Here is an 83,250-nt window from a genome sequence, read left to right as displayed (position 1 = left end):
GCCCACCGCACGGGCACCGTCAAGGGACTGACCGCCGAGGTCGGCGCCTCCATCTCCGCCGGCGCCGTCATCTGCGACATCAAGGACTGACGGCCCGCACACAGCACGTCAGCGGACCCCCGGCACCCGGTGCCGGGGGTCCGCTGCTGTCCGGGGCGCACGCGGCAACGCGGCCGTCGCCGGGGCCCGGCTCGCCGGCACCGCGTTCCTGCCCCGCCCGGGGCGCACCGGAACGCGCCGGGCGCCGGGTGGCATGCTGGACTCCCCCGGACCGCGGCCGGGCGGGCACCGAGGAGCACGGAGGACGGCCGATGGCGACCGAAGCGGCGCAGGACCCGGTGCGGCCGATGCGCGCCGACGCCCGGCGCAACTACGACCGGCTGCTGGCCGAGGCCCGCTCGGCCTTCACCGAACACGGCACGGACGCCTCGCTGGAGGACATCGCCCGCCGCGCGGGCGTGGGCATCGGCACCCTCTACCGCCACTTCCCCAACCGCTACGCCCTGATGGGTGCCGTCTTTCAGGGTGAACTCGACGCGCTGCTGGCCCGGTCACGGGAGCTGCTGGAGGCGGAACAGCCCTGTGCGGCGCTGGTCGACTGGCTGCGGGCCGTCATCGACCACGCGGGCACCTACCGGGGGCTGGCCCGGGCGCTGATGAGCGCCGCCCAGGACAAGGCCTCGGCGCTGGCGCGGTGCCGGGTGCCGATGCGCGAGGCGGGCAGCGCGCTGCTCGTCCGGGCCCAGCGGGCGGGCTCCGTGCGGGACGACGTCGACATCGCCGATCTGCTGCAGCTGACGAACGCCATCGCCCTGGCCGTCGAGGCGACCCCCGACGACCCGGACCTGGCGGACCGGCTGCTCGGCCTGACCTTCACCGGGCTGCGGCCGGGGCGCGGTTGAGCCACGGGCCGCCCGCGCCGGACGGCGGTACGGGCACGAGCCGGGACCACCGGGGGTGCCCCACGCGAGTCCGCACCCGGTGCCCCTGAGGGCCCGTCGGACGGCACCGCGCAGGCCTGCGAGCCGCTGGGTGGCCCCCGGCCCCGGTCCGGCCCGAGGCGCTGCTCCGGCCGGGCGAGCCGGCGCTGCGGCTGATGCCGCCCGCCGCCCGCCACCCGTGCCGTGGTGCACCGGAGCCGGGCGGCCGGCGGTCGGGCCCGGCCCGGCCGACGGCCGGTGCGGCATCAGCCTCGGCTCGGCGTCAGCGGCGGACCGGCGTCAGCGGCGGCGCGGCGACAGGTCGGCGATGCGGCCGTTCGCCACCGCGGTCTGCTGGTCCGACAGGGCGCCGCCACCGCGCAGCTGGGGCCCGCCCGGCCCCGGCGGGTGGTTGCGCCGCTGGCCCGGGAGCGGCAGCTCCTCCTTCGGGGCGGAGGGCGCCATCCGGCGGGGCCTGCGGCCCTGCGGACCGTTTCCCTCGGCCCCCGCTCCGGACGGCCCCGGCCCCGTACCGGCCACCGCGACCTGCACGCCCTGGTCGGCGAGGGCCTGCAGTTCGGTGGCGGCGCGGTCGTCGTGCAGCGGGGGCTCGTCCGTCACCAGCCGGGTGATGACGTCCGTCGGCACCGTCTGGAACATGGTGTCGGTGCCCAGCTTGGTGTGGTCCGCGAGCACCACGACCTCGGCCGCGGCCTGGACGAGCGCCCGGTCGACGCTGGCCGACAGCATGTTGGAGGTGGACAGGCCGCGCTCGGCGGTCAGCCCGCTGCCGGAGAGGAAGGCCCGGGAGACCCGCAGCCCCTGGAGGGACTGCTCCGCCCCGCTGCCGACCAGCGCGTAGTTGGAACCGCGGAGGGTGCCGCCGGTCATCACCACTTCGACCCGGTTGGCATGGGCCAACGCCTGCGCGACGAGCAGCGAGTTGGTGACGACGGTCAGCCCCGGGACGCGGGCGAGCCGGCGGGCCAGCTCCTGTGTCGTCGTACCGGCTCCGACGACGATCGCCTCGCCCTCCTCGACGAGACCGGCCGCGAGATCGGCGATGGCCGTCTTCTCCGCGGTCGCTAGATGGGATTTCTGCGGGAAGCCGGACTCCCTGGTGAGCCCTCCCGGCAGCACCGCACCGCCGTGCCGGCGGTCGAGGAGTCCTTCGGCCTCCAGCGCCCGTACGTCCCGCCGTACGGTCACTTCGGAGGTCTGGACGACGCGGGCGAGTTCCCGGAGCGACACCGCTCCGTTCGCTCGCACCATTTCGAGGATCAATTGGCGACGTTCTGCAGCGAACACGAAACTGACAGTAACCCCAGCGACCGTCTGCTTTCAGCAGTTTGCGCCGAATTACAGAAGTTGTTCGCACAGGGGTGCCGCAAGTGGTATACGGGGCAACGACCCCGCAGGCGGCACCCGTACGGCCTACAGCTCGCGCGGAGCCTTCCGGGTGTGCAGCTGCCGTGCCACCTCGGCGATCGAGCCCGACAGGGACGGGTACACGGTGAAGGCCTTGGCGATCTGTTCGACGGTCAGGTTGTTGTCGACCGCGATCGAAATCGGATGGATGAGCTCGCTCGCCTTCGGGGCGACGACGACACCGCCGACCACGATGCCCGTGCCGGGGCGGCAGAAGATCTTCACGAAGCCGTCCCGGATGCCCTGCATCTTCGCGCGCGGGTTGCGCAGCAGCGGCAGCTTGACGACCCGGGCGTCGATCAGCCCGTTGTCCAGGTCCGCCTGGCTGTAGCCCACGGTGGCGATCTCGGGGTCGGTGAAGACGTTCGCCGAGACGGTCTTGAGGTCCAGCGGCGCGACCGCGTCGCCCAGGAAGTGGTACATCGCGATCCGGCCCTGCATCGCGGCGACCGAGGCCAGCGCGAACACACCCGTGCAGTCACCGGCCGCGTAGACGCCCGGAGCGGTCGTCCGTGACACCCGGTCGGTCCAGATGTGCCCGGAGTCCTTCAGCCGGACCCCGGCCTCCTCCAGGCCCATGTCCGCGGTGTTGGGGATCGCGCCGACCGCCATCAGGCAGTGCGAGCCGGTGATGACCCGGCCGTCGGCGAGGGTGACCTCGACCCGGTCCCCCACCCGCTTGGCGGACTGGGCGCGGGAGCGGGCCATGACGTTCATCCCGCGGCGCCGGAAGACGTCCTCCAGCACGGCCGCCGCGTCCGGGTCCTCGCCCGGCAGCACCCGGTCGCGCGAGGACACCAGCGTCACCTCGGAGCCCAGCGCCTGGTAGGCGCCCGCGAACTCGGCACCGGTGACACCGGAGCCGACCACGATCAGCTCCTCGGGGAGCTCGGTGAGGTCGTAGACCTGGGTCCAGTTGAGGATGCGCTCGCCGTCGGGCTGCGCGTCCGGGATCTCCCGGGGGTGCCCGCCGGTCGCCACCAGCACCGCGTCCGCGACGAGTTCCTCGGTGGAGCCGTCCGCGGCGGTCACGGTGACCCGGCGCGAGCCGTCCGGGGCCTGGTGGGGCTGGAGCCGGCCGCGGCCGCGCATGACCCGGCCGCCGGCCCGGGTGACCGAGGCGGTGATGTCGTGGGACTGGGCGAGCGCGAGGCGCTTCACCCGGCGGTTGACCTTGCCCAGGTCGACGCCGACCACCCGGGCCGCCTGCTCGATGTGGGGCGTGTCGTCGGCGACGATGATCCCCAGCTCCTCGTAGGAGGAGTCGAAGGTCGTCATGACCTCGGCGGTGGCGATCAACGTCTTCGACGGCACGCAGTCGGTGAGCACCGACGCCCCGCCCAGACCGTCGCAGTCGACGACGGTCACCTCCGCGCCGAGCTGGGCGGCCACCAGCGCCGCCTCATAGCCGCCGGGTCCGCCACCGATGATCACGATCCGAGTCACGTGCTCCATTGTCCCGCACCCCTGCCGGCGCCTCTCCCCGGGGCCCCGGGTGCCTCCGAAGGGCCTCTGAGGCACTCCCGGGGATCTCCGGCACGTCTCCCGTACCCTCGACCCATGTCGCTCTACGCCGCGTACGCCGGCAACCTCGACGCGCGGCTGATGTCCCGCCGCGCTCCGCACTCGCCGCTGCGCGGTACGGGCTGGATCTCCGACTGGCGGCTCACCTTCGGAGGCGAGCAGATGGGCTGGGAGGGGGCGCTGGCCACGATCGTCGAGGCCCCGCGGTCCCAGGTCTTCGTCGCGCTGTACGACATCGCCCCCATGGACGAGGACTCCATGGACCGCTGGGAGGGCGTCGGGCTCGACATCTACCGGCGGATGCGGGTGCGGGTGCACACCCTCGACGGGGACGAGGCCGCCTGGGTCTACGTCCTCAACGGCTACGAGGGCGGGCTGCCCTCGGCCCGCTACCTCGGCGAGATCGCCGACGCCGCCGAGTCCGCGGGCGCCCCGCACGACTACGTGATGGAGCTCCGCAAGCGCCCCTGCTGACCGCCGCGCGCCCCCTGTCGGGAGCGGCCGTGTCCCCGGCCGGGGCAGCGGCGCCGCAGCGGTGTCCGACCCGGCATGCGACCGGGATCCGATGGGTATCCGGACGGCGTCTACGCGCGTAGGCGAAGACAGGCTACGCTCGTGCCGTGAACGCTTCTCTTCCTTCGGACCACTCCGGCGCGCCCGACGCCGACGCCGCCGCCGCCCGCCTGCGCGAGCTGACCGGTGCCGAGAGCCACGACGTCGCACTCGTCATGGGCTCCGGCTGGGTCCCCGCCGCCGACGCCCTCGGAACGCCCGAGTTCGAGTTCCCGGTCACCGAGCTGCCCGGCTTCCCGCCGCCGGCCGTCGCGGGCCACGCCGGCACCGTCCGCTCGTACGCCATCGGCGACAAGCGCGCGCTGGTCTTCCTCGGCCGCACCCACTACTACGAGGGCCGCGGGGTCGCCGCCGTGGCGCACGGCGTGCGCACCGCCGTCGCCGCCGGCTGCAAGACCGTCGTGCTGACCAACGGCTGCGGCGGCCTGCGCCCCGGCATGCGCCCCGGCCAGCCGGTCCTCATCAGCGACCACATCAACCTGACCGCCACCTCCCCGATCGCCGGCGCCAACTTCGTCGACCTCACCGACCTGTACTCGCCGCGGCTGCGCGCGCTGTGCAAGGAGATCGACGACACCCTCGAAGAGGGCGTGTACGTCCAGCTCCCCGGCCCGCACTACGAGACCCCGGCCGAGATCAACATGATCCGGGTGATCGGCGGCGACCTGGTGGGCATGTCCACCGTCCTGGAGGCCATCGCCGCCCGCGAGGCGGGCGCCGAGGTCCTGGGCATCTCCCTGGTCACCAACCTCGCCGCGGGCATGACCGGCGAGCCGCTCAACCACGAAGAGGTGCTGCAGGCGGGCCGCGACTCGGCGGCGCGCATGGGCAGCCTGCTGGCCCAGGTCCTCGGCCGGATCTGAGAGATCCCGGCCCCGGCCGGGTACCCATGACCGGGCACGAAGAGGCGCTCACCCGGCGGGTCCGCCCCACGGCGGCCCGCCGGCGCGCCCCGGACGGCCCGGCGGGCACAGCGCAAGGCGCCCCCGACCCTCCGGAGCCCGGTCCGCCCGGGCCCACCCCGGCACGCACGGCCCGGTGACACCGCCGCCGCGCCGGGTATCCCTTCCGTGCCCGTGACCCACCGGTGCCGCCGCCTCGCGCGCAGCGGCGCCGCGGTGACCGGGCCCCGTACCGGACACAGGAGCATCACGTGGCACGCGACACAGCGGAACTCCTCCGCCAGGCCCGTACCTGGCTGGCCGAGGACCCCGACCCGGAGACCCGCGCGGAGCTGAGCGCGCTGCTCGACGCCGTGGACCCGGCGGACGTCGAGAACGGTGCCGAGAGCCCGCAGCTCGCGGAGATCACCGAACGCTTCGCCGGCATGCTCCAGTTCGGCACCGCCGGACTGCGCGGCGAGCTCGGCGCGGGCCCGATGCGGATGAACCGCGCGGTCGTCATCCGGGCCGCGGCCGGCCTGGCGGCCCACCTGAAGAAGCAGGGGCAGACCGGCGGACCGGTCGTCATCGGCTACGACGCCCGCTACAAGAGCATCGACTTCGCCCGCGACACCGCCGCCGTGATGACCGGTGCCGGGCTGCGGGCCGTGCTGCTGCCGGAGCCGCTGCCCACACCCGTCCTCGCCTTCGCGATCCGGCACCTCGGCGCGGTCGCCGGTGTCACCGTCACCGCCAGCCACAACCCGCCGCGGGACAACGGCTACAAGGTCTACCTGGGCGACGGCTCGCAGATCGTGCCGCCCGCCGACGCGGAGATCGCCGCCGAGATCGCCGCCCTCGGCGGCCTGGACGCGATCCCCCGCCCGGACTCCGGCTGGGAGACGCTCGGCGACGAGATCGTCCAGGCCTACCTCGCCCGTACGGACGCCGTGCTGACCCCCGGCGGCGCGCGGGACGTACGGGTCGTCTACACGCCGCTGCACGGAGTCGGCCGGTCCACCTTCGCCGCCGCCTTCGCCCGGGCCGGCTTCCCGGCCCCGACCGTCGTCGCCGAACAGGCCGAGCCGGACCCGGCGTTCCCGACCGTCGCGTTCCCCAACCCGGAGGAGCCGGGGGCGATGGACCTCGCCTTCGCCACCGCCCGCGCCGCCGGTCCGGACATCGTCATCGCCAACGACCCGGACGCCGACCGCTGCGCCGTCGCCGTCCCCGACCCGGCGGCCGAGGCCGGCTGGCGGATGCTGCGCGGCGACGAGGTCGGCGCCCTGCTGGCCCGGCACCTCGCCGACACCGGCGCCGAGGGCACCTTCGCGACCACGATCGTGTCGTCCTCGCTGCTGGGCCGGATCGCGGACCGGGCCGGGGCGGAGGTCTCCTACGACGAGACGCTCACCGGCTTCAAGTGGCTGGCCCGGGCCGACGGCCTGCGCTACGCCTACGAGGAGGCGCTGGGCTACTGCGTCGACCCGGCCGGCGTCCGGGACAAGGACGGCATCACCGCCGCCCTGCTCGTCGCCGAGCTGGCGGCCGGGCTCAAGCGGCAGGGGCGGACGCTCACCGGCCTGCTGGACGACCTCGCCGTCGAGTACGGGCTGCACGCCACCGACCAGCTGTCGGTGCGGGTCGAGGACCTGACGCTGATCGCCGCGGCGATGACCCGGCTGCGCGAAGCGCCGCCGGCCGCCCTCGCCGGGCTCACGGTGGACTCCGCCGAGGACCTGACCCGGGGCACCGACCGGCTGCCGCCGACCGACGGCCTGCGCTACCGGCTCGCCGGGGACGCCGGGCGCGGTGTGGACGCGGCGCGGGTGGTGGTCCGTCCGAGCGGCACCGAGCCCAAGCTCAAGTGCTACCTGGAGGTCGTGGTGCCGGTCGCCTCCGCCGCGGAACTCGACCGGGGCCGGGCGACGGCGTCGGCGGTGCTGGACGCGCTGAAGGCGGATCTGGCGGCGGCAGCGGGCATCTGACCCCCGCGCGCACCGCGCATGGACGTACGGGCCGCCGGGCCCGCACGAGGGCCCTCGGGTGGCATCACCCGGGGGCCTTCCGCGTCCCCCCTCCGCTCCGCGACAACGCCTGCCACCCGTCGGCGGATGACGGCCCGGCGCGGGTGAGCGAGGAACGGAGCGGCGCGAGCATCAGTGGACGACGGCCCGGCGCGGGTGAGCGACGAACGGACCGGCGCGAGCATCAGTGGACGACGGCCCGGCGCGGGTGAGCGACGAACGGACCGGCGCGAGCATCAGTGGACGACGGCGCGAGCGTCAGCCGATGACGAACAGAGCCGCCGTCAGGACCGCCCCGACCAGACTCGGGACGATGACCTCGAGGGCCCAGCGAACCTGGGGCTCGCCCTGCGCCGACTCGTTGGCCGCGTTGCGCTCCGCCAACTCCCGCAGGTCGTCCACCGCCTGGTCGGACGGGGCGCGGCGGGCCGCGGTGTCGGAGACGTCGGCCGTGCCGGAGGTCCGGCCGTACGGGTCCTCGGAGGCGGCGCGGGCCGCCCGGCGCGCCGCCGTCTTGCGGGCCCGCAGCGACACCGGGATCGCCCACAGCTGGTAGGTGCGGCCGCCCGCGAAGACCTCGCTGGAGTAGCCGGCCCGCACCCCCTCGACCGACGCCCAGGGCAGCGTGATGGTCCGGAAGGGATTGCGCACCCGGAGCCGGTCGGCGCCGGCGAACACCGCCGGGCGCAGGGTGAACGCCACGACCAGCGGAACGACGAGCAGCAGCCCGGCCAGCGCCAGCCAGGGGGTGCGCCCCTCCCCGCGGATCACCGCGTCCCCGCCGAACCACAGGGCGAGAACGAGCAGCAGCACGCCACCGACCAGCGCGGACGGCGAACGGTAGACGCGGTCGGCGAATCCCTGCTGCGACGCGGGCCGGGGTGCGGAGGAGTTGTCGGGGCTCGTCATGGGCCCGATTCTGCCCGATCGTCCGGATGCCGGACATTGCGTTCCGGCATCGAATACGGGTGCTCCCGGCGCCTCCGCCCGCGCTCCGGGCCCGTTCCCGGGCCCCGGCGGCACGGACATCCACCGGGGTGCGCGGGGCCGTCCGGGGGGCCCGTCCCGGCGGGAGGAGAGTTCGGGGGGTGACAGTTGCTACGCGCGTAGATATGCTCGGGTGGTGACCATGCCCACCACTGTTCCCGCATACGGCAGTGAAGCCGCGGAGCGCCTGGCGTCGATGGCGGACGTGACCGCCTCGGACGCCGCACTGCGCCGCTTCCTGCACGGCCTCCCGGGCGTCGACGCGGTCGGTCTGCAGGCCCGCGCCGCGACGCTCGGCACCCGCTCGATCAAGACCACGGCGAAGGCGTACGCCATCGACCTGGCGATCTCGATGATCGACCTGACGACACTGGAAGGCGCGGACACCCCGGGCAAGGTCCGGGCGCTCTGCGCGAAGGGCGCCCACCCCGACCCGACGGACCGCTCCGTCCCGAAGGTCGCCGCGATCTGCGTCTACCCCGACATGGTGGCCACCGCCAAGGAGGCGCTGGCCGGGTCCGGCATCCATGTCGCCTCCGTGGCCACGGCGTTCCCGGCGGGCCGGGCGGCGCTGCCGGTGAAGCTCGCCGACACCCGGGACGCGGTCGCCGCCGGGGCCGACGAGATCGACATGGTGATCGACCGGGGTGCCTTCCTCTCCGGCCGGTACCTGGACGTCTTCCAGGAGATCCAGCAGGTCAAGGAGGCCTGCGCGCGTCCGGACGGCACCGCCGCCCACCTCAAGGTGATCTTCGAGACCGGCGAGCTCCAGACGTACGACAACGTGCGGCGCGCCTCCTGGCTGGCGATGCTCGCCGGCGCGGACTTCATCAAGACCTCCACCGGCAAGGTCGCGGTGAACGCCACTCCCCCGGTCACCCTCCTCATGCTGGAGGCCGTCCGCGACTTCCGCGACGCCGTGGGTGTACAAGTGGGAGTGAAGCCCGCCGGCGGCATCCGCACGACCAAGGACGCGATCAAGTACCTGGTCATGGTCAACGAGACGCTGGGCGAGGAGTGGCTGACGGCGGACTGGTTCCGCTTCGGCGCCTCCAGCCTCCTCAACGACCTGCTGATGCAGCGCCAGAAGCTGAGCACCGGGCGTTACTCCGGTCCCGACTACGTGACGGTGGACTGATCCGACATGAGCCCAGCATTCGACTACGCACCCGCCCCCGAGTCCCGGGCGGTCGTGGACATCGCCCCCTCGTACGGGCTGTTCATCGACGGCGAGTTCACCGAGGCCTCGGACGGCAAGGTCTTCAAGACCGTCTCCCCGTCCTCCGAGGAGGTCCTCTCCGAGGTCGCCCGGGCGAGCAGCGAGGACGTCGACCGCGCCGTCCGGGCCGCCCGCACGGCGTTCGCGTCCTGGTCCGCCCTGCCGGGCGCCGAGCGCGCCAAGTACCTCTTCCGCATCGCCCGCATCGTCCAGGAGCGCTCGCGCGAGCTGGCGGTGCTGGAGTCGCTCGACAACGGCAAGCCGATCCGCGAGTCGCGGGACGCCGATCTGCCGCTGGTCGCCGCGCACTTCTTCTACTACGCGGGCTGGGCGGACAAGCTCTCGTACGCCGGTTACGGCGCCGACCCCCGACCGCTGGGCGTGGCCGGGCAGGTCATCCCGTGGAACTTCCCGCTGCTCATGCTGGCGTGGAAGATCGCCCCGGCGCTCGCGGCGGGCAACACCGTCGTCCTCAAGCCGGCCGAGACCACCCCGCTGTCCGCCCTGTTCTTCGCGGACATCTGCCGTCAGGCCGGGCTGCCCAAGGGTGTCGTCAACATCGTCACCGGTGACGGCTCCACCGGCGCCGAGCTCGTCGCCCACGACGGCATCGACAAGGTGGCCTTCACCGGCTCCACCGAGGTCGGCAAGGCCATCGCCCGCACCGTGGCGGGCACGCGCAAGAAGGTCACCCTCGAACTGGGCGGCAAGGCGGCGAACATCGTCTTCGACGACGCCCCGATCGACCAGGCCGTCGAGGGCATCGTCAACGGCATCTTCTTCAACCAGGGCCACGTCTGCTGCGCGGGCTCCCGCCTCCTCGTCCAGGAGTCGGTCGCCGACGAGCTGCTGGACGCCCTCAGGCGCCGGATGAGCACCCTCCGGGTCGGCGACCCGCTGGACAAGAACACCGACATCGGCGCGATCAACTCGGCCGAGCAGCTGGCCCGCATCCGCAGCCTCGCCGACGCGGGCGAGGCCGAGGGCGCCGAGCGCTGGGCCCCGGCCTGCGAACTGCCCTCCTCCGGCTACTGGTTCGCGCCGACCCTCTTCACCGGCGTGACCCAGGCGCACCGCATCGCTCGCGAGGAGATCTTCGGCCCGGTGCTGTCGGTGCTGACCTTCCGCACCCCGGCGGAGGCCGTGGAGAAGGCCAACAACACGCCGTACGGGCTGTCGGCGGGCATCTGGACGGAGAAGGGCTCGCGCATCCTGTGGATGGCCGACCAGCTCCGGGCCGGCATCGTCTGGGCCAATACGTTCAACAAGTTCGACCCGGCCTCCCCCTTCGGCGGCTACAAGGAGTCGGGCTACGGCCGCGAGGGCGGCCGCCACGGTCTGGAGGCCTACCTCAATGTCTGATCGCCTGGGTGTCCTGAAGACCTACAAGCTGTTCGTCGGGGGCAAGTTCCCCCGTTCCGAGAGCGGGCGGGTGTACGAGGTGACCGCAGCAACATCGTCCGGTGACGAGGGCGCCTGGCTGGCGAACGCCCCGCTCTCCTCCCGCAAGGACGCCCGGGACGCGGTGGTGGCCGCCCGCAAGGCGTTCGGCGGCTGGTCGGGCGCGACCGCGTACAACCGCGGCCAGATCCTCTACCGGATCGCGGAGATGCTGGAGGGCCGGCGCGGCCAGTTCGCCGCCGAGGTCGCCGACGCGGAGGGCCTGAGCGCCGCCGGGGCCGCCGCGCAGGTGGACGCCGCGATCGACCGCTGGGTCTGGTACGCGGGCTGGTCCGACAAGGTCGCCCAGATCGCCGGTTCGGCGAACCCGGTGGCGGGACCGTTCTTCAACCTCTCCACCCCGGAGCCGACCGGTGTGGTGGCCGTCCTGGCCCCGCAGGAGTCCTCGTTCCTCGGCCTGGTGTCGGTGATCGCCCCGGCGATCGTCACCGGCAACACCGTGGTGGTGGCCGCCGCCGAGCGGGCCCCGCTGCCCGCGCTGTCCCTGGGCGAGGTGCTGGCCACCTCCGACCTGCCGGGCGGTGTGGTCAACGTGCTGTCCGGGCGGACCGCGGAGATCGCGGCCCCGCTCGCGGCGCACCAGGACGTCAACGCGATCGACCTCGCGGGCGCCGACGCCGCTCTGGCGAAGGACCTGGAGACGGCCGCGGCCGACAACCTCAAGCGGGTGCTGCGCCCGTCCGCCACGGACTGGACCGCCGACCCGGGCACGGACCGGCTGCTGGCCTTCCTGGAGACCAAGACGGTCTGGCACCCCATCGGGATCTGACCGCCGCTCCACCCGCACGAGCCCCCACCGGCCCCGGCCGGCGGGGGCTCGTCGGCATGCGGGGGTGTTCTCCCGCCCGGCGCCGATCCGTTGGGTCACCACCCGCACACCCGTCGTACCCGCGGCACGGTCGGACAGCCGCTCCGCACCCACGGGTTCCGGAGCCGCGCCCCGATGCGCGACAATGGTGACCCGTGACCTCCCCTCATCGTTCCGCCCGCGTCGTGCTGCTGACGGGGCCGTCGGGCTCCGGCAAGTCCTCCCTCGCGTCCCGCACGGGCTTCCCCGTGCTGCAACTCGACGACTTCTACCGGGAGGCCCACGAGGAGACGTTCCCCGGCGGCCCGCGCGCCCCGATGCCGCTGCTGCCGGACGGCGCCATCGACTGGGACTCGCCGCAGTCCTGGGACGCCGACGCCGCGGTGGCCGCCATCACGGCGCTGAGCTGCGACGCCGTGACCGACGTCCCGGTGTACGACATCGCGACCAGCTCCCGGACCGGTACGGCCCGGCTCGACATCGGCGGGGCACCGGTGTTCATCGCGGAGGGCGTCTTCGCCGCCGACATCGCCGAACGGTGCCGGGAGCTGGGCGTCCTGGCGGACGCGCTGTGTCTGCGCGGCCGGCCGTTCACCACCTTCCGGCGGCGGCTGGTGCGGGATCTGCGGGAGGGCCGCAAGTCGGCCGCGGTGCTGGTCCGGCGGGGCTGGCGGCTGATGCGCGCGGAGCGGGAGATCGTCGCCCGGCAGACGGCGCTCGGCGCGCACCCCTGCGGCAAGGAGGAGGCGTTCGCACGGATCACCTCGGCCGCGGAACGCCGCACGGCCGCCCGCTCCGGCCGCGGCCCCGCCCGTACGGTCAGCGCCTGATGCCCATGCCTGATGTCCATGCCTGACGTCAACGCCTGAGTCAACGCCCGACCGGGCCCGGCGCCCCGGCAGCCACCCAGCGGAACGGCCCGGGAGTACGGAAAGGGCCCACCGGAACGGCCCGGGAACGCGGAGCGCGCCCGGCTGGACGGCGCCCGGAAACAGGAACCCGGACCGGCGGAACGCCCCGGAAAAAAACGGAACGGGACCGAGCAGACCCCCCGGCCGCTCGGTCCCGCTGTGTCACTCCGCCGCTCCCCCGAGCGGCGGCCCCCGTGACCCCCGTGATTCCCCCGTGTTTCCCCCGTACGGCCCGTCCGTCCCCCGATGGACGGGCCTCTGCCGCTCCCCCCGGGGCGGCAGCCCCCGTTTCCCCCCTGCCTTCAGGCGACCAGTTCGCCGAAGGACTCCTCCGCGTCACGGCCGAAGCTCAGGGCCTCGTCCTCGCGCAGCCGGCGCAGGGAGCGCCAGATGCTGCTCTTGACCGTGCCGACGCTGATGTCCAGGATGTCCGCGATCTCCGGGTCGGTGCGGCCCTCGTAGTAACGGAGCACGAGCATCGTCCGCTGGAGCTCGGGCAGCCGGGCCAGCGCCTGCCACAGGACGGCCCGCAGCTCGGTGCCGCGCATCGCGTCCTGGTCGCCCGCGGTCTCCGGCAGTTCCTCGGTCGGGTACTCGTTGAGCTTGCGGCGGCGCCAGGCACTGATGTGCAGGTTCGTCATCGTGCGGCGCAGGTAGCCGCCGACCGCGGCCTTGTCGCTGATCCGGTCCCAGGCCCGGTAGGTCGAGAACAGCGCACTCTGCAGCAGGTCCTCGGCCTCGTAGCGGTCCCCGGTCAGGTGGTACGCCGTCGCGTACAGGGAGGCGCGGCGCTCCTGGACGTAGGCGGTGAACGCCGCTTCGGCCTTCACCGACTCCGCCCGGTCGCTCCGCTTCCCCGTTTCCTCCCTGTACGACGGCTTCGCGGCGGCGCCGCCGGCGACCGTGAACGCGTCGATCGCCACTCGGTACGGCGGCCTGCCGCGTCCGGTACCGCGAGCGCACCCCCGCCCGCTCACGGCACCGGACTTCTCTGGGCTCCGGGCGGCCGGAAGGTGGCCGACGCGGAGCGCGTCCCTGGACGTGTGGTGGTGGCCGACGGGCGTGGCCGTGCGAATCACTGCGCTGGTGGTCCCGGTGTGCAGTGTGTTCATCTCGCGCCCCCCGTCGGTGAAGCCTTGAGTCGGCCGGTTGTCCCCGGGCCGTCGTCCTGCCCGGTGCACAACAGATTGCCGGGCCAGTTTCATCGGGCTGTCCGTCGACTGTCACAGGCCTGTCACAGGCCCCGGACCGGCGCGGGGAGAGCGGATCCGGCCCCAGGGGGACCGGCGAGGTCGAACTACCGGTGCTCCTTGGGCCAGAATGACCGACGTGCCTTTCCTGTTGCTGATCGAGGACGACGACGCCATCCGAACGGCTCTCGAGCTGTCCCTGTCCCGCCAGGGCCACCGCGTGGTGGCCGCGGCCACGGGTGAGGACGGCCTGAAACTGCTGCGTGAGCAGCGCCCGGACCTGATCGTGCTGGACGTGATGCTGCCGGGGATCGACGGTTTCGAGGTGTGCCGGAGGATCCGGCGCACCGACCAGCTGCCGATCATTCTGCTGACCGCACGCAGCGACGACATCGACGTCGTGGTGGGCCTGGAGTCGGGCGCCGACGACTACGTGCTCAAACCGGTGCAGCCGCGGGTGCTCGACGCCCGGATCCGTGCCGTGCTGCGGCGCGGCGAGCGGGAGTCCAACGACGCGGCGACCTTCGGCTCCCTGGTGATCGACCGGTCGGCGATGACCGTGACGAAGGACGGGGAGGACCTCCAGCTGACCCCGACCGAGCTGCGGCTGCTGCTGGAGCTGAGCCGGCGGCCGGGGCAGGCGCTGTCCCGGCAGCAGCTGCTGCGGCTGGTGTGGGAGCACGACTACCTCGGTGACTCCCGGCTGGTGGACGCCTGTGTGCAGCGGCTGCGGGCGAAGGTGGAGGACGTGCCGTCCTCGCCGACGCTGATCCGTACCGTCCGGGGTGTCGGCTACCGGCTGGACAGTCCCCAGTGACGGACCGTCCTCAGCCGCCCGGCCGGGTGCGCGGCTGGGCGGCGGGCAAGCTGCGCCTGACCAGTCTGCGGCTGCGGCTGGTGGTCGTGTTCGCCCTGGTCGCGCTGACCGCCGCGGTGTCCGCGTCCGGGATCGCGTACTGGCTGAACCGGGACGCGGTGCTCACCCGTACGCAGAACGCCGCGCTCAACGACTTCCGCAAGTCGCTGGAGGACAACGCGGGTTCGCTCCCGCTGCGCCCGCCGTGCGACCAGCTCCAGGACGCCGCGAACCGGATGGCCAGCACCACCCAGCACTACGAGGTGGTGCTGATCGACAAGGAGCGGGACGGCAGCGACTGCGCCGCGCCCTCGGACTCCGGCATATTCACCCTGGACGCGGTGCCCGCCGCGCTGCGCAAGGCGGTCAACAAGGAGCGTCCGGCGGACGAGGGGGACGGGCTGCCGTACCACCTGTACTGGCAGCGGCGGACGATCGGCGGGGACCCGTTCCTGGTCGGCGGCGCCAAGGTGATCGGTGACGGCCCGACCGGTTACATGCTGAAGTCGCTCGCCTCCGAGCGCGACGACCTGAACTCCCTGGCCTGGTCGCTGGGGATCGCCACGGCGCTGGCGCTGGTCGGCTCGGCGCTCCTGGCGCAGGCGGCCGCGACGACGGTGCTGCGGCCCGTGCAGCGGCTCGGCAAGGCGGCGCAGCAGCTGGGGGAGGGCAAGCTCGACACCCGGCTGCGGGTGTCCGGCACCGACGAACTCGCCGATCTGTCCCGGACGTTCAACCGGACGGCCGAGTCCCTGGAGGCCCGGGTCGCGGAGCTGAGCGCCCGGGAGGCGTCCAGCCGGCGGTTCGTCGCCGACATGTCGCACGAGCTGCGCACCCCGCTCACCGCGATCACGGCGATGACGGAGGTGCTGGAGGACGAGGCGGACAGCCTCGACCCGATGATCGAACCGGCCGTCCGCATGGTGGTGACCGAGACCCGCCGGCTGAGCGACCTGGTGGAGAACCTCATGGAGGTCACCCGGTTCGACGCGGGCACGGCGCGGCTGGTGCTGGACGACGTGGACGTGGCGGACATGGTCACCGCGTGCATCGACGCCCGCGCCTGGCTGGACGCGGTGGAGCTGGACGCCGAGCGCGGACTCGTGGCCCGGCTGGATCCGCGGCGGCTCGACGTGATCCTGGCGAACCTCATCGGGAACGCGCTGAAGCACGGCGGTTCGCCGGTGCGGGTCTCGGTCCGCACGGTCGCCGCCGGTACGCCGGAGGCGGAGCTGGTCGTCGAGGTCAGGGACCACGGGCCGGGCATCCCGGAGGACGTCCTGCCGCACGTCTTCGACCGCTTCTACAAAGCGAGCGCCTCCCGGCCGCGTTCCGAGGGCAGTGGGCTCGGGCTGTCCATCGCGCTGGAGAACGCCCATGTCCACGGCGGCGAGATCTCCGCGGCCAACTCGGCCGACGGCGGTGCGGTGTTCACGCTGCGGCTGCCCATGGACGCGTCCCGGCTGGGGCCGGACGAGGACGAACAGGACGAGCAGTGATGCACCAGCACCCGCGGACCGGACTCGGCCGCCTTCTCCGCCTCGCCGGCTCACCGCCCGCCGCGGCGCCCCAGGGGACGGAGTCCCGGGGCGCGCCGGGGCCGTTCGGGCTCCCGGGCCTCCGGGCGGGTCAGGTAACTCGGGCACGTCGGGTCCGCCGGGCGGGGAGCGTGGCCGTGGCCGCGCTGCTGCTGGGCTCGGCGGGCTGCGGCATCCGCGGGACATCCGTGCCGGTGGACGCCGGGGCGGCCCCCTCGCGGGCCTCCTGCCAGGTGGCCGGCGGCGACCGGACCGAGCCCGCGGACTCGCCGTCGTCCGTACCGGTCAAGGCCTATCTGGTCTGCAGCATGCAGATCCTGCCGGTGGACCGGACGGTGCAGCTCCCCGAGGGCCGGCTGGTGGCGGACCGGCTGCGGGTCGCCCGCGCCCTCGTCGACGAGCTCCAGGCCCAGCCCGACACGGCCGAGGAGGAGGCCGGGTTCTCCACGGAGGTCCCGGGCGCCCTGGAGGTCACCGGTCCGCGCAAGGACGACCCGAAGGACGCGCTGCGGCTGAGCCGGCTCCCCGACGAGCTGCCGCCGTACGCGCTGGCCCAGTTGGTGTGCACGTTCGCGGAAACGCTGCGGAGCGGCGGTGTGGTGGCCGAGAAGGAGCCCTCGGTGATGCTCGGCGGCCCGTCGGACGACTCCCTGGAGCGCTACGCGTGCACCGAGGGCCTGCGGACCAGGCCGGAAGGCGCGCCTGTCGACGGCACGCCCGTGGAGTGACCGCCGGCGGGTGCGGACTCCACGCGCCGGCCCGGGCGTCCGGGGCCCGATGGCGATGCCGGTTCCGGGGGCGGGCGCGATGCCGGTTCCGGAACCGGGCCCGTGCCCGAGCCCGGTGGCGGGTGGCCCGCCGGAGTTCAACCGCGCGGTAACCAGCGAGTAACAGCTGGAAGACAGCCGGACGCGCCGGAACCGGTTTCCCCGGAAGCCGCGTCCTCCTCGGCGTGCAGCGTCATGGCTCCGGCGAGCGCCCTCCCTCCCCCTTCCGCGCGACAGGATTCGTTCTCCTGGCCGTGCATCTGTCGATTGTCGGCTGGTTCACCCTGCGCCCGCTGACCGTGCCGTGGGTGGCCGCGACCAATCTGCGGCCGCTGGCCACCATCCGCACCCAACTGGCCCAGGGGCCCTGGGAAGCGGCCCACTTCCTCGGCCCGTGGCTGCTGCTGCTGGCGCCGCTGGGCGTGCTGCTGCCGGTGGTCACCGGGCGGCTGGACGGTTCGCTGGTGGGCTCGTCGGCGCACACCGTGTTCACCGGCGCGATGGTGTCGCTGGGCATCGAGCTGCTGCAGACCGACGTCCCGGGGCGCACCCTCGACGTGGACTCCCTGCTGCTCAACACCGCAGGGGTCGCGATCACCCACCTGCTGCTGGTCCCGCCGCTCCGGGCCTGGGCGCGACGGCGGAACAGTGCCGTGCCGGCCGTGCCCCGGACCCGGCCCCGCGAGGAGGCGGTACCGGCGGAAGCGGCACGCCGGCTGACCGAGGTCGGCAGCGCCCTCTGAGCGGGACGCCGGGCCGACCGCCGGGGAACGGCGGCCGGCGGGAGACGACGGCCGGCCGGTGACGACGGTCCACAGGTGAGGACCGACGAGTGACGACGGCCGATTGACGACGACGGCGCCCCGTCCGTACGCGCTGCAGTACGCGCTGTACGGGCGGGGCGCCGTCGTGCCGGGGCGGGTGCCCCGGGAACCGCGGTCAGCCGATCGGCAGGTTGGCGCCGGAACCGGAGGAGTTGATGCTGCCGACGGGCAGACCGCCGAGCAGACTGCTCTGCGCCCCCTTGCCCGCCTTCTTCTTGCCCTGAGCACCCTGGACGTCCCGGGTGTTCTGCTGCTTCCGGGCGAGCTTGCCGCCGAGCGGGAGCCGGGACAGGGCCTGGTCCATGCTCTGGCCGAGGGCGCCGTCACTGGCACGGACGGCCTGCTGGCCGCCGGGGACGTCCTTGACCGCGCTCTCCACGGGCAGCGGGGTCTGCGCACCGTCGGCGGCGGCGGTCCCGGCGGCGGCGACGGCGAAAGCGGCACCGAGCACGGCGGCACCGAGGGTCTTGGCGGTTCCCTGCTTCATGGAATTACGTCCTCGTGGTGGGGAGTCGTGAGCGGCACCGGGACTCGGGCAGACCGAAGAACGCGAGCCGTGACCGCGGGACTCCGCAACGTAGTCACTCCGCAGGGCACCCGCAAACATGCGAGGGGACCGGCCGGGTCGCGTGTCCCGGCCGGTCCCCTCGTGTGCGGCGCGCCCTACCGGTCGGAGCCGGAGGTGCTGGTGGCAGCCGGTTCGATGGCGGTCTGCCGGAACAGCCACTCCGACTTCAGCTCCGCGTACCCGGGCTTGATCACGTCATTGATCATGGCGAGCCGTTCATCGAAAGGAATGAACGCCGACTTCATCGCATTGACGGTGAACCACTGCATGTCGTCGAGGGTGTACCGGAAGGTCTCCACCAGCCGCTCGAACTCGATGCTCATGCTGGTGCCGCTCATCAGCCGGTTGTCCGTGTTGACGGTGGCCCGGAAGTGGAGCCGGCGGAGCAGCCCGATCGGGTGCTCGGCGTACGAGGAGGCGGCACCCGTCTGGAGGTTGGAGGTCGGGCACAGCTCCAGCGGGATGCGCTTGTCCCGGACGTACGAGGCCAGGCGGCCGAGCTTGACCGCGCCGCCCTCGGTGACCTCGATGTCGTCGATGATCCGGACGCCGTGGCCGAGCCGGTCGGCGCCGCACCACTGGAGCGCCTGCCAGATGGACGGCAGACCGAACGCCTCACCCGCGTGGATGGTGAAGTGGTTGTTCTCGCGCTTCAGGTACTCGAAGGCGTCGAGGTGGCGGGTGGGCGGGTAGCCGGCCTCGGCACCCGCGATGTCGAAGCCGACGACGCCCTGGTCACGGTAGGCGTTGGCGAGTTCGGCGATCTCCAGGGCGCGGGCGGCGTGGCGCATGGCGGTGAGCAGGGCGCCCACCCGGATGCGGTGGCCGTCCTCGCGCGCCCGGCGCTCGCCCTCGCGGAAGCCCTCGTTCACGGCCTCGACGACCTCTTCGAGGCTGAGCCCGCCCTCGAGGTGCTGCTCGGGCGCGTAGCGGATCTCGGCGTACACGACGCCGTCCGCGGCGAGGTCCTCGGCGCACTCGGCGGCCACCCGGACCAGCGCCTCGCGCGTCTGCATGACGGCGCAGGTGTGCGCGAAGGTCTCCAGGTAGCGCTCCAGGGAGCCGGAGTCCGCGGCTTCCCGGAACCAGACGCCGAGCTTGTCGGGCTCGGTCTCGGGCAGCCCGTCGTAGCCCGTCTCACGGGCCAGCTCGATGATCGTGCCGGGACGCAGACCACCGTCGAGGTGATCGTGCAGCAGCACCTTGGGGGCCCTGCGGATCTGGTCCGGGCTCGGGGTGTTGGTGGTCTCGCTCGTCATTTCCGCACTCTAACGCCTACGCGCGTAGAGCACCCCGAACGATACGGAACGGTGACCCGCGCGCAGGGTGGTGTGCACCGGCGCGTCTGCCATCGTTCTGCCATGGCTCAGCAAGCAGTGCCGGTGCGGGGTGCCCGGTTGGGGCGGGCGGCGGGAGCGACCGGGGCGGACGCGACGGTCCACGGGGTGGTGCTGCTGCTGCCCGGCGGGCAGCCGGTGAGCACCCGGCGGCAGTCGCCGGTGACCACCGCGGCGGCCCGGCCGCTGGCCCGGCGGCTGGCCCGGGAGGGGCGCGCCGACGGGCTGGTCACCCATGTGGTGCGGTACCGCTACCGCGGCTGGAACGGCGCCGCCCGGCATCCCGTGGAGGACGCCCGCTGGGCGGTGGACGAGGCGGTGCGGCGGTACGGCGACGTGCCCGTCTGTCTGGCCGGCACCGACATGGGCGCCCGCGCCGCCCTGCACGCCGCGGACCACACGGCCGTCAACTCCGTACTGGCCCTGGCCCCTTGGCTGCCGCAGCAGGCGCAGGAGAGCCCGGCGGCCCCCGAGCCGGTGCGGCAGCTCGCGGGCCGCCACGTCCTGCTGGTCCACGGCACCGACGACGCACGGACCGATCCGGAGCTGTCCTACCGGCTGGCGGAGCGGGCGAAGAAGGTCAACCGCGACGTGTGCCGGTTCGAGGTGCACACCGACGGCCACGGCCTGACCCAGCACCGCGCCGAAGTGCTGGCCCTGGCCACGGACTTCGTGCTGGGCGCGGTCCTCGCCCGCGGCTTCTCCCGCCCGGTCGCCGACGCGCTGGCCGCTCCCCCGCCGCTGGGGCTGCGCATGCCGCTGGCGGCGGGCTTCGGGGCGTCGCTGCGGCGGTGACGGCGTGCGGCGGCAGCTTCGGAGGTCGCCGCGGCTGTGCCGTCGCATGACGGCGGCCGGGGTGCGCCGGAGCCCCGGTCACCGGCGACGGAACGGGTCCCGCTCCCCGGCAACGGTCACACCCGATGGACGGCGGGCCGTGCCGCGCTCTCCCGGGCCCGGCTCCCCTTACTACGGCAGGCGGCACTTCGGACCACGCCTCCGGACCGGACACCGTGCTAGTCTCGGGCCGAGTTGCAGTTGTGGTTCCATCGAATCCAGGTGTTCTGGTCGGGTCTTTCGTCGGCGGGTTCATTTTGTGTACCGGCTCCCGAGCCGGGCGAGGCAATCATCGCGGCGACACGGGAGCCGCACCGTGTGGTTCCCGAGACAACCCCCGGAAAGGGACTGGCATGGCAACCGGCACTGTGAAGTGGTTCAACTCCGAAAAGGGCTTCGGCTTCATCGAGCAGGACGGCGGCGGCCCCGACGTCTTCGCCCACTACTCGAACATCGCCGCTCAGGGCTTCCGTGAGCTGCTGGAGGGCCAGAAGGTCAGCTTCGACCTCACCCAGGGCCAGAAGGGCCCGCAGGCGGAGAACATCACCGCCCTCTGACGCCCCGCGCGTATTGGGGCCCGCACCCTGAGGTGCGGGCCCCAGGCATTTCCGCACGCCTCGCACCCCGGCATACCGCCGCACGAGGGCTGCTCGCTTCCCCTCAGCACCGCCCGGCCGCACGGCCCGGCCTCCGCCGTCCGGAGGGCCGGGGGCCGCTGCACCACGGAATGAATGTTCACCGCAATATTCACCGGCCGGCACCGGCCGATTTCCGGCCGATCCGTTCTCCGCATTCCACCCGGTTCGTTCCTGCGTCTTCCCGCGCCCGCCGCTGTCCGGGAATTCCTCGATACGTGCCGTATCGAGGAGGTTCCACATGAACCGAAAGTTCCGCCCGAAGGACCGTTCCGGCCGCTCCGCGGCCGATCCCGCACGTGGTTCCGGCAACCGGTCCCGCGCCGGGCGCGGGGCCGGACGGGGATCCGGACGCCCGTCCGGGCGCTCCGGTGCGGCGCGTCAGGACTTCGCGCCGCCGGCCACCGTCACCCCGGGACTCCCGCCCGCCGAGTCGTTCGCCGACCTGGACTTCCCGGCCGGACTGCACACCGCGCTCACCGCCGAGGGCGTGACCGAGCCCTTCCCGATCCAGGCCGCCACCCTGCCGGACGCGCTGGCCGGCCGGGACGTCCTGGGCCGCGGCCGCACCGGCTCGGGCAAGACCCTGGCCTTCGGGCTGGCCGTGCTGGCCCGTACCGCCGGGCAGCGCGCCGAGCCGCGCCGGCCGCTGGCGCTCGTCCTGGCGCCGACCAGGGAGCTCGCACAGCAGGTCACGGAGGCCCTCACCCCGTACGCGAAGGCGCTGCGGCTGCGGCTGGCCACCGTCGTCGGCGGCATGTCGATCGGCCGCCAGGCCGGGGCGCTGCGCGGCGGGTGCGAGGTCGTGGTGGCCACCCCCGGGCGCCTCAAGGACCTGGTGGAGCGCGGCGACTGCCGGCTGGACCGAGTGGCGGTCACGGTGCTGGACGAGGCCGACCAGATGACCGACATGGGCTTCATGCCGCAGGTCACCCACCTGCTCGACCAGGTGCGCCCGGACGGTCAGCGGCTGCTCTTCTCGGCGACGCTGGACCGCAACGTCGACAAGCTGGTGCGCAACTACCTGCGGGACCCGGTGGTGCACTCCTCCGACCCGCTGGCCGCGACGGTGACCACGATGGAGCACCACCTGCTGCAGGTGCACGGTACCGACAAGTTCGCCACGGCCACCGAGATCGCCGCCCGCGACGGCCGGGTGATCATGTTCATGGACACCAAGCACAGCGTGGACCGGCTGGTGCGGCAGCTGCTGAGCAGCGGCGTCCGCGCCGCCGCCCTGCACGGCGGAAAGTCCCAGCCGCAGCGGACCCGCACCCTGGCCCAGTTCAAGGACGGGCACGTCAACGTGCTGGTGGCCACCAATGTCGCGGCCCGCGGCATCCACGTCGACGACCTCGACCTGGTGGTCAACATCGACCCGCCCGCCGACCACAAGGACTACCTGCACCGCGGCGGCCGTACGGCGCGCGCCGGCGGGTCCGGCCGTGTCGTCACCCTGGTGCTGCCGGAACAGCGGCGCTCCGTGGACCAGTTGATGCGGGACGCGGGCATCACCGCGACGACCACCCGGGTCCGCTCCGGCGAAGCCGAGCTGAGCCGCATCACCGGCGCCCGGACCCCCTCCGGTGTCCCGGTGACCATCACCGCGCCCGCCCCGGAGCGCCCCGCCCGGACCTCGCCCGCACGGCGGAGCCGACGGAGCCGTCCCTCCCGCGGGCGGGGGCGTGCGTCATCGGGCAGGGCCGCGTAGGACGCCGGGCGGGGCCGTGCAGGACGCCGGGCACGACGCGTGGCCGGTGAACCTCGTCGAAGGAGAGTCCATGGCTTCGCTCCACGCACCGCTCCCGCCGGACGGGACGTGCCCGACGGCCCGTGACGCCATGGCCGGGGCGGGGCCGCGGACCGGCACCGGCACCGGCACCGGCACGACGGTCGGCACCGCCCTGCCCCTTCCTCTCGGCGCCCGCGCCGGCCGCCTCCTCGTCCGCGACGAGGACGGCCGGCGCACCGGCCCGGTGATCAGGGTTCGGCTCGCCGTCGGGCAGGGCGAGTCCCGGTACCGGGCGAAGACCCGGGCACGGGACATAGTCTGCAACCGGGGGCCGTTCACCGCTGCCACGGCACCGGTGCCCGCGGACCACGCCGAGGGCGGACGCGCGCTCGAGGCATCCCCCATGATCGACGACCACGGTTACGCACGGGGCGTTCCTGCCCACTCACGCTGATCCTTTCCCGGGCCCGTCCCTCCCTCTGACGCCTGTGAGGCACCATGCGCTTCGTCATCGCCCGATTCCCGTTCGATCTGATCAAGAGCGAAGTAGAGCAGTCGATGGAGGGCGTCGCCCCCGAACCGGTCACGGGCGCGTCCGTGACGATCGGCCGACGCACCTACCCCGTCAAGCAGGTCGGGGCAGTGATCACCAAGCAGGACCGCCGCGACTTCACCGCCGGTGAGGTGGTGCGGGCCCTGACCAAGCTCGGCTTCACCTGCCACGCCGCGCCGCCCGTCAACCCGGCGGAGGGCCTCTTCGGCTCCTCCGGGCCTGCCGGGTCCTCCGGGACGTCCTGGCCGAACGGCTGACGCGTCCGTCGCACCCCGCGCGGGGAGGCGCTGCCGACGAGTGACCGGCAGTGCCTCCCCGCGCGTGCGTCTGCGGCTGCCGACGGACCTCCCCCGCGCCGCCGTACGCGCCTCAGCGCGGGATCAACTGCCCCCGCCGGGACAGGAGGAAGCGTTTGAAGGCCGTCACCGGCGGGGTGTCGTGGTGGCCGTCCAGCCAGGCGACGCCGATCTCCCGGACCGCCCGTGGCGCCGTGACGGTGAGTTCCGCGACGCCCGGCCGGGGCACCGCCGGGGGCGGGAGGAGCGCCACGCCGAGGCCCGCCGCGACCAGGCCGCGCAGGGTCTCCGCCTCCTCCCCCTCGAAGGCCACCCGCGGAGTGAAGCCGGCTTCCGCGCACAGCGCGTCGGTGATCCGGCGCAGTCCGTAGCCCGGCTCCAGGGTCACGAAGAACTCGTCCGCCGCCTCCGCGAGCCGGACCCGGCGGCGGCCGGCGAGCCGGTGGTCCTCCGGGACGACGAGCCGCAGCTTCTGCTCGTCCAGCCGGCGGGCGACCAGGTCGGGCGCGTCCGGGACCGGCGAGGTCAGACAGAGGTCCAGGTCACCGGCGCGCAGCCGGTCGATCATCGCCTCGCCGTAGTTCTGGACGAGCTGGAAGCGGATCCGCGGGTGGTCCGCGCGGAAGGTGCGGATCAGGCCCGGGACGGTCTCCGAGCCGAGGGTGTGCAGGAAGCCGAAGGCGACCTTGCCGCCGCCCGGGTCGGCGTCCGCGCGCACCGACTCGGCGGCCCGCTCGATCTCGGCGAGGGCCCGCTCGACCGTTCCCAGGAAGGCGCGGCCCGCCGGGGTCAGCGAGAGGGTGCGGCCGTGCCGGGCGAACAGGGCGACGCCCAGGTCCTGTTCGAGCCGGACCATGGCCCGGCTGAGCGTCGACTGCGGTACGGCGAGCTGGTGTGCCGCCCGGGTCACATGCTCGTGCCGGGCGACGCCCGCGAACTGGGCGAGCCGCGGCGCGAGCAGCGCCGGCCAGGAATCCGCGTCCAGTTCGGCGACCGCTTCGCCGCCTGCCGCGGTTGTTGCCTGGATGTCTTTTTCGTTGCTGTTCAGTGACATACGCGGTCGTGAGCTGCGATCATGCGCCATGGGAACGATTATGCCGAGTTCATGCATTGGACGCATGAAACCCGGGTCCTTAGGTTGGACGCATGCCTCCCGCTGATACCGGGGCGTCCACCAGCCACGTGGGCGCCTCCACCGCGTCATCCCGTACCACCGATCCCGAAGCGACCAAGCTGCGCCCGGGCGGCCCCGGCTACCGCCGGATGAGCTTCGCCCTCTTCGCCGCCGGGGTCGCGACCTTCGCACTCCTCTACTCCACCCAGGCCCTGCTGCCCGCCATCTCCGCCGGTTTCGGTGTGACGCCGGGCGCCGCGAGCTGGAGCGTCTCCGCCGCCACGGCGGGCCTGGCCCTGGCCGTCCTCCCGCTCAGCGCACTCTCCGAGCGGTACGGCCGCCGGGCCGTCATGACCACCTCGCTCACCCTCGCCGCGGTCATCTCGCTGGTGGTGCCGCTCGCCCCGGACCTGGGCACGCTGATCGCGCTGCGTACCGTCCAGGGTGTGGCCCTCGCCGGAGTGCCGGCGTCCGCCATGGCCTACCTCGCCGAGGAAGTCCGGGCGAAGGCCCTGGTGAGCGCGATCGGGCTGTTCGTGGCCGGCAACGCCATCGGCGGCATGTCCGGACGCATCGTGACCGGCTGGGTCGCCCAGGCCTGGGGCTGGCGCGCCGGACTGGCCGCGGTCGGCCTGCTGGCCGTGGTGTGCGCCGCCGTCTACCGGATGCTGCTGCCGAAGGCCCAGCACTTCACTCCCACCACGGTGAGCCCGCGGGCGCTGGCCCGTACGGTCGGCGGGCACCTCTCGGACCCGCTGCTGCGCCGGCTGTACTGCATCGGCGGGCTGTTCATGACCGTCTTCGGCGCGGTCTACACGGTGATCGGCTATCGCCTCACGGAGGCGCCGTTCAGCCTGCCGCAGGGCGTCGTCGGGTCGATCTTCCTGGTCTACCTGGTCGGCACGGTCTCCTCGGCCGCCGCCGGACGGCTCGTCGCCCGGCTCGGCCGGCGCGGCGCGCTGTACGCGGCGGTGGGCACCACCGCGGCCGGTCTGCTGCTGAGCCTCGGCAGCTCGCTGGTGTCGGTGCTGCTCGGCCTGATCCTGATCACGGCCGGATTCTTCGCGGGGCACGCCGTGGCGTCCTCCTCGGTCAGCCGCGCCGCGAAGACGGGCCGCGCCCAGGCCTCCGCGCTCTACCAGACCGCGTACTACCTGGGCAGCAGCCTGGGCGGCGCGCTGGGCGCCGTCGCCTACCACTCCGGCGGCTGGTCCGCCACGGTGCTGCTCGGCCTGGTGGCCGTCGCGACCGCCGCGGGCATCACGCTGTACGCCACGCGCAAGGCCCTGGCCGAGCGCCGGGCCCGCGCCGCGCACCCGGCGGGGTTCGCCCGGGCGGCCGGCTGACCCACGCGCGGGCGGCCGGCATGCGGCCGGTCCACTCACAGCGCCGGGCTCTGCGGAGTCCGGCGCTTTGCGTTGCCCGGCGCTTCGCGTTGCGGCGTGGGACTTCGGTGCGCCTGGTCCGCCCCGCTGCTCCCCTACGCGGCCCCGGCAGTGGGATTCGGAGGCCCCTACCAGCGGATCAGGTCGTAAACGGCCGACCGCTGAAGGACCCGGCGCCGCTGGGGCCTCTGAGCGGCCCACTGCCGGAGCACTCGCGGAACACCGAACGGGACCGGCAGTGCCCGCGGTCAGCTGACCGGGAATCTCCCGGTGTCGATAACGAGGTCGAAGGGGGTGGGGAGTTGGACCGCGTCCCCGAACTTCCCGGCCTGCAGCACGCGGTAGACGTCCCCCTTCGGTTCCCCGTACAGGGTTACGGTGGGGCCGCCGGGCGCCCAGCCGTCGATGAGCAGATAGAGCGGCACGCCCGCCTGTGCGTAGCCCGCCGGCTTGCTGACGCGGTCGTGCCGGGCATTCGACCGGGACGTGATCTCGACGATGAGCTCGGACCGGGCGGCGGGGATGAAGTGCCCCGGTTCCTCCAGTGCCGCCTTCGGGACGACCACGAGGTCGGGAACAAAAAGACCACTACGCGAAGGCACCGAGACCCCAAGAGTCTGATAGATGCCCCAGGTGTCGGGGATTGCGGTGTACAACCGCCGTTGGACGGTCTCGGCGATGCTGTTGTGGTCGTTGGCGGGCGGCGGTGACACGGTGATGATCCCCTCGATGATCTCCACCTTGCAGCCCTCGGGCCAGTCCATCTCCTCCCAGCGATGAACCAGGTCGTCCCAGCCGTTCTCCGGCCCGTGGTCGACGGTGAGTGCGCTCATGGCGGTCTCCTCAATCGGTGCGTCACCGATCCCAGCATGCCGAACGGGACCGGCGGGGGTCCACCGGTCCCGTTCACCCGTATGGGAAAAGCGCAGGTCGGGGCAGGGCCCGACGGCACGGTCAGCCTATGCGCTCCAGCACCACCGGCGTCCGCTCGTACGCCGTGCCCGGGGCGTCGATCACGAGGGCGCCCGCGAGGGACTCCAGGGCGTACTCGAAGCGCTCGGGGGTGTCGCTGTGCAGGGTCAGCAGCGGCTGGCCCGCCGTGACCTCCTCGCCCGGCTTGGCGTGGATCTCCACGCCCGCGCCGGCCTGCACCGGGTCCTCCTTGCGGGCCCGGCCGGCGCCGAGACGCCAGGCGGCGACGCCGACCGCGTAGGCGTCGAGTTCGGTGAGGACGCCGGTGGACTCGGCGGTGAGCACGTGCTGTTCGCGGGCGACCGGCAGCGGGGCGTCCGGGTCGCCGCCCTGGGCCGCGATCATGCGGCGCCAGTGGTCCATGGCGGAGCCGTCGGCCAGGGCCTTCGCCGGGTCGGCGTCCTTCAGCCCCGCCGCGTCGAGCATCTCGCGGGCGAGCGCCACGGTGAGCTCGACGACGTCGGCCGGGCCGCCGCCGGCGAGCACCTCGACCGACTCGCGGACCTCCAGCGCGTTGCCCGCGGTCAGGCCGAGCGGGGTGGACATGTCGGTGAGCAGCGCCACGGTGTTCACGCCGTGGTCCGTGCCGAGGCCCACCATGGTGGTGGCGAGCTCCCGCGCGTCCTCGCGGTTCTTCATGAACGCGCCGGAGCCGACCTTCACGTCCAGGACCAGCGAGCCGGTGCCCTCGGCGATCTTCTTGGACATGATGGACGAGGCGATCAGCGGGATCGCCTCGACGGTGCCGGTGACGTCGCGGAGCGCGTACAGCTTCTTGTCGGCCGGGGCGAGGCCGTCGCCCGCCGCGCAGATGACGGCGCCGACGTCGCCCAGCACCCGGAGCATCTCGTCGTTGGAGAGCAGCGCCCGCCAGCCGGGGATGGACTCCAGCTTGTCGAGGGTGCCGCCGGTGTGGCCGAGGCCGCGGCCGGAGAGCTGCGGCACGGCGCCGCCGCACGCGGCGACCAGCGGGGCGAGCGGCAGCGTGATCTTGTCGCCGACGCCGCCGGTCGAGTGCTTGTCGGCGGTGGGGCGGGCGAGGGAGGAGAAGTCCATGCGCTCGCCGCTGGCGATCATCGCGGCGGTCCAGCGGGCGATCTCGACGCGGTCCATGCCATTGAGCAGGATCGCCATCGCGAGCGCGGACATCTGGTAGTCGGCGACCTCGCCGCGGGTGTAGGCGTCGATGACCCAGTCGATCTGGGCATCGGTGAGCCGGCCTCCGTCACGCTTGGTGCGGATCACGGTGATGGCGTCCATCAGGAGTTCTTTCCTTGGCGGTCGGGGCCGTGTCGTTTGAGGTCTTCCGGGCCGAAGGCGTCGGGCAGCAGGTCGCGGAGCGGGCGGATGCCGCTCTCGGTGTCGACGAGCATCGTGGCCCCGCCGTGCTCCCACAGCAGCTGGCGGCAGCGGCCGCAGGGCATGAGCACCGCGCCGTCCGGGCCGCAGCAGGTGAAGGCGGTGAGCCGGCCGCCGCCGGTGGCGATCAGCTGGGAGACGAGGCCGCACTCGGCGCACAGTCCGACGCCGTAGGAGGCGTTCTCGACGTTGCAGCCGGTCACGGTGCGCCCGTCGTCGACGCGGGCCGCGGCGCCCACCGCGAAGCCCGAGTAGGGGGCGTAGGCCCGGGACATCGCGTCCCGGGCCTGCTCCCGCAGGGCCTCCCAGTCGGGGGAGTCGGTCACTTGCCCTGTCCCTTCCGGTAGGCCTTGCCGATCGCCTTGGGTGGCCGGAGCCGTTGTGCGGAGAACGACAGGACGAGCAGCGTGGCGACGTACGGGGTGGCGTCCACGATCTCCACCGGCACGGTGTCGGTGAACGCGTACCAGACGAAGAGGCCCGCCGCGACGGCGCCGCCTCCTATGGCCTGCTTGAGGCGGCCGGTGCGCATCCCCCACAGGGCGAGGGCGAGCAGCAGCACGGCGAGGAGCAGCAGCAGCGCGTGCACGGTCTGGCCGCCGCCGCGCAGCTGGAGGCTGTCGGTGAAGCCGAACAGGCCCGCGCCCAGGGCGACTCCGCCCGGCCGCCAGTTGCCGAAGATCATCGTGGCGAGACCGATGTAGCCGCGGCCGCCGGTCTGGCCGTCCTGGTAGAAGTGCGTGCCGATGGCGATGAAGGCGCCGCCGAGGCCGGCCAGGCCGCCGGAGACGAGCACCGCGGCGTACTTGTAGGTGTAGACGTTGACGCCGAGGGACTCCGCCGCCACCGGGCTCTCGCCGCAGGACCGCAGGCGCAGGCCGAACGAGGAGCGCCACAGCACGAAGAAGGTGCCGACGAAGAGTCCGACCGCGATCAGGGTCAGCCAGGAGACGTCGGTGACCAGGCCGCGCACGATGCCGGCGGTGTCGGAGACCAGGAACCAGTCGTGCTTCTCGATGTCGCCGAGCCCGCTGGACAGGCCGGGGACCGAGAAGGCCGAGAGGTTGTCCATCGGGGGCGACTGCTTGTCGTTGCCGCCCGCCGCCGCGGCCGCGCTGCCCTCGGCACCGAACCACAGCTTGGCCAGGTACTGGGTGAAGCCCAGCGCGAGGATGTTGACCGCGACACCGGAGATGATCTGGTCCACCCCGAAGGTGACGGTGGCGACCGCGTGGATGAGGCCGCCGATCAGTCCGAAGCCGATGCCGGCGACCGCCGCCCACCACGGTCCGTACTGCCAGCCGACCCAGCCGGCGCCGAACGAGCCGAGCATCATCATGCCTTCGAGGCCGATGTTGATGATGCCCGCGCGCTCGGCCCACAGACCGCCGAGGCCCGCGAGGCCGATCGGCACCGCGGCGGCGAGGGCGCCGCTGTACTGGCCGGAGGAGGTGAGGTCCGCGGCGCCGGTGACGGCGCGGAGGACGGAGAGCGCGATGAGCGCCCCGGCGATGATCAGCAGGACCACCGGGTAGGTGATCTGCCGGCGTCCGCCCTGCTTCTTGCCGGGCTGCCGCGACGGCGTCGTGGCCGTGGTCGCGCTCATGCGGACACCTCCGCCTCATCGGTCTTGCGGGCCTGGGCGGCGAGTTCGGCGCCCACCTTGCGCTGCTGGCTCTTGAGCCCGTACCGGCGTACGAGCTCGTAGGCGATGACGACGCACAGGACGATGACGCCCTGGACCACGCCGACGATCTCCTGGGCGTACCCCTCGAATTCGAGCTGGCTGCCGGTGCGCTCCAGGAAGCCCCAGAGCAGCGCGCCGAGCGCCATGCCGATCGGGTGGTTGCGGCCCAGCAGCGCGATGGCGATGCCGGTGAAGCCGATGCCGGCGGGGAAGTCGGTGCCGTAGTTGTACGAGACGCCGAGCAGGGTCGGCATGCCGACGAGGCCGGCGGCGGCGCCGGACAGCAGCATGCTGACGACGACCATGCGCTTGACGCTCACACCGCTCGCCTCGGCCGCGGACTCCGACTGGCCGACCGTGCGCAGGTCGAAGCCGAAGCGGGTGCGGCTCAGCAGGAACCAGTAGAGGGCTCCGGCGAGCGCCGCGACGACGATGAAGCCCTCAACCGGCTTGGGGGTCGTCGGGAAGGTGAAGAAGTGGCTGGACTCCGGGATGAAGGGGGTGTGGATGATGTTCCCCTCCTTCTCCGCGAGCCGTCCCTCGGCGAGGAAGTAGCCGATGATCGACGCCGCGATGGCGTTGAGCATGATGGTGCTGATGACCTCGCTGACCCCGCGGGTCGTCTTCAGCACACCGGCGATACCGGCCCACACGGCGCCGACCAGCATCGCGACGATGATGATCAGCGGGATCTGGAGGAACCCGGGCAGGGTGAGGGCACCGCCGACGACCGCCGCGAAGAACGCCGCGATGCGGTACTGCCCGTCGACCCCGATGTTGAAGAGGTTCATCCGGAAGCCGATGGCCACGGCGAGTGCGGACAGGTAGTACGGGACCGCCTTGTTGATGATCCAGACCTGACTGTCGCTCTTCGAGCCGTAGTCGAGCATGATCCGGAAGGCGTTGAACGGGTCGTCGCCCGCGGCGACGATCACCAGCGAGGTGACGATCAGCGCGGCGACGATGGCGAGGAGCGGCGCGGCGACGGCCAGGATCACCCGGTCCTTGTCGAACTTGATCATCGGTTCTCGCCCCCCTCGTCCTCCTGGTGGTCCTCGTGGTGCTCGAGGTGGCCGCGGGCGGCGCCGGTCATGGCCGAACCCAACTCCTCCGGGGTGATGGTGGCGGGGTCGGCGTCGGCGACCAGGCGGCCGCGGTACATCACCCGCAGGGTGTCGGAGAGCCCGATGAGCTCGTCCAGGTCGGCGGAGATCAGCAGCACCGCCAGGCCCTCGTGGCGCGCCTCGCGGATCTGGTCCCAGATCTGCGCCTGCGCGCCGACGTCCACACCGCGCGTCGGATGCGCGGCGATCAGCAGCTTCGGGGTGTGGCTCATCTCCCGGCCGACGATCAGCTTCTGCTGGTTGCCGCCGGAGAGCGAGGCCGCGGTGACCTCGATGCCGGGGGTGCGCACGTCGTACTCGGTGACGATCCGCTCGGTGTCCTTGCGGGCGGCCTTGATGTCGATCAGCGCGCCCTTGGCGTTGGGCGTCTCGGTGACGTGGCCGAGGATGCGGTTCTCCCACAGCGGCGCTTCCAGGAGCAGGCCGTGGCGGTGGCGGTCCTCGGGGATGTAGCCGATGCCGTCCTCGCGGCGGCGGCGCGTGGGCAGGTGCGAGATGTCGGTGCCGTCGAGGGTGACGACGCCGCCGTCCGGGTCGCGCATGCCCATGATCGCTTCGACGAGCTCGGCCTGGCCGTTGCCCTCCACACCGGCGATGCCCAGGACTTCGCCCTTGTGGATGGTGAAGGTGATGCCGTCGAGCACCGCGCGGACCGCGCCGTCGGTGTCGGTGGCCGACAGGTGCAGCCCCTTCACGTCGAGCATCGGGACGTCGGTGACGGTCGACTCGCGGGTTTCGGGCGACGGGAGTTCGGTGCCCACCATCAGCTCGGCGAGCTGCTTCGGCGTCACGTCGGCCGGGTGCACCGAGGCGACGGTGGTGCCGCGGCGGATGACCGTGATGTCGTCGGCGACCGACAGCACCTCGCCCAGCTTGTGCGAGATGAAGATGACGGTGAGGCCCTCGGCCTTGAGTTCGCGCAGGTTGTCGAAGAGCGCGTCGACCTCCTGCGGCACGAGCACGGCGGTCGGCTCGTCGAGGATGAGCGTACGGGCGCCGCGGTAGAGGACCTTGAGGATCTCCACGCGCTGGCGGTCGGCGACGCCGAGGTCCTCCATGAGGACGTCGGGCCGGGCGTTCAGCCCGTACGCGTCGGAGATCTCCATGACCTTCGCCCGGGCCTTGGCCCCGATGCCGTGCAGCTTCTCGGCGCCCAGGACGATGTTCTCCAGGACGGTGAGGTTGTCGGCGAGCATGAAGTGCTGGTGCACCATGCCGATACCGCGGGCGATGGCGTCGGCCGGACTGTGGAAGGTCACCGTGTCGCCGTCGAGGGTGATGGTGCCCTCGTCCGGCTTCTGCATGCCGTAGAGGATCTTCATCAGGGTCGACTTGCCGGCGCCGTTCTCGCCGACGAGCGCGTGCACGGTGCCGCGCCGGACGGTGATGTCGATGTCGTGGTTGGCGACAACTCCCGGGAATCGCTTGGTGATTCCCCGGAGTTCTACGGCAGCGGCACTGTCTGCCTGGGGGCTGCTGGTGGACGCTTTGATGGCGCACTCTCCTCGGCGGAAAGGAGCGGTGTGGGAGGGCGGGAAGGCGACGCTATCGCGGGAGGCGGCGGCGTCGGCGCTGCTGAGGGGCGCTACGCGCGTAGTTTCCCCACGAGCGTGCGGGCCCGGCGAGAGCAGTCACTCCCGCCGAGCCCGCGGGGTCGGCGGAGCCGACCGGAGGTCACTTCTTGGGCGAGTCCTCGACCTTGATGTCGCCGTCGATGATCTTCTTCTTGGCGGCGTCGATCTTCGGCTTGATGTCGTCGATGAACCCGCCGGAGGTGGCGAGCCGGACACCGTCCTTGTCGAGCGGGTAGGCGTGGGTGCCGGTCAGCGGCTTCCCGTCCTTGACGCTCTTGACCACGTCGTAGACGCCGACGTCGACGTTCTTGACGACCGAGGTCAGGATCGCGTCCTTGTACTTGGCCAGACCCGGCTGCTGGTACTGGTCGGAGTCGACACCGATCGCCCAGGCGCCCTTCTTGCCGGAGACCGCCTCGATCGAGCCCGCACCGGACTGGCCGGCCGCGGAGTAGACCACGTCGATGCCGCGGTCCAGCATGCCCTTGGCCTTCTCCTTGGCGGCGGCGGGGTCGTTGAAGCCCTTGTCGTTGTTGGCGTACAGGTACTCCGAGCTGATCTTGACCTTCTTGTCGGTCTCCCGGATGCCCTGCTCGAAGCCCGCCTGGAACTTCTGGATCAGCGCGTTGTTCACACCGCCGATGAAACCGACCTTGCCGGTCTTGGTCTTCAGCGCCGCGGCGACACCGGCGAGGTACGAACCCTCGTGCTCGGAGAAGACGATGCTGTCGACGTTCTTGCCCGGGGACACCGAGTCGACGACCGCGAAGGTGGTGTCGGGGAAGTCCTTGGCCACCTTGGAGATGGACTTGCCGTAGGTGAAACCGACGCCGATGACCGGGTTGTAGCCCGCCTCGGCGAGGGAGGTCAGCCGCTGCTCGCGGTCGGCCTCGGTCTCGTTGTTCTTGGCCGTCAGCATCTTGTGGCCGACGCCCAGCTCCTTCTTGGCCTTGTCGGCACCGCGCGCGGCGGCCTCGTTGAACGAGTGGTCGTCACGGCCGCCGACGTCGAAGGCGAGCCCGACGCCCTTGTTCTTGCCACCGGACTCGGTGGACGACTCCCCACAGGCAGTGGCGGTGAATGCGAGCGCGGCGGTGGCGACACTCGCAGCTGCGATCTTGGTTACCCGGCGCAAGAGGACTTCCCCTTCGGCTGAAAGCGCCTCTTCCGGCGCTGGTTTCGCCGCATCGTAACGCGCGTAGATGCCCGATAAAACCCTCTCCAGAAGCCCGTTATCGGATCGAGGCGAACGGCGGTTGACCAGGTACTTACGGGGATCGACGGGTGCTCACGGTCGGTGTCCGTCGAGCAACGCAGCGGCGGTGAAGAGCTCCACTCCCACCGTGATCGCGCCTTCGTCGACGTCGAAATCCCCGCAGTGCAGATCCCGCCGGGTGGTGTCCCCGAGCGGCCGGACGCCGAGCCTGGCCAGGGAGCCGGGCACCCGCTCCAGGTACCAGGAGAAGTCCTCGCCGCCGAGGCTCTGCTCGGTGTCCTCGATGGCGTACGGGCCGCGCCGGACAGCCATGGCGTCGCGCAGCAGCTCGGTGGTGCCGGGCTCGTTGACCACCGGGGGGACCCCGCGGACGTAGTTGACCTGCGACTTCGCCCGGTGCAGCGTCGCGACCTCGTCGATCGCGGCGTGCACGACGTCGGGCGCGGAGCGCCAGGCGGCGAGGTCCAGGCAGCGGACGGTGCCGGACAGCTCGGCGTGCTGCGGAATGACGTTGCAGGCGTGGCCGGACTCGATGCGCCCCCAGGTGACGGCGAGGCCGGACCGGGCGTCGACCCGGCGGGCCACCAGGGCGGGCACGTCGGTGGCCACCTTGGCGGCGGCCAGCACCAGGTCGGTGGTGAGGTGCGGGCGGGCGGTGTGGCCGCCGGGGCCGTCGAGCGCGACCTCCAGCCGGTCGCAGGCGGAGGTGATCGGGCCGGGACGGATCCCGATCCGGCCGACGTCGACCTTGGGGTCGCAGTGCACCGCGAGGATCCGGCCCACGCCGTCCAGCACGCCGGAGTCGATGGCGTCGGCGGCGCCGCCGGGCAGCACCTCCTCGGCCGGCTGGAAGATCAGCCGGACCGGATGCGGCAGCAGACCGGCCCGGTCCAGCTCGGCGAGGACCAGCCCGGCGCCCAGCACGACGGTGGTGTGCACGTCGTGGCCGCAGGCGTGGGCCCGGTCGGGCACGGTCGAGCGGTACGGAACGGTCTTGGTGTCCGGGATGGGCAGGCCGTCGATGTCCGCCCGGAGCGCCAGCATCGGGCGCGGCGGCTGCGGCCGTCCTCCCGCGACGGGCCGTCCGCCCTCCTCGGTGCCGATGTCGCAGACGAGCCCGGTGCCGACCGCGAGGACGCGGGGTTTGAGCCCTGCCTTCTCCAGCCGCGCCTTGATCGCGGCGGTGGTGCGGAACTCCTGATTGCCCAGCTCGGGGTGCATGTGGAGGTCACGGCGGAAGGCGATGAGCTCGGTGCGCAGTGCGTCGGGGAGCACCCCGGGCAGTTCGGAGTCTGCGGGCAGGTCGGCATCGGTGTCGGCGGACATCAGTTGGTTCACCCTTTGAAGGGTACGTCCGCACACCGGGCAACTGCCCTTCGATCAACAAAAGTTCAGCCCGATAGGCGAAGGAAAACCGGTCCCGGTCGGCATGAGCACGCTCCTGGACGGGTATCAGACGGGACTGTGCGTTCGGCGGTCCGGTCGGCGCCGTACGGCCGGTGGCCCGGCCCCGCCGACCGCCCGCCCCGTACCGCTCAGGGCGCCGAGCCGTACCGCTCAGGGCGCCGAAGCGGGCAGCGAATCGAGTCGGTGCACGTCACGGGCGCTGCCGGTGACTCCGGAGAGGAACCCCTGGGCCCGGGGGGACGCGGTGTCCGTGAGCCAGGCCGGGTCGATGTCGAAGACGGCCACCTTCACCTCGGTTCCGGCCAGGGCCAGCGGCAGGGTGTGCACCACGGTGGACGGGAAGCTCAGGATCGTCCGGCCGATGGGCCCGCGCCGGGCGATCAGCTCCAGCGGCAGGTCGGGCCGGACGATCTCCAGCCCGGTCTCCTCGGAGAGCCGGCGCAGCTTCTCCGCGCTCTCCCGCCGGTGGGCGAAGTACCGGGTGGCCCCGTGGGCCCGGGCCAGGGCGCCGACCGCCTCGATGTAGCGGTCGAGGTCGACCACCCCGGTCTCCGCCAGGGAGGTCCCGACCAGGTCGGATCCCCGGGTGAGCTGCGGCGGGCCGAAGCGGGCCCGGGTCCAGGCGAACGCGTTCCCGGTCACGGTGACGCCGTCCGGGGGCTCGACCGGCATCGAGCTGAACACCTCGACGCGGTGGCCCCGCCGGGGCGTGAGCCGGCGCCGGGCCGCCGCGGCGACCGGCGCGAAGACGGCCTCGCGGGCCCCTCCGCGGCGCCCGGTGCGGTGCCAGCGCACCAGCCGTTCGCCGCGCGCCAGCTGGGCCACGAACTCCATGGTCGCGGTGCCGTCGTCCACCACGACGAGGTCCCGGGCGCGGGCGAGGGTGAGCAGCAGCTGTACGTACCGGGAGAACGGGTCGCCGATGACGATCCGTGCGGCCCGGCGCAGCGCGGGGGCCAGCGAGCCGATGGTCTGGAAGGGCGCTCCGGCCCCGCCCCGGGCCTCCTCCCAGCGCACCGTGAGCCCCTCGTCCCGGGCGAGCTCGGCCATCCGGCGCAGCTGGCCGCGGGTCATGGGGTCGGTCGGGGAGAGCACGACGACGGTGATGCCGCCGCTGCCGGACGGCCCGGCGCCCCGGCGCGCGAACGGGGCGGTGGCGTCCGGGGTGGGGGTGTCCGGGTTCGCGGTGCCTGGGTTCGGGGTGTCCGGGGTGGGGTGGACCGCACTGCCGGGTGCGGTGGGCCGGCCGCCGTCCGGCGCGGGACGCACGGCGTCGCCGGGCGCGGCGGCTCCGGGTTCGGCGGCGGGCCCCGGGACTGCGGGGGGTCCGGGCGCGGCGCCGGGCCCGGGTTCCGCAGCGGGCCCGGGTACAGCGGCCTCCCCGGAAGCGGGGGCGGGGATCCGGCCGTCGGCCGAGGCCGGCCCCGACTCGTGCTGACCGGCCGCCCGACGGCGGTCGGCGTACACCCACTCCAGCACGTTCAGGAGCTGGACCGGGCTCTCCACGAAGGCGAGCGTCTCCCCCGCCGCGGAACGCCGTCCGGCCCGCGTCCCCGCGACGGTTCGCGCCGGGGACCCCGCGACGGGCGTGCCCTTCGGCGTCCCCGCGTCCGGGGCCCCCGGGGCCGCCTGGCAATCCGTCGGCGGGCGGTCCGCCGGGGAGCGGTCCGCCCGGTCCGGGCCCCGGAAGCGGCCCGCCGGTGCCGGCGTGCGCCGGGCCGGAGCCGCTTCCGGGGGCGGGCCCAGCGGCCCGTCAGGTGTACTCACCGAGCTCCACCTCGTGTTCTCGCGCGGCAGCTTCTCGCCGGCAGCGCGGTTCCGGCCGGTTCAGACGGCGACCGGCTCGCGGTCGGCACCCTCGGCGATGACACCGGGCACCCGGCGCAGCTTCTTCATCGGGCCGAGCTCGCTCTCGTAGACCTTCTTGACGCCGTCGCCGAGCGACTCCTCGACGACCCGGATGTCCCGGACGAGGCGCTGCAGGCCCTGCGGCTCCACGGAGGCGGCCTGGTCGGAGCCCCACATGGCGCGGTCGAGGGTGATGTGGCGCTCGATGAAGGCGGCGCCGAGGGCGACGGCGGCGAGGGTGGTCTGCAGACCGGTCTCGTGGCCGGAGTAGCCGATCGGCACGTTCGGGTACTCCTCCTTCAGCGTGTTGATCACGTTGAGGTTGAGCTCCTCGGCCTTGGCCGGGTAGGTGCTGGTGGCGTGGCAGAGCAGGATGTTGTCGCTGCCCAGGACCTCGACGGCGTGCCGGATCTGCTTCGGGGTGGACATGCCGGTCGACAGGATGATCGTGCGGCCGGTGGCGCGCAGGGCGCGCAGCAGCTCGTCGTCGGTCAGCGAGGCCGAGGCGACCTTGTGCGCCGGGACGTCGAACTTCTCCAGGAAGGCGACGGCCTCGGTGTCCCACGGGGAGGCGAACCAGGCGATGCCGCGCTTCTTGCAGTGCTCGTCGATCTGCCGGTACTCGTCCTCGCCGAACTCCACGCGGTGCCGGTAGTCGATGTAGGTCATCCGGCCCCAGGGGGTGTCGCGCTCGATGTCCCACTGGTCGCGCGGGGTGCAGATCTCCGGGGTGCGCTTCTGGAACTTGACCGCGTCGCAGCCGGCGTCGGCGGCCGCGTCGATGAGCTTGAAGGCGTTCTCCAGGTCACCGTTGTGGTTGATGCCGATCTCGCCCGTGACGTACACGGGGTTGCCGGGGCCCGCGGTCTTGTTGCCGAGGGTGCGCAGACGGGGGGTGGTGCTCATGTGAGTCAGTTCCTTCTTCTAGAGGGAGGGGCCGAGGATCCACGAGGCGATCTCGCGGATCGCGCCGTTTCCTCCGGGGGTGGAGGTGACCGCGCGTGCGGCGCCGCGCACGATGTCGTGCGCACCGGCGACCGCGACGGGCCAGCCGACGAGGCCGAAACACGGCAGGTCGTTCACGTCGTTGCCGACGTAGAGCACCCGCTCCGGCGCGATGCCCTGCTCCTCGCACCACTGCTTGAGTGCGAGGTCCTTCCGGTCGATGCCGTGGAGTACGGGGACCCGCAGCTTGCGGGCCCGTGCGGCGACGACCGGGTTCTGCTCCGTGGACAGGATCAGCAGGCCGAGACCGGAGCGGCGCAGTGCCGCGATCCCGAGCCCGTCGCCGCGGTGCACGGCGACCATTTCCCGTCCGTCGGAGTCGACGAGCACCCTGTCGTCGGTCTGGGTGCCGTCGAAGTCGAGTACCACCGCGTCGATGTCGTCGCGGGTGGGGAGTGCGCCGGGGCGCGGGGCGTCCATCAGGGGCGCGAGCGCGCGGGCGCGGGCCAGATCGTGCGGGTCGTCGACCTCCAGCACGCGGGCCGGGTCGGTGCGCACCAGGGAGGTGCGGCCGAAGAACCGGTGCCCCGCCTCGCGGAAGCCCGCGGCGTCCATGGCGTACGCGGCGCCGGTCTCCAGCAGGTCCTGCGGCCGGTCCTGGCGGCGCGGGCGGTAGGACTTGTCGTGGTTGACGCCGCTGGCGTCGCCGTCGGCGGCGTCCGCCGGGCCGGCCGTCCCGTCGCCCTCGCGCCAGACGAAGCCGTGGAAGGCGGCGACGGTCAGCGCGCTGTCGGCGCCGTCCTCGGCGACCGCGGCGGCCACCCCGTCGATGTCCTCCCGGGCGAGGAAGGGGCTGGTGCACTGGACGAGCAGCACGGTCCCGACCGCGCGGCCGTGCAGGGCCTCGTGCGCGTCCATCGCGTGCAGCACGGCGGCCTCGCTGGTGGCGGTGTCGCCCGCGATGACGGCCGGGCGCTGCACCACGTCGGCGCCCGCGCCCCGGGCGGCCGCGGCGATGCCCGCGTCGTCGGTGGAGACCACGACGTCGGTGACGATCCGGCTCGCCAGGCACTCGCGGACGGCCCGCACCACCAGGGGCACGCCCCCGACGGCCGCGAGGTTCTTCGCGGGCACGCCCTTCGACCCGCCTCGCGCGGGAATGACGGCCAGCACGGTGGGAGGCATCACGGCTCCTTCGGGGAGTTCGGCGGGCTGCGTCCCGGCAGCCCGGATCGGCGTCGGCGCGGGGCTGCCCGGCGGCGCGGGAGTGGACCGCGGCGGCGCGGTGGCCGTGGCGGACGAGGCCATGGCGGACGAGGCGGCGGCGGACCGTGCGGAGCGCGTCACCGGCCCCGCGGCGGCGGCGCGCGACGGCCCGGCCGCCCCGGGTATGGCGCTCACAGCTGCCCCCAGCGGCGGATCGCGGGCGCCACGCGCTGGACGCCCTGCCGGTAGGCGGTGCGGGCCGCGTCGCGGGCGAAGCCGCGGGTGGCGCGGCGCAGGGCGCTCTCCTCGCGCGGTTCGGCGCTCGCCCCGGGCAGTGGTTCGCCCGTGGGGTCCAGGGCGTGCCGGGCGAGGATGCCGGGGAGATAGCCGGGCGCCGTGGCGTTGGTGTAGTAGGGGCGGATCGGCGGGAGCCCGTCCGCGGCGACGAGTTCGGCCAGCCGGTTCCGGGCGGCGTCGAAGGCCGTCTCGTACGGGCCGTCGGCGGCGACGCCCTGCCGGCCGAGCCAGCCGGCGTCCGCCTCGGGGGTCCGCCCGGCGTCCAGTTCGTCCCAGGAGAGCAGGCAGCCGGACCCGAGGAAGTGGTGGTTGCCCAGCGCCTCGCGGACCCCCAGGTCGGTGAGGACGGCGGTCGGGATGTGCCGGTGCAGCGCCTCCAGCGCGGCGGTGGAGCTGACCGTGACCAGCAGGTCGGTGCGGTCCAGCACCTCCCCCATGTGCCCGTAGACCAGGCGGCAGTTGTCGGGGAGTCCGCCGGGCAGCCGTGCGGCGAGCTTCTGGTAGGGCAGTTCCTCGATGTGCGTGGTGTGCTCGCCGGGCTTGCTGCGCAGCTTGACCAGCACCTCCCGGCCGGGGTGCAGCCGGGCGTGGGCGGCGGCCCGGCGCAGCAGGTACGTGCGGTCGGCGCGGTTCTCCGGGACGGAGGGCTGGGCGGCGAAGACCACGGTGAAGGGGCGGTCGCCGCGGGCCTGCTCGTCGTGGCGCGCGCCGCCGAGGAAGGGGAGCGCGGTCTCGACGACGCTGTCCGTGCCCGCGTTCACCCCCCGGTAGACGGCGCGGAACCGCTCGGCGTCGTGGCGGGAGTTGGCGAGCACGAGGTCGGCCCCGTGCCGGAGCAGCAGCCCGTCGGCCAGCTTCTCGTAGACCACGCCGACGTAGCCGGTGACGACCACGGGGCGCTTGCGGCGGACCCCGTCCGGGCCGGCCGCGGCGGTAGCCGTCGCGCGGGCCAGTCCGTGCAGCATCGCCTGGACGGCCCCGCCCACACAGGCGAGAACGACGACGTCGTACGCTGAATCCGCGACGGTCCGCAGGAATTCGACGCCGGTGACCTCGCGCAGCGAGTCGGCCCGTACACCCACTTCGTCGAGTTGACGGGGGGTCGGGGTGGCGCGTCCGCGCAGGAGGAATCCGTCGAGGCGGATGTCCGATACGAGGCGGTTTGCGGTGAGCGCGCCCCATTTCCATCGAGTATCGGAATCGGCGAGCACGGCAACCCGCTGGCGGTGACTGGTTACTGGCACGTCGATGACGCTAGGAAGGCATTTCGAGTCGCGGCCCAACACAGCCGCAACAAAGGGTTAACAGCACATCGCCGAATGGCGAATCGGCCCGTGACGGAAGCCGGTTAACCGATCCGCCATATTTCGTTCACCCGTGAGTTCACCGTAGGTCAAGACTACGGTCGGGGAGCCGCCTACCGTCACCCGGGTGGTTAAGCTCTCCGTCATCGTGCCGTTCTACAACGTGCAGACATACGCGCCCGACACCCTGAGAAGTCTCCGCGCGAACGCCCGGGAGGACTTCGAATTCATTCTCGTCGACGACTGTTCGACGGACGGGACCCCGGAGATCCTCGACCGGGCCGCGCGGGACCTGCCGGGTGCCGTCGTGGTGCGGCACGAGCAGAACGGCGGTCTCGCCACCGCGCGCAACACCGGCCTCGACGCCGCGCGCGGTGAGTACCTGACGTTCCTCGACGGGGACGACTGGCTCGCGCCCGGGTACTACGAGCAGCTGCTCGCCGCCATGGAGGACCTGGGCTGCGACTTCGTCCGCACCGACCACGTCCAGTGCACGGCCAGGGCACGCAGCATCCACCGTGTCCCGCACGGCCGGCGCGGCGTCGTCATGCCGCCGCGTGAGGCGATCCTGCCCGCCGACCGCAGCACCTCCGTCGACTACGCCTACGCCTGGGCCGGCATGTACCACCGGCGGCTCGCCGACGAGGGGCTGCTGCACTTCCGGGACGGGCTGCGCACCGCCGAGGACCGGCCGTGGATCTGGCGGCTGCACCGCGAGGCGCGGTCGTTCGCGGTGCTCGGCCTGCTCGGCGTGTTCTACCGCCGCGGGGTCGCCTCCTCCCTGACCCAGATCGGCGATGTCCGCCAGCTCGACTTCATTCGCGCATTCGACCAGGTGATCGACGAGACGGCGAAGGATCCGAACGCCGACGCATTGCTCCCGAAAGCCGTGCGCACGTATTGCGCCATCATTTCCCACCACCTCGCCGGTATCGAAAGGTTCGAGCCTGCGGTGGCGCGTAAATTGCGGGCGATGAGCGCCGCCGCATTGAAGCGCATGCCGCAGGACGTTCTGCAGGAGGCCATCGACTCCATGGACATTCAGCGCGCTGCGCGGCTGCGGCGAGTGCGCCGCCGGCCCGTCACCACGGAGGTGGCCGCCTGATGCCCGCCCTCGCACGGAGCCGCCGGAAGACGCAGATCTTCTTCGCCTCCACCCTCTACGGCGCCGCGACGCTGGCCGCCGCCCTCGACGCGGACTGCTTCGGGCCCGCCGACCGCCGGCTGCTGCTGATCAGCAACAACGCGACGACGCCCGAGACCACGCCGTCCGTGGACACCATGCCCGGCTTCAAACGGCTCCGCGGACGCTTCGACCGGGTGCTGTCCTGGAACGAGACGATCAGCCCGTTCCACCCCGGCGGCTGGTCCCCGCGCCAGGACGACGTCCCGCTCTGGGAGCGCCATCTGCGGCTGCTCTGGGGGCTCGGCGACGACGAGGTCGAACTCGCCGTCGAATCCATCCAGGTCAACCCGTCGCTGGCGCTGACCCAGCTCTTCCCGGGGGCCCCGGTCGACGTCTACGCCGACGGGCTGATGAGCTACGGCCCGACCCGCAACAAGCTCGACCCGCTGGTCGGCACCCGGATCCGGCGGCTGCTCCACCTGGACCTCGTCCCGGGCCTGCGCCCGCTGCTGCTCACCGAGTTCGGCGTCGAGCCGGAAGTCGTCCCCACCGACGTCTTCACCGCCGTCCTCGCCGAACTGGCCGAGGACCAGGCCGGCGGCGAGGCCCTGCCGGAGCCGACGGCCCCCGCGCTGCTCCTCGGCCAGTACCTGTCGGCCCTGGACATCCTCACCCCCGAGGAGGAGGAGCAGCTGCATGTGACGATGCTGCGCGGCGCCGCCGAACTGGGCCACCGCACCATCGTGTTCAAGCCGCACCCCACCGCTCCCGCCCGCTGGTCGCGCGTGCTGGAGAAGGAGGCCGGCGAGCTGGGCGTCCGGCTGACCGTGCTCGACACCCCGGTGCTCGCCGAGGTGCTGTACCAGCGGATGCGGCCCGCGCTCGTCGTCGGCTGCTTCTCCACCGCGCTGCTCACCGCGAGCGCGTTCTACGGCCTCCCGGTGGCCCGCGCCGGCACCGACCTGCTGCTGGAGCGGCTCAGCCCGTACCAGAACAGCAACCGCGTCCCGGTCACCGTGGTCGACGCTCTGCTGCCGGAGATCACCGACGCGGCCGCCGTCACCGGCTGGAGCTCCCCGTCCCGCGAGGAGGTCGCGGACCGCCTCACCGGGCTGGTCGCCGCGGTCGGCTACGCCATGCAGTCGCAGATCTACCCCGGCCTGCGGGCCGAGGCGGAGCGCTTCCTGGCCACCCGGCTCGACACCCGCACCTGGCGCTACTTCAAGCGCCGCCGGCTGACCTCGCTGGCGCTGCCCGGGGCCATCCCGTCCCAGCTCGCCTTCCTGCCGCGGAACGCCGCGGTCCGCCGGGTCGCGCGCCGGGCCCGCGCCGTGCAGCGGCGCCTGGTGAAGAAGAAAGCCGTGTTCGGATGACGGCTCCGGCCGGCACCACGCTCCCGAAGCCCTCACCGGGAGCGCCCGCGCCGCGGGAACGGCCCGCGGCGCGCACCATATCCAGCGCGCCCCGGGCCGCGCGGCTGCGCGCCCTCGACGGTCTGCGGCTGATAGCCGCCCTGATGGTCGCCTGCTACCACTTCGGCGGCCGGGACGGCGAGATCGGCGAGGCCTGGGGCAGCTCCCCCGCCGTCCAGTTCCCCACCGCGTCCCAGCTGTTCGCCTACGGCTGTCTGGGCGTCCAGATCTTCTTCGTCATCAGCGGCTTCGTGATCTGCATGAGCGGCTGGGGCCGGCCGCTGCGCGCCTTCTTCGCCTCCCGCGTCTCCCGCCTCTTCCCCGCCTACTGGGCAGCGATCATCCTGGTCACGGCGGTGTTCGCGCTCCCCTGGGTGACGTACGAGGCGGTGTCGCCGAGCGACGCCCTGACCAATCTGACGATGCTGCAGATGCCGCTGGGCGTCGACCGGGTGCTCGGCGTGTGCTGGACCCTCTGGGCGGAGCTGCGCTTCTACGCCCTGTTCGCGCTCTGCGTCATCCTCCCCGGCGCCAACCGGCAGCGCATCGTGCTGTTCTGCGCGGTGTGGACGCTGGCGGCGGCCGTGGCCGAGGCCGCGGGCGAGCCGCTGCTCGACCTGGTGCTGATGCCGGAGTACGCGCCGTTCTTCATCGGCGGCATCGGCCTGTACCTGCTCCACCTCGACCGGCGTGACATGACCGCGTGGGGAATCGTTACGGCAAGCTGGCTGATCGGTCAGCACTACGCCGTCGACCGCCTCTGGCACCCGGCGGACCCGGAGTTCTTCTCCTACCGCCCCTCGCTGGGCATCGTCGCCGTGGTCACCCTGGGCTTCGTCGCGGTGGGCGCGGTGGCCCTGGGGTACCTCCGCTGGGCGAACTGGCCCTGGCTGACCGTGGCCGGAGCCCTGACCTACCCCTTCTACCTGGTGCACGAGCACCTGGGCTGGGTGACGGTCCACGTGCTGCACCGGACGCTCGGACTGCCCGCGTACGCCACCCTGCCGCTGACGATCGCCGCGATGCTGGCGACGGCGTGGCTGCTGTACCGGTGGGTGGAGACGCCGCTGACCCCGCGGATCAAACGGGCACTGGCGCCACCGCGACGGGGAGCGTGAACCACACGCCCTTGCCCTGGGCGCCGCCCAGCCCCATCGGCGCGCCGAGCGCCGTGCCCCAGCGGCCATGGGTGAGGACGTCCACCAGGTGCAGCCCGCGCCCGCTCTCCCCGTCGGCGGTGGCGGGACGCCGGGTGACCGGCTCGGCCGTCCCGTCGTACACCGTGACCCGGACGTCGGCCGCCTCGATCGCCAGCCAGAGCAGCGAACCGAGGCCGCGGGCGTGCAGATAGGCGTTGGTCACCAGCTCGGACGTGCAGAGCATCGCCGTGTCGACGAGATGGTCCAGCCGCTCCGAGCGGAGCACCGTGGCCACGAAGTCGCGGGCGACCAGCGGCGAGGTGCGCAGCGGCGGGCAGTAGAGGGTGTACGAGTGGGGTACGTCCGCGACGGCGGTGCGCATGGGCAAACGCCTCTCGTGAAGGTGCGACTGCGACAAGCGGAACGCAGACGCTACCCCAAGTGAGCATGGCGCGACAGAGAGTAAGGATACATCTCACCCGGTCCGCCCCAGCGCACGGAAGCGATCACGGGGAGCACGCGGGGAGTCCGGGTGCTGGGGCGGGGTGGCGGGGGGCGGCGGGCCGGGTGGGGCTCCCGCCGAAGCGGCGCCGTTCGACCGGCACGCCGGAGGCTGCGCCGATCCCGCCCCGGAGCGGTTGGCGGCGGCGAAGGCGGTGACGCCCTGGGGTCGTGACGGCCGCCCGTAAACCCCGTTATATGTGCGACGAGTTCGGCCCCCTCAGCCGGGACCACCGCGTGGCGGAGCTGGGGGAAGAGATCGCCACTCTGAACACGCCGCGACGAGAGGGGTAGGCATGTCGCAGACCGATGGTGCACGACTGTTCCGGGAATCCTGGATCGCAGGCGTCCAGCAGCACTTCCCCGGCGAGCCGAAGGCCGGGTACGTGACCGGGTGGGACGACACCCCGCAGTGGGAGCGCGAGGCGGCGGGCTCCGTCTACGAGCAGGTGCGCCAGTTCGTCGAGATCAGCGGGGGCACCACGGCCCGGCTGTCCCGCGAGCAGAAGAGCCGCTTCGTCGCGACGTGCTGGACCGCCCAGATGTTCAAGCACTTCGACGACCCGAAGCCCGGCTACGTGGCGGACTGGCCGGACCTGCCGTCCTGGCAGCAGGAGACCGACGCGGACATCTTCGAAGCGATCGAGAAGGCGCTGAGCTGACCACGTAGCAAGCTGCTGACCGCGTAGGAAGCTTTTGGGGCCCGAGGGCTCACTGCCGGCGCCGGCCTGGGCCGCAGCCCCTCGGCGCCGGCCCCGCCCCGTCCGTCACACCCGCCCGTCACGCCCCCGGCGGGGCCGCCCCCACCCGCATCTGCTCGGCTCCCGCGACGACGATCCGCAGGCCCGCCTCGAAGCGCTTCTCGTAGCCGGAGAAAAGGTCCGTCCCGGCCGCGGCGGCCAGCGGGAAGTCCGCGCCGATGTTCTCGGCGCGCTCGACCGGGTCGTAGCGCGGGTCACGCTCGCCCGGCTCCGGGTACACCGCCTGCTCCTCGATCACGAAGCCGATGGTGAAGGCGTACGCCGTGAAGTACGCCTGCACCGCGTCGGCCGGGGTGAACCCGGCCTCGACCAGGGCCTGGAGATGCTCCTCGAGGTACGGGGCGTGGTCCCGGCCGGTGAAGCGGGTGCCGCTGAACACCTTGGCGCCGTCGCGATACCCGAGCAGCCCGCGGCGCAACCCCCGGCAGGACTGCGCGAGGCGCTCCTGCCAGTCGCGGACCGCGGGCCGGCCCTCCGGAGGGCCCACCATGCGCCGGAACATCTCGGTGGCCATCTCGTCGAGCAGTTCCTGCTTGTTCTTGAAGTGCCAGTAGAGCGCGGGCGCCTGCACGTTCAGCTCCTTGGCGATCCGACGCAGCGTCAGGCCGTTGAGCCCCAGCTCGTTCAGCAGCCGCAGCGCGGTGTCCACCATCTGCGTCCGGTCCAGTCGCGTCGTCGCCATTCAGCCATTCTCCCTGTCAGCGCTGTCACCTCTTGACAATTTAACGTCATTAAGGCCAGCCTCGGAAAGATGGAGCTTAACAACGTTAAAGGCTGGGGCGGGAACACGGGTGCACTGATCGCCGGGGCCGGACCCACGGGGCTCACTCTCGGCTGCGATCTGGCACGGCGCGGCATCCGGGCCCGGATCGTCGAGCGGTCGGCGGAGCTGTTCCCCGGCTCACGAGGGACGGGGCTGCAGCCTCGGACCCTGGAGGTCTTCGACGATCTCGGGATCATCGACGCGGTGCACGCGGCGGGCGGCCCGATCCCCCGGATGGTGACGTGGACCGACGGGCAACGGGGCGACGAGTGGAATCTGATCCCGCGGAGCGGCCCGACACCGACCACCCCGTACGCCGAGGCATGGATGCTGCCGCAGTGGCGCACCCAGGAGATCCTGTACACCCGGCTGCGCGAACTCGGCGGGGAGGTCCACTTCTCCACCGAACTCACCGACTTCACCCAGGACGCCGACGGCGTCACCGCCACGGTCACCGGCGCAGACGGTACGGAGACCACCGTCCGCGCCGCCTGCCTCGTCGCGGCCGACGGCGGACGCAGCACCGTCCGCAAGGCCCTGGGCATCGGCATGACCGGTGAGACCGTCACCCCGGACACGATGCTGGTGGGGGACGTCCGGGCGGACGGCATCGACCGGCTCAACTGGCATCTGTGGCAGCAGGCGTCGGGCGGCATGCTCGCCCTGGGCCCGCTCCCGGGGACGGACACCTTCCAGGTCTTCGCCCGGTTCACCGAGAGCGACGCGGCCCCGGACGTCTCCCCCGAAGGCATCCGGGCCGTGGTCGCCGAGCGCACGCATCTGACGGCCGAGAACATCCGTGAGGTGCTGTGGGTGTCCGGTTTCCGGGCGCGCGCCGCGATGGCGGACCGCTTCCGGTCCGGCCGGGTCTTCCTCGCCGGCGACGCCGCCCACATCCACTCCCCGGCCGGCGGCCAGGGGCTCAACACCAGCGTGCAGGACGCCTACAACCTCGGCTGGAAACTCGACCTCGTCCTCCAGGGCCTCGCCGGGCCGGAACTGCTCGACACCTATGAGGAGGAACGGATCCCGATCGCCGCCGGTGTACTCGGGATCAGCTCCCGCATCCACCGGCTGGAGCTGGCCGCCAAGGGGATGAAGCAACGGCCCGACGAAACCGGGCAGTTGAAGATCAACTACCGGGGCGGTTCGTTGACGGCCGAGCGACGGAGCGCCGTACCGGAGGGCGCGCTGCGGGCCGGCGACCGGGCTCCGGACGCCCCGCTGCCGGACGGCACCCGCCTCTTCGACCTCTTCCGCGGACCCCACTTCACCCTGCTCGCCTTCGGCACAACCGAAATCCCGCCCGTCGACAGCGAGATGATCCACACCCACCGCATACCGGCCGGCACCCCCATCGCCGACGAGGCCTACGCCGACCAGGGCCTCTTCCTCGTCCGCCCCGACGGCTACGTGGCCCTGGCCACGCACGACCCGTCCGACCTCGCCGCTCACCCGGCCTGGCTGCACGGCCGCGCCGGCTGAGGCGCCCCCAGGGGCTCGGCACGCGCCCCGACGAGCGCGGCCCCGACGCCCGGGACACGGCGCCAGGGCCGCGCGCCGTCGACCCGCGGACGATCCGACGCAGCGCCATGCCACCCCGGCCCGGCCCCGGCACCCCGGCACCCCGGCACCCCGGCACCCCGGCACCCCGAACGCGGCGCGGTGCCCACCCCGTTCACCCGGACCGGCCACGTCGCCCCGTCGGCCGTCGCCGCCTCCCGCGCCGCCCCCATCACCATCCGGCGAATCCCCCAAGCCCCCTCCACCCTTGACAACTTAACACCGTTAAGTCGATCCTCTGAGGCATGGAACTTAACAACGTTAAGCACGCGGACGTTCTGATCGCCGGAGCCGGGCCGACCGGCCTCGCACTCGCCTGTGACCTGACGCGGCGGGGGGTACGGGCCCGGATCGTCGAGCGGGCCGCGGCGCTGTTCCCCGGGTCGCGGGGGAAGGGGCTGCAGCCGCGCACGCTGGAGGTCCTGGACGATCTCGGCGTCATCGACGCGGCGTACGCGGCGGGCGGCCCGCTGCCGCCGATGGTGACGTGGACGGACGGGCAGCGGGGGGACGAGTGGGACATGATTCCGCGGGGCGAGCCGACGCCCACCGCGCCCTACGGCGAGGCGCTGATGCTGCCGCAGTGGCGCACCCAGGAGATCCTGTACACCCGGCTGCGCGAACTCGGAGGGGAGGTCCGCTTCTCCACCGCACTCACCGGCTTCACCCAGGACGCCGACGGCGTCACCGCCACCCTCACCCGCGCGGACGGCTCGGTGGAGAACGTCCGCGCCGCCTACCTCGTCGCGGCCGACGGCGGACGCAGCACCGTCCGCAAGGCCCTGGGCATCGGCATGACCGGAGAGACGGTCGATCCGGAGCCCATGCTGGTGGCCGACGTCCGGGCGGACGGCATCGACCGGCTCAACTGGCACGTCTGGCCGCACTCGCCCGCCGGAGTGCTCATGATGTGCCCGCTCGCGGGGACCGACACGTTCCAGATCTACGCCCGGTACACGGACGGCTCCGCACCGGACCTGTCACCGGAGGGCATCCGGGCCGTGATCGCCGAGCGCACCCATCTCGCGGCCGGGAACATCCACGAGGTGCTGTGGGCCTCGGACTTCCGGGCCCGCGCCGCGATGGCGGACCGCTTCCGGTCCGGCCGGGTCTTCCTCGCCGGCGACGCCGCCCACATCCACTCCCCCGCGGGCGCCCAGGGGCTCAACACCAGCGTGCAGGACGCCTACAACCTCGGCTGGAAACTCGGCCTCGCCCTCCAGGGCCTCGCCGGGCCGGAACTGCTCGACACCTACGAGGAGGAACGGATCCCGATCGCCGCCGGTGTGCTCGGCATCAGCACGGACCTCCACCGGGCCATGATGTCCGCGCCCCGCGACGTGATGCCCCGACGCGACGCCGGGACGCAGCAGTTGGGGCTGGGCTACCGGGACGGATCGCTGGCGGTCGAGCAGCGGAACGCCCTGCCGGAGGGCGCGCTGCGGGCCGGTGACCGGGCCCCGGACGCCCCGCTGCCGGACGGTTCACGCCTGTTCGACCTCTTCCGCGGACCCCACTTCACCCTGCTCGCCTTCGGCTCGGCCGAACTCCCGCCGGTCGACGGGGAGATGATCCACGCCCACCGCGTACCGGCGGACGCCCCGGTCGCCCACGGGGCCTACGCCGAGGACGGCCTCTTCCTCGTCCGGCCCGACGGCTACGTGGCCCTGGCCACGCACGACCCGTCCGACCTCGCCGCTCACCCGGCCTGGCCGGGGGCACCCTCCTCGCGGGGCGCGTCCCGTTCGGCGTCCCAGGGCACCCAGGGCAGCGCCTCGCGCCAGCCGGCGCGTTCGAAGGCCCAGGCCTGAAGGACCGGGGCGACGATGTCGCAGCCGCCGAGGCCGAACGGCTCGGTCACCACGGCCCGGTGGTGCGTCCCGGGGCCGCCCGAGCGGTACTCGACGAGGCAGCTCATGTCCTCGTTGAGGTGGACCTGCATGTAGTGGTCCCCGGGTCCGGGGGCGTCGAGCCGGTCGACGACCACGAAGCAGTGACGCAGATTCATATCGGCGAGCAGGTCGTGGAGTCGGTCCTCGGACGGATCGTCCCAGGTCGTCCCGCACCACTCGTGGGCGCGCAGCCTCGGCTTCGTCATGCGGCGACGGTAGCGGGGCGGCGGACGCGCCGGCGCCGCGGCCCCCTCGGGGCGGGGCCACGGCGCCGGGGGTCGGTGCCCGCGGCGGGCGCGGGGGCGGCTGCGGGACCGGATCCGAGCGTCCGGACCCGGCCCCCGCCCGCTACGGCAGGACCGGCACTACGGCAGGACCAGCGAGAGCAGCAGGACGAAGCCGATGCCGACCACCGAGATGATGGTCTCCATCACCGACCAGGTCTTGAACGTCTGGCCGACGCTCATCCCGAAGTACTCCTTCACCAGCCAGAAGCCGGCGTCGTTCACATGGCTGAAGAAGAGGGAGCCCGCCCCGATCGCCAGGACCAGCAAGGCCACCTGCGGGGTGCTCATCTCGGCCGCGAGCGGGCCGACCAGCCCGGCGGCGGAGATGGTGGCCACCGTCGCCGACCCCGTCGCCAGCCGGATGCCGACCGCGATCAGCCAGGCGAGCAGCAGCGCGGAGACCGACCAGTCCCGGGAGAACTCCAGGATCATCTGCCCGACGCCGCAGTCGATCAGCGTCTGCTTGAAGCCGCCGCCGGCGCCGACGATCAGCAGGATCCCGGCGATCGGCACCAGCGACTTCTCCACCGTCGTGGCCAGCCGGTCCTTGCCGAAGCCGGCCGCCCGGCCGAGCGTGAACATCCCGACGACCACGGCCGCGAGCAGGGCGATCAGCGGGGAACCGAGGACGTCGGTGACCCGCTGGACGTGGTCCTCGGGGTCGTCGACGACGATGTCCACCAGCGCCTTGACCAGCATCAGGGCGACCGGGAGCAGCACGGTCGCGACCGTGGCGGGGAAGCTCGGGCGGCGCTCCAGGGTCTCCGACGGGCGCTCGGGAACCAGCCCCTCGGGCGGGGTGACGTCCACCCAGCGGGCGGCGTACCGGGAGAACACCGGACCGGCGACGACCACGGTCGGCACGGCGACCAGCACCCCGAGGGCGAGGGTGACGCCGAGGTCGGCGCCGACGGCGTCGATGGCGGCGAGCGGGCCGGGGTGCGGCGGCACGAGGCCGTGCATCACGGACAGGCCGGCCAGCGCCGGGATGCCGATGCGCATCAGGGAGTAGTGGCCGCGCTTGGCGACGAGCAGCACCACCGGGATCAGCAGCACGATGCCGACCTCGAAGAAGAGCGGCAGACCGATGATCCCCGCGATCAAGGCCATCGCCCACGGCATGGAGCGTTCGCTCGCCCGGGCCAGGATGGTGTCGACGATCTGGTCCGCCCCGCCGGAGTCGGCGAGCAGCTTGCCGAGGATCGCGCCGAGGGCGATGAGCACCCCGACACCCGCGACGGTGTCGCCGAGACCCGTGGTGAAGCTCTCGGTCACCTTGTCGAGGGGGGCCGCCGCGACGGCGCCGAGGACGAGGGAGCCGATGGTCAGGGCGAGGAAGGCGTGCACCTTCCAGCGGGTGATGAGCAGGACGATGACGGCTATGCCGACGAGGACGGCGAGGCCCAGCTGCGCATGGCCCGCCGAGGTGATCGGCTCGACGGGGTCCGCTGCTGCCAGTATCTCCGCGCTGAGACGACCGGTCACGGCGATTCCTTTACGGGTGGGTGACGGGGGTGGGGGCCGGACACCGCGCCAGGGCGGCAACCGCCTGTGCGGTGACGGACGCCGGATCCGCGGTGACGGGGACGGCGGTTCCGCACTCGTCCGCCTGGAGCGGCTCCAGGGCGGCGAACTGCGAATCGAGCAGAGCACCGGGCATGAAGTGGTCCCGGCGCCCGTCCAGGCGCTCGGCGATCAGCGAGCGCTCGCCCGTGAGGTGGAGGAAGCAGAGGCCGGGGGCGGCGGCCCGCAGCCGGTCGCGGTAGGCGCGCTTGAGGGCGGAGCAGCTGACCACCCCGCCGAGGCCGGTGCGGCCGCGGGCCCAGGCGCCGATCGCGTCGAGCCAGGGCGCGCGGTCGGCGTCGTCGAGCGGGGTGCCGCCGGACATCTTGGCGATGTTGGCGGGCGGGTGGAAGCCGTCCGCCTCGGCGTACGGCACACCGAGCTCGGCGGCCAGGGCCTGGCCGACGGTGGATTTGCCCGTACCGGACACACCCATGACGACCACGACGTGGGGGGCGTTCATCTGCGAAAACCTCGCTGTCCTCTGCGACCTCGACGCGCCCCACACTCAAACTCATAGGTACGACGTATTCAAGAGTCTGTGCGCTAAAAGTCATACTTAATTGAGGTCACGGTCCGGCGCGTAGGCTGACTTCCGCACAGGGGGCGGCCGGAGAGACGGGAAGACCATGGAGAGCCAGGGCCGGGAACGGGGACTGCACGCACGGCTGTTGGCGTCCCTCGGTCCCGCGATCACGGCGGGCGAGTACCCGGCGGGGACCGTACTGCGCACCGACGAGCTGGAGGAGCGCTTCGACGTCTCCCGCACCGTGGTCCGCGAGGCGGTCCGGGTCCTGGAGTCGATGCACCTGGTGCAGTCGCGGCGCCGGGTCGGGGTGACCGTGCTCCCGGCGGACCAGTGGAACGTCTACGACCCGCAGGTCATCCGGTGGCGGCTGGCCGGCGCCGACCGGGCGCGCCAGCTGCGGTCGCTGACGGTGCTGCGCTCGGCGGTCGAACCGGTCGCCGCCGGGCTGGCCGCCGGACTCGCCACCCCCGAGCAGTGCGCCGAGCTCACCCGGCACGCCCTGGGCATGGTGGCGACCTCACGCGGGCAGCAGCTGGACGCCTATCTGGTGCACGACGTGGCGTTCCACCGGGTCGTACTGCAGGCCTCGGGCAACGAGATGTTCGCCCGGCTCGGCGATGTGGTGGCGGAAGTGCTGACCGGCCGCACCGAGCACCAGGTGATGTTCACCGACCCCGACCCGGCCGCGGTCACCCTGCACGTCCAGGTGGCGGAGGCGGTGCGGGCCCGGGACGCGGCCCGTGCCGAGCGACTCACCCAGGAGATCACCGCCGGCGCGATGGCCGAGCTGGACGTCCTCGCGCCGTGAGCTCCGACCCCCGCCGGGCCCACCGCCGATCCGGACGGGACGGGCCGCCGGCCCCCGTCAACAACGCTGCGGGGCAGTACGCCTAACCCGCGCTCGACATCGACAGCTTCGCCGCGAAGCCGAGGAAGAGCGCCCCCGCCGCCGAAGTCGCCCCCGCCGCGAGCCGCTTGCGGCGGCGGAACTGCGCCGCCACCCGGCTGCCGCCGAATATGAGCGCGGTCAGATAGAGGAACGAGCACAGCGTGGCCAGCGTGCCGAGCAGCAGGAACGACAGCGCCGGGTGCGCGTACCCGGGGTCGACGAACTGCACGAAGAAGGAGACGAAGAAGAGGATCGCCTTCGGGTTGAGCAGGCTGATCACCAGGGCCCGGCGGTACGGCCGCTCCACCGCCTCCGTGCCCTCCCCCGATGTGGCGGCGAGGTCAGGACCGGCGCTCTCGGCCGGGCGCTCGTGCCGGGCGCGCCACATGCTCCACGCGGCCCGCAGCATGCCGATCGCCAGCCAGGTCAGATAGCCGGCGCCCGCGTACTTCACGATGCCGTAGAGCATGGCGTTGGCCTGGAGGAGCGAGGCCACGCCCGCCGCGGAGAGCACCATCAGCACGGCGTCGCCGCAGAAGACCCCGCACGCGGCGCGGTAGCCGGTGCGCACACCGCGCCGTGCCGCGACCGATATCACGTAGAGCGAGTTCGGCCCGGGCAACAGGATGATCAGTACGAGTCCGGCGAGATACGTCGGGAGGTCGGTCACGCCCAGCATGGCCCGGAGTCTGACACAGGCCCCCGACAATTCGCTCAGTTGTCCACATGCCAGAAGCGCCGACGCCGCCCCCGGGCCGGGACATCCCGAGGGTTCTCGCAGGTCAGAACACGTCCGACGGCTCGTAGGCGCCCCACACCTCCCGCAGTGCGTTGCACACCTCGCCCACCGTGGCGCGCGCCGCCAGCGCCCGCTTCATGGGGTACAGCACGTTGTCCGTCCCCGCCGCCGCGCCCCGCAGCGCGCCGAGCGCGGAGTCCACCGCCGCCCGGTCCCGCTCCGCGCGCAGCTTGGCCAGCCGCTCGGCCTGCTGCGCCTCGATCGCCGGGTCCACCCGCAGCGGCTGGTACGGCTCCTCCGTCGGCGTCCGGAACCGGTTGACCCCCACCACGGTGCGTTCACCGGAGTCCGTCTCCTGCGCGATGCGGTACGCGCTGCGCTCGATCTCGCCCTTCTGGAAGCCGCGTTCGATCGCGGCGACCGCGCCGCCCAGGTCCTCGACCCGACGCATCAGCTCCACCGCGGCGGCCTCGACCTCGTCGGTCATCCGCTCCACCGCGTACGAACCGGCGAACGGGTCGACGGTGGCGGTGACATCGGTCTCGTGGGCCAGCACCTGCTGGGTGCGCAGCGCGAGCCGGGCCGACTTGTCCGTCGGCAGCGCGATGGCCTCGTCGAAGGAGTTGGTGTGCAGCGACTGGGTGCCGCCGAGCACGGCGGCGAGCCCCTGAATCGCGACCCGCACCAGATTGACCTCGGGCTGCTGGGCGGTGAGCTGCACCCCCGCGGTCTGGGTGTGGAAGCGCAGCATCATCGACCTGGGATTCCGGGCACCGAACTCCTCGCGCATCACCCGCGCCCAGATCCGGCGCGCGGCGCGGAACTTGGCGACCTCCTCGAGGAGCGTGGTGCGGGAGACGAAGAAGAACGACAGCCGGGGCGCGAAGTCGTCCACCTCCATCCCGGCGGCCAGCGCGGTGCGGACGTACTCGATGCCGTCGGCCAGGGTGAACGCGATCTCCTGCGCGGGCGAGGCCCCGGCCTCCGCCATGTGGTAGCCGGAGATCGAAATGGTGTTCCACTTCGGCATCTCCCGCCGGCAGTACTGGAAGATGTCCGCGGTCAGCCGCAGCGAGGGCACCGGCGGGAAGATGTAGGTGCCCCGGGCGATGTACTCCTTGAGCACGTCGTTCTGGACGGTGCCGGTCAGCCGGCCGGCCGCGATGCCCTGTTCCTCGGCGACGATCCCGTACATCAGCAGCAGCAGCGCGGCCGGGGCGTTGATGGTCATCGAGGTGGAGACCCGGTCCAGCGGGATGCCGTCGAACAGCACCCGCATGTCCTCGGCCGAGTCGACCGCCACCCCGACCTTGCCGACCTCCCCGTGCGCGAGGGGCGCGTCGGAGTCGTGGCCCATCTGGGTCGGCAGGTCGAACGCCACGGACAGGCCCGTCGTGCCGTGGGCGATCAGGTCCCGGTAGCGGGCGTTGGACTCGGTGGCGGTGCCGAAGCCCGCGTACTGCCGCATGGTCCAGGGCCGGCCCGTGTACATCGACGGGTAGACCCCGCGGGTGAAGGGGTACTCCCCCGGCTCGCCCAGCTTCTCCCCCGCGTCCCACCCGGCCAGGGACTCCGGGCCGTACACCGGCTCGATGGGAAGTCCGCTCTCGGTGGTCCGGGGGCTGCCCGACTCTGGCGCCATTGCTGTGCCTTCCCTGTCGCCACGCACCGGTGGCCCGTGTCCGCGGCGCCGGGCGGCGGGGCGAGGGCACCCCGCGCCGGCCCGGCTGCGGGACCTTTCACCCAGGGATGTACCCCGGGTTCGCCCACCGGCAGCCCGGGAAGAGTCAAACGGGGAAAGATCCGGAGGAGGGGGGATTCTGGTGGCCTGGAATTTCCTGGTGTGCAGGGGTCTGATCAGCAGGGGTCCGGTGGGCAGGGGCCCGGCGCGCAGCGGTGTGCGCGGGGCGGTCGCGGCGGTCGCGGCCGTCGTCCTGGCGGCCGGCGCGGCCACCGGCTGCACCCCGAGGGCCCCCGTCGCGGGCGACGGCAAGGCCCCGGCCCGCACGGCGCCGGCCACCGCCTCCCGGAGCGGGCCGCCGTCCCACCGCGGCCCCGGCGCGACGACCGGCGGCGGCACCCGGCCCGCGGCGAAGCGGCCGTCCCGGCCGTCCGCCGCACCGCGGCCGGCGGTCCCGGCACCCGTGATGGCCCTCGGCAGCCGGAGCGCCCAGGTACGGGAACTCCAGGCGCGGCTCCGGCAACTGGGGCTCTTCGGCCGCGCTCCGACCGGCTACTACGGCTCGGTCACCACGGCGTCGGTCCGGTCCTTCCAGGCCCGGCAGCACCGGGCCGTCACCGGCGCGGTGGACCCCGGCACCTGGGCCGCGCTGCGCTCGCTGACCCGGCAGCCGTCGCGCGCCGCGCTGTATCCGCCCACGAGCCGTCCCCTGCCGCGGACCGATCCGCGCTGCCACACCGGGCGGGTGCTGTGCATCAGCAAGAGCAGCAACACCCTGGCGTGGATGGCGGACGGCCGGGTGCTCGCGGCGATGGACGTGCGGTTCGGCTCGCAGTACACCCCGACCCGCGAGGGCGTCTTCGCCGTCACCTTCAAGAGCCGCCACCATGTCTCGACGATCTACCGCACCCCCATGCCGTACGCGATGTTCTTCAGCGGCGGCCAGGCGGTGCACTACTCGGCGGACTTCGCGGCCCGCGGCTACGCCGGGGCGTCGCACGGCTGCGTGAACGTCCGGGACCGGGCCGGGATCGCCGCGGTCTTCGCCCGGGTACGGCCCGGGGACAAGGTGGTCGTCCACCGTTAGGGCCCGATGCCCCGGCTGGACGTGCCGTCCGGGACGCGGCTGCCGGGAGGTGCTCGCCGCCGTGGTTCCCGGGGCGTTGCCGGAAAGGTGCCAGGGGATGCTGCCGGCCGCGGCGGGACGCCGGGGGCGAGGAGGTCGGAGAGAGAGGGCGCGGGCGGGGCCGGGGGAACGTGCCCCGCCCGCGCCGATGCGTGGAGCCGTAGGTACGGGGGGAACCCCGGCTCTTCACGCGGCCGATGACCAGTCGGCTCACTTCATACTGCGCCGGGGCTTCGAAAAGTGTCACACCCTTGGTTGAACAGTGGACTGAAGCGGTGCCGAATCCGTCACTCCCGGGCCGCACTGCGCGACCGGACAGCGCCCCGAAGCGTGCCGGGGCGCACCCGCGCACGCGAGGGATCGCACGGGCCGCCCCGGGCCGTCGGCCACGAACGGACCAGGTCAGGCCGGTGGTCCGGCCGCTGCCCGGGGGCATAACGGGGCGCCCGCACGGCAGAGTCCGTTGAAAGGCACCCCTCAAGGCAGGACCCGAGAAAGTGGCGCCCGCGAAGCACGGTCCCGTGAAGGCGCCCCCACAGCAGAGCCGGTGAAGCCCCGCAACAGCAGGGGCGCAGACGCCGGAGGGCCCGGGCGCCGCGCCCCGCACGGCGGGCCTCCCGCCGGGGGGCCTCGCCGCGGACCTCCCGGGGAGGCCTCCCGCCGGGGGCTTCCGTCCGCGGTGGATCTCCCGCGGAGGGACCCCGGGAGATCACTCCGGAACGGAAGCGACCGCCGGACGGCGGCCGGGACGGCCCCGGGCCGTGGCGTTGCGTTGCATAGCGAAGGCCCCGAGCCCCGGGGCCTTTCGGCGAAACCCGCAGCCCCGGGCCCGTGGCGAAAGCCCCCCGGCATGACGAAAGGCCCCCTGCTCACGGGGGCCTTCGGCAGAAGACTTCAGGGAGCCGTGGTCCCGGTGGCCGGGACCGTCGACGCGCCCCCGGCCGTGGGGCTGTACGCGCTGGGCTTGCCGTCGCCGTGCCCCGGACCGCTGCCGCCGTCGCCGTCACCGCTGTCGTCGGCGCCGCCGTCATCGTGGCCGTCACCGCCGGGCCCGGAGTCCGAGCCCGTTCCGCCGTCGGCGGAGCCGCCGGCCGACAGCCGGTCGCAGTAGCGGTCGACCGCCTGCGAACCGCCGGCCGCCCGCTCCAGGGCCAGCCGGGTCCGGGCGTCGAGCCCACCGGTCTCGTACTTCTGGCACAGCGCCAGGAAGAACTTCAGCTTCTCCCGGTCCCGGTCGTCGCCCTGGCCCGGTATCGCGGGCTTGTCGTCCCGGCCGGTGCCGCCGCTGTCCGAGGGGCGGCCGTGGCCACCGGCGGAGGGAGCGACGGTGCCGGGGTCCCGGCGGTCGGCGTCGCTCTCGCGCTCCCCGGTGGGCCGCCCCGTGGGGGACCGGTCCGGAGTCCGGTCGGCGCCGCCGTCGTGGGACGGCGGAGGCGAGTCGGGGCCGGAGGTCGCGCCCGCGGACACGCTCTGCGCCGGAAGCGGCTCCCCGCTCCCGCCGCCGAACGGCGTGGGCAGGACTCCCGCTCCCGCGGCGACGGCGACGCCGCCCAGCGCGCACCCGGCCAGTGCCACGGCCAGGCCCGCACGCAGCGGCCGGCCGAAGCGGGACGGCCGGCCGCGCCGGGGCGGCTTGGGTCTTCCCAGCCGGACGGCGGGCGGGGCGCCCATCGCGACTTCCCCGCGCGTAGACATCGTGGACACGACACCGGCGCGTTCTTCCCGGGCCTTCCGGAAGGCGGCCAGCGCGGCGGCCTCACCGGGAAGTTCCTCCTGGAACGCGCCGCCCGGGCCGGTTCCGGTTCCGGGCAGGCGGACATCCGCCGCGTCGGCCAGGGCAGCGGCGAGCCGCTCGGCCTGGGCGCGCGCGAGTGGGTCGTCGGCTCCGACCGCGGCGTCGGCTGAAGCGCCCCGCAGCGTCCTCGTCCAGCCAGCTGTACCGGTCGTCGGCCATCACATGTCCTTCTGCGTCCGTGGACCGGAATCCGTCACACCGGCGGACGGCCGAGCGCCCTGCTGCGGGGCCCGCTGCGGGGGCACGCCCTCCAGTCCGCCCGGCTCCGTACCGCCCTCCGCCGCGGCTGCCGCAGCCGCTTCGATTCCTGTGTCACCTGCGGTGTCGCCCCCGGACCCGGCGGGGGCCGAGGCGCCGAGGATCTCGGCGAGCCGCTTCAGTCCGCGGTGTGCCGCGGTGCGCACCGCGCCCGGCCGCTTGCCGAGCACTCCGGCCGCGCTCTTCGCGTCGAGTCCGACGACGACCCGCAGCACCACGGCCTCGGCCTGGTCCTGCGGGAGGTGGGAGATCAGCCGGAGCGTGCTGCCGGTCCCGAGGGCCTCCAGCGCCTCGCTCGCGGTGTCCGCCTCACCCGGCTTGTCCGTGAGTTCTGTTTCGTCCCCGCCGACGGCCGGTCTGCGGCCGCGCATCCGTATGTGGTCCAGCGCCCGGTTCCGGGCTATCCGCGCCGCCCAGCCGCGGAAGCGGTCCGCGTCGCCGCTGAACCGCTCCAGGTCGCGGGCTATCTGCAGCCACGCCTCGGAGGCGACGTCCTCCGCGTCCGGGTCGGCGACCAGCGTCCGCACATAGCCGAGCAGCCGCGGGTGCACCGCCCGGTAGACGGTCCGGAACGCGTTCTCGTCCCCGTCCTGCGCCGCGTGCACCGCGGCGGTCAGTTCCGCGTCGTCCCCCGGCACGCCCTCATCCTGCTTCACTCTCACTTGACTCTCCGACCTGGGGGACCTCACGGTGCGTCTCCCTCGCCGGTATCAGTGGCCGCCGGGCCCGGGAACCATGACCCGGTTCCTCCGCGCCGCGAAGGACATCATGTCCGGGTTCCGGTACGGGCCGTCGGCCGGGGGCACGATCGCCGCACCGGCGGGCAGACCCGCGGCCACCGGCAGTGCGCGCCACAGGTGCGCGGGCCGCGCGGACCCGGCCTGGCCGTCGACGCACGGATTCATCTGTGGAGCACCCCCGGAGTACGGCCCTCCCTGGGCCGAGCAAACGATCACGGCAGTCACGCCGTCCGGCGCGACCAGCACGCTACGGCCTGTTCCGCTTCCGCGTCCACGTCCGCCGGGCGAGCGGGGACCGGCCGGAGGGTGGCCGGGGGGTGGTGTGACAGAAAACCGCCGTCCGGCGCTGAGGGGAGTACGGGCCTCTCCGCAGGCCCTCTTTGACGACGGCCGGGGTCTCTCCTGTGGGGGGTGGCGACCCCGGCCGTCCTTTGTTCTCCCCGCCGACACGCCGTCCGGATGCCGGGCGGATGCGTCCATGCCTCGGACGAACCGGGTCCGCGCGCCGTCCGCCTGCCATGATGCGGGGCCGCCGGGTGACGGATGGCGTGCCGCCGCGCGCTCCGGAACGGCGAACGGCGCCCCGAACCCTCATGGATTCGAGGCGCCGAGTCGATGCCCGGACCGCTCCGCTCCGCCCGGAGCCGGCCCGGCGGCAGGGGCTCAGTTCTCCGCGTCCACCCGGTCCGCCAGCTTCGTGAAGGCCGACCAGCTGAGCTGCGGCTTCCCCGGGTCCCACAACTTCTGCGAGACGGCGTTGAGCGGCAGCCGGATCCCGCGCGCCACCTGCTCCTCGGTCTGGGCGCCGGCGAGGTCGCACCAGACGGCGAGGCGTCCGCCCGGCACCTGCTGCGGGCCGGTGTCCTGCGACGTCACCGGCTTCGTACCGCGCAGCACGGCCGGAGTCCACTGCCGGTAGATCCGCTCACCGGTCGGATAGGTGAAGTCGTTGGGCTCGCCGAGCACGTAGTAGAGGTACTCGTCGTTGAGGTTGGCGACGGTGCGGCCCTCGCTCAGATACGACGCCGGCACCCGCTCCCCGGTCTCCTTGCCGGTCCAGTACTCGACCTCGATGTTCTTGTCGGGCTTCACCACACCGCCGGTGAAGAAGCCGTCGTTCCAGGCCTTGGCCTTCTTGCCGCCCTCCCGCACCACGGCGGCACGGTCGTTGAGCCAGGCGGTGGCCAGGTCCTGGATACGGCCGTCCGGCCCGTACTTCTCCCGGGCCTGCGCGGCGAGTCCGGGATAGGAGGCCGAGGGGTCCTCGGCCATCAGCGCGCTGTACTCGTCGGCACCGATGTGGAACCAGGGCCCGGGGAAGGTCTTGGAGTACTCCCGCAGCAGGTCGTCGATGAGCCGGGCGGACGCCGGCTTGCCGATGTCGATGGCGCCCTCGGCGGGCTCGCCATTGACGTTGACCAGCTGGAGCGAGGGGTGGGCGCGCAGCACCGCACCGAGGTGGCCGGGCGAGTCGATCTCCGGGATGACGGTGATGTGCAGCTTCTTCGCCACGTCCAGGATGTGCCGCAGCTGGGCCAGGGTGAGGTGCTCGCGGGAGACGACCTCGGGGTGCGAGGTGCTCTGGATCCTGAAGCCCTGATCGTCGGAGAAATGGAGAGCGAGCTGGTTGAGCTTGAGGTCGGCCATCTCGTGCAGCCGGTCCTCGATCCACTCCGGGGTGAAGTGCTTGCGGGCGATGTCGAGGTTGAGGCCGCGCTGCGGCCGGTCGGGGCGGTCGTCGATGACGCCCTCGGGGACCTCGCCGCCCGAGCGGAGCGTCTGGAGGACGGTGCGGGTGCCGTAGAAGACGCCGGCGTCCGCGGCTCCGGTGATCACGACCCGGCCGTCCCGCGTGGTGATCCGGTAGGCCTCGGCGCCGCCGCCGCGGCCCTTGTCCAGCGTCAGCTCGATGTCGCCCTGCCGCGGGGAGCCGGTGGCATAGTCGGCCTTCAGCTCGCCCGCGAGCATCCGGGCCTCGTCGGCCAGCGGTCCCTTCGGGTCCGCGACGACCCGGGTGTCCTTCGCCGGTTTCCAGCCCGGGCCGTTCCCCGGGTCGAACGAGCGCACGGCCGGCACCGTGCGCGGCGGGTCCGGCGGCGGATAGGACTTCGTGGGACTCGGGGAGCGGTGCGGCGTGCTCGTCCGCGCACCGCCTCCGTCCCCGTTGCCGGAACAGCCCCCGAGGAGTGCCACCGCGAGGGCGGCGGCTCCCAGGGCGGCCGGTGTTCCCAGCCGTCGTGTCGGCCTGGTCGACCCTGTCGGATGCACCATCGGAGTAAAACCTCCCAATAACGACAAAGGTACGGCTCCTCGCACGCTTCCCTGTGCTTCACTCGCGCGCGACCGCTCCCGTCCGGGTGAAATTGCCCTATGCATCGGACAGGCGGTGACATGCGCCGATACGGTTGACGCTCACCCACACCTCCTGTCCCACTTCTCTCCCTTGCACCTTCTCTCCCCTGCACCGGCGTGCCGGAGATCTCCAGAGGAGGCCACGCTGTCCAGCGACACTCCGGCCGTCCCGCCGCGGGAGTCCATCACATCCATGATCGGGAGCACACCCCTGACCGGAAGCACGTCCCGGACCGGAAGCCCAGCCCTGGCCGGAAGCCCAGCCCTGACCGGAGACCCACCTCCGGGCGGGAGCGAGCGGGCCGGCCCGGCCCGGGAGCACGCCGTCTCCGCCCTGGAGCGGTTCAACGCCGCGCCCCGGGGCGCCGCCGAGGCCGCACTGCTCGGCTGCTGCCGCAGCAGCCGCTGGGCCCGCCGGCTCGCCGACCACCGCCCCTACCCCGATGTCGACGCCCTGCTCGCCGCGGCCGACGAGGCGGGCTACGACCTCACTCCGGCCGACCTCGCGGAGGCGCTGGACGGGGAGTCCGCCGCGGGCGGGCTGCCGGGACTCGGGACGCCGCTCCCGCCGGGGCCGGGCACCCATGCAGCGCACACCGCACTGCGGGCGGCGCACGCCGCGTACGAGAGCCGCTTCGGGCATCTCTTCGTGATCTGCACGGACGGGCTCCGGCCGAGCGAGGTGCTCGGTCACGTCCTGGCGGAGATCCGGCGACGACTGGGTCACGAACCGGAGGAGGAGCGCACCGTCGCCGCCGACGAACTGCGGCGCACGGCCCGGGGGCGACTGGGGCGACTTGTAGCGGATCGTCCGGAAAAACCCCTGCCCGGGACGGCTCGATAGCCCGTACGTGCCTCTTTGATCACACCTTCGGGCCCCCGGGCGAGTGAACCGACAAGGCGTCGCTACGATGGCCAGGGCCGGTGGACCGTACCCGGCCGGGCCCGACCGACAGTGCTCCTCTTAACTGTCAGAAGCTGGCGGCAGGCCCCAATCCCCGCTCCCGGAGGGTTTTCCGTGCCGGCTGGAACGCTGTACCGCGGCCGGGAAGGCATGTGGTCATGGGTGGCTCATCGCGTCACCGGTGTCCTCATCTTCTTCTTCCTGTTCGTCCACGTTCTCGACACCGCTCTCGTCCGCGTCTCCCCGCAGACGTACGACGACACCATTGCGCTGTACAAGACGCCCCTTGTCGCCCTGATGGAATACGGCCTCGTCGCCGCCATCCTCTTCCACGCACTGAACGGCCTGCGGGTCATCGCTGTGGACTTCTGGGCCAAGGGCCCGAGGTACCAGAAGCAGCTGCTGTGGACCGTCATGGGCGTCTGGATCGTGCTGATGGCCGGGGCGGTCTACCCCGTCCTCAACCACGCCGCGCGCGAAGTGTTCGGGAGCTGACATACATGAGCACCACTGAGACCTCTCCGAAGGATTCGGTCGAGCCGACCGGCACCGGCTACAGCCCGGACAACCCGGCTCCGGTGATCGAGCCGCCGCGGGCCCGCACCGGCCGGACGCCGAAGTCGACCCGTACCAACTTCGAGCTGTACGGCTGGCTCTTCATGCGGCTGTCCGGCATCGTCCTCGTCGTTCTCGTCATCGGCCACCTGCTGATCCAGCTGGTCCTGGACGGCGGCGTGAGCAAGATCGGCTTCGCGTTCGTCGCCGGCCGCTGGGCCTCGCCGTTCTGGCAGATCTGGGATCTGACCATGCTCTGGCTCGCCATGCTGCACGGCGCCAACGGCCTGCGGACGATCATCAACGACTACGCCGAGCGGGACAACACGCGCCTCTGGCTGAAGATGTTGCTCTACACCGCCACGGTGTTCACCGTCCTTCTGGGCACGCTGGTGATCTTCACCTTCGACCCGAACATCCAGTAGAGCCGGGGCTGACGCACGACATGCAGATTCACAAGTACGACACCGTCATCGTCGGCGCCGGCGGCGCCGGGATGCGCGCGGCCATCGAGTCGACCAAGCGCAGCCGCACCGCCGTCCTGACGAAGCTGTACCCGACCCGCTCCCACACCGGCGCCGCACAGGGCGGCATGGCCGCAGCCCTCGCGAACGTCGAGGAGGACAACTGGGAGTGGCACACCTTCGACACGATCAAGGGCGGCGACTACCTGGTCGACCAGGACGCCGCCGAGATCCTGGCGAAGGAGGCCATCGACTCGGTCCTCGACCTGGAGAAGATGGGCCTGCCGTTCAACCGGACGCCGGACGGCACCATCGACCAGCGCCGGTTCGGCGGTCACAGCCGGAACCACGGCGAGGCCCCGGTCCGCCGGTCCTGCTACGCCTCGGACCGCACCGGCCACATGATCCTCCAGACGCTGTACCAGAACTGCGTCAAGGAGGGCGTGGAGTTCTTCAACGAGTTCTACGTCCTGGACCTGCTGCTGCGCGAGGTCGACGGGGTCACGAAGTCCGCGGGCGTCGTCGCCTACGAGCTGGCCACCGGTGAGATCCACGTCTTCCAGGCGAAGGCCGTGATCTTCGCCTCCGGCGGCACCGGCAAGTTCTTCAAGGTGACCTCCAACGCGCACACGCTGACCGGTGACGGCCAGGCCGCCGCGTACCGGCGCGGGCTGCCGCTGGAGGACATGGAGTTCTTCCAGTTCCACCCGACCGGCATCTGGCGCATGGGCATCCTCCTCACCGAGGGTGCGCGCGGTGAGGGCGGCATCCTCCGCAACAAGGACGGCGAGCGCTTCATGGAGAAGTACGCGCCCGTCATGAAGGACCTCGCCTCGCGTGACGTGGTCTCGCGCTCCATCTACACGGAGATCCGCGAGGGCCGCGGCTGCGGTCCCGAGGGCGACCACGTCTTCCTCGACCTGACCCACCTGCCGCCGGAGCAGCTGGACGCCAAGCTGCCGGACATCACCGAGTTCGCGCGGACGTACCTCGGCATCGAGCCCTACACGGACCCGATCCCGATCCAGCCGACCGCGCACTACGCGATGGGCGGCATCCCGACCAACGTCGAGGGCGAGGTGCTGGCCGACAACGACACCGTCGTCCCGGGCCTGTACGCCGCGGGCGAGGTCGCGTGCGTGTCGGTGCACGGCGCCAACCGGCTGGGCACCAACTCGCTGCTCGACATCAACGTCTTCGGGCGCCGGGCCGGCATCGCCGCCGCCGAGTACGCCGCGAAGGCCGACTTCGTCGAGCTGCCGGAGAACCCGGCCGAGCTCGTCGAGGCGCAGGTCGAGCGGCTGCGGACGTCCACCGGCGGCGAGCGGGTCACCGAGATCCGCAAGGCGCTGCAGGAGACCATGGACGCCAACGTCATGGTGTTCCGCACCGAGCAGACGATCAAGACGGCGGTCGAGACGATCGGCGAGCTGCGGGAGCGCTACCTGAACGTGGCGATCCAGGACAAGGGCAAGCGGTTCAACACCGACCTGCTGGAGGCCGTCGAGCTGGGCAACCTGCTCGACCTGGCCGAGGTCATGGCCGTCTCCGCCCTCGCCCGGAAGGAGTCCCGCGGCGGTCACTACCGCGAGGACTACCCGAACCGCGACGACGTCAACTTCATGCGGCACACCATGGCGTACCGCGAGGTGGGCGACGACGGCGCCGAGTCCATCCGCCTCGACTACAAGCCGGTCGTGCAGACCCGCTACCAGCCGATGGAGCGTAAGTACTGATGAGCACCCCGACGCTCGAGAAGCAGGACGCGGCCCCTCAGGACGCCTCCGACGCTTCGCCCTACATCACGGTCACCTTCAGGATCCGCCGGTTCAACCCGGAGGTCGCGGCCGAGCCGTTCTGGGAGGACTTCCAGCTCGAGATCGACCCGAAGGAGCGCGTGCTCGACGGCCTCCACAAGATCAAGTGGGAGCAGGACGGCACGCTGACCTTCCGGCGCTCCTGCGCGCACGGCATCTGCGGCTCCGACGCGATGCGCATCAACGGCCGCAACCGGCTGGCGTGCAAGACGCTGATCAAGGACATCAACCCGGAGAAGCCGATCACGGTCGAGGCGATCAAGGGCCTCACGGTCCTCAAGGACCTCGTGGTCGACATGGAGCCGTTCTTCCAGGCCTACCGGGACGTCATGCCGTTCCTGGTCACCACGGGGAACGAGCCGACGCGCGAGCGCCGGCAGTCCGCCGAGGACCGCGAGCGCTTCGACGACACCACCAAGTGCATCCTGTGCGCCGCGTGCACGACCTCGTGCCCGGTGTTCTGGAACGACGGCCAGTACTTCGGCCCGGCGGCGATCGTCAACGCGCACCGCTTCATCTTCGACTCGCGTGACGAGGCCGGGGAGCAGCGGCTGGAGATCCTCAACGACAAGGACGGTGTCTGGCGCTGCCGGACCACCTTCAACTGCACCGACGCATGCCCGCGTGGCATCGAGGTCACGAAGGCGATCCAGGAAGTGAAGCGGGCGCTGATCACGCGTCGCTTCTGATTCCGTGCCGCTTCCCGCGGCGGATTCCGGAACAGCGGAAGGGCCCGCTCCATGATGGAGCGGGCCCTTCCGCTGTTCCGGTGGTCCTTGGCCTGCGGGTTCGGGTTCCGTCACCCCGCGGGTTCGGTTCCGTGCCCGGGCCGGCCGGCTGCCCGGTGCCGCGCCGCGTCAGGACCCGTACGGGCGTGCCGTGCGGGCGTCCCGCAACGCATGGGCCCACCAGGCGAGTTGACCGAGGATCGCCGTGGCGGCTCCGTCGGCCCCCTCCTGGTCCAGCGGCAGACCGTCCGCGCCGAACCGGTCCCACACGTTGTGGAAGCTCACCGTCTCGCGGACGGTGGTGGCGTGCAGCTCGGCGAAGACCTGACGCAGCTGCTCGACGGCGCGCAGACCACCGGAGAGGCCGCCGTACGAGACGAAGCCGACCGGTTTGGCCCGCCACTCCGGGCCGTGCCCGTCGATGGCGTGCTTCAGCGCGGCGGGAAAGCTGTGGTTGTACTCGGGGGTGACCACGACGAAGGCATCGGCGGCCGCCAGCCGCGGGGAGAGCTCGACGGGGGCGGCGGCCGTCTCCTCGGAGGCGTGCGGGTCTTCGGGGGTGCGCCGGTCCTCGGTGGTGCGGCGGTCTTCGGTGGTGCGGCGGTCCTCGGTGGTGCGGCGGCGGTCGGCCGCGGCGGCCGCCCGGGACCCCTCCGCGTGCGGGCTCTCCGCCAGGTCGATGACGTCCACCGTCATGTCGCTGCGCGACTCGGCCCGGCGGGCGAACCAGTGGGCGACGGTCGGTCCGAAACGGCCCTCCCGCACGCTCCCGATGATCACGGCGAGCTGCAAGGGGTTCTCGGGCATGATGTTCTCCCTGAATCGGCGGACCGCACCGCGCGGCCCGTCACCGGAAGCCTCCGACCTCGACAATGGTTGAGGTCAAGCCCTCGACCGCCTGGTGCGGAAAGGGGCGGCGCCACGGATGACGATCGGAGCAGCGCCGTGGCCGGGGGCTGAGGGACGACGCCGTGGCCGGAGGGTGAAGGACGTCGCCATGGTCGAAGGGTGAGGGACGGCGCCGTGGGTGGAGCGTCAGGGGCGGCGCTGTGGACGGAGGATCAGGGGTGCGAGGCCGATGAGGGATCAGAGGGACGGCAGTCCCACGGCCGGAGCCGCGGCCCCGGACGGGGCCGAGCCGACGCCGGCGCAGGGCACCGGAGCGGGAGAGCCCAAGGGCGACGGAGCGGGCCGCGTGCTGACGTCCGCCGAGGTCGACGCGCTCGCCGCGCGGGCGCACTCGGGACAGACGGACCGGATCGGGGTGCCCTACATCGAGCACGTCCGCGCCGTCGCGCACGGCCTGGCCCCGGTGAGTGAGCGGCTGGCGCAGGCCGGGCTGCTGCACGACGTCGTCGAGGACACGGCGTGGACGGCCGAGGGGCTGCTGGCGGCAGGCGTGGCCGCCGACGTGGTGTCGCTGGTCGACGCGGTGACCAAGCGGCCGGGTGTGCCGTACGCCGCCATGGTGCGCGGGCTCGCCGCCGATCCGGACGCCGCCCTTCTCAAGATCGCCGACAACGCCCACAACTCCCGCGCGGACCGGCAGGCGGCGCTGCCCCCGGCGGACCGCGCCCGGCTCACGGCCAAGTACCGGGAGGCGCGGGAGGTGCTGTGGCCCGCGGTCGACCGGGAGCTGCTGGAGACCGTGGTGCGCCGGATCAATCCGTCCCTGCTGGACGGAGAGAGCTGAGGGACGGACGCGGTGCCCCTCAGGCGCCCTCCGGCCCGCAGGCGTTCAGGCCTGGCGGGAGGCCAGGGTGACGACGGTGATGTCGGACTCGGCCCCGACCCGGACCGGCGGGCCCCACGCGCCGGCGCCGCGGGTGACGTAGAGCTGGGTGTCGCCGTACCGTTCCAGCCCCGCGACGGTGGGGTTGGCGAGGGCGGCGACGTAGTTGCCGGGCCAGAGCTGGCCGCCGTGGGTGTGGCCGGACAGCTGGAGGTCGACACCGTGCCGCACGGCGTCGTGGATCACCACCGGCTGGTGCGCGAGGAGGACGGAGGCGCGTGCGGGGTCCCGGTCGCCGAGGGCCTTCTCGTAGTCCGGGCCCTCCTGCGCGGGGTCCTGGTTCTCGGCGGAGATGTCGTTGACCCCGGCGAGGTCGAACCCGGGCAGCTCCACCCGGGCGTTCTCCAGGGGGTGCACCCCGAGCTCGCGGACGTGATCGACCCAGGCGGCCGCGCCGGAGAAGTACTCGTGGTTGCCGGTGACGAAGTAGGAGCCGTGCCGGGAGCGGAGGCCGGCGAGCGGCTCGGCGGCGGGCCCGAGGTCCGCGACGCTTCCGTCGACCAGGTCACCGACGATCGCGGCCAGATCGGGCCGGGTGCGGTTGATCGCGTCCACGATCCGCCGGGTGTGCGCCTTGCCCAGGATCGGGCCGAGGTGGATGTCGCTGACGACGGCGATGCGGTAGCCGTGGGCGGCGCGGGGCAGCTTGGCGAGGGGGACGGTGACCCGCTTGAGCGCCGGTCCGTCCAGGACGTCGTGGAGCCCGTACCCGACGGTGCCCACCGCCGCCGCGGAGGCCGCGGCGGCGACGGTCCGCGCGACGAACAGCCTCCGGCCGAGCGGCGCTCCGGACGGGGCGGCACCGGTGGACGGCTCATCGGAAGCGGAACGGGAAACGGACGCCGAGCCCGAGACGGACGCCGAGCCGGAGACGGAGTCGGGGCCGGAGACGGCGACGGGGCCGGAGACGGCGACGGGGCCGGAGACGGCGACGGGGCCGGAGACGGCGACGGACGCCGAGTCGGAGGCGGGCGCGGAGACGTCAGCGGCGGCCCCGGAGGCGTCGGAGGTGGGCCCGGTGGAAGCGGGTGTCCCGGCGGAGGCAGGCGTCCCAGCGGAAGCGGCGGTCCCCGTGGCAGCCCGCGTCCCGGTCGAAGCCCGCGTCCCGGTCGAAGCCAGCGTCCCGGTGGCCACGGCTCCGGCCCCGCCCGCCGCTTCGGATGCGGCTCCGGGCGCCGCCCCGGCAGCGGCCGGGGCATCCGCGGGGGCATCGGCCGCCGGTTCCGGCCGGCCCGGGGCCTCGGGGGCGGCGACCGGTTCGGCCGCGCCCCGGTCCCGCGGAGCCCCGGCCGCGGCCGCGCGGGCGGCGAGCCCCCGGCGCAGCAGTGGCCGCACCGCCTCCCCCACCAGAAGGGCCAGTGTGAGATAGAGCACCAGGGCGAGCCACAGATAGCCGGGCCAGGCGAGCGCCCGCTCCACCGCGAACGGCACTCCGGCCCGGCCGCCGACGAGCGCGCCGACCGTGGTCAGCGGCAGCAGCACCGCCGCCACCGTCCCGGCCCGCCGCCACCGGCCGCCGGGGACGGTCGTGTCCTTCACGAGGCGGCGCCACAGATACCAGTGCACGCCGCCCAGCAGCCCGAGAACGGCCGCGGCGACGAGGACGACGACCAGGATCATCCGGTGGCCCTACCCGGCCGAGCCGGAGGACGTCACGGACCCGGACGCGGAATCCGGGGCCCCCGCAGCGTCACCGGAGGCCGCCCCGGAAAGGGAACCGGAAACGGAACCGGAAGCGGAAGCAGTACCGCCCGCGGCCGATCCGGCCTCCCGGCGCAGGGCCCGGACCCCGCGCAGCCCGATCACGCCGACCGCCGTCCCCAGCAGGAACGACGTCACCGCGAGCAGCAGGTGCACCCAGAAGTACGCGGTCGGCTCACCCGCGTCGTCGAACGCGAGGCCACTGCCGTCCTTCCAGAGGTTCTTGACGAATGTGATCCAGATGAACCAGCTCCACACCCCGAAGGCGAGCAGGAACCAGGACACGGGGCGGCTCAGCTTCATGCGTTCCAGTATCACCGGACGGCCCGAGCGGGGGCCGGTGGGGTGTCTTGGAGCGCGGGTCACGCACCGCGGTGTCTCGATGGACACGATCGCCATATATGTTCACCATCGTGCCTGCTTTCCGTACTGCCGCATCCGGCTTCCCGTCCCGACTGCCGTGCCGCGGCGCCGCGTTGACCCTCGCGGCGGCCGCCCTGCTGCCCGCCCTCTCCGCCTCTCCCGCGTCCGCGGCCCCGGCGGACGACAGCCGGAAGGAGAAGGCCCGGCCCCCGGCGAACATGTCGACGGTCGGCGGCGAGCTGCTGGGCCAGCCGGACACCCAGGTACGGCTGAAGGCCGGCGCCCCGAAGCTGCCGGAGAAGAAGCTGTCGGGCCGCTCCTGGCTGGTGGCCGACGCGGAGTCCGGCGACGTGCTGGCCGCGCACAACGCGCACTGGCGGCTGCCGCCCGCCAGCACCCTGAAGATGCTCTTCGCCGACACGGTGCTGCCGGGCCTGCCCAAGGACCGGAAGCACACGGTCCAGCCGTCCGACCTGGCCGGCATGGGCGAGGGCAGCAGCCTGGTCGGGGTCAAGGAGCACCAGACGTACTCCGTGCACGACCTGTGGCTCGGCGTCTTCCTGCGCTCCGGCAACGACGCGGTCCACGTGCTCTCCGCGATGAACGGCGGCAAGGAGAAGACCGTCCGTGACATGCAGCGGCACGCGACCGAGCTGAACGCCCGGGACACCCAGGTGGTGACCCCGGACGGCTACGACGAGAAGGGCCAGGTCAGCAGCGCGTACGACCTGACGCTCTTCGCCCGCTCCGGGCTGCAGAAGGCGGACTTCCGCGAGTACTGCTCGACGGCCACCGCGCAGTTCCCCGGCGAGGAGAAGAAGACCAAGAAGGGCAAGAAGAAGAAGCGCGAGAGCTTCGCGATCCAGAACACCAACCGGCTGCTCACCGGCGACTTCGGCCTCGACCCGTACAAGGGCATCGCGGGGGTCAAGAACGGCTACACCTCGAACGCGGGGTCGACCTTCACCGGCGTGGCGCAGCGCGGTGACCGGGTGCTGCTGGTGACCGTCATGAACCCCGCCGCCCAGGAGCACGACGAGGTCTACAAGGAGACCGCGCGGCTGTTCGACTGGGGCTTCAAGGCCGCCGGGAAGGTCCAGCCGGTCGGCACGCTCGTCCCGCCGAAGAGCGCGGAGGACGAGCAGCCCGCGGCCGGGCACGGCGAGGACCGCCGGGAGCGGACGAACGCCTCGGTCGCGGGGCCGTCCCACAAGGGCGTGTGGACCGTCGCGGGGATCACAGGTGGGGTGCTGGTGGTTCTGGCCGGGGGCGCGCTGCTGGTGCACCGCCGGTGGCCGCTGCCGGATCTGGTGCGCCGCCGGTCCCGGGGCTGACGCCGGGAGCGTCCGCGGGGCCGGGCTCCGGTTCCGGCTCCGCGGTCTCCATGTTGCCGCGCTGCGTCGCCGTCCAGGCGGCGCAGTACAGCAGCAGTTTGGCCATGAAGTTGATCCACAGCATCAGGGCGATCGGGACGCCGAACGCGCCGTACATGCTCTTCGCGGCGACGCCCTGCAGATAGCCGCTCAGCAGCATCTTGAGCAGTTCGAAGCCGACCGCTCCGATCAGCCCCGCGACGACGACCGCCCGCCGTCCCGGGTTCACCTGCGGCAGCCGGGTCAGCAGATAGGCGAGCAACAGGAAGTCGGCCAGGATCGAGATCGCCACCCCGGCGAGGAAGAGCAGGACGCGTCCGGCCCCGCCCTCGGGGATCCCGATCCGGTCGGCGAGCCAGCCCACGGCGCTGCTGGCGAAGGCCGAGCCGCCCATGGCGACCAGTCCGACCCCGCCGAGGCCGACCAGGACCGCGCCGTCCTTGAGTTTGAGCAGGATCGGGTTGCCGGGGTCCTCCTCCTTCTCCCAGACGGCGCGCAGGCACTCGCGCATCGAGCCGACCCAGCTCACACCGGTGACGAGCAGCAGGGCACCCGCGATGACCCCGATGGTTCCGGCGTGGGCGACGAGCCCGTCGAGATCGAGCTGGTCGGAGATGCCGGGGACCTGGTCGGCGGCCTTGTCCTTGAGCTCCTGGAGCTGGTGGTCGGTGAGCAACGCGGCACCGATGGCGGCACCGACGGTGATCAGCGGAAACAGCGCGATGAAACTGGTGAACGTGATGGCGGCGGCCAGCCGCGTCCAGTGCACGGTGTCCAACCGCTCGTACGCCCGCCACGCGTGAGTACGCATCAGCCGTTCCATCGCGGGCCCGATCACGGGCAGCCGGGTCAACCACTCCATGGTGGGCGTCTACCCTCCCTCGGCCCGGGCGCTCCTCATCCGGCCCGCGCGTTCCTCGTGTGGCCTGCATCTTCGGTGCCGTGTGGGCTGTCGGTGCCGTGCGGGACGGTACTCCCGTGCGGCGTCCGGCGGAGCCGGGGCACCGCACTGCCCGTCTGACACATCCCTGATCACCCTTTTCGGTGAGTAGTGTGACATGTATTGACATTTTGCCCAGAACGGGCGCTACGGTCACCGGCATGTCCGCCGTCACCGCCTCGCACGCCGACGGAGGCCGCTCCGCTCCCCCGCAGCGTGCGGGCGGGGTCGTCCTCGACATGACCGGTCTCGACCGGATTCACTCGATCAACACCGAACGGGGCGAGGTCGTCTGCGACGCGGGGGTGAGCCTGCACCGGCTGATGGCGGTGGTGCTGCCGCTGGGCTGGTTCGTGCCGGTGGTTCCGGCGGGCCGCGGCGGGACGGTGGGCGGCGCGGTCGGCGCGGACGTCCACGGCCGCAACCAGTACGCGGACGGCAGCTTCACCCGTCACGTCCGGTCCCTGGAGCTGCTGACCGCCGACGGCTCGATCCGGATCCTCACCCCGCGGGACACCCCGGAGGAGTTCCGGGCCACGGCGGGCGGCCTGGGCCTCACCGGCGCCGTGCTCTCGGCGACCATCCGGCTGCTGCCCGTCGAGACGTCGCTGATCTCGGTGGCCGGCGAGCGGGCGAAGGACCTCGACGACCTGCTGGCCCGGCTGACGGGAGCGGACCCGCGGCACCGCTACTCCGCCGCCTGGATCGATCTTCTGGCGCGCGGCGCGGCGACGGGGCGCGGGGTGGTGACGTGCGGCGCCCACGCTCCGCTGGACGCGCTCCCCCGGCGCGCCCTCCGGGCACCGCTCGCCCTCCGGCCGGGCCGGTTCCGGTGGTCGCCCCCGGCGCTCCCCCGCTCCTGGCTCGACGGGCGGCTCGGGCGGACGGTGACCGGCCTGAGCAACGAGCTGTGGTGCCGGGTCGTGCCGCGCGACCGGGCCGGCGACCTCCGGAGGATCCCGGGCTTCTTCCACCCGCTGTACGGCGCCCCGCCCTGGTACCGGCTCCCGCGGCGCGGCGCCACGGTGCGGTACGGATTCGTGGTGGGCCACGACCGGGACGACGCGCTGCGCCGGATCGTCCGGCTGATCGCGCGGCGCGGCTGCTCCTCCGCGGTGGGGGTGCTCCAGCGTCTGGGGCCGGGAGGGGCGGGGCTGCTGTCCTTCCCGGCGGAGGGGTGGGCCATGGCCCTGGAGTTCCCCGCCGATCTGCCGGGCCTGGACGAGCTGCTCGGCACCCTCGACGAGGAGGTGGCGGACGCGGGGGGCCGGGTCCGGCTCGCGGCGGACTCCCGGCTGCGGCCGGAGCTGCTGGCCGCGATGTACCCGGCGGCCGACGCGTTCCGCGCGGCCCGCGCGCGGCTGGACCCGGACGGGGTGTTCACCTCGGACCTCGCGCGGCGGCTGGGGCTCTGAGCCGGACCCTCCGGGCAGCCGGTCAGGGGCGCAGGGAGTGGGTGGCCGAGGCCTCGGCCGGTGACGTCTGCGCGGGCACGCCCGGACCGGCCTCGAACAGGTACTCGTGCATCATGCGCCAGTGGCCGTCCTCGCCCTGCTCGTAGAGCGCGAAGCCGGACACCGTCCAGGATGCGACGTAGTCCGCGAGCTCCTCGTACGCCCGGTCCATCGCCTCCTCCTCGATGCCGTGGGCGACCGTGACATGCGGGTGGTACGGGAACTGCAGCTCGCGGCGGACCGGACCGGAGCGGATCTCTTCCTGGAGATCGCTGCACTCGGGGATGCCCTCGGCCAGCTTGACGTAGACGACCGGGGAGAGCGGGCGGAAGGTGCCGGTGCCGTTCAGCCGCATCGGGAACGGGCGCCCGGCGGCGGCGACCTCGGCCAGGTGCCGGCGGAAGGCCGGGAGGTCGGCGGGGTCGACCTCGGTGGGCGGGAGGAGGGTGACGTGCGTCGGGATGCCGTGGGCGGCGAGGTCGCCGAAGCCCGCGCGCCGCTCCTGGAGCAGGCTGCCGTAGGGCTCCGGGACCGCGATCGAAACGCCGAGCGTAACGGTCCCCACGTCGTTCTCCTCTGCTTCCGCCGCTGCTGACCAGTGGTGATGCTGCCGCTGTCGTGTTCTGGTGCTGCCGCTGTCGTGTTCTGGTGCTACCGCTGTCGTGCCACTGCCGGTGTCCTGCCCCTGCCGGTCCGTCCGCCGTGGCACTCAGGCCAGTGTGGCGGGTCGGCCGGGCCGCCGCGAGCGTCCTCGGTCCTCCGCCCCGGGGCCCAGCGACTCTTGCCACCGGGCTCCCGGCGTGCTCGCGGCTCCCGGCTCAGTGCTTGGCCGGGAGGAACCCGACCCGGTCGTAGGCCTGGGCCAGGGTCTCCGCGGCGACCGCACGGGCCTTCTCGGCGCCCTTGGCCAGGATGGAGTCCAGCGTCTCGGGGTCGTCCAGATATTCCTGGGTGCGGGCCCGGAACGGGGTCACCCACTCGACCATCACCTCGGCCAGGTCCGTCTTGAGCGCACCGTAGCCCTTGCCCACGTACTTCTGCTCGAGTTCGGCGATTCCTGTGCCCGTGAGGGTGGAGTAAATGGTCAGGAGGTTGCTCACCCCCGGCTTGTGCTCCTCGTCGAAGCAGATCTCGGTGCCCGTGTCGGTCACCGCGCTCTTGATCTTCTTGGCGGAGACCTTGGGCTCGTCGAGGAGGTTGATGATGCCCTTCGGCGTGGACGCCGACTTGCTCATCTTGATCGTCGGGTCCTGGAGGTCGTAGATCTTGGCGGTCTCCCGGACGATGTACGGCTCCGGGACGGTGAACGTCTGGCCGAACCGGCCGTTGAAGCGCTCGGCCAGGTCGCGGGTCAGCTCGATGTGCTGCCGCTGGTCCTCGCCCACGGGGACGGCGTTGGCCTGGTAGAGCAGGATGTCCGCGATCTGCAGGATCGGGTACGTGAACAGACCGACGGTGGCCCGGTCGGAGCCCTGCTTGGCGGACTTGTCCTTGAACTGGGTCATCCGGGAGGCCTCGCCGAAGCCGGTGAGGCAGTTCATCACCCAGCCGAGCTGCGCGTGCTCGGGGACGTGGCTCTGGACGAACAACGTGCAGCGGTCCGGGTCGAGTCCGGCGCCGAGCAGCTGGGCGACGGCGAGCCGGGTGTTGGCGCGCAGCTCCGCCGGGTCCTGCGGGACGGTGATCGCGTGCAGGTCCACGACCATGTAGAACGCGTCGTGGCTCTCCTGCAGCGCCACCCACTGGCGGACCGCGCCGAGGTAGTTCCCGAGGTGGAACGAGCCGGCGGTGGGCTGGATACCGGAGAGCACACGGGGACGTTCGAAGGCCATGCCGCCCATTCTCTCAGGTGCGGAACCGATCCTCGGTCTCCGGTGCAGGAAAGGTGTGAGGACGCGGAAGGGAAGCCGCACCGGTTCCGACGAGGGCGCCGTGATCGCGCGCGGGCGCGCCGGGGAGTGCGAGGCGTACGCCGATCCGGTGCGCGCCCACACCGTGATCGCGCACCGTACTGCGGTCCTGCCGGGCGCTGGAGCGGACGCGGAGGACGTGGTCCGGACCGCTTTTCTGAAGGCCCACCAGCGGCTGGGGCGCTTCCGGGAGGGGGCGGCGTTCCGGCCGGGGCTGTCACGCATTGTCGCCAATGAGACGAGAAACACAGTGCGGGCCGGCGCGACGGCACCGGCCGGCGGCGCTCCGGCGAGAGGTGAGCGCCGGGGTGCCGGTGCGGACACCGGACGGGCCGAACGGCTTGCGGGGGTCGCAGGGCACGGTGTTGTGGTTCACCACGATCCCGGCCCGGCCCCGGGCCTTGGCGGCGACCTTGCCGGGGACCTCCGCCCCCTCGTGGTCGCTTCCACGTCCGCCGGTCGCCGCGTGCCCGCACCGTCCATGGTCCGAGCCCGCTCCACGAGTTCCGGAAGGTTTCTTCGCAATCCGCCCGAGCGACGATAGAAATGAGCACCATCCGGCCCCGATACCGAACGGAGCACCCCCGTGACGACTACGGAACGCAGCATTGCCGCCGCCGAGGCCCACAGCGCGCACAACTACCATCCGCTGCCGGTCGTCGTCGCCTCCGCCGAAGGAGCGTGGATGACCGATGTCGAGGGCCGGCGCTACCTCGACATGCTCGCCGGGTACTCGGCGCTCAACTTCGGGCACGGGAACCGGCGGCTGATCGACGCCGCGAAGGCACAGCTGGAGCGGGTGACCCTCACGTCGCGCGCCTTCCACCACGACCGGTTCGCCGACTTCTGCGCACAGCTCGCCGAGCTGTGCGGCATGGAGATGGTGCTCCCGATGAACACCGGCGCCGAAGCCGTGGAGACGGCGGTGAAGACGGCGCGCAAGTGGGGCTACCGGGTCAAGGGGGTTCCGGACAACCAGGCCAAGATCGTCGTGGCCCGGAACAACTTCCACGGCCGGACGACCACGGTGATCAGCTTCTCCACCGACCCGGAGGCCCGCGCCGACTTCGGGCCGTACACGCCCGGGTTCGAGATCGTTCCGTACGGGGACCTGACCGCGCTCGAGGCGGCGCTCACCGACAACACCGTCGCGGTGCTGCTGGAGCCCATCCAGGGCGAAGCCGGGGTGCTGGTGCCGCCGCCGGGCTACCTGGCGGGCGTCCGGGAGCTGACCCGGGCCCGGGACGTGCTGTTCATCGCGGACGAGATCCAGTCCGGCCTCGGGCGCACCGGGCGGACGTTCGCCTGCGAGCACGAGGGCGTGGTCCCCGACATGTACGTGCTGGGCAAGGCGCTCGGCGGGGGCGTCGTCCCGGTCTCCGCGGTGGTCTCGTCCTCCGCCGTGCTGGGGGTGCACCGCCCGGGCGAGCACGGCTCCACCTTCGGCGGGAACCCGCTGGCGTGCGCGGTCGCTCTGGAGGTGATCGCCATGCTGCGCACCGGCGAGTACCAGCAGCGGGCAACCGAGCTGGGCGACCATCTGCACGCCGAACTGGGGCTGCTGGTGGGGAGCGGCGCGGTGGAGGCGGTGCGCGGCCGCGGCCTGTGGGCCGGAGTGGACATCGCCCCCGCACACGGCACGGGCCGGCAGATCTCGGAGAAGCTGATGGACCTGGGCGTCCTGGTGAAGGACACCCACGGCAGCACGATCCGCATCGCCCCGCCGCTGGTGATCACCAAGGAGGACCTCGACTGGGGTCTCGACCAGCTCCGGAGCGTGCTCCGGGGCTGAGCGGCGGCGCGCGGGTCCCCCGCATCACGGCCGGGGCGGGGATCAGCGGATCTCTCCGCACACGCAGAGAGATCCGCTGAGGTCTCGCGCCTGCGCACGGGTCCGCGGGGTCCCGCACAGGTGCGGGACCCCGCGGATGCCACGAGCCCGGCCGGGCCCCGGCCTCAGAGGATGACGTGCGGCAGGAAGCGGGCGTATGCGTCCGTGATCAGGCCCGACGACTCACGGATGCCGAGTCCCGCCGCCTCGTCCTCGACGACCCAGGCGCCGAGCACCACCCGGTTGCCGTCGAAGTCCGGCAGCGGGGCCAGTTCCTGGTAGCAGCAGGCCTCGTCCCGGGGCGTCGCGGGATCGCCCGGTTCGTGCACCGTGATGCCCGCGCCCTCCCTCCCCAGCAGCGGCTTGGCCACGTACCCGGAGGTGGCCGCCAGATCGCGGGGGCCGTCCAGGTAGGCGGGCAGCAGGTTCGGATGCCCCGGGTCGAGCTCCCACGCCACGGCGAGCAGCGCCTTGTTGGAGAGCAGCATCTTCCAGGCCGGTTCGATCCAGAGCGTGCTGCCGGTGCTTCCGCCGTTGTCGAGCGTGTCCATGACGTTCCGCCCGAAGCGGTCCGTGGTCAGCCACTCCCACGGATAGAGCTTGAAGCAACTGCGGATGAACCGGAGCCGCTTGTCGACGAACCGTCCGGAGAGCCGGTCCCAGCCGATGTCCTCCATGGAGATCGCCTCGGTCTCCAGCCCGGCCTGCTCGGCGGTCTCGCGGAGGTACGCGACCGTCATCAGGTCCTCGCCGAGCTCGTCCCCCGCGGAGTGCGCGAAGTGGACGGGCGCGCCGGGCGGCAGCAGGGCCGCCTGCCGCTTCCAGGCGTCCACCAGCCGTTCGTGCAGCGAGTTCCACTGGTCGGCGCCGGGGAACCGGTCCTCCATCCAGAACCACTGCGCACTGGCCGCCTCCACCAGGGAGGTGGGGGTGTCGGCGTTGTACTCCAGCAGCTTCGCCGGGCCGCTGCCGTCGTAGTGCAGGTCGAACCGCCCGTAGATGCTGGGCTGTTCGGACCGGCGGTGCCAGGACTCGGCGACCTTTTCGGCCACCCGGGGGTCGGTGATGCCCAGGTCGGCGAAACGCTTCCGCTCGACGATGTGCTCGGCGGCGGCCAGGCACATCCCGTGCAGTTCCTCGACGACCTCCTCCAGGGCCTCCACCTCGGGAAGGGAGAACGAGTAGTAGGCGCTCTCGTCCCAGTAGGGGCGCAGCGAGTCGTCCGGGTAGCGGGTCAGCGGATAGATGACTCCCTGCTCCTCGACCGTGGCCTGCCAGTCGGGGCGGGGCGTGATGGTGTGGCGTCGCATGGGCGGTGCTCAGCCGCCGCTGCTGCCGTGGCCGGAGCCATGGCCGAAGCCTCCGCGTTCCACCGAGGAACCGCCCTTGGAGCCGCCGGACGAACCGCCGGACGAGCTGTGGGACCGGTCGAAGTGGCCGTCCTCGGCCCAGCCGTTCTCGACGTCGGCGTCGTAGTACCAGGCGGCGGCGCGCCGGGACCGGTAATTGGCGGACGTCGTACCGGAGCACTGCTTGGTGTCGACGACCCGGTATCCCTTGTCGTACTCGTAACTGTCGCGGTCCACGCACCGCTTGTCGGGCTCGGAGCTGCAGGCGGTGAGCACCGCCGCGAGCGCTCCCATGCTGCCCAGGATCACCGTGCCGGACCGTACTCGGCGTCGTGCGTCTGCCATGTCGTTCATCCCCGTCGTGTTCATGTCGATCGAACAGGGGTCAGCGTAGGGGCTGGGCCGCCGCGGTCCGCGGCCGGGTGGACCGCCCTGCTGCCACCGGGAGCAGGGCGCCCCCACCAGTTCAGGGCAGCACCCGGCAGAGCGCCTCGATCGCGGCGCCGAACGCGTGGTCGGCCGGGGCCCCGTAGCCGACGACCAGCCCGTCGGGGCCCTCCGCGGTGGCGTCGTAGCGGAACCGGCCGAGCCCTTCGAGCGCCAGCCCCTGCCACGCCGCGGCCCGGACCACGGAGTCCTCGGTCCCCGGCGGGAGTTCGAGCACCGCGTGCAGGCCCGCGGCGACGCCGGTGACCGCGATGTGCGGGGCGCGCTCCGCGACGGCCGCGACGAGCTGGTCGCGGCGCCGCCGGTAGCGCAGCCGCATGCCGCGCAGGTGGCGGTCGTAGGCCCCGCCGGTGATGAACTCGGCGAGGGTGAGCTGGTCCAGGGTGCCGGTCATCTGCTCCGCGGGGTTCTTGGCCGCGAGCACCTCCCCCACCAGGTGCTGCGGCAGCACCATCCAGGCCAGCCGCAGCCCGGGAGCCAGGCTCTTGCTCGCCGTGCCCAGGTAGACCACGCGCTCCGGGTCCAGCCCCTGGAGGGCTCCCACCGGCTGGCGGTCGTAGCGGAACTCGCCGTCGTAGTCGTCCTCCAGGATCAGTCCGCCGGTGCGCCGCGCCCAGTCGACGACGCCGGCCCGGCGGTCCGGCGACAGCGGCCGGCCCGTGGGGAAGTGGTGTGCCGGAGTGAGCAGCACCGCGCCCGCCTCGGGGACGGACTCCAGTTGCCCGACCCGGGTCCCGTGCTCGTCCTTGGGCAGCGGCACGGTGCGCAGCCCGGCGCCGGTGATCAGCTCCCAGTGGAAGTCCAGACCGTAGGAGTCGACCGCGACCGTGGTCAGGCCCATCGCCGCCAGCGCCCGGCCGGCCAGCATCAGGCCCTGGACGAAGCCGGCGCAGATGACGATCCGGTCCGGGGAGACCCGCACGCCGCGGGCCCGCCCCAGATAGTCGGCGAGGGCCCGGCGCAGCTCGGGGCGCCCGGCCGGGTCGCCGTAGCCGAAGGCCTCGCCCGGTGCGGTGGACAGCGCCCGGCGTGCCGCGGAGAGCCAGGCGGCACGCGGGAAGGCCGAGACGTCGGGCGAGCCGGGCATCAGGCTGTGCACCGGCCGCGGCGGCGCGCCGCGCGGGCCCGGCCGCGGTCCCACGCTCCGCCGGCCCGGGCGGGAGGCGCCGCCGCCCGGCGCGGCACCGGACGGCTCGGCGCCACCGGGCCTCCCCGTCCCGCCACCGGGAGTTCCGGCACCGCCACCGGGCCGGCCCACCGGTTCGGCCCGCCGGGCGACCCGGGTGCCGGACCCCTGGCGGGCGGTGAGCCAGCCCTCGGCGACGAGTTCGCCGTAGGCGTCCGCCACGGTGTTCCGCGCCAGCCCGAGGTCGGCGGCGAGGGACCGGGACGACGGCAGCCGGGCGCCGGGCGTCAGCCGGCCGGAGCGCACCGCGTCACGCAGGGCGCCGATCAGCGCGCTGCGCACTCCGGAGGTCCCTCGCGGCGGCAGATCCAGATGCAGGTCCGCCCCGAAATTGGCCCATGTTTCCCCCATGAAAATGGACCATACTCCTAGGCCACTGCCCCCATAGCGTGATCCCCATGACAACGGACACCACGAACACCCCCGCCCCCACGACCACCACCGGCGCCACGCCCGGCACCGGGCTCCACAGCACGCACGGCCCGCGGATGAACCTCGCCGAGGTCGCCCCCGAGGTCTACAAGGCCATGGTGGCGCTCGAACGGGCCTCCAAGCAGGGCGTCGACCCGACGCTCGCCGAACTGGTGAAGATCCGCGCCTCGCAGCTCAACCACTGTGCGTTCTGCCTGGACATGCACACCAAGGACGCCCGCGCCGCCGGTGAGCGCGAGGACCGGATCTTCCTCCTCAGCGCCTGGGAGGAGGCCACCGGCTACTACACCGAGAAGGAGCGGGCGGCCCTGGCGCTCACCGAGGCGATCACGGTCCTCACCGACGGCTTCGTGCCGGACGCGGTGTACGCGCGGGCGGCCGAGCAGTTCGAGGAGGCCGAACTCGCCCGGCTCATCAGCATGATCATCACCATCAACGCCTGGAACCGGATCGCCGTGACGACCCGCGCCCAGCCGGGCGCCTACCGGCCCGGGATGTACGCGTGACGGCCCCGGCCGCCCGGCTGCGGGCGCTGCACCACGGGCGGACACCGGGCGATCCGCTCGTCCTGCCCGGCCCCTGGGACGCGGTGAGCGCCCGCGCCTTCGAGGAGGCGGGCTTCCCGGCCCTGGCGACGCCGAGCGCGGGGGTCTCGGCGACCCTGGGGTACGAGGACGGCGGCGGCACCCCGCCCGACGAGATGTTCGCCGCGGTCGCCCGGATCGTCCGGTCCGTCGGCGTCCCGGTCTCCGCCGACATCGAGACCGGCTACGGGCTCCCGCCGGCGGAGATCGTGGAACGGCTGCTGGAGGCGGGAGCCGCGGGCTGCAACCTGGAGGACTCCGCACCGGACCGTACGGGTCTGGAGGACGCCCGCCGGCAGGCGGACCGGCTGGCAGCGGTGCGGGAGGCCGCGGGCGACGCCCTGGTGATCAACGCCCGGGTCGACACCTTCCTGCGGGGCGACCGCGGCCCGGACGAAGCGATCGAACGGGGACGGCTGTACGCGGCGGCCGGCGCGGACTGCGTGTACCCGATCTTCGCGCCGCCCCGGCTGCTGCCGGAGCTCGCCGCGGGGATCGGCTGCCCGCTCAACGCCCTCGCGGTGCCCGACGGCCCGTCACCGCGCGAACTGGGCGAACTCGGCGCCACCCGGGTCACCTTCGGCGGCGGGCTGCACACCCGCGCGGCCGCCGCGGTACGGGACCTGGCACGGTCGCTGCGCACGGACTGACCCTCGCGGACAAGACGCGACGGTGCCGGGGCAAACCCAGCCACAGCAACGGCGACGGCCGCGAGGCCGCTCCTGGCTCAGCGGCGAAGGGAGTCAGCCGCGGACAAGACGTGACGGTGCCGGGGCATACCCAGCCGCGGGGACGGCGAGTCCGAGAGGCCGTTCCTGGCACAGCGGCGATGGGGGTCAGCCGCGGACGAGACGTGAGGGTGATGGGGCCGCAGGGGTGGGGGGTTCCGGAAGCTTCCGTGTATTTGTGGCCCCCAGGGCCGTAAATATACGTTCCGGAACCCCCCACCCCGGAGGCCCCCGCCCCCCCCCCCCCCCCCCGCCCCCCCCGCCCCCCC

At 72.9% G+C, this 83,250-nt stretch carries 75 protein-coding genes and 3 pseudogenes; 38 read left to right on the top strand and 40 right to left on the bottom strand.

Going from position 1 to position 83,250, the window contains the following annotated elements:
* Positions 1 to 311: 311 nt before the first annotated feature.
* On the top strand, positions 312 to 902 hold the full coding sequence (locus ACFYYR_RS11940) for a TetR/AcrR family transcriptional regulator (RefSeq protein ID WP_388850306.1): 591 nt from the start codon (positions 312 to 314) through the stop codon (positions 900 to 902).
* Positions 903 to 1,220: 318 nt separating this feature from the next.
* Here the strand turns inward: ACFYYR_RS11940 and ACFYYR_RS11935 are convergent, their stop codons facing one another.
* Positions 1,221 to 2,228 carry a DeoR/GlpR family DNA-binding transcription regulator gene (locus ACFYYR_RS11935; protein WP_388850303.1) on the bottom strand — a complete coding sequence of 336 codons (1,008 nt, stop codon included), beginning with the start codon at positions 2,226 to 2,228 and terminating at the stop codon, positions 1,221 to 1,223.
* Positions 2,229 to 2,354: 126 nt separating this feature from the next.
* Positions 2,355 to 3,803, bottom strand: a complete 1,449-nt coding sequence (locus ACFYYR_RS11930; RefSeq protein ID WP_388850300.1) for an NAD(P)H-quinone dehydrogenase — start codon at positions 3,801 to 3,803, stop codon at positions 2,355 to 2,357.
* 105 nt (positions 3,804 to 3,908) lie between these two features.
* Between ACFYYR_RS11930 and ACFYYR_RS11925 the strand changes: the two genes are divergently transcribed.
* From ACFYYR_RS11925 to ACFYYR_RS11915, 3 genes are all read left to right on the top strand, one after another.
* Positions 3,909 to 4,346 carry a gamma-glutamylcyclotransferase gene (locus ACFYYR_RS11925; protein ID WP_351511090.1) on the top strand — a complete coding sequence of 146 codons (438 nt, stop codon included), beginning with the start codon at positions 3,909 to 3,911 and terminating at the stop codon, positions 4,344 to 4,346.
* Positions 4,347 to 4,492: 146 nt separating this feature from the next.
* Positions 4,493 to 5,308, top strand: a complete 816-nt coding sequence (locus ACFYYR_RS11920) for a purine-nucleoside phosphorylase (protein ID WP_388850296.1) — start codon at positions 4,493 to 4,495, stop codon at positions 5,306 to 5,308.
* A gap of 290 nt (positions 5,309 to 5,598) precedes the next feature.
* Positions 5,599 to 7,314 carry a phospho-sugar mutase gene (locus ACFYYR_RS11915; protein WP_388850293.1) on the top strand — a complete coding sequence of 572 codons (1,716 nt, stop codon included), beginning with the start codon at positions 5,599 to 5,601 and terminating at the stop codon, positions 7,312 to 7,314.
* A gap of 297 nt (positions 7,315 to 7,611) precedes the next feature.
* Here ACFYYR_RS11915 and ACFYYR_RS11910 read toward each other — a convergent pair whose 3' ends face one another.
* Positions 7,612 to 8,262: a PH domain-containing protein gene (locus ACFYYR_RS11910; protein WP_388850290.1), complete on the bottom strand. Its 651-nt coding sequence runs from the start codon at positions 8,260 to 8,262 to the stop codon at positions 7,612 to 7,614.
* A gap of 220 nt (positions 8,263 to 8,482) precedes the next feature.
* Here ACFYYR_RS11910 and deoC point away from each other — a divergent pair, with 220 nt between their 5' ends.
* The 4 genes from deoC (at position 8,483) to ACFYYR_RS11890 (ending at position 12,658) form a co-directional block, all read left to right on the top strand.
* Positions 8,483 to 9,478, top strand: coding sequence for a deoxyribose-phosphate aldolase (gene deoC / locus ACFYYR_RS11905; protein ID WP_388850364.1), 996 nt, complete (start codon positions 8,483 to 8,485; stop codon positions 9,476 to 9,478).
* Positions 9,479 to 9,484: 6 nt separating this feature from the next.
* On the top strand, positions 9,485 to 10,921 hold the full coding sequence (locus tag ACFYYR_RS11900; RefSeq protein WP_388850287.1) for an aldehyde dehydrogenase family protein: 1,437 nt from the start codon (positions 9,485 to 9,487) through the stop codon (positions 10,919 to 10,921).
* A complete protein-coding gene (locus ACFYYR_RS11895) occupies positions 10,914 to 11,789 on the top strand; it encodes an aldehyde dehydrogenase family protein (protein ID WP_388850284.1) in 876 nt (291 codons plus the stop codon). Before ACFYYR_RS11900 ends, ACFYYR_RS11895 begins: the two co-directional genes overlap by 8 nt.
* Positions 11,790 to 11,983: 194 nt before the next feature.
* Positions 11,984 to 12,658 (top strand): uridine kinase, encoded by a 675-nt coding sequence (locus tag ACFYYR_RS11890; RefSeq protein WP_388850281.1) that lies wholly within the window; start codon positions 11,984 to 11,986, stop codon positions 12,656 to 12,658.
* A 383-nt stretch (positions 12,659 to 13,041) separates the two neighbouring features.
* Here the strand turns inward: ACFYYR_RS11890 and ACFYYR_RS11885 are convergent, their stop codons facing one another.
* Positions 13,042 to 13,851, bottom strand: a complete 810-nt coding sequence (locus ACFYYR_RS11885; protein ID WP_388850278.1) for a SigE family RNA polymerase sigma factor — start codon at positions 13,849 to 13,851, stop codon at positions 13,042 to 13,044.
* A 217-nt stretch (positions 13,852 to 14,068) separates the two neighbouring features.
* On the opposite strand from ACFYYR_RS11885, the gene afsQ1 reads away from it, so the two are divergent.
* From afsQ1 to ACFYYR_RS11865, 4 genes are all read left to right on the top strand, one after another.
* Positions 14,069 to 14,746 carry a two-component system response regulator AfsQ1 gene (gene afsQ1 / locus ACFYYR_RS11880; RefSeq protein WP_351511068.1) on the top strand — a complete coding sequence of 226 codons (678 nt, stop codon included), beginning with the start codon at positions 14,069 to 14,071 and terminating at the stop codon, positions 14,744 to 14,746.
* Complete coding sequence (locus ACFYYR_RS11875) at positions 14,743 to 16,284, top strand: ATP-binding protein (protein ID WP_388850275.1); 1,542 nt, start codon at positions 14,743 to 14,745, stop codon at positions 16,282 to 16,284. The genes afsQ1 and ACFYYR_RS11875 overlap by 4 nt, the downstream gene beginning before the upstream one ends.
* A gap of 176 nt (positions 16,285 to 16,460) precedes the next feature.
* Positions 16,461 to 17,051, top strand: coding sequence for a hypothetical protein (locus ACFYYR_RS11870; RefSeq protein WP_388850272.1), 591 nt, complete (start codon positions 16,461 to 16,463; stop codon positions 17,049 to 17,051).
* A 293-nt stretch (positions 17,052 to 17,344) separates the two neighbouring features.
* Positions 17,345 to 17,833 (top strand): VanZ family protein, encoded by a 489-nt coding sequence (locus ACFYYR_RS11865; RefSeq protein ID WP_388850269.1) that lies wholly within the window; start codon positions 17,345 to 17,347, stop codon positions 17,831 to 17,833.
* A 196-nt stretch (positions 17,834 to 18,029) separates the two neighbouring features.
* Here ACFYYR_RS11865 and ACFYYR_RS11860 read toward each other — a convergent pair whose 3' ends face one another.
* Positions 18,030 to 18,401, bottom strand: coding sequence for a hypothetical protein (locus ACFYYR_RS11860; RefSeq protein WP_388850266.1), 372 nt, complete (start codon positions 18,399 to 18,401; stop codon positions 18,030 to 18,032).
* A gap of 176 nt (positions 18,402 to 18,577) precedes the next feature.
* The gene (locus ACFYYR_RS11855; RefSeq protein ID WP_388850263.1) at positions 18,578 to 19,741 is read right to left on the bottom strand and encodes an adenosine deaminase; all 1,164 of its coding nucleotides are present in this window, start codon (positions 19,739 to 19,741) and stop codon (positions 18,578 to 18,580) included.
* A 102-nt stretch (positions 19,742 to 19,843) separates the two neighbouring features.
* Between ACFYYR_RS11855 and ACFYYR_RS11850 the strand changes: the two genes are divergently transcribed.
* From ACFYYR_RS11850 to ACFYYR_RS11830, 5 genes are all read left to right on the top strand, one after another.
* Positions 19,844 to 20,614: an alpha/beta hydrolase family protein gene (locus ACFYYR_RS11850; RefSeq protein ID WP_388850260.1), complete on the top strand. Its 771-nt coding sequence runs from the start codon at positions 19,844 to 19,846 to the stop codon at positions 20,612 to 20,614.
* Between the two features lie 392 nt (positions 20,615 to 21,006).
* Positions 21,007 to 21,210, top strand: coding sequence for a cold-shock protein (locus ACFYYR_RS11845; protein ID WP_351511057.1), 204 nt, complete (start codon positions 21,007 to 21,009; stop codon positions 21,208 to 21,210).
* A gap of 319 nt (positions 21,211 to 21,529) precedes the next feature.
* On the top strand, positions 21,530 to 22,999 hold the full coding sequence (locus ACFYYR_RS11840; RefSeq protein WP_388850257.1) for a DEAD/DEAH box helicase: 1,470 nt from the start codon (positions 21,530 to 21,532) through the stop codon (positions 22,997 to 22,999).
* Between the two features lie 70 nt (positions 23,000 to 23,069).
* The gene (locus ACFYYR_RS11835; protein ID WP_388850254.1) at positions 23,070 to 23,474 is read left to right on the top strand and encodes a hypothetical protein; all 405 of its coding nucleotides are present in this window, start codon (positions 23,070 to 23,072) and stop codon (positions 23,472 to 23,474) included.
* Between the two features lie 44 nt (positions 23,475 to 23,518).
* A complete protein-coding gene (locus tag ACFYYR_RS11830; protein ID WP_388850251.1) occupies positions 23,519 to 23,830 on the top strand; it encodes an SCO5918 family protein in 312 nt (103 codons plus the stop codon).
* A 112-nt stretch (positions 23,831 to 23,942) separates the two neighbouring features.
* Here the strand turns inward: ACFYYR_RS11830 and ACFYYR_RS11825 are convergent, their stop codons facing one another.
* The gene (locus ACFYYR_RS11825) at positions 23,943 to 24,953 is read right to left on the bottom strand and encodes a LysR family transcriptional regulator (RefSeq protein ID WP_388850248.1); all 1,011 of its coding nucleotides are present in this window, start codon (positions 24,951 to 24,953) and stop codon (positions 23,943 to 23,945) included.
* 62 nt (positions 24,954 to 25,015) lie between these two features.
* Between ACFYYR_RS11825 and ACFYYR_RS11820 the strand changes: the two genes are divergently transcribed.
* Entirely contained in the window at positions 25,016 to 26,329 is a 1,314-nt protein-coding gene (locus ACFYYR_RS11820) for an MFS transporter (protein ID WP_388850245.1), read from the top strand.
* A gap of 287 nt (positions 26,330 to 26,616) precedes the next feature.
* On the opposite strand, the gene ACFYYR_RS11815 is transcribed toward ACFYYR_RS11820, so the two are convergent.
* The 12 genes from ACFYYR_RS11815 to ACFYYR_RS11760 form a co-directional block, all read right to left on the bottom strand.
* On the bottom strand, positions 26,617 to 27,201 hold the full coding sequence (locus ACFYYR_RS11815) for a Uma2 family endonuclease (RefSeq protein WP_388850242.1): 585 nt from the start codon (positions 27,199 to 27,201) through the stop codon (positions 26,617 to 26,619).
* Between the two features lie 121 nt (positions 27,202 to 27,322).
* The gene (locus ACFYYR_RS11810; protein WP_388850239.1) at positions 27,323 to 28,600 is read right to left on the bottom strand and encodes a thymidine phosphorylase; all 1,278 of its coding nucleotides are present in this window, start codon (positions 28,598 to 28,600) and stop codon (positions 27,323 to 27,325) included.
* Positions 28,600 to 29,025 carry a cytidine deaminase gene (locus tag ACFYYR_RS11805; RefSeq protein ID WP_351511021.1) on the bottom strand — a complete coding sequence of 142 codons (426 nt, stop codon included), beginning with the start codon at positions 29,023 to 29,025 and terminating at the stop codon, positions 28,600 to 28,602. The genes ACFYYR_RS11810 and ACFYYR_RS11805 overlap by 1 nt, the downstream gene beginning before the upstream one ends.
* Positions 29,022 to 30,305: an ABC transporter permease gene (locus tag ACFYYR_RS11800; protein WP_388850236.1), complete on the bottom strand. Its 1,284-nt coding sequence runs from the start codon at positions 30,303 to 30,305 to the stop codon at positions 29,022 to 29,024. The genes ACFYYR_RS11805 and ACFYYR_RS11800 overlap by 4 nt, the downstream gene beginning before the upstream one ends.
* Complete coding sequence (locus tag ACFYYR_RS11795) at positions 30,302 to 31,408, bottom strand: ABC transporter permease (RefSeq protein WP_388850234.1); 1,107 nt, start codon at positions 31,406 to 31,408, stop codon at positions 30,302 to 30,304. The genes ACFYYR_RS11800 and ACFYYR_RS11795 overlap by 4 nt, the downstream gene beginning before the upstream one ends.
* Entirely contained in the window at positions 31,405 to 33,003 is a 1,599-nt protein-coding gene (locus ACFYYR_RS11790; protein ID WP_388850361.1) for an ABC transporter ATP-binding protein, read from the bottom strand. Before ACFYYR_RS11790 ends, ACFYYR_RS11795 begins: the two co-directional genes overlap by 4 nt.
* Positions 33,004 to 33,184: 181 nt before the next feature.
* Positions 33,185 to 34,219, bottom strand: a complete 1,035-nt coding sequence (locus ACFYYR_RS11785; protein WP_388850231.1) for a BMP family protein — start codon at positions 34,217 to 34,219, stop codon at positions 33,185 to 33,187.
* 153 nt (positions 34,220 to 34,372) lie between these two features.
* A complete protein-coding gene (locus ACFYYR_RS11780) occupies positions 34,373 to 35,626 on the bottom strand; it encodes an amidohydrolase (protein WP_388850359.1) in 1,254 nt (417 codons plus the stop codon).
* A 231-nt stretch (positions 35,627 to 35,857) separates the two neighbouring features.
* Positions 35,858 to 37,213 carry a hypothetical protein gene (locus ACFYYR_RS11775; RefSeq protein WP_388850228.1) on the bottom strand — a complete coding sequence of 452 codons (1,356 nt, stop codon included), beginning with the start codon at positions 37,211 to 37,213 and terminating at the stop codon, positions 35,858 to 35,860.
* A gap of 321 nt (positions 37,214 to 37,534) precedes the next feature.
* On the bottom strand, positions 37,535 to 38,461 hold the full coding sequence (locus tag ACFYYR_RS11770; protein ID WP_388850225.1) for an N-acetylneuraminate synthase family protein: 927 nt from the start codon (positions 38,459 to 38,461) through the stop codon (positions 37,535 to 37,537).
* 18 nt (positions 38,462 to 38,479) lie between these two features.
* Entirely contained in the window at positions 38,480 to 39,685 is a 1,206-nt protein-coding gene (locus tag ACFYYR_RS11765) for a cytidylyltransferase domain-containing protein (RefSeq protein WP_388850222.1), read from the bottom strand.
* Between the two features lie 212 nt (positions 39,686 to 39,897).
* Positions 39,898 to 41,214: a DUF6716 putative glycosyltransferase gene (locus tag ACFYYR_RS11760; RefSeq protein WP_388850356.1), complete on the bottom strand. Its 1,317-nt coding sequence runs from the start codon at positions 41,212 to 41,214 to the stop codon at positions 39,898 to 39,900.
* Positions 41,215 to 41,434: 220 nt separating this feature from the next.
* On the opposite strand from ACFYYR_RS11760, the gene ACFYYR_RS11755 reads away from it, so the two are divergent.
* Genes ACFYYR_RS11755 through ACFYYR_RS11745 form a run of 3 tightly spaced genes read left to right on the top strand, consistent with a single transcriptional unit; the run spans position 41,435 to position 44,963 of the window.
* Positions 41,435 to 42,412 carry a glycosyltransferase family 2 protein gene (locus ACFYYR_RS11755; RefSeq protein WP_388850219.1) on the top strand — a complete coding sequence of 326 codons (978 nt, stop codon included), beginning with the start codon at positions 41,435 to 41,437 and terminating at the stop codon, positions 42,410 to 42,412.
* Positions 42,412 to 43,806, top strand: coding sequence for a polysialyltransferase family glycosyltransferase (locus ACFYYR_RS11750; RefSeq protein WP_388850216.1), 1,395 nt, complete (start codon positions 42,412 to 42,414; stop codon positions 43,804 to 43,806). The genes ACFYYR_RS11755 and ACFYYR_RS11750 overlap by 1 nt, the downstream gene beginning before the upstream one ends.
* A complete protein-coding gene (locus ACFYYR_RS11745) occupies positions 43,803 to 44,963 on the top strand; it encodes an acyltransferase family protein (RefSeq protein ID WP_388850213.1) in 1,161 nt (386 codons plus the stop codon). The genes ACFYYR_RS11750 and ACFYYR_RS11745 overlap by 4 nt, the downstream gene beginning before the upstream one ends.
* Here the strand turns inward: ACFYYR_RS11745 and ACFYYR_RS11740 are convergent.
* On the bottom strand, positions 44,926 to 45,366 hold the full coding sequence (locus ACFYYR_RS11740) for an ATP-binding protein (protein WP_388850210.1): 441 nt from the start codon (positions 45,364 to 45,366) through the stop codon (positions 44,926 to 44,928). The genes ACFYYR_RS11745 and ACFYYR_RS11740 overlap by 38 nt on opposite strands.
* Positions 45,367 to 45,781: 415 nt before the next feature.
* Between ACFYYR_RS11740 and ACFYYR_RS11735 the strand changes: the two genes are divergently transcribed.
* Positions 45,782 to 46,147 carry a hypothetical protein gene (locus tag ACFYYR_RS11735; RefSeq protein WP_388850207.1) on the top strand — a complete coding sequence of 122 codons (366 nt, stop codon included), beginning with the start codon at positions 45,782 to 45,784 and terminating at the stop codon, positions 46,145 to 46,147.
* Positions 46,148 to 46,265: 118 nt separating this feature from the next.
* Here the strand turns inward: ACFYYR_RS11735 and ACFYYR_RS11730 are convergent, their stop codons facing one another.
* The gene (locus ACFYYR_RS11730; RefSeq protein WP_388850204.1) at positions 46,266 to 46,928 is read right to left on the bottom strand and encodes a TetR/AcrR family transcriptional regulator C-terminal domain-containing protein; all 663 of its coding nucleotides are present in this window, start codon (positions 46,926 to 46,928) and stop codon (positions 46,266 to 46,268) included.
* A 69-nt stretch (positions 46,929 to 46,997) separates the two neighbouring features.
* Between ACFYYR_RS11730 and ACFYYR_RS11725 the strand changes: the two genes are divergently transcribed.
* Entirely contained in the window at positions 46,998 to 48,494 is a 1,497-nt protein-coding gene (locus ACFYYR_RS11725; RefSeq protein ID WP_388850201.1) for an FAD-dependent monooxygenase, read from the top strand.
* 323 nt (positions 48,495 to 48,817) lie between these two features.
* Complete coding sequence (locus ACFYYR_RS11720; RefSeq protein ID WP_388850198.1) at positions 48,818 to 50,383, top strand: FAD-dependent monooxygenase; 1,566 nt, start codon at positions 48,818 to 48,820, stop codon at positions 50,381 to 50,383.
* Here ACFYYR_RS11720 and ACFYYR_RS11715 read toward each other — a convergent pair.
* From ACFYYR_RS11715 to ACFYYR_RS11705, 3 genes are all read right to left on the bottom strand, one after another.
* On the bottom strand, positions 50,272 to 50,670 hold the full coding sequence (locus tag ACFYYR_RS11715) for a hypothetical protein (protein WP_388850196.1): 399 nt from the start codon (positions 50,668 to 50,670) through the stop codon (positions 50,272 to 50,274). The genes ACFYYR_RS11720 and ACFYYR_RS11715 overlap by 112 nt on opposite strands.
* Before the next feature lie 159 nt (positions 50,671 to 50,829).
* A complete protein-coding gene (locus ACFYYR_RS11710; RefSeq protein ID WP_388850193.1) occupies positions 50,830 to 52,236 on the bottom strand; it encodes a GntP family permease in 1,407 nt (468 codons plus the stop codon).
* A gap of 10 nt (positions 52,237 to 52,246) precedes the next feature.
* Complete coding sequence (locus ACFYYR_RS11705; protein WP_388850190.1) at positions 52,247 to 52,777, bottom strand: gluconokinase; 531 nt, start codon at positions 52,775 to 52,777, stop codon at positions 52,247 to 52,249.
* Between the two features lie 166 nt (positions 52,778 to 52,943).
* Between ACFYYR_RS11705 and ACFYYR_RS11700 the strand changes: the two genes are divergently transcribed.
* Positions 52,944 to 53,651 (top strand): FadR/GntR family transcriptional regulator, encoded by a 708-nt coding sequence (locus ACFYYR_RS11700; RefSeq protein WP_388850187.1) that lies wholly within the window; start codon positions 52,944 to 52,946, stop codon positions 53,649 to 53,651.
* Positions 53,652 to 53,733: 82 nt separating this feature from the next.
* Here ACFYYR_RS11700 and leuE read toward each other — a convergent pair whose 3' ends face one another.
* Both leuE and ACFYYR_RS11690 read right to left on the bottom strand, forming a co-directional pair.
* Positions 53,734 to 54,411, bottom strand: coding sequence for a leucine efflux protein LeuE (leuE, locus tag ACFYYR_RS11695; RefSeq protein WP_388850184.1), 678 nt, complete (start codon positions 54,409 to 54,411; stop codon positions 53,734 to 53,736).
* Positions 54,412 to 54,514: 103 nt separating this feature from the next.
* Positions 54,515 to 56,113 (bottom strand): methylmalonyl-CoA mutase, encoded by a 1,599-nt coding sequence (locus ACFYYR_RS11690; protein WP_388850182.1) that lies wholly within the window; start codon positions 56,111 to 56,113, stop codon positions 54,515 to 54,517.
* 181 nt (positions 56,114 to 56,294) lie between these two features.
* Between ACFYYR_RS11690 and ACFYYR_RS11685 the strand changes: the two genes are divergently transcribed.
* The gene (locus tag ACFYYR_RS11685) at positions 56,295 to 57,239 is read left to right on the top strand and encodes a peptidoglycan-binding protein (RefSeq protein ID WP_388850179.1); all 945 of its coding nucleotides are present in this window, start codon (positions 56,295 to 56,297) and stop codon (positions 57,237 to 57,239) included.
* A 933-nt stretch (positions 57,240 to 58,172) separates the two neighbouring features.
* On the opposite strand, the gene ACFYYR_RS11680 is transcribed toward ACFYYR_RS11685, so the two are convergent.
* The 4 genes from ACFYYR_RS11680 to ACFYYR_RS11665 form a co-directional block, all read right to left on the bottom strand.
* A complete protein-coding gene (locus tag ACFYYR_RS11680) occupies positions 58,173 to 58,973 on the bottom strand; it encodes a hypothetical protein (RefSeq protein WP_388850176.1) in 801 nt (266 codons plus the stop codon).
* A gap of 258 nt (positions 58,974 to 59,231) precedes the next feature.
* Positions 59,232 to 59,969 carry an RNA polymerase sigma factor gene (locus ACFYYR_RS11675; RefSeq protein WP_388850353.1) on the bottom strand — a complete coding sequence of 246 codons (738 nt, stop codon included), beginning with the start codon at positions 59,967 to 59,969 and terminating at the stop codon, positions 59,232 to 59,234.
* A 72-nt stretch (positions 59,970 to 60,041) separates the two neighbouring features.
* Positions 60,042 to 60,236, bottom strand: a complete 195-nt coding sequence (locus ACFYYR_RS11670; RefSeq protein ID WP_388850173.1) for a hypothetical protein — start codon at positions 60,234 to 60,236, stop codon at positions 60,042 to 60,044.
* Between the two features lie 498 nt (positions 60,237 to 60,734).
* Positions 60,735 to 62,342 (bottom strand): glycoside hydrolase family 20 protein, encoded by a 1,608-nt coding sequence (locus ACFYYR_RS11665; protein WP_388850170.1) that lies wholly within the window; start codon positions 62,340 to 62,342, stop codon positions 60,735 to 60,737.
* A gap of 274 nt (positions 62,343 to 62,616) precedes the next feature.
* Here ACFYYR_RS11665 and ACFYYR_RS11660 point away from each other — a divergent pair, with 274 nt between their 5' ends.
* The 5 genes from ACFYYR_RS11660 to ACFYYR_RS11640 all read left to right on the top strand — a co-directional run bounded on the left by ACFYYR_RS11660 (position 62,617) and on the right by ACFYYR_RS11640 (position 66,852).
* Positions 62,617 to 63,267, top strand: a complete 651-nt coding sequence (locus tag ACFYYR_RS11660) for a 2-oxo-4-hydroxy-4-carboxy-5-ureidoimidazoline decarboxylase (RefSeq protein ID WP_388850167.1) — start codon at positions 62,617 to 62,619, stop codon at positions 63,265 to 63,267.
* A gap of 174 nt (positions 63,268 to 63,441) precedes the next feature.
* Positions 63,442 to 63,822 (top strand): succinate dehydrogenase, cytochrome b556 subunit, encoded by a 381-nt coding sequence (gene sdhC, locus ACFYYR_RS11655; protein WP_388850164.1) that lies wholly within the window; start codon positions 63,442 to 63,444, stop codon positions 63,820 to 63,822.
* A 5-nt stretch (positions 63,823 to 63,827) separates the two neighbouring features.
* Positions 63,828 to 64,307: a succinate dehydrogenase hydrophobic membrane anchor subunit gene (locus ACFYYR_RS11650; RefSeq protein ID WP_388850161.1), complete on the top strand. Its 480-nt coding sequence runs from the start codon at positions 63,828 to 63,830 to the stop codon at positions 64,305 to 64,307.
* A 20-nt stretch (positions 64,308 to 64,327) separates the two neighbouring features.
* Positions 64,328 to 66,082 carry a succinate dehydrogenase flavoprotein subunit gene (gene sdhA / locus ACFYYR_RS11645; protein WP_388850158.1) on the top strand — a complete coding sequence of 585 codons (1,755 nt, stop codon included), beginning with the start codon at positions 64,328 to 64,330 and terminating at the stop codon, positions 66,080 to 66,082.
* Positions 66,082 to 66,852, top strand: a complete 771-nt coding sequence (locus ACFYYR_RS11640; RefSeq protein ID WP_351510968.1) for a succinate dehydrogenase iron-sulfur subunit — start codon at positions 66,082 to 66,084, stop codon at positions 66,850 to 66,852. Before sdhA ends, ACFYYR_RS11640 begins: the two co-directional genes overlap by 1 nt.
* 168 nt (positions 66,853 to 67,020) lie before the next feature.
* On the opposite strand, the gene ACFYYR_RS11635 is transcribed toward ACFYYR_RS11640, so the two are convergent.
* Complete coding sequence (locus tag ACFYYR_RS11635; protein WP_388850153.1) at positions 67,021 to 67,698, bottom strand: NADPH-dependent FMN reductase; 678 nt, start codon at positions 67,696 to 67,698, stop codon at positions 67,021 to 67,023.
* A gap of 388 nt (positions 67,699 to 68,086) precedes the next feature.
* Here ACFYYR_RS11635 and ACFYYR_RS11630 point away from each other — a divergent pair, with 388 nt between their 5' ends.
* On the top strand, positions 68,087 to 68,584 hold the full coding sequence (locus tag ACFYYR_RS11630) for an HD domain-containing protein (RefSeq protein WP_388850350.1): 498 nt from the start codon (positions 68,087 to 68,089) through the stop codon (positions 68,582 to 68,584).
* A gap of 45 nt (positions 68,585 to 68,629) precedes the next feature.
* Here the strand turns inward: ACFYYR_RS11630 and ACFYYR_RS11625 are convergent, their stop codons facing one another.
* Positions 68,630 to 70,303 carry a metallophosphoesterase gene (locus ACFYYR_RS11625; RefSeq protein ID WP_388850150.1) on the bottom strand — a complete coding sequence of 558 codons (1,674 nt, stop codon included), beginning with the start codon at positions 70,301 to 70,303 and terminating at the stop codon, positions 68,630 to 68,632.
* 147 nt (positions 70,304 to 70,450) lie between these two features.
* Positions 70,451 to 70,687, bottom strand: a pseudogene (locus tag ACFYYR_RS11620) (SCO4848 family membrane protein); the annotation flags it as partial.
* Positions 70,688 to 70,785: 98 nt separating this feature from the next.
* Between ACFYYR_RS11620 and ACFYYR_RS11615 the strand changes: the two are divergent.
* A complete protein-coding gene (locus tag ACFYYR_RS11615) occupies positions 70,786 to 72,081 on the top strand; it encodes a D-alanyl-D-alanine carboxypeptidase family protein (RefSeq protein ID WP_388850147.1) in 1,296 nt (431 codons plus the stop codon).
* Here the strand turns inward: ACFYYR_RS11615 and ACFYYR_RS11610 are convergent.
* Complete coding sequence (locus tag ACFYYR_RS11610) at positions 71,984 to 72,982, bottom strand: YihY/virulence factor BrkB family protein (RefSeq protein ID WP_388850144.1); 999 nt, start codon at positions 72,980 to 72,982, stop codon at positions 71,984 to 71,986. The genes ACFYYR_RS11615 and ACFYYR_RS11610 overlap by 98 nt on opposite strands.
* Before the next feature lie 182 nt (positions 72,983 to 73,164).
* Between ACFYYR_RS11610 and ACFYYR_RS11605 the strand changes: the two genes are divergently transcribed.
* Complete coding sequence (locus ACFYYR_RS11605; RefSeq protein WP_388850141.1) at positions 73,165 to 74,475, top strand: FAD-binding protein; 1,311 nt, start codon at positions 73,165 to 73,167, stop codon at positions 74,473 to 74,475.
* 22 nt (positions 74,476 to 74,497) lie between these two features.
* Here ACFYYR_RS11605 and ACFYYR_RS11600 read toward each other — a convergent pair whose 3' ends face one another.
* Positions 74,498 to 75,079 carry a 2'-5' RNA ligase family protein gene (locus ACFYYR_RS11600; RefSeq protein WP_388850138.1) on the bottom strand — a complete coding sequence of 194 codons (582 nt, stop codon included), beginning with the start codon at positions 75,077 to 75,079 and terminating at the stop codon, positions 74,498 to 74,500.
* Positions 75,080 to 75,332: 253 nt separating this feature from the next.
* Positions 75,333 to 76,346, bottom strand: a complete 1,014-nt coding sequence (gene trpS / locus ACFYYR_RS11595) for a tryptophan--tRNA ligase (protein WP_388850135.1) — start codon at positions 76,344 to 76,346, stop codon at positions 75,333 to 75,335.
* Here trpS and ACFYYR_RS11590 point away from each other — a divergent pair.
* A pseudogene (locus ACFYYR_RS11590) lies at positions 76,345 to 76,671 on the top strand (RNA polymerase sigma factor); the annotation flags it as partial. The gene trpS and the pseudogene ACFYYR_RS11590 sit on opposite strands and share 2 nt — an antisense overlap.
* A 42-nt stretch (positions 76,672 to 76,713) precedes the next feature.
* Here the strand turns inward: ACFYYR_RS11590 and glyA are convergent.
* Positions 76,714 to 76,866, bottom strand: a pseudogene (glyA, locus tag ACFYYR_RS11585) (serine hydroxymethyltransferase); the annotation flags it as partial.
* A gap of 144 nt (positions 76,867 to 77,010) precedes the next feature.
* Between glyA and rocD the strand changes: the two are divergent.
* Positions 77,011 to 78,216 (top strand): ornithine--oxo-acid transaminase, encoded by a 1,206-nt coding sequence (rocD, locus tag ACFYYR_RS11580; RefSeq protein ID WP_388850132.1) that lies wholly within the window; start codon positions 77,011 to 77,013, stop codon positions 78,214 to 78,216.
* Between the two features lie 164 nt (positions 78,217 to 78,380).
* Here rocD and ACFYYR_RS11575 read toward each other — a convergent pair whose 3' ends face one another.
* From ACFYYR_RS11575 to ACFYYR_RS11565, 3 genes are all read right to left on the bottom strand, one after another.
* A complete protein-coding gene (locus ACFYYR_RS11575; protein WP_388850129.1) occupies positions 78,381 to 79,565 on the bottom strand; it encodes a glutathionylspermidine synthase family protein in 1,185 nt (394 codons plus the stop codon).
* A gap of 9 nt (positions 79,566 to 79,574) precedes the next feature.
* Entirely contained in the window at positions 79,575 to 79,949 is a 375-nt protein-coding gene (locus tag ACFYYR_RS11570) for a hypothetical protein (RefSeq protein ID WP_388850127.1), read from the bottom strand.
* A 121-nt stretch (positions 79,950 to 80,070) separates the two neighbouring features.
* Positions 80,071 to 81,588, bottom strand: coding sequence for a PLP-dependent aminotransferase family protein (locus tag ACFYYR_RS11565; RefSeq protein WP_388850124.1), 1,518 nt, complete (start codon positions 81,586 to 81,588; stop codon positions 80,071 to 80,073).
* Positions 81,589 to 81,635: 47 nt separating this feature from the next.
* Here ACFYYR_RS11565 and ACFYYR_RS11560 point away from each other — a divergent pair, with 47 nt between their 5' ends.
* Together ACFYYR_RS11560 and ACFYYR_RS11555 are read left to right on the top strand one after the other, a co-directional pair.
* Positions 81,636 to 82,175, top strand: coding sequence for a carboxymuconolactone decarboxylase family protein (locus ACFYYR_RS11560; RefSeq protein WP_388850121.1), 540 nt, complete (start codon positions 81,636 to 81,638; stop codon positions 82,173 to 82,175).
* On the top strand, positions 82,172 to 82,903 hold the full coding sequence (locus tag ACFYYR_RS11555; RefSeq protein WP_388850118.1) for an isocitrate lyase/phosphoenolpyruvate mutase family protein: 732 nt from the start codon (positions 82,172 to 82,174) through the stop codon (positions 82,901 to 82,903). The genes ACFYYR_RS11560 and ACFYYR_RS11555 overlap by 4 nt, the downstream gene beginning before the upstream one ends.
* The last annotated feature ends 347 nt before the right edge of the window (positions 82,904 to 83,250 follow it).

This window comes from Streptomyces sp. NPDC001922, assembly GCF_042891165.1.
In the GTDB taxonomy this organism is placed as follows: Bacteria; Actinomycetota; Actinomycetes; order Streptomycetales; family Streptomycetaceae; genus Streptomyces.
This window is presented reverse-complemented; position numbering and strand designations above follow the sequence as displayed.

What these genes read in the sequence shown, in the direction of transcription:
- ACFYYR_RS11940 (WP_388850306.1), top strand. Translation starts at nt 312, where the DNA reads ATGGCGACCGAAGCGGCGCAGGACCCGGTGCGGCCGATGCGCGCCGAC.
- ACFYYR_RS11930 (WP_388850300.1), bottom strand. Translation starts at nt 3,803, where the DNA reads ATGGAGCACGTGACTCGGATCGTGATCATCGGTGGCGGACCCGGCGGC.
- ACFYYR_RS11925 (WP_351511090.1), top strand. Translation starts at nt 3,909, where the DNA reads ATGTCGCTCTACGCCGCGTACGCCGGCAACCTCGACGCGCGGCTGATG.
- ACFYYR_RS11910 (WP_388850290.1), bottom strand. Translation starts at nt 8,262, where the DNA reads ATGACGAGCCCCGACAACTCCTCCGCACCCCGGCCCGCGTCGCAGCAG.
- deoC (WP_388850364.1), top strand. Translation starts at nt 8,483, where the DNA reads ATGCCCACCACTGTTCCCGCATACGGCAGTGAAGCCGCGGAGCGCCTG.
- ACFYYR_RS11900 (WP_388850287.1), top strand. Translation starts at nt 9,485, where the DNA reads ATGAGCCCAGCATTCGACTACGCACCCGCCCCCGAGTCCCGGGCGGTC.
- ACFYYR_RS11895 (WP_388850284.1), top strand. Translation starts at nt 10,914, where the DNA reads ATGTCTGATCGCCTGGGTGTCCTGAAGACCTACAAGCTGTTCGTCGGG.
- ACFYYR_RS11885 (WP_388850278.1), bottom strand. Translation starts at nt 13,851, where the DNA reads ATGAACACACTGCACACCGGGACCACCAGCGCAGTGATTCGCACGGCC.
- ACFYYR_RS11860 (WP_388850266.1), bottom strand. Translation starts at nt 18,401, where the DNA reads ATGAAGCAGGGAACCGCCAAGACCCTCGGTGCCGCCGTGCTCGGTGCC.
- ACFYYR_RS11855 (WP_388850263.1), bottom strand. Translation starts at nt 19,741, where the DNA reads ATGACGAGCGAGACCACCAACACCCCGAGCCCGGACCAGATCCGCAGG.
- ACFYYR_RS11850 (WP_388850260.1), top strand. Translation starts at nt 19,844, where the DNA reads ATGGCTCAGCAAGCAGTGCCGGTGCGGGGTGCCCGGTTGGGGCGGGCG.
- ACFYYR_RS11845 (WP_351511057.1), top strand. Translation starts at nt 21,007, where the DNA reads ATGGCAACCGGCACTGTGAAGTGGTTCAACTCCGAAAAGGGCTTCGGC.
- ACFYYR_RS11840 (WP_388850257.1), top strand. Translation starts at nt 21,530, where the DNA reads ATGAACCGAAAGTTCCGCCCGAAGGACCGTTCCGGCCGCTCCGCGGCC.
- ACFYYR_RS11835 (WP_388850254.1), top strand. Translation starts at nt 23,070, where the DNA reads ATGGCTTCGCTCCACGCACCGCTCCCGCCGGACGGGACGTGCCCGACG.
- ACFYYR_RS11830 (WP_388850251.1), top strand. Translation starts at nt 23,519, where the DNA reads ATGCGCTTCGTCATCGCCCGATTCCCGTTCGATCTGATCAAGAGCGAA.
- ACFYYR_RS11825 (WP_388850248.1), bottom strand. Translation starts at nt 24,953, where the DNA reads ATGGCGCATGATCGCAGCTCACGACCGCGTATGTCACTGAACAGCAAC.
- ACFYYR_RS11820 (WP_388850245.1), top strand. Translation starts at nt 25,016, where the DNA reads ATGCCTCCCGCTGATACCGGGGCGTCCACCAGCCACGTGGGCGCCTCC.
- ACFYYR_RS11815 (WP_388850242.1), bottom strand. Translation starts at nt 27,201, where the DNA reads ATGAGCGCACTCACCGTCGACCACGGGCCGGAGAACGGCTGGGACGAC.
- ACFYYR_RS11810 (WP_388850239.1), bottom strand. Translation starts at nt 28,600, where the DNA reads ATGGACGCCATCACCGTGATCCGCACCAAGCGTGACGGAGGCCGGCTC.
- ACFYYR_RS11800 (WP_388850236.1), bottom strand. Translation starts at nt 30,305, where the DNA reads ATGAGCGCGACCACGGCCACGACGCCGTCGCGGCAGCCCGGCAAGAAG.
- ACFYYR_RS11795 (WP_388850234.1), bottom strand. Translation starts at nt 31,408, where the DNA reads ATGATCAAGTTCGACAAGGACCGGGTGATCCTGGCCGTCGCCGCGCCG.
- ACFYYR_RS11780 (WP_388850359.1), bottom strand. Translation starts at nt 35,626, where the DNA reads ATGTCCGCCGACACCGATGCCGACCTGCCCGCAGACTCCGAACTGCCC.
- ACFYYR_RS11770 (WP_388850225.1), bottom strand. Translation starts at nt 38,461, where the DNA reads ATGAGCACCACCCCCCGTCTGCGCACCCTCGGCAACAAGACCGCGGGC.
- ACFYYR_RS11765 (WP_388850222.1), bottom strand. Translation starts at nt 39,685, where the DNA reads ATGCCTCCCACCGTGCTGGCCGTCATTCCCGCGCGAGGCGGGTCGAAG.
- ACFYYR_RS11750 (WP_388850216.1), top strand. Translation starts at nt 42,412, where the DNA reads ATGCCCGCCCTCGCACGGAGCCGCCGGAAGACGCAGATCTTCTTCGCC.
- ACFYYR_RS11745 (WP_388850213.1), top strand. Translation starts at nt 43,803, where the DNA reads ATGACGGCTCCGGCCGGCACCACGCTCCCGAAGCCCTCACCGGGAGCG.
- ACFYYR_RS11740 (WP_388850210.1), bottom strand. Translation starts at nt 45,366, where the DNA reads ATGCGCACCGCCGTCGCGGACGTACCCCACTCGTACACCCTCTACTGC.
- ACFYYR_RS11735 (WP_388850207.1), top strand. Translation starts at nt 45,782, where the DNA reads ATGTCGCAGACCGATGGTGCACGACTGTTCCGGGAATCCTGGATCGCA.
- ACFYYR_RS11730 (WP_388850204.1), bottom strand. Translation starts at nt 46,928, where the DNA reads ATGGCGACGACGCGACTGGACCGGACGCAGATGGTGGACACCGCGCTG.
- ACFYYR_RS11725 (WP_388850201.1), top strand. Translation starts at nt 46,998, where the DNA reads ATGGAGCTTAACAACGTTAAAGGCTGGGGCGGGAACACGGGTGCACTG.
- ACFYYR_RS11720 (WP_388850198.1), top strand. Translation starts at nt 48,818, where the DNA reads ATGGAACTTAACAACGTTAAGCACGCGGACGTTCTGATCGCCGGAGCC.
- ACFYYR_RS11715 (WP_388850196.1), bottom strand. Translation starts at nt 50,670, where the DNA reads ATGACGAAGCCGAGGCTGCGCGCCCACGAGTGGTGCGGGACGACCTGG.
- ACFYYR_RS11705 (WP_388850190.1), bottom strand. Translation starts at nt 52,777, where the DNA reads ATGAACGCCCCCCACGTCGTGGTCGTCATGGGTGTGTCCGGTACGGGC.
- ACFYYR_RS11700 (WP_388850187.1), top strand. Translation starts at nt 52,944, where the DNA reads ATGGAGAGCCAGGGCCGGGAACGGGGACTGCACGCACGGCTGTTGGCG.
- leuE (WP_388850184.1), bottom strand. Translation starts at nt 54,411, where the DNA reads ATGCTGGGCGTGACCGACCTCCCGACGTATCTCGCCGGACTCGTACTG.
- ACFYYR_RS11690 (WP_388850182.1), bottom strand. Translation starts at nt 56,113, where the DNA reads ATGGCGCCAGAGTCGGGCAGCCCCCGGACCACCGAGAGCGGACTTCCC.
- ACFYYR_RS11680 (WP_388850176.1), bottom strand. Translation starts at nt 58,973, where the DNA reads ATGTCTACGCGCGGGGAAGTCGCGATGGGCGCCCCGCCCGCCGTCCGG.
- ACFYYR_RS11670 (WP_388850173.1), bottom strand. Translation starts at nt 60,236, where the DNA reads ATGAATCCGTGCGTCGACGGCCAGGCCGGGTCCGCGCGGCCCGCGCAC.
- ACFYYR_RS11665 (WP_388850170.1), bottom strand. Translation starts at nt 62,342, where the DNA reads ATGGTGCATCCGACAGGGTCGACCAGGCCGACACGACGGCTGGGAACA.
- ACFYYR_RS11660 (WP_388850167.1), top strand. Translation starts at nt 62,617, where the DNA reads ATGATCGGGAGCACACCCCTGACCGGAAGCACGTCCCGGACCGGAAGC.
- ACFYYR_RS11650 (WP_388850161.1), top strand. Translation starts at nt 63,828, where the DNA reads ATGAGCACCACTGAGACCTCTCCGAAGGATTCGGTCGAGCCGACCGGC.
- sdhA (WP_388850158.1), top strand. Translation starts at nt 64,328, where the DNA reads ATGCAGATTCACAAGTACGACACCGTCATCGTCGGCGCCGGCGGCGCC.
- ACFYYR_RS11640 (WP_351510968.1), top strand. Translation starts at nt 66,082, where the DNA reads ATGAGCACCCCGACGCTCGAGAAGCAGGACGCGGCCCCTCAGGACGCC.
- ACFYYR_RS11635 (WP_388850153.1), bottom strand. Translation starts at nt 67,698, where the DNA reads ATGCCCGAGAACCCCTTGCAGCTCGCCGTGATCATCGGGAGCGTGCGG.
- ACFYYR_RS11625 (WP_388850150.1), bottom strand. Translation starts at nt 70,303, where the DNA reads ATGATCCTGGTCGTCGTCCTCGTCGCCGCGGCCGTTCTCGGGCTGCTG.
- ACFYYR_RS11615 (WP_388850147.1), top strand. Translation starts at nt 70,786, where the DNA reads ATGTTCACCATCGTGCCTGCTTTCCGTACTGCCGCATCCGGCTTCCCG.
- ACFYYR_RS11610 (WP_388850144.1), bottom strand. Translation starts at nt 72,982, where the DNA reads ATGGAGTGGTTGACCCGGCTGCCCGTGATCGGGCCCGCGATGGAACGG.
- trpS (WP_388850135.1), bottom strand. Translation starts at nt 76,346, where the DNA reads ATGGCCTTCGAACGTCCCCGTGTGCTCTCCGGTATCCAGCCCACCGCC.
- ACFYYR_RS11575 (WP_388850129.1), bottom strand. Translation starts at nt 79,565, where the DNA reads ATGCGACGCCACACCATCACGCCCCGCCCCGACTGGCAGGCCACGGTC.
- ACFYYR_RS11570 (WP_388850127.1), bottom strand. Translation starts at nt 79,949, where the DNA reads ATGGCAGACGCACGACGCCGAGTACGGTCCGGCACGGTGATCCTGGGC.
- ACFYYR_RS11565 (WP_388850124.1), bottom strand. Translation starts at nt 81,588, where the DNA reads ATGGGGGAAACATGGGCCAATTTCGGGGCGGACCTGCATCTGGATCTG.
- ACFYYR_RS11560 (WP_388850121.1), top strand. Translation starts at nt 81,636, where the DNA reads ATGACAACGGACACCACGAACACCCCCGCCCCCACGACCACCACCGGC.